Raw genomic sequence first — 98,666 nt, forward strand, 5'->3', positions numbered from 1 at the left:
CTGCCTCACCTGAATTGCAACATACCCTATAGTGATGCGTCGGTCAGCGACACTTCCAGTCCCGACAGATGGATGCCGCACTCGGTCTTGGCGTGGCCGGCCCAGCGGCCGCTGCGCGCATCCTCGCCCGGCTGCACCGGCTGCGTGCATGGAAAGCAGCCAATCGACAGATAACCATAGGCGACCAGTGGGTTTTCGCGCAGCGCATGCGCGCGCATGTAGTCGGCCTGGTCCGACGTCGTCCAGTGCGCCAGCGGATTGATGCGGATGCGAGGGCCTACCGCCTCGAACACCGGAAGTGCGGCCCGTGTCGAGGCCTGGAAGCGTTTGCGGCCCGTGAACCAGGCGCGGAAGGGTGCGACGCCACGTGCCAGCGGCTCGACCTTGCGCACGTCGCAGCAGGCATCGGTGTTGTTCTGGTGCAGATTGCCGGTCGGGTCGATCCGTTCGAGCGCCGCTTCGTCCGGCTTGATCACCCGGATGTTGGTCAATCCGAAATCGGCGACCAGCGCGTCGCGATAGCCGAGCGTCTCCTCGAAATGCTTGCCGGTATCGAGAAAGATGACCGGCAGCGTACGGTCGATCTTGGCGATCATATGCAGCAGCACCGCCGAATCCGCGCCGAACGAAGACACGGCAGCGATCTCGTCGTGAAACAGATCGTTGGCCGATCGTTCGATGATCTCGATCGGGCCGAGATGACCGTAGAGCGCGTCAAACCCCGCCGCTTTGGCGGCGATGCCGTCATCGACGTCGGCAATATGGTCAAGCGGCCTTGGCTTCGCCAGCATAGAGCGCCTCCTTGAACGGCGCGGAACCGACACGGCGGTAGGCGTCGATGAATTTTTCCTGCGGGTTGAGCCGAAGGCCGAGATAGGTGTCGACGATGTGCTCGATGGCATCGGTGATTTCTTCCGAAGAGAAGCCCCGGCCGATGATCTCGCCGACCGAAGTGTTCTCGTCGGCCGAACCGCCCAATGTCACTTGGTAGAGTTCGGAGCCCTTCTTCTCGACACCGAGGATGCCGATATGGCCGACATGGTGGTGGCCGCAGGCATTGATGCAGCCGGAGATCTTCAGCTTCAATTCGCCGATCTCGCGCTGCCGCTCCAGCGAGGCGAAGCGGCGCGAGATTTGCTGTGCGATCGGTATCGAGCGTGCCGTCGCCAGCGCGCAATAATCGAGGCCCGGGCACGAGATGATGTCCGAGATCAGGTTGGAGTTAGCCGTCGCCAGCCCGATGTCGACCAGCGCGTCATAGACCGCCTTGAGGTCGGCACGCGCCACATGCGGCAGGATCAGGTTCTGCTCGTGGCTGACGCGAAGCTCGTCGAAGGCATATTTCTCGGCAATGTCGGCGACCGCTTCCATCTGGCTGTCGGTCGCATCGCCCGGCACCTCGCCGATACCCTTGAGCGAGATCGTCACCGCCGCGTAGTCGGGGTGGCGGTGCGTCACCACGTTCTGGTCCAGCCAGTCCGAGAAGCCCTTGGAATCCAGCCGCGCCACCTTGACGGCGGCGTCGCCGTCCGGCCGCCCGGTCAGCGCGGGCGGTGCGAAATAAGCCTCGATGGCGCGGATGTCCGCCTCGGGCAGCTTCAGCTCCGCGTCCTTCAATTCCTGCCACTCGGCCTCGACCTGGCGGGTGATTTCCTCGGCGCCGGTCTCGTGGACCAGGATCTTGATGCGCGCCTTGTACTTGTTGTCGCGGCGGCCATGGAGATTGTAAACGCGCAGGATCGCCGTGCAGTAGGAGAGAAGGTCGGCTTCGGGCAAGAAGTCGCGGATCTTCCTCGCCACCATCGGCGTACGGCCCTGACCACCACCGACGTAGACGGCGAAGCCGAGTTCGCCGGCGGCGTTCTTCTTGAGGTGCAGGCCGATATCGTGCGTCTGGATGGCGGCGCGATCGCGCTCGGCTCCCGTCACCGCGATCTTGAACTTGCGCGGCAGGAACGAGAATTCCGGATGCACCGAAGACCACTGCCGCAGGATTTCGGCATAGGGACGCGGATCGGCGACCTCGTCGGCGGCAGCCCCGGCAAAATGGTCGGCGGTGACATTGCGGATGCAGTTGCCGCTGGTCTGGATGGCGTGCATCTCCACGCTGGCCAGGTCCGCCAGGATCGCCGGAATGTCCGACAGCGCCGGCCAGTTGAACTGGATGTTCTGGCGCGTGGTGAAATGGCCGTAGCCCTTATCGTATTTGCGGGCGATGTGGCCGAGCATGCGCAACTGCTTGCCGTTCAGCGTGCCGTAGGGCACCGCGATGCGCAGCATGTAGGCGTGCAGCTGCAGATAGACGCCGTTCATCAGCCGGAGCGGCCGGAACTGGTCCTCGGTAATCTCGCCGGACAGCCGGCGCTCGACCTGGTCGCTGAACTCGGCGACGCGGGCCTGGACAAAATCGTGGTCGAACTCATCGTAACGGTACATGCTTCGTCTTTCAGGGCGCGTCCGCCCGTTCACCTGGTGTCCTGGCTATGCCGCCCGCTCGGCCTGCTTGCCGAGGTCGTTGCGGATGGTCGGGCCGGCGGCGCGGATCTTCTCACGCAGCCGCACCGGCTCGACAACGCCGTCGACGATGTCCGCATCGATCAGATTGACGTCGACCACTTCATTGTCGGCGTGGGCCTTGGCGCCGATCGCCTCCAGCCGATCCTCGGCCGCCTTGTCGTGGGCAAGGTCCGCATGATCCACCGTCTCGGCCCAGCCGCCATCGGCGTACCAGACGGCAATACCGTCGCCGAGGCGATTGGCGGTCAGTATCTTCATGGCTGAACTCCCTCGGCGGCTGCTACGGGCGCGCTCTCGTGCCTGTGTGCCGCGAGCGGCTCGGACCGCTCGAAATTGGCACCGGCGACGGCGTCGCCGATGATGGTCATGACCGGGCCCGACAGATCGGCGCGCGCTTCCAGCGACGGCAAGTCGGCAAGCGTGCCGTGGAAGCGTCGGCGATTGGCCAGACTGGCATTCTCGACCACGGCGACCGCCGTGTCCGGCGACAAGCCCGCCTCGATCAGCCGGCCGGCAACTTCGGCCGCGACCGAGCGGCCCATGTAGACGGCAACGGTAGCGCCGGAAATGGCGAGCTTGGCCCAATCCGGCAGTGAATTTCCCTTGAGATCGTGGCCGGTGGTGAACACCATCGAGGAGGAAACGCCGCGCAGCGTCAACGGCAGTTCGAAATCGGCGGCAGCGGCAAAGGCCGCTGTGACGCCCGGAACCACCTCATAGGCGATGCCGGCGTCACGAAGCGCGGCCATCTCCTCGCCGGCGCGGCCGAACACCAGAGGATCGCCCGATTTCAGCCGCACGACGCGCTTGCCCTTACGGCCGAGATCCACCAGCAACGCATTGATTTCGGCTTGGCTTTTGGTATGGCAGCCCTTGCGCTTTCCCACCGGCAGGCGCTCGGCATCGCGGCGGCCCATGGCGACGACCGCCTCCGGGACCAGCGCGTCATGGACGATGACATCGGCCTCCATCAGCAGACGATGCGCCCGCAGGGTCAGGAGGTCCTCGGCGCCGGGACCGGCGCCCACCAGGGCGATGTGGCCGCGAACGGGCGCGTTGGACAACAGCAGGTCGGTGGCGGCTTCGCGCGCCTGCGAAAATTCGCCGGCCTCGACGGCGCGTGCTGGCGCTCCGCCGAAGAAGTCGCTCCAGAAACGGCGGCGTATACTGCCCCTGGGCAATCTCTCGGCGGCATTGCGGAACGACGCCGCAAGCGCTGCCAGTGACCCGAGCGACGGCGACAGCATGCGGTCGATTCGGCTGCGCAGCATCTGTGCAAGCACGGGGCCCGCGCCTTCGGTACCGATCGCCACGGCGACCGGTGCGCGGTTGACCAGCGCCGGGGTGAAGAAATCACAGAGGTCCGGCCGGTCGACGGCATTGACGGGAATGCCCAGCCGGCGCGCATCGGCGGCGACGCGACGGTCGAGCGCTTCGCCGCCGCTGGCGGCAAACACCATCACGGCGCCTTCGATCTGCGAGGCGTTATACGCGCCGGGCATATAGTTGGCGCCGGACTCGGCGATGAAGGCCAACAGCTCCGGTTCGGCATCCCTAGCGATGATGTGCAGGACCGCGCTCGACTGGGCGATCAGCCGCGCCTTGGCCAAAGCCTCCTCGCCGCCGCCGACAATGGCCACGGCTTCGCCCTCGACCCGCATGAAGACGGGAAAGGAGTTGAGCTTGGTGGTGGCTTGCGACATGACAAAGCAAATCCGGGAACAGGATCGCAGTTTTACGCCCAAGCGTAAAAAAGCAGAAGCAAAGCACTCGCGCATCCGGTGATGGCAGGCAATCGCTTTTTCGCAACCGCGAAGGGCAGGAGAAAAATATTCCATGCCCATGCACCGGGAGCGCCCGAGCTGCTGAAATGCGCCTTGATTTCAGGCACTTTTAGCTGCCGGCGACCTGTCCCACAAAACAGTTTTTTCTAATTGCTACCAATTCAGTAGATTAAAGTCGTGCGGCGGTGATTCGTCTTCAGGGCCTGGCTGCACGGCCACTCGGTCCTCCGTTCGGGTGGAACGTTGACGGGTCAAAATGCGTTCCCGGTATAGCCACCACTCAACAAGGAGCGTTCCCATGAACACGATCAAACTGAAGCATGGCATTTGGGTTTTGGTGGCCGACGGCGAAAAGGCGCTCCTGCTCAAGAACGCCGGCGACACTAAGTTTCCCAACCTTGAAGTCGTGCAGGTGATGGAACAGGAGAACCCGCCCACACGCGAACAGGGAAGCGACAGCCCCGGTCGATACAATGACGGCCCATCCGTGCATCGCAGCGCGGTCGAGGAGACCGACTGGCATCGCATCGGCAAGGAGCGCTTCGCCGAGGAGATTGCCGCCCGCCTCTACAAGCTTGCACATGAGGGTGCATTCGACAGCCTTGTGCTTGTCGCCCCGCCAATGGTGCTCGGCGCGATGCGCAAGAAGCTGCATAAGGAGGTTGGCGACAAGGTGACGGCCGAAATCCCGAAGACCATGACCAACCACGCCATCTTCGAGATCGAGGCGTTGCTGCAGGCAGCCTGACCACGCGCGGCGAAGGGGCCTATCGGGTCGCAGCACGGTTACCACTGAACCCAGGCACTTGACCGGCAGTCACTCAGCCGCCGGTCAAGTTTTTGCCGTCTCGACGTTGATTTCGCGGCTTTGCGGGTTGCATCGCCAACACCCCGTCCACCATATTGCAAACAGGCGGCGGCTTAGGGCGGCGCATATCCAACATCGCTAGCTTAAAAGGCGCTCCATAGACAATGCCGCATGACACGCCCCTTATCGCCACCATCGTCGCCGGTCTGGGGCTGGCATTCGTCTTCGGCGCCCTCGCCAATCGGTTCCGCATTCCGCCACTGGTCGGCTATCTCGTAGCCGGCGTGCTGGTTGGGCCGAACACACCCGGTTTTGTCGCCGACGGTGGCCTTGCCAACGAATTGGCCGAAATCGGCGTCATCCTCCTGATGTTCGGCGTCGGCCTGCATTTTTCGCTGAAGGACCTTCTGTCGGTCCGCGCCATTGCCGTGCCGGGCGCCATTGTCCAGATCGGCTTCGCCACGGCGCTCGGCGCCGGGCTGTCCTGGATGCTCGGCTGGTCGATGGGCGCGGGCCTGGTGTTTGGCCTGGCGCTGTCGGTCGCCTCGACCGTGGTGCTGCTGCGCGCGCTTCAGGAACGCCGCCTGATCGAGACCGAGCGCGGCCGCATCGCCGTCGGCTGGCTGATCGTTGAGGATCTGGCCATGGTGCTGGCGCTGGTGCTGTTGCCGGCACTTGCCGGCGTGCTCGGCGGCCAGGAACAGGCCGATGCCCATTCGAGCGGCCTGCTGTCGCTGCCGGCCATTTATGGCATCTGGGGTGTCGTCGGCATCACGCTGGCGAAGGTCGCCGCCTTCGTCGTCGTCATGCTGGTGGTCGGCCGCAGGGTCATTCCGTGGATCCTGCACTATGTCGCCCATACCGGGTCGCGCGAACTGTTCCGCCTCTCGGTGCTGGCAATAGCGCTCGGCGTCGCCTTCGGCGCGGCAAAACTGTTCGGCGTCTCGCTGGCGCTGGGCGCCTTTTTCGCCGGTATGATCATGAGCGAATCCGAGCTCAGCCACCGCGCCGCGGAAGAATCGCTGCCGCTGCGCGATGCTTTCTCGGTGCTGTTCTTCGTCTCCGTCGGCATGTTGTTCGACCCGTTCAGCCTGTTCAGCAACGGCCTGCCGATCCTGGCGACGCTGGCCATCATCGTCATCGGCAAGTCGCTGGCGGCGTTCGTCATCGTCGTCGCCTTCGGCTATCCGTTGGCCACGGCCTTGATGATTTCGGCCAGCCTCGCCCAGATCGGCGAATTCTCCTTCATCCTGGCCGAACTCGGCGTCGGGCTGAAACTTCTGCCGGAACAGGGACGTGACCTCATCCTGGCCGGTGCCATCCTTTCGATCGTACTCAACCCGCTGATGTTCCTGATCATCGATTGGATGAAGCCGTGGCTCGAGGCCCGCGCCGCCAGGACGGCACCGCCGACGGACGCCAAGCCGGTTGGTCCAGCGACGGAACCGGGCCAAGTCGCCTCGGTCCCCGTAGCGTCCAAAAAGGAAGACGGCCCGCCACCAAGGACGGCGCTCACCGGTCATGCCATCCTGATCGGCTACGGCCGCGTCGGCGGCCTCGTCGGCGCGGCGTTGAAAGATGCAGCACGGCCTTTCCTTGTCATCGAGGACGCCGACAAGACGCTGGCGAGGCTGAAAGCAGACGGCATCGAAACCGTCGCCGGCAACGCCGCCAACACCGAAGTCTTCGCCGCCGCCAATCCCGAAGGCGCCACGCGGCTGATCCTTGCCATCCCCAATGCCTTCGAGGCCGGCCAGATCGTGCTGAGGGCGCGCGCCGCCAATCCCAACATCAACGTCGTCGCCCGCGCCCATTCCGACGCCGAGGTCGAGCATCTCAAGGGGCTCGGCGCCAATACGGTGATCATGGGCGAACGCGAAATCGCGCGTGGCATTGTCGACGAGGTGCTTGGCCACAAGTCGCGTGTCGCTGAACCGTCCGCTGCCTGAGCAGGCGCTGCCCACAGGCGCGTTGATCAAGCCACGAATGAATTGCCAAGGCTGTTGTCACCCCGACCAGATGAGCGGGCCTTGGCTCCCACCAGTTCACACGTGCTGGCCGCCATTGATGTGGATTTCCGAGCCGGTGACATAGGATGCCTGCCCGGAGCACAGGAAGAAGATGATGTCGGCGACTTCCGCCGTGGTGCCCAGGCGCCGCAGTGGGATGGTCTCGACGATCTTTTCCGTGCCCGGCGACAGGATCGCGGTGTCGATCTCGCCTGGCGCGATGGCGTTGACACGGATGCCGTGCGGGCCGAAATCATGCGCCATCTCGCGCGTCAGTGAGCCGAGAGCGGCCTTCGACGTCGCATAGGCGGTGCCGGCGAAGGGATGCACGCGGGTGCCGGCGATCGATGTCACATTGACGATCGAGCCTTTCGCCGCCGCCAATTCCTTGAACAGGCCGCGTGCCAGCATGATCGGCGCGAAGAAATTGACCTGGAACACGTCGCGCCAGACATGCATCGGCGTGTCGATCGAGTTCATGCGGCTGTTGCCATCCTTGAGCTTGGGCGAAATGCCGGCGTTGTTGACCAGCGCGTGCAGGTGGCCGCCATGCGCTTCCAGCCGATGGCGGATTTCCGAGACCGCAATACCGACATCTTCCTGATCGGCGAGGTCGACCTTGATGTGGTCTTCCGGCCCTGCCGGCCACGGGCAATCCTCGGCAAAGGCCTGGCGCGAACAGGTGATGACGCGCCAACCCTCGCGCGAAAAGCGCTTGACCGTGGCATGGCCGATACCGCGGCTGGCGCCGGTCAGCACGATGGTTTTTCTGGTGTCGAGTTCAGCCATGTCGCGGTCTCCGGCCGGAGGTGTAGCCGAACCGTGTCTCGGAGGCGAGAGGCCGAAATGTCACCATGGGCCGACATGAGGAACCTGGACGCCGGCTTGCCGTTGGTTTCGACAATCGCAAGATCTGGGTTCACACCAATCCATCAGGAGAAAGCCATGGCACAGCCAGCTCCCCTCGACATCGCAACGGCCTTCACGAAGGCGTGGACGAGCCACGACCTTGAAAAGGCGGCGTCCTACGTTGCCGACGATGTCGTTTTCGATGGGCCGATGCAGCAATCGACCGGCAAGGAACCTTACTTGAAGGGGCTTACGAAGCTCTCCGAGGACGTGACCGGTGTGCGCATGATCGCCGCGTTCGGGGACGACCACCAGGCGCTGTTGATGTACGACCTGATGACGAAGTCGTCGGGGGCGCTGTCCTGCGCCAAGCATCTCACCGTCAGCGACGGAAAGATCCACAGCGACAAGCTGACCTTTGACAGCAAGAAACTGGGCAGTGCCAAGCCACGGGCGAACTAGCCGCCGCCCGAACTAGCCGCCGCCAAGGATATCCAGGATCGACGTCTGCCGTTTCTTGAGCCGACCGCCGACGCTGCCTGGCGGCACCGGATGTCCGACCGAAGCGGTGGTGCCGTCATCCGCCGGCATATCGAAGCCATCGGCATCGACGGTCTGGGCAGGCCGCGCCGCACGGACCGGCGCTGGCGTCGCCTGTCCCGCGGCCTGCGCGGCCGGCGCCTGCTGGCCGACTGACGCCGGCGGAACCGGTGCCGGCTGGTTGTTGCTGGCCGAGGGAATTTCGTCGGGCACGATGGTGTCGGCCGGAGTCGATTTCCAGGTGCCGGGCAGCGGCCGCACCGGCACGCCCTCATGCGCGGCGACCATGAATTCGTGCCAGGCCTGCGCCGGCAGCGCGCCGCCGGTGACCTTCTTCATCGCCGTGCCGTCATCATTGCCGAACCATACGCCGGTGGTCAGATTGGCGGTATAGCCGACGAACCAGGCGTCGCGCGAATTCTGGCTGGTGCCGGTCTTGCCTGCCGACGGCCAGGCGAAAGCCGCCTTCCTGGCGGTGCCGACCTCGACCGTGCCGGTCATCATCGAATTCATCATGCCGACGATCTCGGGCTTGATCACGCGCGGTGCGCTGCCGCCGGCGCTATCATAGAGCACCTTGCCGTCCGACGTCGTCACGCGGCGGATGAAATGAATGTCCGGCTTGTAGCCGCCATTGGCGAAGGGCACATAGGCCGAAGTCAGCTCCAGTGGCGTCACTTCCGAGGTGCCGAGCGCGATCGAGGTGTTGGCCTGCAGGTCGGACTGGATGCCCATGCGGTGCGCGGCTTCCACCACCGCGTTCGGCCCGACTTCCATGGTCAGCTGCGCGGCAACCGAGTTCAGTGATTTTGCCAGCGCTGTCGCCAAGGTGACCTTGCCAAAGTACTTGCCGCCGTAATTGTCCGGTGTCCAGTTGCCGATCTTGATCGGCGCATCGTTGCGGATGCTGTCAGGCGTGCGGCCGGCCTCAAGTGCCGCCATATAGACAAACGGCTTGAACGCCGAGCCCGGCTGCCGGCGCGCCTCCGAGGCGCGGTCGAACTGGCTGGTCGAATAGTCGTAGCCGCCGACCATGGCCCGTACCGCGCCGGAATCGTCGATCGACACCAGCGCGCCCTGGGTCACGTTGAGCTTCTTGCCGCTGTCGTCGATCAGCCGGCGGATCGATTTTTCGGCGAGCTTCTGCAGGTTCAGGTCCACGGTAGAATCGATGACGATATCGCCGCGCACGTCGCCGATCAGGTCGGGCAATTCTTCCATGATGGTGTCGGCGACATAATTTTCCGAACCGGTCCAGTAGGATGGCGAGCGCGTCGCCGGTGCGCTGAGCGCCGTTTTCAGCTCCTTTTCGCTGATCTTGCCCTCCTCGCGCATGGCCCCGAGCACCAGCTGCGAACGCTCCTCGGCGGCCTTGGGATCGCGCGCCGGCGACAGCCGCGAGGGCGCCTTCAAGAGGCCGGCAAGCAGGGCGGCTTCGGACAGCGTGACGTCGCGCGCGCTCTTGCCGAAATAACGGCGCGAGGCCGCCTCGACGCCATAGGCGCCGGAGCCGAAATAGACCCGGTTGAGGTACATTTCGAGGATCTGGTCCTTGCTGTGCTTGTGCTCGAGCCACAGGGCCAGCAGCACCTCCTGCACTTTACGCTCCAATGTACGGTCCGGCGTCAGGAACAGGTTCTTGGCCAATTGCTGCGTCAGCGTCGAACCGCCTTGCGAGAAATGCCCGCCGATGAGGTTGGTGACCATTGCGCGCGACAGGCCGATCGGATCGACACCGAAATGCGAATAGAAACGGCGGTCCTCGATGGCGATGACTGCCTCGGGGATATAGGGCGACATTTCGTGCAGGCCGACAGCCTCGCCGCCGCTCATGCCGCGATTGGCGAGCAATTGCCCATCGGCCGAGACGATCTTGATGTTGGGCGCACGATCGGGAATCGACCAGGTCGTGGCCGCCGGCATCTTGGCGCCGTAGTAGATGACGACGCCGGCCACCGCGATGCCGCCCCAGATGGCGAGCACGAAGCACCAGTAGAACAGCCGGCCGAGCACGCCGAACAGCCCGCGCCCGCCTCCGCCGCGCTTCCCCCGCGACGATTTCGCCTTGGATGATTTGCGTTTGGCGGAGGCTTTGCTGTTGCTCGGCACGACGCGGTCCTCCTCGCTCACCGAAAGACCCGTCTGGGATCTCGCTCGCGGCGGTCCCTCGAAGCTGGGCTCGATGCGACTGTCTCTGCGGTTCGCCATGCGCTGCGCTTGATGTCCCCGGTGCCAATGGCGCTCGGGTTGAAGAGTAGATGCGGCGATTTAAGGGCGGGTTAAGCAGGCCTTCGGCCAAACCTCTGAATTCCGTTAGGAATTTGTTAATCCTCTTCTCTCCGACACCGTCGGTTCGCCACCAGGGAAACGGCCGGTGCCTAAAAGCGCGCCGAGCCTGGCTCGATCCCCGAGCTTGCCGTTCCGACAATCGACGCCAGCGGATAGAAGGCCAGCGCCTACCTCGCAGGTGACCGCAACGACACTGTTCGATCGGTCGATGTCGAGGCCCTTCGGGCCGCCTTCCTCGACACTGGCCCGCCCCCCCAGAAAGGTCTCCTCGTCGCGTACACCGATTGAACGCGCCGGGTCGCGACGCCCGTTGCTCCTCGATCGCCAGCGACCAAACAGTGTGTGCCGCTTTCGGCCGTCGAGACAGTCGACCGCTTGCAGGGCGAGCCGCCAGGTCTGCACGTGCAGCGAGTTGGCCGCGATCTGGATCGGCTGGCTCGCGTTTGTCGATCAAAGGCCATTTGGAGCCGACGCGACATGGCGAACCTTTTAGATCGGCTCGAACTTCACATCCAACTGGTCAGGACCCGCAGCCTGCCGCAACAAGGCGATGAGTTGTTCGCGCCTGTCGACCGGCTGCCTTCGCCAGTTCGAGGCATTGGTAACATGCAGCCAGCCGTCGACCGACATGAAGAAATCCTCGTGCTCGTCATCGCCCTCGCCGCAGCGCAGCAACTTGTTCTCGGTAAATCTGACCAGCGCATGGTCGATCGTGCGGTAGAGCAGCGGCCAGTTGCCGCCACCCGAGTCCATACGGAATTTGTAGCTCGGCGCGAAATCCAGCCGCTGTCGCAACAGGCTTCCGTCGAAAAAACAGAAGGCGGGCCACAAGAACCAGCCGCCCGGCGTCGGCGTGTCGCGGCGGACACTGCCGTAAATGGTCTTGCCCTTCAGCCGGTCGTGGATTGAAAACGGTTCCGTCGGAAAGATGTCATGGTCGATGAAGCCGAAGACCTTCGGGGCCAAGCCGGTCATGAAATTGCGCACGATCCAGTTGAGCGCCTGGCCGTGCGATCTGCTGACCGTCAGCCTGTTCCTCGGCAACGCTACATAGGGGACGTGCTGGCGCTGGCAGAGGTCGCGGATGGCTTCCCTCGCCTCCTCCTTCTTGCTGTTGTCGAAGACGACATAGCTCTCGTGCTCGGCCAGGTGTCGGCGCACGAGGTGGATCTGCCATGCGATCACATCAGGCCGGTTGAAGGCAACAGTGGCCACGACCGCGTCACGGAACGATTGCTGTCGTCCCTGCAATTCGCTGATCGGCGCGGATGTCCTCAGGAAGCGAAAAGTCCGCCAGTAATAGCGCAGCAACGCCTCGCGTCGTGGCGGCCGGTTCAACCTCTCCCATTCCGCCACGGTGATCCTGGGCCGCTCTCCGCTCTGCCATGCGTCGGAAGCCTCCATGTCACGCTCCTGGATCCGCCCGGCGGGTTCAGTTCTGCTGGATTGAAATGCCCTTGTCGTCGATCCTGAGTTCGACGCCTTTCGGCCTGGCCTGCTCGCGGTAGACGTAGACGCCCAGTGCGATGATCACGATGATGAGCACGCCAATGAGGAGATAGAGCGTGTTCTGCTTCATGGCGCGCCTTCTGTCATGCCGAGCCTCAGGCTCGTTTCAGGACCCTGACCAGAACCAAAAGGATGATGGCGCCGATCGTGGCATGGATTATGGAGGCGATGATGCCACCGCCGATCGACAAGCCGATGCGCGGAAACAGCCAGCCAGCGATGAAGGCGCCGATAATGCCGACGATGATGTTGCCGATCAGGCCGAAGCCGAAACCCGAAACGATGAGACCGGCGAGCCAGCCGGCGATGGCACCGATGAGGATGAAGACGAGAAGGCTTTCGACACCCATGGCGGGTTTCTCCGTGCAAGAGGGCGGGTGCGGAGCGGAAGGCTCCGAATCGGCCCGGATATCAACGACTTCAGGCTAGTCGAAAGCACCCCGTCCCACCAGCGGCGCTCACTGGTCGTCGTCGTCGCTGGCAGCGGGCCGCCAGCTGGTCGGCTCGACCTTCTTCTGCGTATGACTGTCGGTGTAGACCCACCAGCCGCCGTCGCGGTATTGCGCTATGGATTCATTGAGGACGCCGTCGCTGTCCTTCCAGGTGACGGTGACCTTTGAGCCGTCGGTCGGCGCGGTCGATATCGGCTTTCTGTCCGCCATCTCATCCCTTTTCTCAGCTGTGAGCGAAGATATCCTCTTCGTCCCAGCCCATCAGGTCAAGCTTGGCCCGCGTCGGCAGGAAGCGGAAACAGGCGTCCGCCTCCTTAGTGCGGCCCTCGCGCGCCAGCCGTCCCGCCAGCGCATCGCGCAAACGATGCAGATAGAGCACATCGGAGGCGGCGTATTCGAGCTGTTCGGGCGACAGCGTTTCGGCCGCCCAATCCGACGATTGCTGCGCCTTGGACAGGCCGACGCCGAGAAGCTCGAAACAGATGTCCTTCAGCCCGTGCCGGTCGGTATAGGTGCGCGTCAGCCGCGAGGCGATCTTGGTGCAGAACACCGGCTCGGCCATCACGCCAAACGCGTGGTAGAGCACGGCGAGGTCGAAGCGACCGTAGTGGAACAGCTTGGTCACCCTGTCGTTTGCCAGCAGCTTGACCAGGTTCGATGCCTCCTTCTGGCCCGGCGCGATCTGGATGACATCGGCGCTGCCGTCGCCAGGCGAGATCTGCACCACGCAGAGCCGGTCTCGGTGCGGTTTGAGGCCAAGCGTTTCCGTATCGATCGCCACCGCCGCGACATCGTAGTGCGAAAGGTCGGGCAGATCGTTTTTATGGAAGCGGATATCGCTCATCGTTTTCTCCGGGTCGCGGCGTTACCCGTCCTCGCCGCGATCCGGTGAAAAATCAACAAGAAAACGTGTTTTCCGCGCTCAGCGTGTCAGCGCATCCAGAATGCGCGCCCAGGAGCGCTGGCCCTTGTGGAAGGAGCTGAGCTCGTATTTCTCGTTGGGCGAGTGGATGCGGTCGTCATCGAGGCCGAACCCGACCAGCAGCGATTCCATGCCGAGATAGGTCTGGAAGTCGCCCACGACCGGAATGGAGCCGCCGCTGCCGGTCGTCACCGCGGGCTTTGGCCATTCGTCGGAAAGCGCTGTCTTGGCCTTGGCCAGGAAGGGCGAGTCGTAAGAAAGCTGGATTGCCGGTGAGCCGCCATGAGCGTGGAATTCGACCGTACAATCGGCTGGGATGCGTTCCTTGACGAATTTCTGGAAGGCCGCGCGGATCTTGGCCGGATCCTGCTTATGGACAAGGCGGAACGAGACCTTTGCCGAGGCTTCCGCCGCGATGACGGTCTTGAAACCCTTGCCGGTGTAGCCACCGATGATGCCGTTGAATTCGGCGGTGGGTCGCGCCCAGGTCAGTTCCAGCACCGAGCGGCCTTTTTCGCCCGATGGGATCGACAAGCCGACAGGGCCGAGGAAGGTCTCGGCCGTCTCGCCCAGCGTCTCCCATGATTTCAGCACCTGCGAGGGGGTTTCCTCGACGCCGTCATAGAAGCCCGGGATGGTGATATGGCCGTCCTTGTCGTGGATGTCGGCCAGCACCTTGGCCAGGATGCGGATCGGGTTGGCGGCAGCCCCGCCATACAGGCCCGAATGCAGGTCGCGGTCGGCGGCCTTAACCGTGATCTCCTCGCCGACCAGACCGCGTAGCCCGACGCAGATCGACGGCGTGTCGCGGTCCCACATGCTGGTATCGCAGACCAGCGCGAAGTCAGCCTTGAGCTCCTCGGCATTGGCCTCGAGGAACGGCTTCAGCGAGGGCGAGCCGGATTCCTCCTCGCCTTCGAACAGGATGGTGACCCGGCACGGCAGGCTGCCGTGCACCTGTTTCCAGGCACGGCATGCCTCGACAAAGGTCATCAGCTGACCCTTGTCGTCGGCCGAGCCGCGCCCGGTGATGATCTTGTGACCAGGTCCGACCTCCTTGATCGCGGGGGCGAAGGGGTCGTTTTCCCACAGTTCGATCGGGTCGACCGGCTGCACGTCGTAATGGCCGTAGAACAGCACATGCGGCGCCCCAGCCGGCCCATCATGATGCGCAACCACCATTGGGTGGCCCGGCGTGTCGCGCACGCTGGCGTCGAAGCCGATCAGTTTGAGTTCCGCCACCAGCCATTCCGCCGCCTTGCGGCAGTCGGCGGCGTAGGCTGGATCGGTGGAGATCGACTTGATCCCGAGCAGGCCGAAGAGCCGCTCCAGGCTCTGGTCGAGATTCTTGTCGAGACGGTAGAGGACGGGGGAGACTGCGGACATTTGCATAGCCTTTCGATTCAGTGCCGGAACCGTAAAGGCAGAGCGGCGAAACGAAAAGCCCGGGGCGATTGGACCACGACCCGGATGGCCGCCGCGGGCAAAAAAATGCCGCCGTGGTGGAGGGGGAACCACGGCGGCCTTTTACTCGAAACGATGCGGCAGCCCGGAGAGGGGGGATAGGCTGCCGCAATTGTCCGGTATAGGCGGGGGACGGGCCTTGCTCCGGACTTCGGCGAAAACTGCCGATGACGTCTATTTGGGTCTGTGAACGTGGCGATTCAAGGGCGTCAACGTTACACTTTTGTAACGTCCCCGTGAGCGGGCCTGTATGCCTCCGATCCGTCCGGGTCACGATCTGTCAGGGTGTTGTATCTGGCGATGTCTTTGGCATGGACCAAGCCATCGCGCCGCGCTATCCCTGCCGGCATGAAAAAAGGCGATCATCTCTTTCTCATCGACGGCTCCGGCTACATCTTCCGCGCCTATCACGCGCTGCCGCCGCTGACCCGCAAGTCGGACGGCCTGCCGGTCGGTGCCGTTTCCGGCTTCTGCAACATGCTGTGGAAGCTGATGCAGGATGCCCGCAACACCGATGTGGGCATAGTGCCGACGCATTTCGCCGTCATCTTCGACTATTCCTCGAAAACCTTCCGCAACGATCTTTATCCCGAATACAAGGCCAACCGTTCGGCGCCGCCCGAGGATCTGATCCCGCAGTTCGGCCTGATCCGCCAGGCAACTAGGGCGTTCAACCTGCCTTGCGTCGAGATGGAAGGCTTCGAGGCCGACGATCTCATCGCCACCTATTGCCGGCTGGCCTGCGAGGCCGGCGGCGACACCACCATCATCTCCTCCGACAAGGACCTGATGCAGCTGGTTGGCGAAACCGTCGGCATGTACGACCCGATGAAGGATCGCCAGATCGGCATTCCGGAAGTCGTCGAGAAATGGGGCGTGCCCCCGGAAAAGATGATCGACCTGCAGGCGCTGACGGGCGACTCCGTCGACAATGTGCCTGGCGTGCCGGGCATTGGGCCAAAGACCGCGGCGCAATTGCTCGAGCAGTTCGGCGACCTCGACGAATTGCTCGCCCGCGCCGGCGAGATCAAGCAGGAGAAAAGGCGGGAATCGATCATCGCCAACGCCGACAAGGCGCGCATCTCGCGCCAGTTGGTGACGCTGAAGAACGATGTGCCGGTGGCGGAAGGATTGGACGATTTCGTCCTGCATGCCCCCGACGGACCGAAGCTGATTGGCTTCCTCAAGACCATGGAATTCACCTCGCTGACGCGCCGTGTGGCGGAAGCGACAGGCACCGAGGCCGGCGACGTCCAGGCCATCGCGGTGCCCGTCGAACGCGCCGATAACGCACATGGCCCCGATGTCGGCGCCGGAACACCGCCCGTTGCCCGGGCTGCTGAAATCGAGACGACGGAGACGCCAAAACAAGGCGACACCCCTTCCCTCCTGGCCGCATTGCGGCTGGAGAGAGCGGCGACCGCCAAGATCGATACCTCGGCCTATGAGGGCATCCGCGATATCGCGACGCTGAAAGCCTGGGTCGCCGAGGCGCGGGAGGCCGGTATCGCTGCCTTCGACGTCAGGGCCACCTCGACCGATCCGATGCAGGCCGAACTGATCGGTTTGGCCATGGCCACAGCGCCCGGCCGCGCCGGCTATATTCCCTTCGCCCACAAGAGCGGCAATGGCGACCTGCTTGGCGGCGGCACGCTCGAAAACCAGATTCCGCTTCGCGAGGCTCTGGCGGTCCTCAAACCCCTGTTCGAGGACAGGTCGGTGCTGAAGATCGCGCAGAACCTGAAATATGATCTGGTCATCATGAGCCGCTACGGCATCGATGTCGCGCCGTTCGATGACACCATGCTGATCTCCTACGTGCTCGACGCCGGCACGCCGCACGGCCACGGCATGGATGCCCTTGCCGACAAATGGCTTGGCCATAAACCCCTTCAACTCAAGGACGTGACTGGCTCCGGGAAGAGCTCTGTCGGTTTTGACCAGGTCGACATCGACAGGGCGACCGCTCACGCCGCCGAGGATGCCGACGTGACGTTGCGGCTGTGGCTGGTGCTGAAGCCCCGGCTTGCAGCCAAGGGCCTGGTCTCGGTCTATGAACGCCTGGAGCGGCCCCTGGTGCCGGTGCTGGCGCGCATGGAACAGCGCGGCATTTCGGTCGATCGGCAGATCCTGTCGCGGCTGTCGGGGGAACTGGCGCAAGGTGCGGCCCGGCTCGAGGAGGAAATCTACCTGCTCATCGGCGAGCGCATCAACATCGGCTCGCCCAAGCAGCTCGGCGACATATTGTTCGGCCGCATGGGCCTGCCCGGCGGCTCCAAGACCAAGACCGGCCAGTGGTCGACCTCGGCGCAGCTGCTCGAAGACCTTGCCGCGGAAGGGCACGAACTGCCGCGCAAGATCGTCGATTGGCGCCAGCTGACCAAACTGAAATCGACCTACACCGATGCCCTGCCCGGCTTCGTCAATCCCGACACGAAACGCGTCCACACCTCCTACGCGCTCGCCGCGACGACGACGGGCCGTCTGTCGTCTTCCGACCCGAACCTGCAGAACATCCCGGTGCGCACGGCTGAAGGCCGCAAGATCCGGACCGCCTTCATCACCGACAAGAGCCTCCGGCTGGTGTCAGCCGACTACAGCCAGATCGAACTGCGCGTGCTCGCCCATGTCGCCGAAATCCCGCAGTTGCGGCAGGCCTTTGCGGATGGCGCCGACATCCACGCCATCACAGCGTCGGAAATGTTCAACGTGCCGGTGGAGGGTATGCCTTCGGAAGTGCGCCGCCGCGCCAAGGCTATCAATTTCGGCATCATCTATGGCATCTCGGCTTTCGGTCTCGCCAACCAGCTGTCGATCCCGCGCGAAGAGGCGAGCGCCTACATCAAGAAATACTTCGAGCGCTTTCCCGGCATCCGCGATTATATCGAGGAGACCAAGGCCTATGCCCGCGAGCACGGCTTCGTCGAAACGATCTTCGGCCGCCGCATCCACTATCCCGACATCAGGTCGTCGAACCCTTCTCTGCGCGCCTTCAACGAGCGCGCCTCGATCAACGCCCGCCTGCAAGGCACCGCCGCCGACATCATCCGCCGTGCCATGATCCGCATGGAGGAAGCCTTGGACAAGGCCAAGCTGTCGGCCCGCATGCTCCTGCAGGTGCATGACGAACTTATCTTCGAAACGGTGGAAGTGGAAGTCGAGGCGACGATCCCCGTCGTGCGCCATGTCATGGAAAACGCGGCGATGCCGGCGGTTTCGATGTCGGTGCCGCTGCATGTCGACGCGCGGGCCGCCAACAACTGGGACGAGGCACACTAACGCGCTAGCGAGGCCCTCAGGCCGCTTGCGCCAAACATTTCGCGCAGGTCCCGCGAAATTCGATCACCGCCTTCTTGGCGGCGAAGCCGGTCGAGTTGACCCATTCGTTCAGCCGGTGGTCGACGTCGTGATCGGACATTTCGGTCACCTGCCCGCAAGTATCGCAGATGGCGAAGGCCGTCATCGAGTGGCTATGGTCGTGCGGCTCGGCGCAGGCGACGAAGGAATTGATGCTTTCCAGCCGGTGCACGAAGCCTGATTTCACCAGTGTGTCGAGCGCGCGATAGACCTGCAATGGTGCGCGAAAACCGCGCTCGCGAAGCTGATCGAGCAAGGTGTAGGCGCTGAGCGGGCCGCTGGCGATCTCGAGTTTCTCGAGCACGCACAACTGGTTTTTCGTCAGCACATCCCTTGCCGCCATGGTCCTGTTCCACTTGTCCTGCGCTGTTGGCGGGCTGTCTGCGCGTGCAAACGACCCGATCCCATTCAGATAGCGACGAACCGCCTTCTTTGCTACTCTTCTGTTGTTGTCCCGGACCGATCGATGACGTGCCGGCACATTGGTGATCGCAGGCTTGATGAGCGGGCGACATTCAAAATACTGATAAAATCCTCGACATGGATGGCTTCGCCTGGGAAATTCGATCGGGCTTGGGAAATTCGATCGGGCTTGGGGAAGCAACATGATCAAATTGACACGCCGGACGCTGCTTGTCGGCACGTCCGCGCTGATGGCCGCCGGCACGGTTTCGTCCCGGGCGTTGGCCGCATCGCGCACCTACCATGCGCTGCTGGTCGCCTGCACCGAATATCCGGCCCTGCCGCGGAGGAACTGGCTGATCGGGCCGAAGAACGATGCCGGCCTGGTCCACGAGTACCTGCTGAAGAACGTGCCCGATCCGGTACGTTTCGCGCCGGAGAACGTCACGCTCCTGGCCAAGGACGTGCCCGGCGCCAACGGCTTGCCGACCCATGCCGCGATCAAGACGGCACTGGCCGACCTTGCGGTCAAGGTTCAGCGCGACGACTTCGTCTACCTGCATTTGTCCGGCCACGGCGCGCAGCAGCCGGAAATGGTCAAGGGCGACGAAACCGAGGGTCTCGACGAGATCTTCCTGCCCGTCGACATTGAAAAATGGATCAACCGCGATGCCGGCGTACCGAACGCACTGGTCGACAATGAGATCGGCGAAGCGCTCGATGCCATCCGCGACAAGGGCGCCTTCGTCTGGGCGGTGTTCGACTGCTGCCATTCCGGCACCGCGACCCGCGCGGTGGAGGTCGACGACGAGTTGGATCGCAAGGTCGAATTCGCCGACCTGGTCGGTGGCGACGAGGCCGCCAGGGCGGCGGCCATCAAGACCTATGGGGACACCGTCGCGAGCGCCTCGCGCGGCATCGACGGGAACGGCCAACGCAAGCCCGCCTTCAACCTGACGCCGACCAGCGGCGAACCGGTCACCAAGGGCAAGCTGGTCGCCTTTTATGCCGCGCAGACGGTGGAGACGACGCCGGAGATGCCACTCCCCAAGCGCACGGCCGATGCGCCGCGCTTCGGCCTGTTCACCTTCACCATCCTGTCGAAGCTCGCTGAAAACCCAGACGTCACTTACCGGCAGCTTGGCCAGGCCGTGCTGCAGCAATATTCGGCCGACAGCCGCACCCGACCGACGCCGCTGTTCGAAGGCGAACTCGACGCGCGCGTCTCGGCACCGACAAGACGGACGCGGTGATGCAGTGGCCCATTGTCGTCAGGGACGGCGAGGCGTCGATCGGCGCCGGCCTGCTGCATCGTCTTGCCCCAGGCAGCAAGCTTGCCATCCTGCCGTCGGCGCTGTCGTCGCTGTCCGACGCGGTCGGCTATCTCGAAGTGGAATCGGCGAAGAACCTGGAGAGCCGCGTCAAGCCGGTCGAGTTCGACAGGGCCCGCGCTCAAAGTGGCCGACATCCCTGCCAATGCCTATGCACGGCTGGCCGAAATCGCCGTCGACTACAAGCTCGCCGTCGCGCGGCCCGCCGTGACGAAGGGACTGGAGAAGGAAAAAGCACTCGTCAATTCGGTTCTCGACGAACTGGCCGCGGCCAAGGAGACCGGCTTTACCATCGAACTGGTCGATCCGGGCAAGAGCGCGGAACTGCGCTTCGCGGTGATGCGCGAGAATGCCATTGCCGGCGCCGACAAGAACGCGACCGACAAGCCGGCCCTATGGTTCCTGCCGGCCTCGGGCGACGTGACCTTGAAGGATGGCGGCAGGCCGCCGCTGATCATCATCCACCCCGACGATCGCAAGAAGCTGGTCGATGCGACGACCACGAATTTGCGCACTATCTTCCGGGCCACCGGGCTTTCCAGGCTCGCGGCGGCCTCGGACTACAAGCCCGAGGAGGTCGACGTGCAATTCCACGTCAAGCGTCGCGACGGCGACGGGCTGGAGCCGTTGCAGGCCTCGGTGGTGCCACGCGTCTCGCCTGGCGACGAGGTGCACGTGCTGGCGAAGAACAGCTCGGACCAGCTGGTCGACATCAATGTGCTCTATGTCGGCAGCGACTATTCGATCACCCACATCGTTGCCGAGCGGCTGGCGCCGCAGGCCACGCTCGAGATTGGTGCCGACATCCTGCTTCAGCGTTACGATGCAGAGATCCCACGGGACCACCGTCACCGGCTGGGGCAAGATGCAGGACGGCACCCTTTCCAACCACGCTGATGGTCGCCGATCTCGATCTTCAGCCGAACGGTGCCTGCAACAGCGGCATCAAGGCCATCTATGCGCATGACCTGAAAGCGGCCCTCGGAGACCTGTCGCACCGCATGCGCTATTCGGAAAAGGGCATCGATGCCGCGGCCAATGCGATTGCCGCCGACATGACCCACCCGTGACCGGCAACATGATCTGCGCGGGCACCACCAGCGGTGTGCGTGACGCTTGCAATGGCGACAGCGGCGGCCCGCTCTTCATGACCGTCGCCGGCGGCCCGGTCCAGGTCGGCGTCGTCAGTTGGGGTGAAGGTCCGGCTGACGGCAGCGCCGCCTGCGGCCACAAGGACGCCTATGGCATCTACACCCGACTGGCCAACTACACCGCCTGGATCGATGAGAAGATGAAGACCAAGGCTCCAGCGCCCGAAAAACCCAAGGCCGGGCTCGGCACCGCCCAGAAGCCAAAGTCCCCCTGAAGCGGCCGCTTCGGATTGCAATGAAGAACGGCGGGATCCCGCCGTTCTTGCCTGCCGGCTTGCCAAGCGAGCCTATTTCCTCGGCGGGCCTTTGCGTTCGGCGGAAGCAGCCCACAGATTGATGTCGGACTCGCGCGCGTATGTATCGATTTCGGCAAGTTCGACGTCGCTGAAGTCGAGCACCTTCAGCGCCCCGACGCAGTCCTCGACCTGCTCGGGCCGGCTGGCGCCGATCAGCGCCGAGGTAACCGGCCCCTGCGCAGCACCCAGGCCAAGGCCATCTGGGCCAGCGTCTGGCCGCGCTTGCCGGCGATCGCGTTGAGCGCCTTGATGTTGGCAATGGTGCGGTCGTTGATGAAAGCAGTCTTCAGCGACTTGCCCTGGGAGGCCCGGCTGCCATCGGGAATGCCGCCGAGATATTTGTCGGTCAGCATCCCTTGCGCCAACGGCGAGAACACGATGGAGCCGACGCCGAGCCCCTCGAGCGTGTCGAGCAGTCCGTCCTCCTCGACCCAGCGGTTCAGCATCGAATAGCTCGGCTGATGGATGACGCAGGGCGTACCGAGTTGCCTCAATATGTCGGCGGCCTCGCGGGTGCGCTGCGAGTTGTAGGACGAGATGCCGGCGTAGAGCGCCTTGCCCGAACGCACCGCATGGTCGAGCGCGCCCATGGTTTCTTCGAGCGGCGTATCGGGATCGAAGCGGTGCGAGTAGAAGATGTCGACATAATCGAGGCCCATTCGCTTCAGGCTCTGGTCGAGGCTGGCCAGCATGTATTTGCGCCCGCCCCATTCGCCGTAGGGGCCGGCCCACATTTCGTACCCGGCCTTGGTCGAGATGATCAGTTCGTCGCGATAGGCGGCAAAATCGGTACGCAGTATCTCGCCGAAAGCGGTCTCGGCCGAGCCGGGAGGCGGCCCATAATTGTTGGCGAGGTCGAAATGGGTGATGCCAAGATCGAAGGCCTTGCGGACGATCGCCTGCTTGGTCCGATGCGGCGTGTCGTCGCCGAAATTGTGCCACAGCCCCAGCGAGATCGCCGGCAGCTTGAGGCCGGACCGACCGCAGCGGTTGTAGATCATTTTCTCGTAGCGGTTTTCAGCGGCGATATAGGGCATGGGGAAATCCTCGAAACTGAACGGACAGGTACCGTCATCGCAGAGGCGATGACATGCCCCATAACCCATCCTTACCCCCTCCCCTGAGGAACGGGGAGAGGGTAAAGCAAAATTATCGATAATCCACGCGACTACTTCTTCTTGGCCAGCAGCTCCTTGGCCGGCTTGACGCCAAGCGCGGCCGGACGCTCGCAAGTGGTCTGCATGGCGACGAACTTGCCGGTTTCGCCGGAGCGCAGCAGGCCGGTCATGACATCGACGGCATGCAGCGCGAGTTCCATCGAGCAGCGGTGCGGCCGCCCTTCGGCGATCGCCAGCGCCATGTCGGCCAGGCCCGCCGTGCGGTAATTGGCCATCATGCCTTGGCCATGCATCTCATTGGGAATGCCAAGCGGATGCTTCCATTTCGGCAGCTTCTTGACCGGCTTGCCTTCCTCGGTGAAGCGCACGTCGCCGCCGAAGAAGTTCGGATCCGGCACAAACACCGTCCCGGCCTCGCCATAGAGTTCCATCGGCGCGTGGCCGTGAGCCCACACATCCCAGCTGGTGTTCAGCGTCACCACGGCGCCGTTCTCGAATTCCAGCAGGCCATGGATCGTGGTCGGCGTGTTGACTGGGATTTTTTCGCCTGCGCGCGGCTTTGAGCTGATGGTCCGTTCCTTGGCCGGAGTCGTAGCGAAGGCCGCCACCTGCTTCACCGGCCCGATCAGCTGAATCAAATTCGTGATGTAGTACGGTCCGATGTCGAGTACCGGTCCCGCGCCGGGCTGGAAGAAGAAGTCGGGATTAGGGTGCCAATGCTCCATGCCGTGGCCCATGACGTGGCAGGTGCCGCTGGTGATCTTGCCAAGCTTCCCCTCGTCGATCAGTTCGCGCACCAGCTGGTGCGCGCCGCCCAGGAAGGTGTCCGGCGCCGAGCCGATGCGCAGCCCCTTCTTCTGCGCCCGCGCCTTGAGATCCTGGCCCTCCTTGAGCGACAGCACGAACGGCTTCTCGGAATAGACATGCTTGCCGGCATCGAGCACCTGCTTCGACACCTCGTAGTGCACGGCCGGAATGGTCAGGTTGACGATGATGTCGATATCGTCGGCCTTGAGCAGATCCTCGACGGTTTCGGCGCGCAGCTTGAATTCCTTAGCCCGCGCCCTGGCCGCGTCCATGTTGATATCGGCGCAGGCGCGCATCTCGATGCCGCGAAACAGCGGCGCCAGCGAAAAGTACGCCTTCGAGATGTTGCCGCAGCCGATGACGCCAACACCCAGTTTCCCAGTACCCAGCTTCTTTGCCATGGTGGTTGTTCCTAGTAGCTCTTGACGGTTGCGATCGAGCGGCGGGCGAAGCGTTCGATGTCGTTGGGATTGTCTTGTTCCATGACAAAGTATTTCGCCGCGCTCTTGGCCCGCAGCACCTTGATCAGGCCGGCCCAATCGATCGTGCCGTGGCCGACATCCGACCAGCCATCCTCATCCAGCCCCTCGCCCGCCTTCGCCATGTCCTTGACATGGACGGCGACGATGCGCTGGCCGTGCTTTTCGATCCAGGGCAGCGGATCGGAGCCGCCGCGCACCACCCAGGCGACGTCCATTTCCCAGCCGATATTGGGCGCGGACGACAGGATATGATCCTGCGGCACCGAGCCGTCGGGGAGCGTCTTGAACTCGAAATCATGGTTGTGCCAAGCGAAGCCATAGCCGGCCTTCGACGCGACCTCGCCGACCTTGGCCAGGCGCTCGCCGAAACCGCGCCAGCCGGCGGCGTCGGATGGCCTGTCCTCGGCCATCAGATAGGGACAGATCAAAAGCTTGACGCCGAGCGTTTCCGCGATCCGGCGCACGCCGTCGAAATCATTCTCCAGCGCATCGATTGAAAAATGCCCGGTCGGCATGGCAAGGCCGTTCTTGTCGAGCTCGGCGCGGAAGGCCTTGGGATCGTCATAGACGCCGCCGAACCCTTCGACCTCGGCGTAGCCGAGCTTGCCGAGCATTTCGAGCACATCGGTCCAAGGCAAGAAATTGCGGGCGCTGTAAAGTTGGAATGACCAGTTCATCATCTCTGTCCGTTCTGCTTGGGGATTGTCTTTGGGAGGATGGTTTTCTTGGGAGCTACATGCGGTTGCCGGATGGAGTATCGAACAGCGAGGCGCGGGCAGGATCAAAGCCGATCCGGATCGGGTCGCCATTGCGCAGCGTCTTTTCCGCCTCGACACGGAACGAAAAAATGCGGCTGCCGAGCTTCGTCCACACCAGCGTATCGGAGCCCATCGGCTCGACGATCTCGACGGCGGCATCGGTGGCAAAGGGCATCGAATTCGCGGCCTCGCCAAAGGCAACGTGCTCGGGCCGAATCCCGAACACGCAAGGCCCGCTCTTGTTGCCGGCGCCGTCGAAGGCATAGCGATCGAGCGGTATGGCCAAATCCCCGGTCTTGAACACCGCCGTCGTGCCAGCCTCCAACTGACCCTCGACGAAATTCATCGCAGGCGAACCGAGGAAGCCGGCGACAAACCGGTTGACCGGGCGGTTGTAGATGGTCTGCGGGGCGTCGAGCTGCTGGATGACGCCGCCCTTCATCACCGCGATACGGTCGGCCAGCGTCATCGCCTCGATCTGGTCGTGGGTGACATAGATCATCGTGTTCTGCAACTTGCGGTGCAGAAGCTTGATCTCGACGCGCAGCTCCGAACGCAGCTTGGCATCGAGATTGGACAGCGGTTCGTCGAACAGGAAGACGTCGACATCGCGCACCAGCGCCCTCCCGATTGCCACGCGCTGACGCTGGCCGCCGGAGAGTGCCGCCGGCTTGCGCTGCAGCAACGGCTCGATCTGCAGGATCTCGGCGGCGCGCGCGATGCGCTTGGCGATCTCGTCCTTGGCGATGCCGGCGACACGCAGCCCGAACGACAGGTTCTTCTCCACCGTCATTTGCGGATAGAGCGCATAGGACTGGAAGACCATGCCGATGCCGCGGTCCTTGGGCTCTTCCCAGGTGACGTTCTTGCCCTTGATGAAGATGCGGCCTTCCGAAATGTCGAGCAGACCGGCGATGCAGTTGAGCAAGGTAGACTTGCCGCAGCCGGAAGGCCCGAGCAGCACGATGAACTCGCCTTCGGCGACATCGAGATTGAGCGTCTGCAGCACCGAGACCGCGCCGAAGTTCAGCGACAGATCCTGGATCGAAACGCTGGTGCCGTTCGCCGCCATCGCCATCACCCTTTCACCGCGCCGGCGGCGATGCCGCGCACGAACAATTTGCCGGAAATGAAATAGACGATCAGCGGCACCAACCCGGTCAGGATGGTGGCGGCCATGTTGACGTTGTATTCCTTCACGCCTTGCACCGAGTTGACGATGTTGTTGAGCTGCACCGTCATCGGATAGGTGTCGGGACGGGTGTAGACGACGCCGAACAGGAAGTCGTTCCAGATCCCGGTCACCTGCAGGATGACGGCGACGACGAAGATCGGCAGCGACATCGGCAGCATGATGCGCAGGTAGATGCCCCAGAAGCCGGCGCCATCGACGCGCGCCGCCCGGAATAGCTCCTCCGGCATGGAGGTGAAATAATTGCGAAACAGAAGCGTCAGGATCGGCATGCCGAAAATGGAATGCACGATCACCAGGCCGGTAAGGCTGCCATAGAGGCCGATTTCGCGCAGGATGATGACGATCGGATAGATCATCACCTGATAGGGAATGAAGGCGCCGACGATCAGGATGACGAAGAAGGTGTCGGCGCCCTTGAAACGCCAGTTGGCCAGCGCGTAGCCGTTCACCGAGGCGATGGCGATCGACAGGATCACCGAGGGAACGGTGATGCGCACCGAATTCCAGAACCCGCGCGAGAGCCCGTCGCAATTGAGGCCGGTGCAGGCCTGCGACCACGCCTTGACCCAGGGCTCGAAGGTGATCTCGAGCGGCGGCGAGAAAATGTTGCCGAGGCGGATCTCCGGCATGCCCTTCAGCGAAGTGACGACCATCACATAGAGCGGCAGGAGATAGTAGAGCGCCACGACGATGAGTGTGCCGTACAGGAAAATGTTACGGCGCGAGAACATATGCCGCGGCTTTGGTCCGCTCGGGCCGGAGGCGCCAGCCCGGAGGTCTGACGACGTGGCGGACAAGGAGACGGCATGATCAGACACGCTTGCGGCCTCCGAATTCGAGATAGGCCCACGGCACGATGACGATCATCACCGACAGCAGCATCATGGTCGAGGCGGCAAAGCCCTGGCCGAGATTCTGGGCGAAGAACATGTAGTCGTAGACGTATTTGGCCGGCACTTCGGAGGCGATGCCCGGCCCGCCGCTGGTTTGCGCGACGACGAGGTCATAGACCTTGACGATGCCGGACGCGATGATCACCAGCGTGGTGATGAAAACCGGCCGCATCATCGGGATGATGATGAACAGATAAGTCTTCCACATGGGAATGCCGTCCACCCGTGCGGCCTTCCAGATGTCCTCGTCGATGCCGCGCAGGCCCGCCAGCATCAGGCACATGATCAGCCCCGTGCCTTGCCAAAGCGCCGCGATCGATATGCCGTAGATGACGATGCTGGAATTGTAGAGCGGATTAAAGTCGAAGCTGGTCCAGCCGAGGCCTCGTACCACGCCCTGGACGCCGAAATCCGGATTGAGCAGCCACTGCCATACAAGGCCGGTGACGATGAAGGAGAGCGCAAAGGGGTAGAGAAAGATGGTCCGGAACGTGTCCTCGAAACGGATCTTCTGGTCGAGCAGGGCCGCCAGCAGAAAACCGATCACCAGCGAGAACACCAGTGAGATCACACCGTAGATCAAGAGATTCTCGATCGAAATCAGCCAGCGCGGCGTCGCCCACAACCGGTAGTACTGGTCGAGCCCGACGAAATTCAGCCGCGGCAGCAGTTTCGAATTGGTGAAGGAGTAGAGCACCGTCCATGCGGTGCCACCGACAAAGACCACCATCGCGGTGAGGATCATCGGGATCGACGCGACCTTCGCATTGAGATTGCGGAAAAGTTGGCTCGGGCGTTCGCTCTTGCTCATCGGTACAGCCGTGCTGGATCGGATAAGGGCGGAAAGTCAGCACGCCTTGGCTCCCGGCCCTGCCTGGCAAGGTCGGGAGCGGACGGCTCCTCAGTCGTCAATCAGCCGAAGCGATGATGTCGGCGAAGCGCTTCTGCGCCTCTTCAAGGCTCATATCGGGCTTGGCGAAGAACTCCGAGAACAGGTCCTCCTTCTGCTTCTGGCTGTCCTGCGAGAGCAGCTGGTCCGTCCATGGGATGACCGCGCCCTTGGCCAGGATGGCAAGGCCTTTCTTCATGCAATCATTGGCCGCGTTGAGGTCGACGTCGCCGCGCACCGGCAGCGAGCCCTTCTTGAGGTTGAAGGCGACCTGGGTCTTGGGATCAAGCAGCGTCTGCGCCAGCACCTCCTGCGCCTTGGACTTGTCGGCGTCCTTGAGCAGCGGGAAATAGAAGGCGTCGCCGCCGGTTGCGATGACCTCGTTCAGGCCGAGGCCGGGAAGGCAGGTGTAGTCCTTGCCGGCGGTCTTGCCGGCGACCTGGAACTCGCCCTGAGCCCAGTCACCCATGATCTGCCCACCGGCCTTGCCAGTGATGACCATGTTGGTGGCCTGGTTCCAGTCCTGCACATTCGTGTTCTTGGCCATCTTGCGCGCATCGTCGGCCGCCTTGAACACCTTGGCGACTTCAGGACCGGCCGCGAACTTGGCGTCCTTGTCCTTGTAGACCTTGAGGAAGGTGTCGGTTCCGCCGACCGCGGCAAGCAGCACGTCGAAGGCGCCCGATGCCTGCCAGGCCTGTCCGCCGACCGCGAGCGGCACGATGCCGGCTTTCTCCAGCGCCGGAGCGGCGGCCACATACTCATTCCAGTCCTTCGGCACAGGCACGCCGGCCTTCTCGAACGCCGCGTTCGACAGCCACAGCCACTGCCAGGAATGGATGTTGACCGGCACGCAATAAATCTTGCCGTCGATGGTACAAGAGTCGAGCAGGCTCTTGGGCCGTACCACATCCGTCCACTTGCCCTTAGTGGCGACATCGGTGAGGTCGCGCATGAGGCCAGCCTGAACCAGCTCTTCTGCTTGCCTGCCGTGATTGAACTGCGTGGCCCCCATCGGATCGCCGCCGGTGATGCGGCTGATCATGATCGGCCGCGCCGTGCCGCCGGATCCGGCGATGGCGCCGTCGACCCAGTGATTGCCGGTGGCGTCGAACGCCTTGGCGAGTTCGGCGACGGCCGCCGCCTCGCCGCCGGAGGTCCACCAATGGGTCACTTCCAGATCGGTCGCGGCCGCCGGCCCGGCAAAGTTGAGCGCAACAGTCGCGGCCAAGGCAGCGGTCAGGAATTTGTATCGCATTTCGGCTTCCTCCCAGAAATCTGAAACGTTACAGATTTTCGATACGGCAATTGAAGCCCGTACGCAACCCCTTCCGGCAAGTGTCACTCCGACATTTTTCGAGCTACGAACAGAATCACTCGCTGTCGCGACATTGTGCGACGCAATATGCAGAAATGCTCCGCGCCCTAGGCAAAAGCAGCAAGAAACTTGCTAGGATCACGCTTCCCTCTGAATCCCAACGGTTTTTCGCCACGCGGTTGACGGGGTCTTTTTGCCTCCGCCAGCACCAGTTTTACACTGATCGTGACAGCTGTAACGTTTCAGTATATTCCTTCCACCGTAGGTGACGCGCCATGGGGAGCGGCCGCAACATTGCCGGGCTGCTCGGCTGCTGCTATGCGCCTGATGGGCGGGACGGATGGACAAAGAGCGCAAGGCCAAGGATGACGAGGCGACGGCACAGGAGCGGCCGACGCTGAAGACGCTTGCCTTCATGACCGGACTTGGCGTCACCACCGTCTCACGGGCCTTGAAGGACGCGCCCGAGATCGGCGCCGAGACCAGGCGCCGCGTCCAGCTCGTGGCCAAGCAGATCGGCTATCGGCCGAACCGCGCCGGCGTGCGCCTCAGGACCGGCAAGACCAATGTCATCAGCCTCGTGCTCAACACCGAGCACGAACTCATGAGCTTCGTCTCCGACATCATCTATGGCGTCACGGAAGTCATCGCCGACACGCCCTACCACCTGATCGTGACACCATATTCGCGCTCGCAGGATCCGCTGGATCCGGTGCGCTATCTCGTGGAGACAGGCTCCGCCGACGGCGTCATCATTTCACGCACGCAGCCGAACGATCCCCGCGCCCGCTACATGTTGGAGCGCGGCATTCCCTTCGCGACCCACGGCCGAACCGATATGGGGCTCGTGCATCCCTATCATGATTTCAACAATTACGCCTTCGCGGCCGAGGCGGTGCGCCATCTCGCCGGCCTGGGCCGCCGCCGGCTCGCTTTGGTGACGCCGCCGGTGGGTTTGAGCTACTACCGCCACACGGTCAACGGCTTTGCCGACGCTCTGAGCGAAGTGGGCGCCAGCGAGGTGCCGTTCAACACCGTTTCGATCGACCACTCGATCGAACAGATCAGAACCAGGACCGCGCAGCTGATGCGGCGAGACATCAGGCCGGACGGCATCATCAGCAGTGCCGCCGCCGCGACCCTCGCCATCGTCGCCGGCATCGAGGACGCCGGCCTCAAGCTCGGCCGCGACGTCGACGTGGTGTCGAAGCAATCGTCGGAATTGCTGCATCTGTTCAGGCATGAATTACTGGTCGTCAACGAAGACTTCCGCCTTGCCGGGTCGGAACTCGCTCGCTCGGTGCTCGGCTGGATCGGCGGCGCCGCGCCCGGCTCGCTGCAAAGCCTGAGCGAGCCGAAGGGCGTCGTGGCCTATCGACGCTCTGACTGAGCGTCTGCCTGGATCCGAGCGCGCAAATCCACGTCCGTTCCATGAAAGCAGGAACCGTTCTGGTCGGTAGCCCTGCGGTTCACGTGAAGTCCGAAGCCGGCTGCTTCCGGATCGCCTAGTTCGGCACGAAGCTGCATGCTCGGGATCAGATAATCGCCACCATTCTGCCGCCGATAGGGAATGGGCGCCGTGGTCGCCAGTGTCCGCATCCGTTCGCGCAGGCGTTCGGCGACAAGCTCGAAGCCGGCTGCATCGAGACGGTCCGCGCTGTAGACCACGAACGGCGGAAGCACGTCGTAGCCCGGATAATAGAGAATTCCATGATTGATCGGGAACAGCAGGTCGTCGATCGGTCCGTTGACGCCACGGGGGGAATAATGATCCTCCCAGCCGCCGGCTGTCACAATCAGCATCGCTCGCTTGCCCGCGAGTGTGCCCTCGCCGTACCGGTCACCCCATCGCTTGTCGCTATGTTCGCCGACGCCATAGGCGAAGCCGTAGGCGAAGACCCGATCGACCCAGCCTTTCAAAATCGCCGGCATGGTGAACCACCACAGCGGAAACTGCAGGATCAGCGCATCGGCCCAAAGCAGCTTCTCGATCTCGGTCTTGACGTCCGCAGTCAGCGCATTGGACTCGTATGCTTGTTTGGAGGCCACCACCGGCACCAGCCGCGCGTCTGGCGAAAGCTCGGGGAAGTCAGCGCGGTCGACCTCCGATTTCCAACTGTCCACATAGAGGTCGGACACCCGAACCTCGTGGCCTTGAGACTTGAGTTCCTTGACGGCGACGTCACGCAGCGTGCCGTTGAGCGACCGTGGCTCGGGATGGGCAAAGACAAGTAGGACTTTCATGATTTGTCGATCCTCCGTTGGAAACGTTGACCCTGAGATAGCCAGCGGCCGCATCATCCGCTACATGTCGGGAATGAATAATATTCTGCCGATTAATAGATAAATCAGCTGTCACGCTCGAGCGCATGCGCACCTTCGTGCGCGTTGCTGAACGAGGCAGTCTGTCGGCGGTCGCGCGAGAACTCGGGATCGGCCAGTCGACAGTCACGCGCCATTTGAGGGAACTGGAGGACGCCGTCGGGGTCGCCTTGCTCAGCAGGACCACCCGGCGTGTCACGATGACCGATGAGGGCAGCCGCTATTATGCGGACAGCGTGCAGATCCTGCGCCTTGTCGAACAGGCGGGCGATGAGGTTCGCGGCACGCGCGCAGCGCCCGCGGGCACGATCCGGCTCTCCTGCACCGCAGCCATTGGGGTGCTTCATGTCAGCCGGCTTATCTTCGCGTTTCAGGACCGCTATCGCGACATCGGCGTCGATCTCAGCCTCACCGACGAACGCATCGACCTCGTCACGGAAGGCGTCGACATCGCGCTTCGTCTCGGCCCGCTCACCGACAGTTCCATGAAATTGCGGGCGCTCGGCCAATCCCGGCGACTGCTCGTGGGGGCGCCCGGCTATTTCGCTGAACGCGGCAGGCCTGACGGTCCCGGAGACCTGGCCGATCACGAAGGTATCCGGATGTCAAACGTTGCCGGCAGCGACACCCTTGTGCTGCAAGGACCAGACGGCAACCGCCGTACAGTGCCGTTTGCAGGGCGCCTCCGGGTCGACCACGGACTTGCCGCACGCGAAGCCCTGCTCGCCGGGCGCGGCATTGCGCCCGCCCACCAATGGCTTGTCGGCGATCTCCTGGCGTCCGGCCGGCTTGAAGCGATTCTGCCGGACTATGCGCTGCCGTCGGTTCCGCTCAGCATGCTGATCGTCCCCGAACGGGCGGGCATCGCCCGGGTCCGGCTGCTGGTCGATTTTCTTGCCCAACAGATCGGCGGCATCCCCGGGATCGAGAAGCCGCATGTGGAGCGATAAGTATTCCGGAACGGCACAGCCAAGCTAAGCCGGATGTCTCCATGAGCGTGATCTAGCCAGCCGCGCCGCTGCCCCACGGTCCGTGGAACGCGCCCTGCTCGCCGATGCGCTCGAAACCATGCGCCCCGAAGAAGTCGCGCTGCGCCTGGATCAGGTTCGAGGTGCCGCGGCCCTGGCGGTAGCTGTCGAAATAGGCAAGAGCCGAAGACAGGGCAGGCACCGGCGCGCCGGCTTCGGAAGCCCTCGCCACGACCCGCCGCAGCGAGGGATGCGCCTCCTGCATCAAGCTGATGAAGGCTGGCGCCATCAGCAGGTTGGTCGAAGCGCCGCCTCTGAAGGCCTCGGCCATCGTGTCGAGCATCTGCGAGCGGATGATGCAGCCGGCGCGCCAGATCTTGGCGATGGTCGGCATCGGCAGGTTCCAGTTGAACTCCTTCGAAGCGCCGCTCATCACCGCGAAGCCCTGCGCGTAGGCGGCGATCTTGCCGGCGAACAGCGCCAGTTCGAGGTCTTTCAGCAGCGCGTCCTTGTCGCCGGAAATCCTGGTCACGCCGATATTGCCATAGGCCTTTTCAGCCGCCTGCCGTTCGTCCTTGATCGACGACAGCACGCGCGCCGCCACCGCCGCTTCGATCGCGGTCGCCGGAATGCCGAGCTGCTGCGCCTCGATGACGGACCATTTGCCGGTGCCCTTCTGGCCGGCGCGGTCGAGGATGATGTCGACCACCGGCTTGCCGGTCTTCGGATCGTCGGCGGCGAGTACCTTGGCGGTGATCTCGATGAGGTAGGAATTGAGCCGGCCCTTGTTCCAGTTGGAAAATACCGTGCCGATCTCCTTCGGCCCCATGCCGAGGCCGTCACGCAGGATGCCGTAGATTTCGGCGATCATCTGCATGTCGGCATATTCGATGCCGTTATGGATGGTCTTGACGAAATGGCCGGCGCCGTCAGTGCCGAGCCAGGCCGCGCAAGGTTCGTCCTTGAACTTGGCGGAAATGGCGGTCAGCACCTTCTCGACGCGCTTCCAGGAGTCTTCCGTGCCGCCGACCATGATCGAGGGTCCGTGGCGCGCGCCCTCCTCGCCGCCGGAGACACCCATGCCGATGAAGGTCAAACCCGAGCCAGAGAGCTCGGAGAAGCGCCGCATCGTATCGCGGAAATTGGCATTGCCGGCATCGATGACGATATCGTTGTCGGACAGCACGCCACGCAGCGCTTCGATCTGCTCGTCGACCGGCTTGCCGGCCAGCACCATGATGATGATCGGGCGCGGCGGCCGTATCGCGGCGGCGAGTTCCTCAAGGCTGTAGCAGGGGACGACCATGTCCCTGAGCGCACCGGAATTCTCGACGAAAGCGTCGGTGCGGGCCCTTGTGCGGTTGAAGACGGCGATGCGGTGCCCGTGCTCGGCGATGTTCAGCGCCAGGTTGGAGCCCATAGTGCCAAGGCCGATCAGGCCGATTTCGGCTTTTTCCATCGTTTCTTCCCTGCTTTCGGATCTGGTGTTTTCGAGCTTGCGCTCATTGTTGCTTGAATGATTGACGGCCCTACAGGCCCGCGTCAACCGCCTCGCCCAATTGTGTAGCCGGGACGTTACGGTCTGATGTCGACCGGCGCCTCGATCTTCACCATCTCGAAGTCCGAGACCAGGATGTCTATGCGCACCATCCAGCGGCCGGGTACAGGGATGACGAGGTTGTCGACACGCCAGCTGCCGTCGCCGGGCCTGGTGGCCGCGCGCCTCAGCGGTTCGATGCCGGAATCGGGCTTCGACAGCACCAGCGTCACCTCCTTGGCGTCTAGCGGTCCGAAATCGCCGGTCATGATGATCATCGAGGCGACCACCGGCCCAGCATGGCCGGGCGTGATGCTGAGGTCGGCCATCGCCTGCAGCGCGTGGATGTGCAGCGAAACAGGCTGCGCCGCCGCGATCGCCAGTGCTCGTGGCGGCGGCGTGAAGCGCCAGCCCGCGGCGACTCCGAAGATCGCCAGCACGATCAGCACTTCGACGCCGACCGAGCGGGTGAGCCTGCGTTGCACCTCGGTCGCTCCCGCCTCGGCCGAAGCGGTGAGCTTCCAGCGATTGACCGCGGCAAGGGTGAACAGGAAGACCAGCAATGCGAGCTTGACCAGCAGCAGCCGGCCATAGGCTGTGTCGGCCATCGCCGAGAGTGTCTGCACCTGGATCACGGCCAGCACGATGCCTGCCGCGGCAAGCAAGGCCACCACGGGCAGGATTGCCCATGAGAAGTGGTGCAGGAATTCGACGGCGCCCGCCGCTTGACGCTTCAGCGCGAGGCCGAGCGGCACCAAGGCGCCGGCCCAGAAAGCGATGCCGACGCCATGCACGAAGACCAGCGGCCGTGTCAGCCATTGCGGCTCGGCCGCACTGGCATGGCCACTGGCGGCGAGTGCGACGCCGACGCCAGCCAGCCCGGCAAGGGCAAGCGGCCTGGCGGCCGCGCGCGGCCCGGCCAGCGACAGCAGGCCAAGTCCCAAGGCGACCAGGGCGATCAGCACCGTCCAGCCGAAGCTGGTGCCGAGCCCGGTGTCCCAGATCACCGCCTGCGCCAGATGGGAGAGCGGCGCCCCGAGCGCATCGAGACCCTGAAAGCCCAGCGACAAGGGGGCCGCCACCAGCCCGCACAAGATCGCGGCCGTGACAAAGCGCTGGCCGGCACGGCCATCCCCGGCCAGCCAGGCAAAGGCGAACGCGCCGCCAATGCCGAGGAAAAGGCCTATGTAGAGAAAAACCTTGCCGATCCAGATCGCCGACCGCAGCGGCCAGTCAATCGCCTCGGCCACGGCCGGCGGCTCGCTTGGCGCGCCGATGGAAAACAGCAGCGAGCCGCCGACCGGATGGCCGTCGGCGGAAATGACACGCCAACTCAGCACATGCGTGCCGGGTTTGAGTGCCCGCGGATTGTCGATCTCGACCGTCTGATCGCCAAGACGGAAGTCGGTCAGCGGAACCGGGGTGCCGTCGGGCGTCATCAACGTCAGCACCAGCGGCGAGACCGGCTCGCTGAAGGTCAGCGAGAACCGCGCCGGGGCCTGCGCCAGCACCGCACCGTCGGCCGGATCGGTCTTGATCAGCGCCGCATGAGCAAGGGCCTGGCTTGTCGAGGCTATGACGATGAGCGCCATGGCCGCGGCGAGCAGCCCGCCGGCAATCCAGCCGACGAGCTTGCTGTTCGTATCGAGCATCCAGGAAGGTGTTGCGATCATGCCATGCCGTGGGGATGCGGCGCTCCGACAAGCAGAGCGCCAGGGAGAAAAGCTATTTCTTCGGCGTGAGCTTGATGCTGGGCGCCGGGTTCTCCAGCGCGTCCTCATCCTGTCCGGCCGCCGGAATCTCGATCCAGCGGGCGGCGGCATCGCCGCATTCCTGCACTACCGGGAAGTACAGCTTCTGGCCCGCGGGCAGGTCGGCCGTCAGCGTCGCGCGGAAGACGAACTCATCGTAGAATTCATCTGGCAAATTGCCGCCGCTCCAGTCGACTTCCTTGACCCCGTCGGCAACCGCCTGACCATAGAGCTGGTAGGATTTTTCATATTTGCCCTTCTTGGCCTGCAGCGTCCAGCCGGGCTTCGGCATCGGCTTCACCGCGATCACCCCTTCCGGGATCTGCACGCGCACGGCCGTCGTCGCCTTGCCGTCGCAGCCATGCGGCACGCGCAGCACAGCCTTGTAGGTCGAGCCGACTGCCGCCTCCTGGGTCTCGAGCGTGATGTGCGCGAAGGCGGCATTTGTCCCCAGCACGAGAAACGCGCCGGCCGCCAAAAAAAATTTGTTCATGATGGTCCCTCTGATTTCAAACTGTGATCGGCGCGATCAATTGGCGTGGTCGTCCATGCCGCCCATTTCGCCCATGCCTTCGACGGCGAACTCGACATTGACCGTGCCGGCCTTCTCGAAGGTCAGCGTGGCGGCGAATTTTTCACCCTGCTTGGGTTGGCGCTTCAGGCCGATGAACATCAGGTGGTAGCCACCCGGCGCCAGCGCCACCTTGCCGCCTGCCGGGACTTCCAGGCCACCATCCACTGGCCGCATGGTCATGACGCCGTCCTTGACGCCCATTTGATGCAGTTCGGCCTTTTCCGAGACATCGGATGAAATCGACAGCAGCCGGTCCGGTGTACTGCCCTTGTTGACGATGGTGAAATAGCCGCCGGCCACCTTGGCGCCGGCAGGCGTGGCGCGCGACCAGGGGTGTTCGATGTCGAGATCGCCGACCTTGAATTCATGCCCCAGGACCGCCTGGGCGCCCAGGAAGACAAGCGCGAAGGCCAACGCGGCAAGGCCGAGATTGGCTTTGAAGCGAGACAGGGTTCGGCCGAACACAGTGCCCGCCGACATACGGAAAGGATGGGACATGGTTTGCTCCATGACGTGATGATCGCGCCGTCGCCGGTCGCGAATGTTTGATCTTGGATGAGTACGCTCGCGAAAGGTTCCGCGAGCAAGCAGGCTCAAGCCGCCGGTGGCGGCGCGCGCGGGTTCGATGGGGAGCGTTCGCGGGCGAAGTCGAGATGCGTGGTCGCCGGGAAGACGAAGGCGACGGTCTCGAAGGAAAGGGAGGCAAGCGCAAGCCCGGCATCGGGCGGCGGCGTATAGGCCGGCGAAAACATGCTGCAGCCGAGTGTGCAGCAGGCCGGCAGATGCGACGGGTGCTGGTCGCCGGCGGGAAGCTGGGTAGCGCCGTCCCGGGTACAGATGACGTTGCCGAAGGCATCGAGCAGCGCGGTATCAGGGCCGATGCTGAAGGCGAACGCGCCAAGTGTCGACTGGAGCAACAGCAAACAGCCCGCGACAAGCGCGACCGGCATGCTCCAGCGTCTCTCGCGGCGGTTCACCATTTGCCTCCTCAAACGATCGATGACTATCCCTACCACGGCAGCCAGAGGTCGAAAATCGGCAATTCCATGCTGCGGCAACACGGCAGGATCAGTTCTTTTGGGATGGCCGGCTTTCCGGGATGGAGGTCAGCAATGTCTGGCGCGCCGACTTCAGGTGCTTGCGGCAGGCGGCATCGACCTTGCCGAGATCGCGCGACTTGAGCGCCTCGATATAGGCAAGGTGTTCGCCGATCGCGACTTCGTTGCGCTCGCGTTCCTGCGCCTTGTTCCACTGGTAGTGGTAATGGAAGATCATGGCGATGACGTCGTAGAAATCGACGATGAAGCGGTTGCGGGAGGCACGATGGATGAGCCGGTGCAAGCGCTCGTCCAGCTCCGAGAACTCATTGAAACGCGTCGCGATCTCGCGTGCCAGAACGCGGTGTTCCCCTTCCAGCCGATCGAGATCGCTCCATACCGGACTGTCCTGCGGCAGCGCGGTGAAGGCGGCGGCCGAGCGCAATTCGAACATTTCGCGGATCTCGGTCAGTTCCAGCGCGAAGGCCCGCGTGAAGCCTTTCAGCACCCAATGGCTGTTGCGGCGTTTTTCGATCAGGCCGAAGCGCGAGAAGCGGATCAGGAACTCGCGTACGCTGGTGGTGCCGACGCCGATCTCGCGCGCCAGTTCGAGCTCGTTGATCTGCATGCCGGCCTCGGCGCCGCCGGCCAGCAGCCTGCGCATGAACGACCGTTCGATGATCTCGGCCAGCGTGTCGGTCTCTTCCTCGGGAAAGAAATCATCCGAACGTGGGTCGCGCAGCACCGTCTTGGCGCGCTTGTTCCAGGCGATCAGCCCGGTCTCTTCCATGCGCGCCAGGATGCTGCGCACGGTCGTGCGGCTGACGCCGAGCAGCGCACCCAGCTCCGGTTCCGAAGGCAGGCTGCGCGCTTCATCGAGCAGCCTCAGACAACGGTTAAAGGCGTCCTTGTAGACGTTGTTGCTCTTCGACATCCCCTGACCCGTTGCACGCCAGCGCTTGCGGCGGCCGGCTTGAAGCGCAATATGACGTTCCATCGTCTACAGTGCCACCACTTACCCAGGGCGGAACCGCCGTGAAAAAACGATTGACGCAAAACTGTTTTTTCACGATAAAAGACATTAACTCTTAACAGGCGCGTGTCAATCCGCGCATCCCAGGATCACCCAGGAAACCGCCCGTGAACGTCTCGAATACCATTCTTCTGTCCCCCGCCGACAATGTCGCCGTTGCCAATGGCCGCATCGAAATCGGCACCGCGCTGCCGGGCGGCGCGCTCGCAGCCACCGTCATCGAGCCCGGCCACAAGGTGGCGATCAAGCCGATTGCCGCGGGTGAAGCCGTGGTCAAATACGCTCAGGCGATCGGTCGCGCCACACAGGACATCGCGCCGGGCGAGCATGTCCATTCGCACAATCTGGTTTTCGAGGCCGGCCGCCTCCCCGTGGTGCCGCCAAGCGAGGCCGAGCACGCGACGGAGGCCGACCGCGCCCGGACATTCATGGGCTATCGCCGCGCCGATGGCCGCGCCGGCACCCGTAACTTCATCGGCATCATCGCCAGCGTCAATTGCTCGGCCACCGTCTGCCATTCGATCGCCGATACCGCTAACCGGACCCTTTTGCCGAAATATCCCGGGATCGATGGCTTCGTGCCCATCGTCCACGGCCAGGGCTGCGGCATGAGCGGCACCGGCGACGGCATGATGGTGCTGCACCGCACGCTTGCCGGCTATGCCCGCCACCCGAATTTCGGCGGCGTGCTGATGGTCGGGCTCGGCTGCGAGGTCAACCAGCTCACGCTTTACGGCCAGAAGGGTGCCGCCGCCGGCAAGCGCCACTTCAACATCCAGGATGCCGGCGGGTCGCGCAAATCGGTCGAAAAGGCGATGGGCGTGCTGGCCGAGATCGCCGAGGAAGTCGGCCAGTTGAAGCGCGAGCCGATCCCCGTCAGCGAGATCGTCGTCGGCCTGCAATGCGGCGGCTCCGATGGCATGTCGGGTATCACGGCCAATCCGGCGCTGGGTGCGGCCGTCGACATCCTCGCTGGCGTCGGCGGCATCGGCATCCTCTCCGAGACGACGGAAATCTATGGCGCCGAGCACCTGCTCGCCTATCGCGCCGCAAGCCCCGAGGTCGCCAAGAAGCTCGATGGTTACGTGAAATGGTGGGAGGATCACGTCGCCAAGCATGGCGCCTCGATCGACAACAATCCGTCGCCCGGCAACAAGCGCGGCGGCCTCACCACCATCCTGGAAAAGTCGCTGGGCGCGGTCGCCAAGGGCGGCCAGACGCCGCTCAACGGCGTCTTCGGCTACGCCGAGAAGGTCACCGGCAATGGGCTGGTGTTCATGGACACGCCCGGCTACGACCCGGTCTCTGCCACCGGTCAGGTCGCGGGCGGCGCCAATGTCATCGTCTTCACCACCGGCCGCGGCTCCTGCTTCGGCTGCCGGCCGACCCCCTCGATCAAGGTCGCCACCAACTCGACCATGTATCACCAGATGGAGGAGGACATGGACGTCAATTGCGGCGTCATCGCCTCCGGCGAAAAGACCATTGCCGGCATGGGCCGCGAGATCTTCGAACTGATCGTCGAGACGGCTTCGGGTCGCAAGACCAAGAGCGAGGATTTTGGCTACGGGGACAACGAATTCGTGCCCTGGCATCTCGGCGCGACGCTCTGATTTCGATTGATATCCGATAGACTGCCCGGCCGGACAGGTGGCCGGGATAGGGAGGTTGCGCATGGAAAAACGCCGCATCGGCCAGACCGCGTTGGAGGTCACCGAAGTCAGTTTCGGCGGCGCCGCGATCGGCGGCCTCTACCGGCCGTGTTCGCGCGAAGCGGCGATGGAAACGCTGCAGGGCGCCTGGGAGGCGGGCCTGCGCTATTTCGACACCGCGCCCTTCTACGGTTTCGGCCTGTCGGAACGGCGCTTCGGCGATTTCCTGCGCTACAAGCCGCGTGACTCCTATGTGCTGTCGACCAAGGTCGGCCGCCTGCTCCACCCGGTGCCCGAAGATCAGGTGCCAGACCACTCCTACGTCGATCCGCTGCCCTTCGCGCTGGACTACGACTATTCCTATGACGGCATCATGCGCTCGGTCGAGTTCAGCTATGCGCGCCTTGGGCTAAACAGGATAGACATCCTGTTTGTCCACGATATCGGCGTTTACACGCATGGGGTCGAGAAAACCAAATTGCATTTTCGCCAGTTTATGGACGGCGGCCTCAAGGCGCTCGAGGAACTGAAGCGGGCCGGCACGATTTCCGCCTACGGGCTCGGCGTCAATGAAGTCGAGATCTGCCTCGACGTGATGCGCCGCGCGCCGCTCGACTGCATCCTGCTCGCCAGCCGCTATTCCTTGCTCGACCGCAGCGCGGAAGCCGAATTGCTGCCGCTATGCCGGGCGCAACGGACCTCGCTTGTCATTGGCGGGGTTTTCAACTCGGGCATATTGGCGACCGGGCCGGTGCAGGGCGCGCATTTCGACTACCAGCCCGCCAGCCGCGATGTTCTCGACCGTGTCGATGCCATGGAAAAGATTGCCGGTGAAGGGGGCTACCCGCTGCCCGCCGCCGCGTTCCAGTTTCCTTTGCACGAACCCGCGGTTGCCACCGTGCTGACCGGTACCGCAAAATTGGCAAACCTGACGCGCAACCTCGAGCTGCTCGATATCGACGTGCCGGAGACGGAATATGCCAGGTATCGTTCCTATACGGTGGTGCAGGAACTGCATTGAAGCGCATCTTGGCGATGTGCACGGGGGCGCGACCAGCCTTCACGATGTCGCGATCCGGAGAAGAATGAACATTCCATATTGACTGATTTATGGAATTAATATTCCATAGCTTCACAGAACGGAGACGGGAGCGCCTGACCGCGACAAAGGAGAAGCCGCCGCCAGGGGAGTCATTGTCGGGAAGAACCGGCTCAAACACCGCTTGCATCGGCTGGATCGATGCACTATCAAAACGGTGCAACTGTTTTTTATTGATAAAGTTCTGTTTGGGCCACGCCTATCCGGACGGAGCTTCCGTTAACGTTCACCGGGCGACTTAGGGAGGATCCTATGAAATTCGTGACCAGCATTCTCAACCGCCGCGCCGTCATGGCCCTGGCGGCAGCATCGATGCTCACCGGCGTCATGCATACCGCACCCGTTTCGGCGGCGGATGTGACCATCCCGATCATCGTCAAGGACACCACGTCCTTCTACTGGCAGATCGTTCTGGCCGGCGCCCGCAAGGCTGGCAAGGATCTCGGCATCAACGTGCCGGAACTCGGCGCCCAGGCCGAGACCGACGTCAACGGCCAGGTCTCGATCCTCGAGAACGCCGTCGCCAGCAACCCCGCCGCGATCGTGATCGCGCCCACCGAATTCAAGGCGTTGGGCAAGCCGATCGATGAAGCGGCCGCCAAGGTCAAGGTCATAGGCATCGACTCCGGCGCCGACTCCAAGGCCTTCACCTCGTTCCTGACCACCGACAACGTGCAGGGCGGACGCGTCGCCGCGGACGGCCTTGCTGCCGCTATCGGCGCCGCCAATGGCGGCAAGGTCGAGGGTGACGTCGCCCTGATCACCAACGCTCCCGGCGCCGGCTCGCTCGAACAGCGCAAGCAGGGCTTCACCGAGCAGCTCAAGGCAAAATATCCCGGCCTGAAGCTGGTCGCCGACAAATACGCCGACGGCCAGGCCACCACCGGGCTCAACATCGCCACCGACCTGATCACCGCCAATCCGAACCTCAAGGGCATCTTCGCCTCCAACCTGATCATGGCGCAGGGCGTCGGCCAGGCCGTCGCCGAAAACAACCTTGGCGGCAAGCTGGCGCTGGTCGGCTTCGACAGCGACGAGAAGCTGATCAAGTTCCTCAACGACGGCGTCATTTCCGCCCTCGTCGTCCAGGATCCCTACCGGATGGGCTATGACGGCATCAAGACCGCGCTTGCCGCCTCGAAGGGCGAGAAGGTCGAGGCCAATGTGGACACCGGCGCCAATCTGGTGACCAAGGCCAATATGAAGGACCCCAAGATCGACGCGTTGCTCAATCCAAAGCTCTAAGCAGCCGGCGTTAAAACCGCTTCCGGGGCCAGGGCCCCGGAAGCATCCGCCGCCAAAGCGGCTTGGCGATCAGCCCGTTTGGCCTTTGCCTGAAAGACGACCGCAGCCTCGCCGAATGCCAACCGCGAGGCCAATCTGGGAGGATTGCCATGACGCCGACGGCGCAGGAACTGCATCCGGCCCCCGTGCTGGAACCCGGCAGGACCATCCTCGAACTACGCGGGCTGGAAAAACGCTACCCCGGCACCCATGCGCTGAAGCCGGTCAATCTCGCCTTCAAGTCAGGCGAAATCCACGCCATCGTCGGCGAGAACGGCGCCGGCAAATCGACCCTCATCAAACTCCTGACCGGCGTCATGCCGCGGACCTCTGGCGAGGTCCTCTGGGAAGGGCAGCCGGCAGCCCTGGCGACGCCGCATGAAGCTATGGCGCTCGGCATCAATGCCGTGCACCAGGAAGTCGTGCTGTGCCGTCACCTGACGGTTGCCGCCAACATGTTCCTTGGCGAGGAAAATTCCCGTTTCGGCATCCTGCAGCAGCGCGCCATGGTCAGGGAAGCGCAGACGATCATCGACGATCTCGGCTTCGACCTGCCGGCGCATGTCGTGCTGGGTGATCTCACCATCGGCCAGCAACAGCTGATCGCCGCTGCCCGCGCCACGGTGCGCGGCACCAAATTCCTGATCTTCGACGAACCCACGGCCTACCTCACCCGCAAGGAGGCCGACCAGCTCTTCACGCTGATCCGCCGCTTGAAGGGTGAAGGGGTGACGATCATCTACATCAGCCATCGCATGGAGGAGGTCTTCGAACTCGCCGACCGGGTTTCCGTACTGCGCGATGGCACGCTGGTCGGCACACGCAACATCGCAGAGACCAATGATGCCGAGCTGGTCAAGATGATGATCAACCGCTCGATCGAACAGGTCTACCACAAGGAGCATTTCACGCCTGGCGCTCCGATCGTCGAAACAAGGAACCTGTCCGGCAAAGGCTTCGAGAACATCTCGATGACGGTGCGTGCCGGTGAGATCGTCGGCCTCTATGGACTGATCGGCGCCGGCCGCAGCGAGTTCGTCACCTCTCTCTATGGACGTCACAAGAAGTCGGCCGGCCAGATCCTGTGGGAAGGCAAGGACGTCCAGATCAACTCCGAGCACGACGCCATCAAGCTCGGCATGGCGCTGGCGCCGGAAAGCCGTCGCGACCAGGGCCTCTGCCTCAATTTGCCGGTCGGCCTCAACCTCAATTTGCCGATCTACAAGCGCATCTCCAGCAATCTGTTGATCTCGAACGCGAAAGAAAAGGCCGAGGCCGACCGTCAGATCGCCGGCCTCAGGATCAAGACGCCGACGCGCGGGGCGCTGGCGTCGAGCCTTTCGGGCGGCAACCAGCAGAAGATCGTCATCGGCAAATGGCTGGCGCATGGCGCCAAGCTGTTCATCTTCGACGAGCCGACGGTCGGCGTCGATGTCGGCACCAAGGCGGAGATCTATCGCCTGTTCGGGGAACTGTTGTCGAAGGGCGCCGGCATCGTCCTGATATCGTCCTATTTGCCGGAGGTCTACGAACTGGCCGACACGCTGCACGTGTTCCGGCGCGGCAAGCTGGTGGCCACGCACGGGTTCCACACCGCCAGTCACGAGGACATTCTCACGCAGGCGCTCGCCGAGAAACAAGAAAAACTGGGAGGACAGACATGAGCATCGAGGCGATCCCCGCCGAAAAACCGAAGCGCAACTACAACGTCCTGTTCGGGCTGACGCTGCTGGCGCTGCTGGTGCTGCTCTGGATCGTCCTGTCCCTGGCGGCGCCAAGCTTCGCCTCGGGCAACAACATCGCCAATCTTCTGCGGCAGGGTTCGATGATCGCCATCATGGCGGTCGGCCAGACCTTCGTCATCATCACCGGCGGCATCGATCTGTCGGTCGGCGCGGTGGTCGGCTTCGCCACCGTCGTCGTCGCCCTGCTGATCAATGCCGGCGTTCCGATCGCGGTCGCCATCCTGATCACCTTGCTCGTCGGTGTCGCCATCGGCCTTTTCCATGGCTTCGGCATCGTCAAGATGGGCTTGCCGCCCTTCATCATCACGCTGGCGACGCTGACCTCGCTGCGCGGGATCGGCCTTTTGATGACCAACGGCAACTCGATCAACATCAACAGCGACAGCTTTACCGCCTTCTCGCGCAATTCCTTTGTCGGCATCCCCAATTTGTTCTGGATGGTGATCCTGGTGGGTGTGCCCGCCTATGTCTTCCTGCATCACAGCCGTTGGGGCCGCTATCTCTTTTCGGTCGGATCCAACGCCGAGGCCTCGCGCCTGTCCGGCGTCAATGTCCAGCGCACCATCTACATGGCTTATACGCTTTCCGGCCTGTGCGCGGCCTTCGTCGGCGTGCTGCTCGCCGCCCGCATCGGCATCGGCAACCCGACCCAGGCCGAGGGCTGGGAGTTGCAGGCGATCGCCTCTTCGGTGATCGGCGGCACCTCGCTGTTCGGCGCGGTCGGCTCCGTGCACGGGCCGCTGCTTGGCGCCTTCATCCTGGCCACCATCAACAACGGCGCCAACCTGCTCAACGTCAACTCGTTCTGGCAGCGCATCATCACCGGCGCGCTGATCATCATCATCGTCTACTTCGACGGACTGCGCCGCCGCGGCAAATGACGCATTCCAATCGATCGCCGGCCTGGCGCGGGCCGGCGATTTCTTGAACAGACTGGATCAAAGCATGAAAGCCGTCGTCTGCCGCTCGCCCGGCGACCTTGTTGTCGAAGACCACCCGGCTCCCGGCGCGCCGCCTCCCGGCTGGGCTCTGGTGGCGGTCAGCCATGTCGGCATCTGCGGCACCGACTACCATATCTTCGAGGGTAAGCACCCTTTCCTCGCCTATCCCCGCATCATGGGCCATGAAGTCTCCGGCACAGTGATCGAGCGCGGCGAAGGCGTCGACCTCGCCCTTGGCGAACCGGTCATCATCAACCCCTATCTTTCCTGCGGCAAATGCATCGCCTGCCGGCATGGCAAGCCCAATTGCTGTGTCAGGATCGAAGTGCTCGGCGTGCACCGCGACGGCGCCATGTGCGAACAGATCCTGGTGCCGGCTGAGAATCTCTATCCCACCAACGGCCTGTCGCTCGCCGACGCCGCCGCCGTAGAATTCCTGGCCATCGGCGCGCATGCCGTCCGGCGCGCCCGGGCCGAGCCTGGCGCCCGCACTCTGGTCATCGGAGCCGGGCCGATCGGGCTCGGCACCGCCATCTTCGCCCGCATTGCCGGGTTGGATGTGACACTTCTCGATATGAGCACCGAAAGACTGGTCTTCGCGGTGAGTGAACTCGGCTTTTCGATTCTCGACGGCTCGCAAGCACCCGTGTCCGATCTGGTGCGTGATGCGACCGGCAGCGAAGGCTTCGACGTGGTCTTCGACGCCACCGGCAACACGCGATCGGTGCAATCGGCCTTCGCCCACGTCGCGCATGGCGGAGCGCTGGTACTGGTCAGCGTCGTCAAGGACGACATTGCCTTTTCCGATCCCGAGTTCCACAAGCGAGAAATGACATTGATCGGCAGCCGCAATGCGTTGCGCGCCGACTTCGACCATGTCGCGGCCTCGATTCGCCATGGTGCCGTGCCGTTGTCCAAGCTTGTCACCCACCGCACCACGCTGGCCGATACGCCAGGCGATCTCGCACGCTGGGCCCACGAAAAGTCGGGCCTGATCAAGGCCGTGATCGAGATCGGACAGCCAGGCGTCACAGCGCCGACAGCTTCAACTCCACTCGCTCGGCCGGAAAACGCGACTCCGAAAACTGGATTGGCTGGCCGTCGGGCGTGACGTTGACCGCCACCGTGACCAGGACGATGGCGCCCGGCTGCAGGTCGAGATCGGCGAGATCGGCGGCGTCGGCATGGCGCGCCGAGAGCACGGTCGATTGCCTGAGATAATCGTCGATACCGAAACGTGCGAGCGAGGCGGTGATAGAACCGGTTTGCGCCATCGCCTTGTCGATCCCGACAAAGCGTCTGGCATCGAACCATCCGGCGGCGCGCGACACCGGCCGTCCGTCAGCCTCGCCGCGTGTCTCCAACCGGATCACCTCGGCGCCCCTGGCAAGGCCAAGACCTTCGGCCACGCGCTGGCTGGCGGGCTCGACCGACGAAGCGAGCAGCACGATGTGCCGTTCCGACGTCTGCCCCTGCAGGCCAGTTGAAAAGCGTGTCCGCGCGCCAATCGGATATGACAGCCGCTTGCGCGACAGGACGAAGGTGCCGCGTCCCTGCTCGGCCCGCAGCACCCCTTCCTGCACAAGCGCCGATATGGCGCTGCGCACCGTGTGACGGTTGACGCCATAGTGTTCGGCCAGTGCCACCTCCGGCGGCAGCGCGGCATTTTCGGCGAAATCGCCGGCAGCGATCGATTGCAGGATCCTGTCGGCGATCTGGCGCCACAGTGAGACGCCGCTGCGTCGCTCGATGCTGTCGGCTTGCTGTCGTTCGCTCATGGATTGCCCCCGCTTTCCGTCAGATGTCATCCACCCGTCATGGACTCGCGCTAGGTATTAGGTATAATTTGTATAGTTGTCTATATCAATAGACAAATTTAATGAAGAGGAAATTGGCGATGCGAGGACAGGAAGCCCGCGATCAGGCCGAGCGCAAGGCCGCCATGGCGACGTTGGCGCAATCGAGCGGCGAAGACATCGTCCGGCTCTGGAACGAGTTCGGCCTGCCTTCGCAAGCCGAACTTCTGCGCGGTCCCGAGACGGGCCTGGTCACGCTGCGTGGCCGCATCGGCGGCGGCGGCGCGCCCTTCAATGTCGGCGAGGCGACCGTCACGCGTGCCACTGTCCGGCTGCCATCCGGGCAGGTCGGCCATTGTTACGCGCTTGGCCGCGACAAGCAGAAGGCGAAGCTGGGAGCAATAGCCGACGCGCTCTGGCAGGACCCTGCCCGCCGCACCGAGGTCGAGACCAGGCTCATTACGCCTTTACGCTCGGCTCTCACCGCTGCCCACGAAAAACGCCGCGCCGAGACGGCGGCAACGAAGGTGGATTTCTTCACCATGGTTCGCGGAGAAGATTGATGGATATCGCTGCGCAATCGATCGAGGGCGGTTTCGCCGATCCGGTCTTCAACGCTCAGACCGTGTTTCGGGCCGTCATGGATGCCATGGCGCGGCCGGGCAGCTTCCAGCCCTTGCCGGCCCTGGCCCGCCCACCGGCTCCGCTCTCGGCGACATCGGGCGCCGTGGCACTGGCGCTATGCGACAACGACACGCCGCTCTGGCTCGACCCTGCCCTCCATGCCTCCGCCGCGATCGGGTCCTGGCTTGGTTTCCATACGGGCGCGCCGCTGGCCAACACGCCGCCCGACGCGCATTTCGCGTTTGTTGCCACGCCGGCCGAGATGATGGCGCTCGACGGTTTTTCGCAGGGCACGCAGGATTATCCCGACCGATCGACGACGCTGATCCTGCAGGTCGGCGATCTCACTTCAGGGACCCCGCTGTTGCTGGAAGGCCCGGGTATCGAAACCAGCGCCACGATCGCGCCGGCACGGATGCCGCGCCATTTCGTCGAGCAGTGGAAGCAGAATATCAGGCGCTTTCCGCGCGGCGTCGACATCGTCCTCGCCACATCTGACGGCATAGCCTGCCTGCCGCGCACGACGCGTATCAAGACGATGGAGGCGTAAGATGTATGTCGCCGTAAAAGGTGGCGAAGCCGCCATTGCCAACGCCCACAGCCTGCTTGCCGACCGCCGGCGCGGCGACCGCTCGGTGCCCGCACTTCGCCTCGACCAGATCGTCGAACAGCTGGCGCTCGGCGTCGACAGGGTGATGAGCGAAGGCTCACTCTATGACAGGGAATTGGCCGCGCTGGCCATCGTTCAGGCGCGCGGCGACATGATCGAGGCGATTTTCCTGGTGCGCGCCTACCGCACCACGCTGCCGCGCTTCGGCTATTCCAGACCGATCGACACCGGCACCATGCTGGTCGAGCGGCGTGTGTCGGCGACCTACAAGGACCTGCCCGGTGGCCAGTTGCTTGGTCCGACCTTCGACTACACGCACCGCCTGCTCGACCCCGAGCTCGCCGCCGGTGCCGATGTCGCCGAGCCCTTGCGGCGCGAGACGGAAGCGCAGGCGATGCCGCGCGTCTCGGCGATCCTCGCCCGTGAAGGCCTGATCGAACCGGATGGCCAGATGCCTGGCGATCATGTGCCCGGCGACATCACGCGCGAGCCGCTGGAATTCCCGATGGCGCGTGACATCCGCCTGCAGGCGCTGTCGCGCGGCGACGAGGGTTTTCTGCTGGCGCTCGGCTATTCCACCCAGCGCGGCTATGCCCGCAATCATCCCTTTGTCGGCGAAATCCGCATCGGCGAGGTCGAGCTGGAACTCGACGTTCCCGCACTGCCCTTCGCCGTGCCGCTCGGCACGGTGCGCGTCACCGAATGCCAGATGGTCAACCAATTCAAGGGCTCGGCCAAGGCGCCGCCGCAATTCACCCGCGGCTACGGCCTCGTCTTCGGCCAGAGCGAGCGCAAGGCGATGGCCATGGCGCTCTGCGACCGGGCGCTGCGTGCCTCAGAACTCGGCGAGGACATCGTCGCCGCCGCCCAGGACGAGGAGTTCGTCATCTCGCACTCCGACAATGTCCAGGCCACCGGCTTCGTCGAGCATCTGAAGCTGCCGCACTATGTCGACTTCCAGGCCGAACTCGACCTCGTGCGCCGCATGCGCGCCGAGTACGAAGCTCGCGAAAATCCAGCGAAGGCGGAAGAAAAAAAGGAGGCAGCGGAATGACTGCGCAACCGACAGACATCGCCACCTACAATTTCGCCTATCTCGACGAGCAGACCAAGCGGATGATACGCCGCGCGATCCTAAAGGGCATCGCCATCCCCGGCTACCAGGTGCCGTTCGCCTCCCGCGAAATGCCGATGCCTTATGGCTGGGGCACTGGCGGCGTGCAGGTCACCGCGTCGATCATCGGCCCCGACGATGTGCTGAAGGTCATCGACCAGGGCGCCGACGACACCACCAACGCCGTGTCCATCCGTGCCTTCTTCAAGAAGGTCGCCAATGTCGCGGTCACCACCGATACCGCCAGCGCCACCATCATCCAGACACGCCACCGCATTCCCGAGCATCCACTCAAGGCGGGCCAGGTGCTGGTCTACCAGGTACCGATCCCCGAACCGCTGCGCTTCCTCGAGCCGCGCGAGACCGAAACGCGGAAAATGCATGCGTTGGAGGAATACGGCCTCATGCATGTGAAGCTCTATGAGGATATCGCCAAGCACGGCCGCATCGCCACCTCTTATGCCTATCCGGTTAAGGTCGAGGGCCGTTATGTCATGGACCCGTCGCCGACGCCGAAATTCGACAATCCCAAGATGCACCGCTCGCCGGCCCTGCAGCTGTTCGGCGCCGGCCGCGAAAAGCGCATCTACGCCGTGCCGCCCTTCACCGATGTCGTCAGCCTCGACTTCGAGGATCATCCGTTCGAGGTGCAGACTTTCGATCAGCCCTGCGCGTTGTGCGCGGCCGAGAATGTCTATCTCGACGAGGTCATCCTCGACGACCATGGCGGCCACATGTTCGTCTGCTCCGACACCGATTATTGCGAGAAGCGGCGCGCCGACGGCCATCGCGGCCACCTTGCCCCCGAAACCGATCTTGCCGCGGGAAAAATGGAGCCGGCCCAATGACCGACGAACCCCTGCTGCGCGTCTCTGCGCTCTCCAAGTTCTATGGCTCGCGGGTTGGCTGCGACAACGTCTCCTTCGACCTGTGGCCGGGCGAAGTCCTGGCTGTCGTCGGTGAATCCGGTTCCGGCAAGACGACACTGCTCAACTGCCTGTCGACACGGCTTTTGCCTTCGTCGGGCACCGCCAGCTACCGCATGCGCGATGGCCAGTTCCGCGAGCTCTACCGCATGAGCGAGGCCGAGCGCCGCTTCCTGATGCGCACCGACTGGGGCTTTGTCCACCAGAACCCGGCCGATGGCCTGCGCATGACGGTGTCGGCCGGCGCCAATGTCGGTGAACGGCTGATGGCGGTCGGCGACCGCCACTACGGCAAGATCCGCGCCACGGCGGTCGACTGGCTATCACGCGTCGAGATCGAGGAAGACCGCATCGACGACGAACCGCGCACCTTTTCCGGCGGCATGCGTCAGCGGCTGCAGATCGCCCGCAATCTCGTCACCGGGCCAAGGCTGGTGTTCATGGATGAGCCTACCGGTGGCCTTGATGTCTCGGTGCAGGCACGCCTGCTCGACCTGTTGCGCGGGCTGGTCACCGACCTTGGCCTGGCCGCGATCGTCGTCACCCACGACCTCGCCGTGGCGCGGCTTCTGTCACAGCGCATGATGGTGATGAAGGACGGCCGCGTCGTCGAAAGCGGCCTCACCGACCGCGTCCTCGACGACCCGCGCGCGCCCTACACGCAATTGCTCGTTTCCTCGATTTTGCAGGTGTGATGATGGCGCGTGTCCCGCCGACCATCGACGATTGGAGAACCTTCTGATGCCGACCCCACTCGTTGTCTCCGACGTTGCCAAAAGCTTTACCATGCATCTGCGCGACGGCATCAAACTGCCCGTCGTCACCGGCGTTTCGTTCTCGATCAAGGCCGGTGAATGCACCGTGCTCGGCGGCCCGTCCGGCGCCGGCAAGAGCTCGATCCTGAAGATGCTCTACGGCAACTACGCCGTCGACGAAGGCCAGATCATCGTCAGGCACGAGGACGGACTGATCGACCTCGCCCATGCCAGCCCGCGCACCGTGCTTGCCGTACGCAGGCAAACGATCGGCTATGTCAGCCAGTTCCTGCGCACCGTGCCGCGCGTCTCAGCTCTCGACGTCGTCGCCGAGCCACTGGTTGAACGCGGCGAGGAGCGCGAGGCGGCCCGAGCCAAGGCACGCGCGTTGCTGGCCCAGCTCAACCTCCCGGAAAAACTCTGGATGCTGCCGCCGGCAACCTTCTCGGGCGGCGAGCAGCAGCGTGTCAACATCGCGCGCGGCTTCATCACCGAGCACCCCATCCTGCTGCTCGACGAGCCGACCGCATCGCTCGACGCGACGAACCGCGACGTGGTGATCGAACTCATCGCCGCCAAGAAGGCGGCTGACGTTGCCCTGCTCGGCATCTTCCACGATCAGGATGTGCGCGAGGCGGTGGCCGACCGCATCATCGACGTCACCGCCTTCGCTCCGGGAAAACTCGCCGCATGACCAGGAACCTATCGGAGACGCCGCTGGTTCACCCGACGGCGGAGGTGCACAACTCGACACTCGGCCGCTGGACCGAGATCGCCGACCGCAGCCGGGTTTCGGAAAGCGAGCTCGGCGACTATTCCTACATGATGCAGGACTGCGCGGTCTGGTGCGCGACGATCGGCAAGTTTGCCAACATCGCCGCCAGCGTGCGCCTCAACGCCACCAACCACCCGACCTGGCGGCCGACGCTCCACCACTTCACCTATCGCGCCTCCGACTATTGGGACGACGCCGAGCATGAGAGTGAATTCTTCGCTGAGCGCCGCGCCAAGCGCGTCACCATCGGCCACGACACCTGGCTCGGCCACGGCTCGACCGTCCTGCCCGGCGTCACCATCGGTGACGGCGCCGCCGTTGGCGCCGGAGCGGTCGTCTCGAAAGACGTCGCGCCCTACACCATCGTCGCCGGGGTACCGGCAAAACCGATCCGCGAGCGCTTCGACCGCCGCACCGCCGCGCGCTACCAGGCGCTTGCCTGGTGGGACTGGGATCACGCAAGGCTGCGCGTCGCGCTCGACGATTTTCGGGAGCTGACGGCCGAAGCGTTTTTGGAGAAATACGAGGAAAGTGCATCGGGCAAAGGGGCATAGCCCTCACATCTTCGCCAGATCGCCGGCTTGTTCATATCCTTGACACAGGACTCGGACAGGACGCGATCTCCTTCAAGGAGATCGCCATGCTCGACACCATCAAACCCTCGCTCGCCGGATTCTTCGCCGGCTCTAACCCGGCGTCGCCGGCGCATCTTGGCACGCGCTACGATTCCTCAGGCAACTTCCTCCTCGAGCCGGGCAACACCGTCGTCAGCCATCTGGTCAGCGGCTCGCATTCGGAAGCGGTGGTGTTAGCCGTCCGCGAGAAGATGCTGGCGATGCCTGATGCCGACCGCCTCGCCTTCACGCCGGTCTCCAGCCTGCACATGACGCTGTTCCAGGGCATCATCGAATATCGCCGCCGCTTGCCTTACTGGCCGCAGGACGTGCCGCTCGACACCAGCATCGACGCCATGACCCGCCTCTATCTGGGGCGCTTGAAAGGGTTCGAGGGCTTCGGCCCATTCAACATCAAGGTGGTCGAGATCCTGCCGACCGGCCTCACCGTCGCCGGCGCGACGGACGAGGATGTGCGCATCATGCGTCAATGGCGCGATGCGCTCGCGGTGCCGTTCGGCTACCGCCATCCCGATCACGACACCTACGTCTTCCACATCACCTTCGCCTATCAGATCCAGCGCCTTGATGACGATGGAGCCGCCGCGTGGCAGGCGCGGGTTGACGATTGCCTGGCGCTTTTCGCGCGCCAGGCGCCGGTGATCGAGATCAAGGCTCCCGCCTTCTGCGCATTCCGCGACATGAAGCATTTCGAGGAATTGCTGGTGCTCGGCTGATCGCCCGCCAGGCGCCAATGCATGTCGCCGAAAGTGACCTCGGTGTCGGGAGAACGACATGCATAAAAACAAAAGACCTGAAGCGCGACGCGCTTCAGCCGTCGCCCCTGTGGAGCGTAACAAAACTGACATCATCGCGACACGGCAGGTTCATGTGGCTGCGTTAGGCGAGTGCCTGACGATCAATATGGACCGGACTGGAACCAGCCCATGTCAGCAAGCTCTGCCACACTCGAAATCCGCGGCGTCAGCCGACGATTTGGCAAGAACACTGCCGTCAGCGACGTCAGCATCTCGATCCCGCAGGGGCAGATGGTCGGCGTCATCGGTCGTTCGGGCGCCGGCAAGTCAACTCTTCTTCGCATGATCAACCGTCTTGTCGACCCCAGCCAGGGGTCGATTTTTTTTGACGGCGCCGAGGTCTCCCAGCTGCGCGGCTCGCCGCTGCGGCGCTGGCAGCGCGACTGCGCCATGATCTTCCAGCAGTTCAACCTGGTGCCGCGCCTCGACGTGCTGACCAACGTGCTGCTCGGCAAACTGAACCACCGTTCGACCCTGTCCAATCTTCTAGGCATGTTTTCGCGCGCCGAGTGCGCCGAGGCGGTCGCCGCGCTCGAGCGGCTCGACATCGCCCGCACCGCACTTCAGCCCGCCGGTACGCTGTCGGGCGGCCAGCAGCAGCGCGTCGCAATCGCCCGCGCCATGATGCAGCAGCCCAGGGTGATCCTCGCCGACGAGCCGATCGCCTCGCTCGACCCGCTCAACGCCAAGGTGGTGATGGATTCGCTGCAGGACATCAACCTGCGCGAAGGCATCACCGTTGTCACCAATCTGCATACGCTCGATACCGCCCGCACCTATTGCAACCGCATCATTGGCATGGCCGCCGGCAAGGTCGTCTTCGACGGCCCGCCCGAAGAGCTCGACCGCCAAGCCGTGCGTCTTGTCTATGGCGCCGACAGCAATGGCGGCGAGATATCGGAGGTCATCACCTCCACCAGTGTTGCCTTCAAGCAGAAGATCGCCGCATCCGCCGGACCGCTCGAACCCGCATTCCCGGGATACTGAGCCCATTACGGGCCAAAAGTGAGCAGCCTGGATCGTCCGCCCGCGTCAAGGGCACTTGTCAAGATCAAGAACGCTGCCGGCGCGGGGCCGGAACCTACAGGAGAGATAACAGATGTTCAGGAAGATGGTTTTCAGCGCCGTTTCGGTGCTCGCCATGGCCACCAGCATGGCCCATGCCGCCGACATGAAAGAATTTCGCGTCGGCATTCTCGGCGGTGAAAACGAAACCGACCGGCTGCGCAACTACCAGTGCCTGGCCGATCACCTGAAGGCAGAGTTTGGCTTCGAGAAGGTCTCGCTGTTCCCCGCCGCCGACTATGACGGCGTCATCCAGGGCCTGCTCGGCGGGACGCTCGACTTCGCCGAACTCGGCGCTTCCGGCTACGCCAGCGTCTATCTCAAGGATCCGAAGGCGGTTACCCCGATCCTCACCACCAAGCAGACCGACGGCTCCACCGGCTACTATTCGATCGGGCTGGCGCTGAAGACGTCGGGGATCACCGACATCAAGTCGGCCAAGGGCAAGAAGCTCGGCTATGCCGATCCGGATTCGACCTCCGGCTATCTGATCCCGCTGACCCAGATTCCGAAGGACACCGGTGCCTCGAACGAAACCTTCTTCGCTTCGACCCAGTTCAATGGCGGCCACGAAAACAACGTCCTGGCCGTGCGTGATGGCAAGGTCGACGTCGCGGTCGACGATTCCTCGGGCATCGGCGACTTCAAGAACGGCTACACCTCCGGCACCTTCCACAAGGAAGTCGCCAAGGGCGCCGTCGACCCCAACGACTTCGTCGAAGTCTGGCGCTCGGGCCTGATCCCGAACGGCCCGCTTGTCGTGCGCACCGCGATCGGCGACGACATGACCGCCAAGCTGACCACCTTCTTCACCGATCTGCCCAAGAAGGACAAGGCTTGCTTCGAAGGCGTCGAGGGTGGCGATTTTACCGGCTATGTTCCGGTGAAGCCGGACTTCTACAGCGTCATCGTCGAAGCCCGTAAGGCAGCTATCGGCGGCTAACGGCGAAATTGCAAAAGGGCGGTACCTGAAGTACCGCCCTTTTTGCATCTCCCATCATGACCCTTTCCGTGACAGCCCCCTCCGGCGACACCCACCAGATGGCCGCTGCCTGGCGACGCCAGACGTCGCTGCGCCGGTTATATACCGTGCTCGGCGTCGGCCTGCTGCTCGCCGCCATGTTCGCCAGCATGTGGTTCGCCGACGAAGCCAACGCAGGGCACTTCTTCGACCGGCTGCCGCATATTCTGGATTTCCTGAGCTGGCTGGTCCCCAAGGACTGGAACGACGTCTGGCGGGCGCTGTTCGATATCGCCTCGCCGCACGACACCGGCACCCAGGAATTCAACTTCCCGCTTGGCCGCGTCCACGTCTGGGGCGATTTCTACATCCCCGAATATTTCGAACTGATGCTGACCACAGTCAACGTCGCGCTGGTCTCGACCTTCATCGGCTTTGTCTTCGCGGTGCCATTTTCCTTCACCGCGGCGCGCAACCTGACACCCCATCCGGCACTGAGGCTGGTGGTCAAGCGCTTCATGGAATTGCTGCGCGCCTTTCCCGAAATCGTCATCGCAGGCCTGTTCGCGGCCATCGTCTCGACCGGTCCGATCGCCGCCGTCATCGCCATCGGCCTGCATTCCATCGGCGCGCTCGGCAAGCTGTTCTACGAGATCAACGAGAACATCGACATGCGAGCCGAGGAAGGCCTGCGCGCGGTCGGCGCCAACTGGTTCGAGCGGGTTCGCTTTGCCGGCCTGCCGCAGGTGTTGCCCAACTTCATGTCGTACACGCTGCTGCGCGTGGAGATCAACGTCCGCGTCTCGACCATCATCGGCGCCGTGGGCGGCGGTGGCATCGGCGAGGAGCTGAAGCTTTCCATCTCACGCGGCTTCGGCGCCAAGACGCTGGCTTTGGTGCTGCTCCTGTTCACAACCATCTTCATCATCGACCAGTTTTCCGCCTGGCTTCGGCGCAAGCTGGTCGGCGAACAAGCCTTTATGATGGGGGCTTAGGCCATGACCCCGAAAAGTGGCATTCGGTCTTCGGAAGAGGTCATGGCCAAATGGAAGGACAAACGACCATGACCGCCGAGGAGATGCTGTCGATCGAGGCCCGACACCCGCAGGTGTTCCGGCGCCCGGCATACAAGCGCTTCGGTCCGCTCCTTCTGTTCGTCGGTACGCTCCTCTATCTGATCTATGCCTTGTGGTTCTTCAGCCTGCCGCAGGTGCTGCGGGAATCGCACTGGGAGCGCCTGCCGCTCTTCCTGACGCAATGGATCAGCTACGATCTGCAGCCGGAATTCCGTCTCGACCAGCCGGAGATCACGCCCAAATACCCGCGCTTTTCCGCGCTGGGCGACAACCCGAATCCCGACTGGGTGGTCAGGAATCCAGACGGCACCTTCACCGTGCTGATCGACGGTCCGGCAAAATCCGTCACCTTCGACAAGACGCAGGCGACAATCGTCGCCAACGGCCAGACCGTGTCTGTTTCGCTGACCAGCGGCAAGCCGGTGGTCACGGACGCGGTACCGGACTGGATCACCGCCCATGACGACGAGGTGGTGGCCAAGATGGGCTTCGTCGGCGAGGTGCGCGTCACTGTCGACCGCGTCAAGGTGCGCAAGCGCTTCCTCGGCTGGGCGAACTTCGTCTTCGACACGCGCTCGCCCTTCTTTGGCAAATCAGCGCGGGAAGTGATCTCGCTGATCATCTCGGGACCGGAGCTGAAACCAGGTACCACCAACCTTGCTCTTGCCGGCGACAACATCTGGAACAACGCCCAGTGGCAGCACGGCGACGTCTGGACGAAGCTCCTGCAGACCATTGTCATGGCCTTCCTCGGCACGCTGCTCGGCGGCATCGTCGCCTTCCCCCTTGCCTTCTTCGCGGCGCGCAACATTACGCCGAGTGGCATGCTCAGCCAGGTGCTCAAGCGCTTCTTCGACTTCATGCGCTCGGTCGACATGCTGATCTGGGCGCTGTTCTTCACCCGCGCCTTTGGCCCCGGCCCCCTGGCGGGAAGTGCAGCGATTTTCTTCACCGAGATCGGCACCCTCGGCAAAGTCTATTCGGAAGGCCTGGAGAACATCGACGACAAGCCGCGCGAAGGCGTGCTCTCGACCGGCGCCAACGGCATCTTGGTGCAGCGCTACGGCGTGATGCCCGAAGTGATCCCGGTCTTCATCAGCCAGACGCTCTACCAGTGGGAATCCAACACCCGCGGCGCCACCATCATCGGCGCCGTCGGCGCCGGCGGCATCGGCCTGAAACTGTGGGAAGCGATGCGTACCAATTCCAACTGGGCCAACGTCTTCTACATGGTGCTGCTGATCCTGCTCGTCGTCTTCATTTTCGACAACATATCCAACTTCCTGCGCCGCCGGCTGAGCCGGACGATCCACGACTACAATAGAATCCAGGCCCAGCAGGGATAGCTTGTGATGTAAAACTTACTAGAGGCCGGCGGGATAGCGGGGGCGCGAAGGATCGCTGACGCAGCGAGATCGGCTTCTTATCCCGCGTTCCTCCAGCCGTTCTTGATATGCCTGTACCCGTCACGATAGACGGCTTCCGGCGTCTCGGAAAAATCCCGCCACACCTTGGTCGCCGCCGCCAGATCCTTCAGCGAGCGGCCGAACGCTTCGATCGTCAGCCAGTTGTCATAACCGCTCTTGCGGATGGCGGAAAAGGTCTCCTTCCACGGAATGTTGCCACGCCCGGGCACGCCGCGATCGTTCTCCGATATGTGGATATGCACGACATTGCCGCGATGCTTCGTATAGGCGCCGATCGGGTCCGCTTCCTCGATATTGGCGTGGAACGTGTCGTACATTGCCTTGATGTGCGGCCGGTCGATGGCATCGATATGCTCCGATAGGTCTGCCATGGTGTTGAGAAGATAGCATTCGAAGCGGTTCAGCGCCTCCAGCCCGATGGTGACGTTGCGCTTGCCGGCATGGTCGCCGATGGCACGCTGCGAGGCGATCGAGCGCTTCTTTTCGGCGGCGGTCGGTCCGGACCCGGAAAAAGCGCCGAGCGTCGAATGCAGCGGTCCGCTCAGCGTGCGGGCGCCAAGCGCATCGGCGCAATCGATGGCCCATTTCATGTAGTCGATACCGGCCTTGCGCGTTGCAGCATCGGCAGAAATCAGGTTCATCCCCGGATCGCCCATGGCTGATACGGCGGTCCGCTCCAGCCCGATACGGTCGAGCAATTCGCCCAGTTTCCTGTAGTCGTCCGGCGTGCCGGCGAAGATCGGGATTTCGACACCGTCGAAGCCGGTTGCCTTGATGTCGCGAAGCAGCGGCTCGTGCTTCTTCGATACCGCCGTCGTCCACAAGAACATGCACATGCCGATCTTCATCGACGCCCTCCCCCAATGTTGACAACCGGCTGGTTGTTCCCGCCCCTTCGTTGCTCGGCGCCTCTTACAGCTTGGTCCAGGCCCCATTCTTCTTCGACGACTTCACGCAGGCCTCGATGAAGGCCATGCCCTCGACGCCGTCCTGGATGGTCGGGAAGACGACATCCTTTGCCGGCTTGCCACCCTTCTTGCGTGCCGCGCGGATCGCGCGTGCGGCCTCCTGGTAGATGTTGGCGAAGCCTTCGAGGTAGCCCTCGGGATGGCCTGACGGTACGCGGCTGACGCGGCCCGCCACCGGCAGCGCGCCGGCGCCGTTGCGGGTGATCAACTGCTTCGGCTGGCCGAACGGCGTGTACCAGAGGTAGTTGGGATCGGCTTGCACCCATTCCAGCCCGCCCTTCGAACCATAGATGCGCAGCTTCAGGCCGTTCTCATGACCGGGCGCCACCTGGCTCGCCCAGATCATGCCCTTGGCCGGATGCGTCTTTCCCGTCGGTTTGAAACGCAGCATGACGTTGACATTGTCGTCGAGCAGCCTGCCCGGCACGAAGGCGTCGAGATCGGCCGACAGGGAGTCGAGTTCGAGCCCGGAGACGAAGCGGGCGAGATTGTAGGCATGGGTGCCGATATCCCCGAGCGCACCGCCGGCGCCCGCCTGCTTGGGGTCTGAACGCCACGCTGCCTGCTTCTGGCCGGTGGCGGCGAGGTCCTCGGTCAGCCAGTCTTGCGGATATTCCGACTGCACGATGCGGATGTCGCCGAGCACGCCCTTGGCGACCATTTCGCGCGCCTGCCGCACCATCGGATAGGCGGTGTAGTTGTGGGTGAGCACGAACACCTTGCCGGTTTTTTCCACGATCGCCGCAAGCTTTTTCGCCTCGGCCAGGGTCGTTGCCAGCGGCTTGTCGCAGATCACGTGGATGCCTGCTTCCAGGAAGGCCTTGGCCGCCGGCACATGCACGTTGTTGGGAGTGACGATGGCCACCGCCTCGATGCCATCCGAGCGCTTCGCCTCGGCCTTGGCCATTTCGGCGTAGGACGCATAGCTGCGGGAGGGATCGAGCCCGAGTTCGGCGGCCGAGGCTTTCGCACGCGCCGGATCAGCAGACAGGGCGCCGGCGACCAGCACGAAATCATTGTCCATGCGGGCCGCGATCCGGTGCACCGCGCCGATGAATGCGCCCTGCCCGCCGCCGACCATGCCGTAGCGGATCGGGCCGCCTCCCGTTTCCGACTTCGATGCACCAACCATGTTTTTCTCCCTCGTGTGAGATACCCCTCCCCCGAGGGAGGAGGGGAAGTCGTGTCAAATTCCCATCATGGCGCGCAGCAGCTTCTTGTCCGTGGTGCCGGCGGCGAAATCGTCGAATGCCTTCTCCGTCACCCGGATGATGTGGTGCTGGATGAAGGGCGCCCCTTCGGCGGCACCATCCTCCGGATGCTTCAGGCAGCATTCCCACTCCAGGACCGCCCAGGAATCGTAGTTGTACTGGGTAAGCTTGGAGAAGATGCCGCCGAAATCCACTTGCCCATCGCCGAGCGAACGGAACCGGCCGGCGCGGTTCGTCCAGCTCTGGTAACCGGAGTACACGCCCTGCCGTCCAGTCGGATTGAACTCGGCGTCCTTGACGTGGAACGCCTTGATCCGCTCGTGATAGATGTCGATGAATTCGAGATAATCGAGTTGCTGCAGCAGGAAATGCGAAGGGTCGTAATTGATGTTGCAGCGCTTGTGGCCGCCGACCGCGTCGAGGAACATCTCGAAGGTCGCCCCGTCGAACACGTCCTCCGAAGGATGGATTTCGTAGCCGACATCGACACCATTGTCTTCATAGGCGTCGAGGATCGGTTTCCAGCGTTTGCCGAGTTCGCCGAAGGCTTCCTCGATCAGTCCGGCGGGCCGCTGCGGAAAGGGATAGAGGTAAGGGAAAGCCAACGAGCCGGTGAACGACACCGAGACATTCAGCCCGAGATTGCGCGATGCCTTGGCACCGAACTTCATCTGTTCGACAGCCCATTCCTGTCTCGCCTTCGGGTTGTTGTGCACCGACGGCGGCGCGAACCCATCCATCTGGGCGTCATAGGCCGGATGCACCGCCACCAATTGCCCCTGCAGATGCGTCGACAATTCGGTGATCTCGACCCCGGCGTCAGTGCAGATGCCCTTCACCTCATCGCAATAGCCCTTGGAAGACGCCGCCTTCTTGAGGTCGAACAGGCGCGCGTCCCAGGTCGGGATCTGCACGCCCTTGTAGCCGAGACCGGCGGCCCATTTGGTGATCGACGCCAGCGAATTGAACGGCGCGGCATCGCCCGCGAACTGCGCCAGAAACAGTCCAGGGCCCTTCATTGTCGTCGGCATCGGCATCCTCCTCGTTTGTCATGACCAAGCATAGCGCCTGATGAAAGCAGGGCCAGTCACTTTGGTCTTATCGCGTCGGACGCTCTGCCGACATCGTCATTCTGGTATGACCAAATAAGGCAATCTGGTCAAGCCTTGGAATGCGCCGAAAAGGCACTCCCAAAGCGCGAAATAACGGCACATATCGCAATGTAATCAACAAACTAATTCACCATGAAAGTCGCGCTTCCACAGTTGTTGCCGTCTTGAGGAATTTGCTGTAGACCTCATTTCAGGCCCAATTGGTCTAACCAGTTTGCAGGAAAAGGCTGGGGATGCCTTGGGGAGGAACCCTTGCGTCGTCTTACGGCGATGCATGTCGCAGGCAAACCATACGGACGAATCTGGGAAGGACAGACCATGCATCTTTCGACGCACAACTGGATGCGCGCGGAACCGCTTGAGACGACGCTGAAGCGCATCAAGAAATTCGGCTATGAGTCGATCGAGATTTCCGGCGAGCCAGCGCAGTACAAGACCAAGGAGACGCGGGCGTTGCTGAAGGAGCATGGCATTCGCTGCTGGGGCGCGGTGACCTTGATGCTGGGTGAACGCAACCTCGCCGCCAGGGACCAGGGCCAGCGCGAACGCTCCGTGCAGTACGTCAAGGATGTGCTGACGATGGTCGGCGAGCTCGATGGCGAGATCATCACGCTGGTTCCGGCGACAGTCGGCAAGGTGGTCCCGGACGGCACCGAGGAAGAGGAATGGAAGTGGGTGGTCGACGCGACCCGCGAATGCTTCACTCATGCCAAGAAGGTCGGCGTCAAGATCGCCGTCGAACCGCTCAACCGCTTCGAAACCTATCTGTTCAATCGCGGCGCCCAGGCGCTGGCGCTGGCTGACGCGGTCAGCCCAGAATGCGGCGTCTGCCTCGACGCCTACCACATCCACATGGAGGAATTTAACGTGCATGACGCTATCCGCCAGGTCGGAAAGCGTCTGTTCGACTTCCATGTCGCCGACAACAACCGCTTTGCCGCCGGCCTGGGCCAGATCGACTGGCCAAGGATCGTCGCCACGTTGAAAGAAGTCGGCTACGACGGCGCACTGACCAATGAGTTCGTCGCCCCGGTCGATCGTACGCCGGCAGCACCCTATCCCGACATGGTCGAGCGTCACCCGGTCGATATCTCGCCCGAGCAGCTGAAGTTCATCCAGGACCATGGCTCCAGCGTGCTCACCGAGAAATTCTACACCGACCAGATGCGCATCACCGCCGAAACGCTGCTGCCGCTGATCAAGTAGTCGACCGCCGCTGGGAAATTTGCCCTTCCGCCCCGACCGGCGGCAGGGCTGGGGAAAAACATGCGCATCAAGACAGTCCAGGCCTGGTGGGTCCGCGTGCCGATCGAAGCCGCGAAGCAGCATCGCAGCGACTTCGGCCAGGTGACGACCTTCGACGCCGCCATCCTGCGCGTCGAAACCGATGACGGGCTGGTCGGCTGGGGCGAAGGCAAGAACGCAGCCGGCAGCGCCGGCAGCTACGGCGCACTCGTCCACATGCTGAACCACGAGGTCGGGCCGCAGCTGATCGGCCGCGACCCGGCCGACATCGGCATCATCTGGGAGATGCTCTACAACGGTGTGCGCCACCAAAGTGCCGCCCATGCCGGCCACGCCATGCCGCAACTGGCGCGGCGTGGGATGAGCGTCGCCGCCATAAGCGCGGTCGACATCGCGCTCTGGGACATCCTGGGCAAGTCGCTAGGCCAACCGGTCTGGCGGCTTCTCGGCGGCCGCAAGGTCGATCGCATGCAGGCCTATGCCTCGGGCGGCTGGGCCTCCGCCGATGCCATCGGCGAGCAATTGCAATCCTACATCGCCAAAGGCGGCTTCAAGGCGTTGAAGATGCGGGTGGGCGCCATGGATGGGGCGGCACACGTTTCCGCTGCCCGCGTGCGCGCCGCACGCCAGGCCCTCGGCCCCGACGTCGAGCTGATGGTCGACGCCCATGGCACCTACACGGTAGCGGAAGCCAAACGCTTCATCCATCTCGTCAAAGACCTCGATCTCGCCTGGTTCGAGGAGCCTGTTATCGCCGACGACAAGGCAGGCATGGCCGAAGTGCGCGCCTCCGGCGCCGTTCCGATCGCCACCGGCGAAAGCGAGGCGACACGCTATGCCTTCCGCGATCTCGCCGTGCTCAAGGCCGCCGACATCTTCCAGCCGGACCCGGCCTTCTGCGGCGGCATCAGCGAAGCGATGAAGATCGGCACCATCGCCAGCGCCTTCAATTTGCGCTTTGCACCGCATCTGTGGGCCGGCGCGCCCTGCTTCTTCGCCGGGCTGCATGTCTGCGCCGCGTCGCCTTCGAGTTTCACCGTCGAGTATTCGCTCGGCGCCAACCCGATGATCCACGATCTGGTCGAAGAGACTGTCGAAGCCAAGGACGGTATGATAGCGATCCCGGAAAAGCCCGGATTGGGATTCACCGTTTCGGAGCGATTCCTGGAGGCGCACGCGCAACGCAATTGACGATGAAAGAAAAGAACCTTCTCGCGGAACTCGCCGCCTATCTGTTCTCCCATTCGGACAAGGAGAGCGGCCGCACGCCGTCGGAACGCGAATTGGCCGAGCATTTCGGCGTCAGCCGCGGCCAGATCCGCGAAGCGCTCGCCATTCTCGAGGCAATGCGCATCGTCGAGCGCCGCGCCAAGTCAGGCATCTACATCGACACCAAGCAGGCCAGCGTCGAGGCGCTGGCGCTGTTCGCACGGGCCGGCCTGCCGCTTGATCCCTTGCAGATCTATGAGACGGTCGAGTTGCGCAAGATCCATGAGATCAAGGCCGCCGAGCTTGCCTGCTCGCGCGCCACCGAGGAGAATTTCGAGCGCCTGCGCGAAATCCTCAAAGCGTCGGAGGACCGCATCGCCGCTGGCGAAGGTCTGGCCAAGGAGGACCGCGAGTTTCACCTCGAGATCGTGCGCGCCACCAAGAACAGCGTCTTCCACAATATCTGCAGCGTCTACTATCTGATGGGCGAGCAGCGCCTGCCGATCTACTTCAACGATCCCGAACGCAGCGTGCGCTCGCACGCCGAGCACGTGCAGATCTACGAGGCGCTGCTGCGCCGCGACGGCAATCTCGCCCAGGCGCTGATGAGCGCCCATCTGCAAGGCGCGGAAAGCTATTGGAAGGGATTGATCGAGGGCGGCATGGCGGCTTCGCCCGCGGGCGCGGCACTCGAAAGGGCCTGACCGTGACCCAGACCGTGCCAAAGATCCTGTCAACGCATCCGCTGCACCCGCGCGCCACGGCCAAGCTGGCCGGCGCCGGCCAGTTGATCATCGCTTCGGCGCTTGACCCCGGCACATTGGCGAGGGAAGCCAAGGATGCCGACATCGTCATCGTGCGGGCGCCGCTGCCGCCGGCGCTGTTCGAGGTTGCATGGAAGCTGAGGGCCGCGATCCGCCATGGCGCCGGGCTCGACATGATCCCGATGGAAGCGGCCGCGGCGGCCGGCGTGCTCGTGGCCAACGTGCCGGCGGTCAATGCCCGCTCGGTGGCCGAACATGTCATGTTCACCGCGCTTGCACTGCTGCGGCAGTTCCGCAGGGTCGACCGCGACCTGCGCGCCAAGGGCTGGCTGGCCGGACGCGAGCATGCCAATGCCAACGTCGAACTCGCCGGCAAGACCATCGGCATCGTTGGTCTCGGCGCCGTCGGGCAGGCGGTCGGCCACATCGCCGCACACGGCTTCGACCTCAAAGTGGTGGCAACGACACGCAGCATGCAGCCGGCGCCGGAAAAGGTCGGCTTCCTGTCGATCGACGCGCTGGTCGAGCAGAGCGATATCATCGTCCTCTGCTGTCCGCTGACGCAGGAGACACGCGGCCTGATCAGCCGCGAGCGCATCGCCCGCATGAAACCCAACGCACTGCTGATCAACGTATCGCGCGGACCGGTCGTCGATGACGACGCGCTGGTTGAGGCCTTGCAGGAGCGCCGCGTCGGCGGCGCCGCGCTCGACGTTTTCTCTACGCAGCCGCTGCCGCCAAATCATCCCTATTTCGGCTTCGACAACGTCATCGTCACCCCGCATATGGCGGGCATTACCGAGGAATCGATGATGCGCATGGGCGTCGGCGCGGCCGGCGAAGCCCTTCTGGTGCTGGCCAACAAACTGCCTGTCAATCTGCGCAATCCAGAAGTGGTCGATCACTACCGGCGTCGATTTCCGGCGCGGATATAGCATCGCGGTTTCGCCCCAATTCTCCGCGACGTTGCGGGCCATGTCCGGTCTTCGCGTTGCAGTTCTGATTGTCGCAACTTCGTCCATCTGCACCTCGCCGTCATTCGCAGCGGCCGAGAGCAGCTATGTCTACTGCGACAACGGACTACGCTGCTTCAAGGCGCCCTGCCCGTCGAGCAGCGCACTCGACCTTGGCACCGGCACCATCAAGGGCGTGTCGATCGACACCAGCGGATTGCCGCGGGCCGACAAGGCGATAACGGCTCAGTCCGACGTGCTTTATAGCGGAAAGATCGTCGTCAGAGGCTCGATCGAGCACCGCATCCAGACCTTCGCCGGCAAGGAATACAGCCTGCCCCGGCTGGTCGCGACCCGCATCGTGCGCACCGCCAAGGACAGCGAACGCAAGCACTGTTCATCGCATTGATCCGTCATCTACGAGTCACTGCCGATCAACCCCCAGCAGCCTCTCCACCGACACCGCGATCCGCAGCAGATGCCGGTCATGGCCGTTGCGCGCCACGAGCATCAACCCCATCGGCAGCGATGGTCCCGGCATCGGCAACGAGATTGCGCAAAGGTCGAACTGGTTGGCGATCTGGGTGTTGCGCAGCAGCAGGGCTTCGGTGCGGTCACGCAACTCGGCATCCTCGGCCATGGAAGCGATGGCCGGCGCCGTCACCGGCGTGGCTGGCAACGCCAGCACGTCAACCGATGCCAGCCGCTCATCCATGGCGGCGGCCAGCACGGCACGGCGGCCGAGCGCCCTGATATAGACCGGCGTCGGCAGCAGCGCCGCCCGCGACAATGGCCCGCTGACATGCGGGTCGACCGGCACCGATGCGCCTGTCGCCAGCCAGTCAGCATGCACTTCCGCGCCCTCCATCGCCGCGATCGAACCGCGCTTGGTGGCCGCGCGCAGATCCGCGATCATGTCGTCGATCGACAGATCCGTAATGCGTGCGCCAGCCTGTTCGATCTTGCCGAGACAATACTCGAAGGCGGCGGCAAGCTCGCCTTCCGTCTCGCCGAAAAGAACGCCGCGCGGAATGCCGATGCGAAGCCCGGCAAGTGGAATGGCCACCAACTCCGTCGGCACTTCGCCGGCCATAACCGAGTCGGCGGCGGCGCATTGCGAGACGGTTCGGGCAAGCGGGCCGACCGAGTCCAAAGTGCCCGAAAGCGGGAAGGCGCCGGAGAGCGGCACGCGCCGCGCCGTCGGCTTGAAGCCGACGACGCCATTGAGCGCCGCCGGAATGCGGATCGAGCCGCCGGTGTCGGAGCCGATCGAGATGTCGCTCGTCCCCTCCCCGACGGACACACCGGCCCCGGATGACGAACCGCCGGGGATGCGGCTCTCGTCCGTCGCATTGCCAGGCGTGCCGTAATGCATGTTGTCGCCGATCGCGGTGAAGGCGAACTCGGTCATGTTGGTCTTGCCGATGACGACCGCACCGGCTTGCCGAAGCCGGCTGACGATGGCGGCGTCGCGCTGTGCCGGCGCGGCGGTCCTGCGCATCAGCGACCCGGCCGTGGTCGGCTCGCCGGCGACATCGAACAGGTCCTTGATCGAGACAATGGTGCCGTCGAGCGGGCCGAGTGTCACGCCCACTCTCTTGCGGGCATCGCTGGCGTCAGCCGCGACCCGCGCCGCTTCGCCATAGAGCTTCGTGAAGACCTTCTCGTCGGCCACACGATTGGCAAGACGTGACATGATAATTTCGAGGCGGTCGCGGATTGGTTGCATGTTGGTGTCGGACTCCGCCAGAATGGACCGTCTTTAAGGCAAGCAGCCGTTGGGACTGCCGAAGGGATAACCCGGCCAGCGTGCCTTTGCACCTGCCAGCGACAGGAAGATACTGATGCTGTACAAAGGCAGCTGCCATTGCGGCAAGGTTGCGTTCGAGGTGGAGGGCGAACTTGAGGGCGTCGTGCGCTGCAATTGCTCGATCTGCGCCCGCAAGGGTGCGCCGCTATGGGCCGTGCCACAAGACAAGCTTACGCTCGTCGCCTGGGGCGATGACCTTGGCCGCTACACATTCGGCGAGGCGAGAATAGCACACCGCTTCTGCCGAACCTGCGGCATCCATCCATTTGCCGAGGACACCAGCCAAGGCGAACGCAGCGCTTACGTCAACATCAATTGCGTCACTGGTCTCGACCCGTCCACCTTGTCGATCTTCGACTTCGACGGGCGTTCGGCCTGAGCAATTCTGCTCTATCGGTAGCCTGTCGCGTCAGCCGGTTTGCCGGCATCCTGAACTTCCGGAACATAGCGCCAGGCATCGGGTTGCGAACCGTCCAAATCGGTGAAACCGTAGACTTGCGCCAGCCCGCCACTGGACAGTGACTGCCCGTTCCAGCGCTCGCGATCCGGATCCGCCGCCAAAGCGGCAACGGCGCGGCCAACGAAGCGCGGCGTTTCGGAAATGACGAAATGCGGCACTTTTGCCGTGGCGTCGCGCCAGTTTTCCTCGGCAACGCCGTAAAGCTCCAGCATCATTTCCGAACGCATCCAGCCCGGCGTCAGCGAGACCGATGTGGAGCCGTGTTTCGCAAGATCCTTGGCGTGGGCCCAAGCCATGCGGTTCACCGCTACCTTGGCAAGGTCGTAGAAGGGCGACAGGCGATAATGCCCGGCATTGTATTCGGCGGTACCGTCGGTGATTTCGACAAGCAACCCGCCCGGCCGCTCGATCATCAACGGCAAGGCATGGTGCGCGGTGATCAGATGCGTGTCGATGGCCAGGCGCATCATCCGCAAGCCGTTCTCCAGATTGTGCTCCCAGACCGGCTTGTTCCATTCGAACAGTTGTTCACCGCCCCAGATATCGTTGACCAGTATGTCGAGCCGACCCTGTTCGGCCCGGATGCGCCCGACCAGGCCGCGTACGTCATCGGCGATGAGATGATCGACCCGCACGGCAATGCCCCTGCCGCCATTCGCGGTAACCAATTCCGCCGTCTCCTCGATCGTCTCAGGCCGGGCATACTCCGATGGCTGCCCGCGCGTGCTCCGCCCCGTGACATAGACCGTGGCGCCGGCGGCGCCGAGTTCGATCGCTATGCCACGCCCCGCACCCCGTGTGCCGCCGGCAACCAGGGCAACTTTCCCCTGCAACGTCATTGAACTCTCCCAAAACAGCATCATCGATCAAATCCGAGCTGGCTCACGCCGCCCGCATCATATATAAATGATCATTCGGTTATATCAGGATGTCAAGATGACCCGTCCCAAAACCCGGTCCGACGAGCAGGTGCTGGAAGCCGCATTGCGATTGATCCACGAGCACGGCCCGGAGGCCCTCACCTTCGAGCGTCTGGCAAAAGCCTGCGGCCTTTCAGGCGCAACCCTGGTGCAGCGCTTCAAGAACAAAGCGCGGTTGAAGCAGCGCACCTTGCTCCATGCCTGGGACGGTCTTGACGACAAGACCAGAACGCTGGCCACAGACATTGTAAGAACCCCGGCTGGCGCCATCGAATTGCTGGTTGCGCTATCGCAAGGCTATGGCGGCATCGAAACCTATGCCGAAGGCCTGCTCGTCTTGCGCGAGGATCTGCGCGACCCCGTTCTGAGGGCGCGTGGCGCTGCCTGGAAGGCATTCCTATGCGCCGCTCTTGCGGCCTGCTTCGCCGAAATCGACGACCCGCCGCAAGACGTTGGCCTGCTCATGGCGTCGCATTGGCAAGGTTCGTTGCTATGGTGGAGCTTCGATCCGACGATCGAAGTGGCCGTCTATATCGAGGACAGTCTCAACCGCTTCGTTGCCGCCATCACGACGCAAGCGGCCCGAAAACCGTAAGGGTTCTCGAGCCGTTGCCAGCGGTGGCTGTTGCGAGAGACTATTCGGACTGCTTTGGGCCGCGCAGGAACTACGACGGCAGCAGCGTCGCGGCTCCATGGCCTTGCCGCCGGGGCTGCTATGCGGTCGGTCTTCTGTTTGTCTGCAGCGCAGCATCCGGCCGCACTGCAACATGGGAGTGACGGCTTGGAGTTCCCATGCTAGAAACACCGGAATGAACTACAATTCGTCCAAAGTGGCACTGTCGACTTCTGGCGATCCTCTGACCGACATGCTGCGCGGATTGCGGCTCGACGGCGTCGACTATGGCCGCTGCGTGTTGGGCGAGCCCTGGGCCGTTTCCTTCCCCGCACAGAGGGCGGCGCGGTTTCATTTCATCGGCCAGCAGGGCTGCTGGTTGTTCTCACCCGCCAGGGAGTGGATCGAACTCTCGGTGGGTGACGCGCTTCTGATCCCGCGCGGCGACGAGCATGTCCTGGCCAGCGCGCCCGGCGTGCCTCCGGTGCCGATCGGCAGCTATACGATCGAACCGGTGTGCGAGAACATCTACGACGTCTCCAACGAGTGCAGTGGGCCCAAGACCTTGCTGTTTTGCGGCAGCATGCATTTCAATCTCGACGGCTCGCATCCGCTGCTCGACATGATGCCCACCCTCATGCAGGCACATAAGTTGATGGCGAACGCCCCGGGTATTCAGCATCTGCTCGACGCGATGGCCTCCGAGGTGACGATGGACCGGGTCGGCTCCGGCGGGATCCTTGCCCGCCTTGCCGATGTGCTGGCCGCCACGATCATCCGCTCCTGGGTCGAGAACGGCTGTGGCGATGCCACCGGCTGGATCGCCGCCGTCCGCAATCCCGACGTCGGCAAGGTGCTGGCGACCATCCACCTGCAGCCGGATCGCGATTGGAGCGTCGAGGCGCTGGCGCGGATGATGGGAGCCTCGCGCTCGGCCTTTGCCCAGCGCTTCGCCACAGTGGTCGGAGAGACGCCGGCCAAATATGTGCTGCGCGTGCGCATGCACCAGGCCAGGCAATGGTTGGCTCGCGATGGCATGAGAGTATCGGTGGTGGCGGCGAAACTGGGCTACGATTCGGAAGCGTCCTTCAGCCGCGCCTTCAAGCGGGTGATGGGCGTGGCGCCGAGCCATCTGCGCCACGTTGATGCCGGCGACAAGCCGTCCTGACGTCGGGACGACAAATCGCTGCGATCCTTCCGCCTGGAGGAATTGCCTAGTCTTTTGGACGCAGCGTCATTGCAGGCCAGCTTCCGGCGGATAATCTGGCCCGTGGAGGAAATCCCATGGCCAATCATTTCGTACTGCTCGCGCTTGGTGTCCTGTCGGTCATTCCCGGACACGCCTTTGCCCTCGAGGACAGCTATCTCCCTGCAGGCAAGATCCCTTACGTCGCCGAGGCGCCGGACCAGCCGCAGCGCCTGGGACCACTGTGGGGCGAAAGGGCCAAAGGCCCTGCCGGAACCTTGCTGAAAGTCCCGGGCAACTGGCGCGCGCCTGTCCACGCGCACACCGCAGACTATCGCGCCGTGGTCATTCAGGGTCTGTGGGCGCACTGGCAGATTGAAGGCGGTGAAGCGACCAAGGTCGAACTGCCACCTGGATCCTACTGGACCCAGAAGGCCAATGAGATGCATGACGACGCGTGCCTCTCGGAGACGGAATGCGTGATCCTGCTGATCAACGACACGCCTTACGAGACCTACCTGCCGAAATAGCCGCGCCCTATGACGCGTGCCGCAGGCTGACACCACTGCCCTTGTCGAACAGCACCACCTTGTCAGGATTCCAGGCAAAGCGCACCGGTTGCTCGATCGCGACATCGGTCCTGGCCGGCACCGTGGCGCGAAGAGTTGTATCGCCGACCCGCAGCGTCAGGATCTTTTCCACGCCATGGTTCTCGACGTCGTGGACACGCGCCTCGACCGGCGCGCCGCTTTCCAGATAAACATCCTCCGGACGGATGCCGAAGACGAGCGGGCGACCGTCGGTCGCCGCACTCGCCCCAGCCCCCGTAAAAATCTTGGCTCCCCCCGCAAAGGGCAGTTCGAAATTCAATGGCGCCATCACCGCGCGGCCGTTCACCAGCCTGCCGTCGATGAGGTTCATCGGCGGCGAGCCGACGAAGCTCGCCACATAGGTGTCGCGCGGGTTGTTGTAGATCTCGTGCGGCGTGCCGGTCTGGATGATCCGGCCATGGTTGAGCACGCCGACCTTGTCGCCCATCGACATCGCCTCGATCTGGTCGTGGGTCACAAACAGGAAGGTGGCGCCAAGCTGTATCTGCAAGTTCTTCAACTCGGTACGGAGCGCCTCGCGCAATTTGGCGTCGAGCGCCGACAGCGGCTCGTCCATCAGGAACACGCGCGGCTTGCGCACGATGGCGCGGCCGATGGAGACGCGCTGCATCTCGCCGCCGGACAGGCGGTCGGTCTTGCGGTCGAGCAGATGCTCGATCCGCAGCGTGCGGGCGGCGCGGTCGACGCGGTCCTTGATCTCGGCATCCGGCAGCCGGCGGATCTTCGGTTTCAGCGGAAATTCGAGGTTTTCGCGCACCGTGTAGCGCGGGTAGAGCGAATACTGTTGCAGCACCAGAGCCACGTCGCGCTCGGCCGCGCCCCAGTCGGCGACGTCGACGCCGTCGATGAAGACCTGCCCCTCGCTCGGCTTCTCCAGGCCGGCAATCAGCCGCAGCGTCGTCGTCTTGCCGGCGCCCGTCTCGCCGAGCAGGACAAAGAATTCGCCATCGGCGATGTCGAGGTCGAGCCCGGTCAAGGCCGTGTGGTTGCCGAAGCTCTTGGAGATGTTCTTGAGCTGGATATGGGCCATCAGAGCCTCACCTCAAGCGACTTGCCGCTTGCCTTGTCGAAGAAATGCGCCTGGGTCGGATCGATTCGGGCAAACACCTTCTCGCCCGGTCCGGCAACGAAGCCGCTCTTCGTGCGGGCCCGCAGCATTTTAGAGCCAACCTTGAGGTCGACGATGTCGAAGGAGCCGAGCGGTTCCACGATCTGCGTCTCGACGGCCATGAAGCCATCGGCCGCGTCACGGCGAATGAGGACGCCTTCCGGCCGGATGCCGAGTGCGAGTTGGCCGCTGGCGTGGCCGTTGAGTTTCGACAGCAGCGCCCGCGGAAACTCAAAGCCGGAAGCCGCTCCACCAACCGTAACTGAAGCCGATGACGGTGTTTCGGCAACCGCCGCGTCGGCGACATTCATCACCGGACTGCCGACGAATTGGGCCACGAACAGATTGGCCGGCCGCGAATAGACCTCGTCGGGCGTTCCCACTTGCTGCAGCACGCCCTCATGCATGATGACGATACGATCGGCGAGGCTCATGGCCTCGATCTGGTCGTGCGTGACATAGATGGTGGTCGAGCCCTGCTTGATATGCAGCCGCTTGATCTCGGCCCGCATCTCCTCGCGCAATTTGGCGTCGAGCGCGCCGATCGGCTCATCCATGAGCATCGCCTTCGGCCGCCGCACCAGCGCCCGCCCGATCGCGACGCGCTGCATGTCGCCGCCCGAAAGCGCCGACGGCTTCTTCGCCAGCAAATCCATTATCTGCAGCGTCTTGGCGACCGAGCGCACTTCCTGGTCGATCTCGCTTTTGCTCTTGCGCGTGGCGCGCAAGGGAAAGGCGATGTTCTCGTATACGCTCATATGCGGGTAGAGCGAGAATGACTGGAACACCATGGCGATGTCGCGGTCGGCGGCCTTCAGATGCTGGACCGGCTTGCCGTCGATGAGGATGTCGCCCTCGTCGATGGTTTCCAGTCCGGCGATGGCGCGCAACGTCGTCGTCTTGCCGCAACCGGACTGGCCGAGCAGCACGATGAACTCATTGTCCGCGATCTTGAGGTTGAGGTCCTTGATGACCTGGACGGCACCGAAGAATTTCTGGACGCCGCGAAGCTCGATCTGGGTCAATGCTGTGCTCCCGGATTTCGCGCGTCCGCGGCATGACCGGTGCCGGCCTGTTCCTCGGGCGCGATCTTCGAGGTGATGTTGAAACCGATCAGCCCGATCAGGATGATGGTCAGGCCGTAGGTGTGCAGGGTCATGTTCCAGGGCTGGCAGAGGGCCACGATGCCGAGCACCATGAGTATCTGCGAACCCGGTTCCAGATATTTCTGATTGATGGCGCGAAAGCTCATTTGCGGATCGCTCCGAAGGACATGCCGCGCAGCAGATGGTTGCGGAGCAGGAAGGTGAAGATGGCGACCGGCAGCAGGAACAGGAAGGTGCCGGCGGCTATCACCGTCCAGTCCGGCAGGCCCGAGCCGACCTGGCTCGGGATGAACGGCGGCGCGGTCTGGGCGCGGCGGTTGGTCATGATCAGCGCGAAGGCGTATTCGTTCCACGCCGTGATGAAGCAGAAGACGGCGGTGGCGGCGATACCGGTGGCGGCCTCCGGCAGCACGATCTTGAAGAAGGCTTCCATGCGTGTGTAGCCGTCGACCAGTGCCGCCTCCTCATATTCCTTCGGGATTTCATCCATGAAACCCTTCATCAGCCACACCGAAAAGGACAGGTTGAAGGCGGTGTAGAGAATGATTAGCCCGATGTGGGTATCGTTGAGGCCGACCGCGCGGTACATCAGGAACATCGGGATCGCGACCACCACCGGTGGCAGCATGCGTGTCGACAGGATGAAGAAGAGCAGGTCCGCCTCCCCCTTCACCCTGAAGCGCGAGAAGCCATAGGCGGTGAACGTGCCCATGCCGACGGCCAGCACTGTCGAGGTGATGGCGATGATCAGCGAGTTCAGGAAGCGGCTCGGATAGCCCGACCACTGCACCTGGCCCTTGCCGTCGCGCACGATCTTTTCGCCACCGTCGAAGACGACCCGCTCCCACCATGGGGCCGCCGCGTACTCTTCCGGCGACGGCGGACTGCGCAATTGAGAGCGCTTGGTGAACAGCTTCACGAACGGCGATATCTCCGGCTGGAAGACGACGGTCGGCGGAATAGTGGTGGCAAGATTGCGCGGCTTGAACGCCGTCGAGGCGATCCAGTAGATCGGCGCCAGGAAGATGATCGTCACCAGCAGCACGGCGACTATAGCGACGCGGTTGAAGGTGATTTCGGAAGAAGTGCGGACGGCTGCCATCTCAGCGCTCCTTCACCTTGTTGAGATACTTGACGTAGATGTTGGTGATCGCCAGCACCATGATCAGAACGATGTAGGCCATAGCGCAGGAGCGCCCGGTCTGCCATTCCTGGAACGCCATCTTGTAGAGCCGGATCGAGATCAGCTCGGCCGTCGGCTGGCTGGTCAGGATGTAGGCGAGATCGAAGGTCTTGAAGGCTTCCATGGTGCGGAAGATGACGGCGATCATCAGGATCGGCGCGACCAGCGGCAGGGTGATGCGGAAGAAGGTGTAGAACGGCCCGGCGCGGTCGATCGCGGCGGCCTCATAGAGATGCTTCGGCACCGCCGACAGTCCGGCCAGCGACAGCAGCATGACGAAGGGCGACCACATCCAGATATCCGTCAACGCAACAGCGTAGAGTGCCATCTTGGGATCGGCCAGCCACTCGAAATTGCCGAGCCCGAGCGCATAGTTGATAACTCCCCATGACGGGTCGTAAAGCAGTTTCCAGAATAGCCCGACCACCGCCATCGACAGCATCATCGGCAGCAGCAGCAGCGTGGTGATAAGACCCTTGAGCGGAATGTCCCGGTTGAGCAGCATCGCCACGCCGAAGCCGACAAGCAGCTGTCCGACGACCGAGACAATCACGTATTTCGCCGTGATGGCGAAGTTCGACCAGACATAGGGGTCGTTGAGCAGGTCGCGATAATTCTGCAACCCGACGAAATTCGCCGGCGCATTGGTCGACGCGCGGAAGTCGGTGAAGGAATAGCCGAGCGAGTAGATCAGCGGAAAAATGTTGAAGACGATCAGGAACAGAACCGTCGGGATGATGAAGAGATTGCGGATGGAGATATCGCTTAGGCCGCGTGCCGCGGCGCGCGTGGATCTGTCGAGGGTGGTGATCATCGTGGTCGCCAAGACCCTGCTCCCGGTTCAAGAAAAAGAAACGGAGGAGGCGACACCGCCCCCTCCGCGGGACATGAAGGATTATTGGACGCGGCCGTATTTCTTGAAGGTCGCGTTCCAGTCTCCAGCCAATGCGTCCAGCGTTTCCTTGGCGGTGCCACTGCCGCCGATCATGTAGGGATAAACGCGCTGGTTGAGCTGCTGCAGCAGTTCGGCATATTCCGGCACCGCCCAGAAGTCCTTCACCTTGAACATGGTCTCGTAGAAGGCCTTGTTGTAGGGCGTGGCGTTCTGGAACTCAGGCGACTTGAGCACCGCCTGGCTGCAGGTATAGCCGCCAAGGGCAGCCCACTTCTTCTGGGTCTCGTCCTTGATGAACCATTCGAGGAACTTCATCGCCTCGTCTTGCTTCTTCGAGTACGAGATGACGGAGATGCCTTGCCCGCCGAGTGCGGCGAACTGATCGCCATTTGGACCGGGAGGGTTGGCGAAGAAGCCGGTGTTCTTGGCATTCGGGTTCGACGCCTCGTTGATCAGCGAGGGGAAGAACGCGAAGAAGTTCATGCTCATCGCGGCCAGGTTTTCAGTGATTGCCTGGTTGTCCTCGACGAAGAACGATTTGGCCCAGCCCGGAGGCGTGAACTTGTAGAGCTCCTTGTAGGCATCGAGCGCGGCCACCGCCTTCTCGGAGTTGATGTGACCGTCGACCTTGTAGGTCGTGTAGTCGCCCAGCTCACCACCATAGGAGAACAGCGCGTTCTCGAAGCCCATCGCCATCGCGTCGTAGGAATTGTCGGTGTAGATGGCGATGCCGTATCTCTTCTGATCCGGCCGGTGGAAGAACTCGGCGATGTCGCGCAGCGCCTTGAAATCCTTCGGCACGTCGAGGTCGTAGCCGTATTTGGCCTTGAAGGCTTCCTTTTCCTTGGGATCTTCGAACCAATCCTTGCGATAGGACCAGCCGACGGCGTCGCCCTCAAGCGGGATCGCCCAGTATTTGCCGCTGTTGCCGGGATACTCGGCATAATATTTCACCGTCGCCGGTGCCATGACGTTGCCGAGATCATGCTTCTTGAAGAAGTCGGTCAGGTCGACGTAGTGGCCGCCGGTGGAGCCGGCGCCGAGCCACTGCGAGTCGCCGACGACCAGGTCATAGGCGTCGCCATGGGCGTTGAACTCGGTAAAGGCCTTGGTCTGGAAGTCGGACCAGGGCGTGGTCTCCACCGTGATCTTGACGCCGGTTTCCTTCTCGTACTCGTTGCCGAGTTCCTGCAGGTAATTGGCCGGATCCCATTCCGCCCAGAAGATGGTGAGCGACTTTTCCTGCGCGTAGACGGACGTTCCGCAGGCAAGCGTTAAGCCGATACCAGCAAGCATGCTGGTCACTAACTTGCGCATAATGATTTCCTCCCTTGTGCGCATTCTACCTTGTCGTACGAGCCGGCGACGGAGCCGGCCCTGGTAGTTCCTCCCGTGGTCGCGCTTTTCCGAATTCGGAGCCTCCTCGCTCTGTCCGGAAATGGATCGCAGCCCTCACTTTCGAACCGCTTATCTTCCTTGATCTGGTATTACCAATCCTGCAGCGACGTCAAGTCCTTTCTTGAACGGAGGGCTGGGCCGTTACCGTCCAAGTGGAGCTTTATCTGCCTGTTTTCCCATGATTTTCCTACTCAATGATACACATTGGCCTTGCCCCATGACCTTATTTTGGGCTAGGATCAGCGGTATGCAGGGAAATCTGGTCGAACCAGATTGGGACTATTCTGCCGCTCCTGAAGCAGACCCATCACCACCATAAGCCGACTCCGAGATTGCCGTGCGCACCAGCGCACTCGCCGCCCATTGCGCCACCGACATCGTCCGGCGGCTGTCCAGCCCCCATATATCCTTGAGCACGATCAGCACCTCCACGCCGAAGATCAGTGACAGCGCCTGCGCCAGCCGCTTGACGTCGCGCGGCGGCAAGCGGCCCTTGAGCGGCGTGAGCGCCTCCTTCAGCAATTCGACGCGATGGCCGCGCGTGAAGGCCGGCTCTCCGCCCAGCGTGCCCGCTTGGCGCCGCGCCCATTGATCGAGCGACAGCTTCAACGCAGCCTTGAATGTCGCCTCGAAGGCCTCGATGCGCGGCATGGCCGTGTCGAACAGTTCGGCGACGCGGCGCTCGGCATCGGCGGCGGTGGACTTCCAGGTCAAGATTGGCCCCAGCCCCTCGTCGACGACGGCCTGGACCAGGGCTGCCTGGCTGGGGAAATAGCGGTAGGCCGTGGCCCGGGAGACCTCGGCTGCCTCCGCGACCTCGCTGACGGAAGGCGTGGCACCCGCCTGCATCAGTCGCGTGGCCGTCTCCAGCATCAGCCGCTTTGTCCGCGCCCGCGGTCCGCGCTCGGCCCTCTCCCCGGCGTTGTCGTCCGTTGCGGGTTGTTGACGTGAGACATCCATGCCAATACGATACGCGCGTCTCAAAAATTTGCAATGGCAGCCCTTTTCCTGGAGTGGCCACGTTGACGCTCTACGGCGCACAAAGCTTTCTGATGAGCATCACCACCTTCGAACCAACCAACCGAGGGAGGCGCGGATGAAGCGCATCCATGTGGTGGGCACCGCCGACACCAAGGGCGAGGAACTCGCCTTCCTGGCCGATGCGATCGCCGCGACGGGGGCCGTCGTCTGCCGTGTCGATGTCGGCACGCGAGGCGCGACCGTGCCGGTCGACGTCTCGGCTGAGGAGGTAGCCGCTCATCACCCCGATGGCCGCGGTGCGGTGCTCGGCATCGACGACCGCGGCAGATCGGTTGCGGCAATGGCTGAGGCCTTCACGCGCTTTGTCCGGTCCCGCGACGACATATCGGGCATCATCGGCATTGGCGGCGGCGGAGGCACCTCGATCATCACAGCGGGCATGCGCGCGCTGCCGCTCGGTCTGCCCAAGCTCATGGTCTCGACGTTGGCCTCGGGCGACACGGCCCCCTATGTGGACGTGTCCGACATCATCATGATGCCATCGGTGACCGACATGGCAGGCCTCAACCGGCTGTCTCGTGTCGTGCTGCACAACGCCGCCCAGGCGATAGCGGGCATGGCGGTCAATCCGGCGCCTGCAGCGGACGGCAAGGCCTCGATCGGCCTCACCATGTTCGGCGTGACCACGCCTTGCGTGACGGCAATCGCCGAACACCTCCGCTCGACTTATGATTGCATGGTCTTCCATGCCACTGGCACTGGCGGCCGCAGCATGGAGAAGCTGGCCGACAGCGGTCTGCTGTCGGGTGTCGTCGACATCACCACAACGGAGGTCTGCGACCTGCTGTTCGGCGGCGTGCTGCCGGCGACGGAGGATCGTTTCGGTGCCATCGCCCGCACCAAGCTGCCCTATGTCGGCTCGGTCGGCGCGCTCGACATGGTCAATTTCTGGGCGCCATCGACCATTCCGGAGCATCATCGTGGTCGGCTGTTCTACGAGCACAATCCGAACGTCACGCTGATGCGCACGACCGCGCGGGAATGCCGCGCGATCGGCGAATGGATCGGCACAAGGCTCGCCCACTGCGAAGGCCCGGTGCATTTCCTGATCCCGGAAAATGGCGTTTCCGCGCTCGACATCGAAGGCGGCCCCTTCTTCGATCCGGAAGCCGACGCAGCTCTGTTCGGAGCCATTGAGCGCACCATCAGGCCGGGTGCGACGCGCCGCGTCACCCGCCTGGCGCTGCACATCAACGATCCGGACTTTGCCAAGGCGGCGGTCGCGGCCTTTCTCGACATCGCCAGACAGTGAGACCCAGACATGCCAACCATACCACGCAAGGACATACTGAAGAAGTTCCGGGGAATGATCGACAAAGGCGTGCCGATCGTCGGTGGCGGCGCCGGCACCGGTCTGTCTGCCAAGGCCGAGGAGGCCGGCGGCATCGACCTCATCATCATCTACAATTCCGGCCGCTACCGCATGGCTGGCCGCGGCTCGGCCGCCGGCCTGCTCGCCTATGGCAACGCCAACGAGATCGTCAAGGAGATGGCCTATGAGGTGCTGCCGGTGGTCAGACACACGCCGGTGCTGGCCGGCGTCAACGGCACCGATCCCTTCGTCATCATGCCGCTGCTGCTGGCGGAACTGAAGACGATGGGGTTTTCCGGCGTTCAGAACTTTCCCACCATCGGCTTGTTCGACGGCCAGATGCGACAGAGTTTCGAAGAGACCGGCATGGGCTTCGGCCTAGAGGTGGACATGATCGCCGAGGCACACAAGCTCGACCTCCTGACCACGCCCTATGTCTTCAACCCCGAAGAAGCGCGCGCCATGACCAAGGCGGGCGCCGACATCGTTGTCGCCCATATGGGCGTGACCACCGGCGGCTCGATCGGCGCCACCTCGGCCAAGTCGCTCGACGACTGCGTCGTGGCCATCGACGCCATTGCCGAGGCGGCGCGCTCAGTGCGCAAGGATGTCATCCTGCTTTGCCATGGCGGCCCGATCTCGATGCCCGACGATGCCCGCTACATCCTCTCCCACGCCAAGGGCCTGCACGGCTTTTATGGCGCAAGCTCGATGGAACGGCTGCCGGCGGAAGCCGCGATCGCCAGGCAGACGGCGGACTTCAAGGCGGTGACGCTCGGCGGTGAGAAGACCGCCAAGAAAAAGATGGGACAATGAGAGATGGCCGACAAGAGCAAGGTGTTTGTCTACCCGAAGGACGTCAGCGCCTTCGGCTTCGATTGGGGAAAACTCTCCTTGACGGTGGCACCTGAAGTGAACGGCGCGACCCGCTTTTCCGGCGGCGTCGTCGACCTGCCCTCGGGCAAGGGCCATACCCGCCACAACCATCCGGGTGCGGAAGAGATCATCTTCGTCATCTCGGGCCATGGCGAGCAGATGGTGGAGGACGAGAAGGGCAATCCGGTGGTCGAGAAAGTCGGCCCCGGCTGCACCATCTATGTGCCGGAAAGCCGCTTCCATTCGACGCTCAACACCGGCGACGGGCCGATGCAGTTGTTCGTCGTCTATTCGCCGGCCGGGCCGGAACTGGGTCTGCGCGAACTGCCGGATTTCAGGCTGATCCCGCCGCGCAGTTGATCAACCTATTCTGCTGGAGGCAGCGCCGCCTCTCATTGTCCTGCCGGACATTTCTCCCCGTATACTGACGGGGAGAAAGGTGCTGTCATCGACGCTTTCGCCAATTGCCAGTGCTGAGGCTGCTCCCTTCTCCCCGTTCTACGAAGAGAAGGTGCCCGAAGGGCGGATGAGGGGCAGCGCCGCCCTCCAAAATCAGGCCGTCCCACCCCTATTCCATCCCCGGCCCCGATCGCCAAACATCACGTACCCGCTCTCGGTCACCGCCAGCGTATCCTCCAGCTTGATGAAGCCGCGCGTCGGGTGAAGCATTGTGGTCTCCACGGACAGCACCATGTTTTTCTCCAGCGGCTTGGCCGCATAGGTGCCTTCATAGGTCACCGGGTGGTTGGTCATCAGGAACGGCGCCTCGTGCGTGATCAGCCCCATGCCGTGGGCGAAGAAATCCGTATAGGGCGCGACCTTGGATGTCTTCAGCACACCCTCGGCGTAAGCAATCATGTCGCCGCCAAGCGTGCCGGCTTTCACCTTGGAGAACGCCGCCTGCTGCACGGTTTCGACCTCGGCCAGCAGATCCTCGAGCTCGGCATCGGGTTCGCCCAGAATGCCCATCCTGCAGAGATCGCCAATATAGCCGTGATAGTTGCCGCCGGAATCGATCGACAGCACTTCGCCCTTCTTCCACGCTTGCGGGGAGGTGGCGCGGTTATGGCTGGAGCCCAGCGTCAGCAGGCAATATTCGAAATGCGCACCACGATTGGTCTCTTCGCGCCTGATCTGCTCGATCAACTCGGCCTTGGTCGTGCCCTCGCGCGCCCAAGCGATGGTCGCCAGCATGGAATCGGTGATCAGCTCGGAGGCCATGCGAAGCTTCTCCAACTCCGCGTCGGTCTTGATGGCACGCATACGTTCCAGCATGTCGGTCGCATCGATCAGCTTCGCATCGGGCAATGCCTTCCGGATCAGCGCATAAGCGTCCGAAGGCAGGAAACCGGGCTCGATACCGATGCGGGCATCGCCCTTGCCGATCTTCCTGACATGCTCGACGGCAAGATTGGCGGCGTCGAGAGTGCCCCAGCAGGCGGCATGCAGCGTCGGCGTCCAGAACGGGTGGTTCTGGTGCTCGCCGCCTTCCATGCGGTTGGCGATATAGGCAGCATGATCCGGCCCGCCCTTCTCGTAGACCACGATCGGCAAATAGCGGCTGTGGCCGATCGCATCCATGGCGGCGAAGAAGATGAACTTGTAGCCGCCCAGCAGATATTGCGTATTGTGCTTGGAGGTCGCGAGCAGCACGTCGATGCCGGCCTCATCCATCAGCCGGTCGACCCTGGCCTGCTCGAACGGGATATTGCTGACGGCACTCTTGCCTGGCGCAATGTTCATCACTCTCTCCCTGAATTGCCCGGGACCGGCGCTGTTCGCATCCGATCCCCGGCTCGCGATCAAATCTGCACTATTTTTCACGCTCTGGTCTAGCCAGAATGTTCACGAACACAACGTTCGGTGGTCACCCAAGCGTCACTTGTGCGCATATCCGCTAATCTGGTCCTACCACCCAGTCGAATTGACTGGGCTTGTGCTAAACTGGTCCAGCGGACGGAAATTTCAAAGCCAAGCAAGGATGCGCCAATTCCGTCTCTGGCGAAACCCTCGGCAAGGCCCATAATGCCGATGCGCGCGCCGACGTTCGAGGTCGCGCCGGGTCGGGTGGAGGAGAGGACGGAGTTCGATCATGTCAGGTTTCACGATTTCCAGACGCACCATGCTTACCGGGTCGGCACTGCTGCTGGCCACCACCGCCATGCCGGCCCTGGGCTGGACGCAGACGCCAAAGAAGGGCGGACGGCTCGTGATTGCCGCCGATTCCGAGCCGCGCAATCTCAACCCGGCGATCGTCGCCTCCAACGGCGTGTTCTTCATCTCCAGCAAGATCGTCGAGACGCTGGCCGAAGCCTCCTTCGAGGCCAAGGACGGGCTCGCGCCTCGGCTGGCGGTGAGCTGGGAAGGTGCCGCCGACGGGCTCTCGGCGACCTTCAAGCTGCGCGAAGGAGTCAAATGGCATGACGGCAAGCCGTTCACCTCGGCCGACGTCGCCTTCTCGGCGTTGCAGATATGGAAGCCGCTGCAGAATCTCGGCCGGACCGTGTTCAAGGACCTCAGCACGGTCGAGACACCAGACGATCTGACCGCCGTGTTCAAATTCGCCAAGCCGACGCCGTTCCAGCTGATCCGCAACGCCTTGCCGGCGCTGTCGAGCGTGGTGCCGAAGCACATCTACGAAGTCGGCAAGATCGAGGACAACCCTGCCAACAACGCACCGATCGGTACGGGTCCGTTCAAGTTCGGCGAGTACAAGGCCGGCCAGTATTACCGGCTGACGAAGAACGCCGACTACTGGGGCAAGGACGAGCCCTATCTTGACGAGATCATCTATCAGGTCCTGCCCGACCGTACCTCGGCCGCCGCCGCGCTGGAGGCCGAGGAAATCCAACTCGCGGCTTTCTCGGCCGTGCCGCTGGCCGATCTCGACCGCATCTCCAAGGTTCCCGGCCTGAAGGTCATCACCAAGGGCTATGAGGGCCTCACCTACCAGCTCGTGGTGGAGATCAACCATCGCCGCAAGGAATTGGCCGACCTCAAGGTGCGTCAGGCCATCGCGCACGCCATCGACAAGGACTTCGTCGTCAAGACAGTGTTCCTCGGCTACGCCGCCACGGCGACCGGGCCGGTGCCGAAGAACGATCCGCAATTCTACACCGCCGACGTGCCGATCTATGCCTTCGATGTCGCCAAGGCCAACGCGCTGCTCGACGAAGCCGGTTATAAGAAAGGCGCCGACGGCAACCGCTTCTCGCTCAGGCTCTTGCCTGCCCCCTATTTCAACGAGACGAAACAGTTCGGCGACTACCTGCGCCAGGCGCTCGCGGCAATAGGCATCGACGCGCAGCTGGTCAACAACGACTCGGCCGCCCACATCAAGGCGGTCTATACCGACCACGCCTTCGACCTCGCGGTCGGCCCGCCGGTTTTCCGCGGCGACCCGGCGATCTCGACCACCATCCTGGTGCAGAGCGGCATTCCCGATGGCGTGCCGTTCTCCAACCAGGGTGGCTACAAGAATGACGCGCTCGACGCCCTGATCACCAAGGCCTCCGAGACGCTCGACACCACGGCGCGCACCGACCTCTACAAGGAGTTTCAGAAGCAGGTCGCGGCCGACCTGCCGCTGATCAACGTCGCCGAATGGAGCTTTATCAGCGTCGCCAGTGACAAGGTCGGCAACATCGCCAACAACCCGCGCTGGGCGGTGTCGAACTGGGCGGACACGTATCTGGAATCGTGACAGACTTGCGCGGATGAGAGTTCGCGAGGAAAAACATCGGCAGCAGCCAATCTACCTCCTTGAGGGGGAGATGTCCGGCAGGACAGAAGGGGGCCCCTGGGCTCGACATTTCCTTATGTCCTTTATCGCGCATTCGAGGTCCGCATGAATCGCGCCCTCGTCCTCCTGCGCCGTCGCCTCGTCGGCAGCATCTTCGTACTCTTGATCGTCGTCATCGGCACCTTCGTGCTGCTCGAAGCAGCGCCCGGCGATGCGGTCGACGCCTACATCGTCTCGACCGGCGGCGACGCCGGCATGATCGAGCTGTTGCGCCACCGCTGGGGTCTCGATCAGTCGGAGCTGACGCGGCTCGCCAACTACCTCTGGGCACTGCTGCATCTCGATCTCGGCCGGTCCGTCACTTTTTCCCGACCGATCCGCGATGTCATCCTCGAGCGACTGCCGACCACGCTCTTCCTGATGGTCAGCGCCACCGCGCTCTCCTTTGGCCTCGGCTCGGCGCTCGGCATCTATGCCGGCGCCAGGCCAGGCAGCTTCCGCGACCGTTTTCTCTCCGTCGCCTCGCTGGCGCTCTACGCAGTGCCCGGCTTCTGGCTCGGCCTGGTGCTGATCGTGATCTTCGCCGTCGACCTGCGCTGGCTGCCGATCGGTGGCGTCGAAACCCTGGCCTCGGACAAGACCGGCCTCGACCGCGCCGCCGACATCGCCGTCCATCTGGTGCTGCCGGTTTGCGCACTCGGTTTCATCTATCTGGCGCTCTATCTGCGCATGATGCGCGCCGGCATGGCCGAGGCCTGGCGCCAGGATTTTGTGCTGGCCGCCCACGCCAGGGGGTTATCGCGCCGCCGCATCGTGCTCGCTCATGTCGCCCGCAATGCGCTGCTGCCGCTGGTCACCATGCTCGGCCTGCAGTCGGCGCAGATGCTCGGCGGCAGCGTCGTCATCGAGAGCGTCTTTGCGGTGCCGGGCCTCGGCCGGCTGGCGCAGGAAGCGGTGGCCGCGCGCGACACGCCGCTGCTGCTCGGCATCATTCTTACCAGCGCCGTCCTGGTCATCGTCATCAATCTTGTCGTCGACATTGCCTATGCCTTCCTTGACCCGCGCGTCGGCGCCAGCGGGGCCGGTGCATGAGCCGTCTGCGCCGCTTTCTGCGCACGCCCGAGGCGGTCGCCGGTGCCATCATCCTGGCGGCGCTTTTCGCCATGGCGCTGTCGGCCTCGCTGCTGTTTCCCGGGGACCCGCAAGCCATTGCCGGCGCGGCGCTGCTGCCGCCCTTCCGGGATTGGTCGCTGCCGCTCGGCACCGACCGGCTCGGCCGCGACGTGTTGGCCGAGCTGTTCCACGGCGCCCGTACGTCGCTGGCGGTCGGTCTGGCCGCTGCGGCCGCGGCACTCGCCGTCGGCGCGGTGATCGGCACGCTGGCCGGTTTCGCCGGCGGCCTGATCGACGAGGTGCTGATGCGCATCACTGACGCTTTCCAAACCGTGCCGGGCTTCCTGCTGGCGCTGGCCTTCGTCAGCGTGGTTGGGCCCTCGCTCGGCGTCGTCGTCATGGCAATAGCGCTCGGCACCTGGACGGGACCGGCGCGGGTCGCCCGCGCGGAAGTCCTCTCCATTCGCGAACGCGACTATGTCGCCAGTGCCCGTGTCATTGGCATGCATCCCCTGGAAATCGCCTTTCGCGAGGTGCTGCCCAATGCCTTGCCGCCGATGTTGGGGATGTCATCGGTGATCGTCGCCGCCGCGATCCTCACCGAAGCAGCCCTGTCTTTTCTTGGTCTTGGCGACCCCAACCGGGTTACCTGGGGTGGCATGATCGCGGAAGGTCGCGCTGTCTTGCGCACCGCCCCGTTCCTCTCGATCGTCCCGGGCATTGCGCTGGTGCTGACTGTGCTCGGCGTCTATCTCGCCGGCGAAGGCATCGTCGAAACGACGGCGGTACGCGGGGGCCTGTCGTGACGGTATTGGCGTCGATCCGAGATTTGACGGTGACCTACCGCCGTGATGGCACCGAGGTCGCCGCGCTGAAGAACATTATTCTCGATATCCAGGCAGGCGAACGGCTGGCCATCATCGGTGAAAGCGGTTCGGGCAAGAGCACGCTGGCGCTGGCGATCGCGGGATTGTTGCCGGCGAGCGCCAGGATTGAGGGGAGTATCGACTGGCAGACCTCGAAAATTCAAATGTCGCATTCCCTCGAGCCGGAACGCGAACCTTTCCTGCTTCATGACAATATCCCCCTCGGCGGCCGCGATATCGGCTTCGTGTTCCAGGACCCATCAGCCAGCCTCGACCCGGTGATGACCGTGGGCAAGCAGATTGCCGAGGTGTTGCGCACCCATCTCAACCTTGACTGGCACCGGTCCTTTGCCAAAGCCAAAACCCTTCTCGAACGCGTCCGCTTGCCCGACCCCGATTCCGCCCTGCGTGCCTTCCCGCATCAGCTTTCCGGCGGCCAGAAGCAGCGCGTGGCGATTGCCGCCGCGATTGCCGCCGGGCCGAAACTGCTGATCGCCGACGAGGCGACCAGCGCGCTCGACACCATCGTGCAGGCCGAGATCGTCGATTTGATTCGACGGCTTGTGGCCGAGGACGGCATGACGCTGCTGTTTATCAGCCATGACATTGCGCTCGCCGCCGAGCTTGCCGCACGCATCGCTGTGTTCCGCCACGGCCAGGTCGTGGAGTTTGGCAAGACCGAGCAGATTGTCGAAGCCCCGACGCAAGCCTATACCCGCGCGCTGCTCGACGCCCATATCGGCCTCGACGCCGAGCCGCTGCTGCACCGAAGCAGGCTGAATGCATGAGCCTGCTGACAGTGTCCAATCTCACCAAACGCTATAGTCGCGGCGGCACGACCCTTGCTGCGGTGGACGATGTCTCCTTTCATATCGAGCCCGGCGAAACGCTGGCGCTGGCAGGCCCTTCCGGCAGCGGCAAGTCGACCATCGCGCGGCTGGCGCTGCGCCTGATCGAGCCGGATGGCGGACGCATTGAATTCGAAGGCGATGATTTCCTGGCTCTGGGCGGCTCGGCACTTCGAGCCCGTCGCGCGCGCCTGCAAATGGTGTTCCAGGATCCGCTGGCCGCCTTCAATCCGCGCGCCACGGTGGCGCGCGTCCTCGATGATCCCTTGCGCATTCATGGCGTCGCCCCGCGCTCGGAGCGCCCGCGCCGCATCGCTGCCCTGCTGGAGCGGGTCGGCCTGGCGGCCGATCTCGCGCCCCGCGCAATCCATGAAATCTCCGGCGGTCAGCGGCAGCGTGTGGCGATTGCCCGCGCCATCGCCACGAAGCCGCCGCTGATCGTGCTTGACGAAGCGGTGTCGGCGCTCGACGTCTCGGTGCGCAGCCAGATCCTCGATCTCCTGCTCGACCTGCAGCGCGAGGAACGGATCGCCTATCTCTTCATTTCGCATGATCTTGGCGTCGTCCGGGCGGTCGCCCACCGCGTCATCCTTCTCGATGCCGGGCGGATTGCCGAGAGCGGCGATGCCCGAACCGTTATCGACGCGCCGCGATCGGCCATCGGCAAGGCACTGGTCGCGGCTGCGCCTAGACTGAACAGGAACAGACCATGATCCGGTCTTCGAACAAGATCATGCCGACAGGACGGCCTACCCCCCAACCATCAACCTGACGACCTCGTCATGGTTGGTCTCGGAAATCTTGCGCTCGCCGGCCTGGACGCCGCGGCGCAGCACGACGATGCGGTCCGAGACCGCGAAGATATCCTGCAGATTGTGCGAGATGAAGATCACGCCGCGTCCCTGCGCCTTGAGCTGGTGGATGAGCGAGATCACCTTGCGCTGTTCCGGCACGCCAAGTGCCGCGGTCGGTTCGTCCATGATGAGGATCTGCGCATCCCAGTAGACGGCACGGCCGATGGCGACGGCCTGGCGCTGGCCGCCGGAGAAATTGCTGACCGGGGCGTTCATCCGGCTGACGTGGAAATCCAGTCGCTTCATCGTCTCCCTGGCCGCCTCGGCCATGGCCTTGCGGTCGAGCACCGGCAGGAAGCCGAACGCCTTGCACATCGGTTCGCGGCCAAGGAAAATGTTGGCGCCGATCGACAGATTGTCGGCGAGAGCCAGATCCTGATAGATCGTCTCGATGCCCTTTTCGCGCGCCTCCTGCGGCGTCGCGAATGCCACCTGCTGGCCGCCGAGCAGGATTTCGCCGCCTGTCGGCTGGAACACGCCCGAGATCGCCTTGATCAGCGTCGTCTTGCCTGCGCCATTATCGCCGGCCAGCGCCACCACTTCGCCTGGCCGCACGGCCATGGAGAAATCGTTGAGCGCGCGCACGGCGCCGAAATGCTTGGACAGGTTGCGGACCTCGAGCAAGGGGGTGTTCTGGTCGGTGCTATTCATCCTGGCGGCCTCCACTGAACCGGCGCTGCGCCTGGTCTATGAGCACGGAAATGATGATGACGACGCCGACGGCGATGAACTGCCAGAACGGCTCGACATTGACGAAGACCAGCCCGTACTGGATGACCGCGATCACCAGCGCGCCGGCGACCGTGCCCAGGATGGTGCCGGAGCCACCGAACAGGCTGGCGCCGCCGATGACGACCGCCGCGACGCTGTCGAGCAGCAGTGGCTCGCCGGCTTGCGCCGCACCGGCGGTGAAGCGCGCCGCGTAGAGCGCCCCGCCAAGACCGGCGCACATCGCCGACAGCACATAGAGCCGCAATATGTGGCCCCTGATATCGATGCCGGCGCGCCGCGCCGCCTGCACATTGGCGCCGATGGCATAATTGTGCTGGCCGAACCGCGTCTGGCTGAGCAGATAATGCATCACGACGACGAAGACGGCGGCGATCATGACCAGGTAGGGCACGCCATGGAACTTGCCGTTGCCGAGCAGCGCGAACCAGGAATTCTGCACCGGCACCGTCGTGCCGCCGGCAAGCAGGAAGGCAACGCCGCGCGCGACGCCGAACATGCCGAGCGTGCCGATGAACGGCGGCACCCTGAGGCGCGAGATCAGCAGGCCATTGATGATGCCGGGCAAGCCGGCGACGATCACCGCGGCGAGGATGCCCGCCAGCATGGCCAGCGGCAAGGGAACGGCGGCGCCCGCCATATTGGTGGCATGCGCGGCAACGACGGCGGCAAGGCCCATGATGAAGCCGAGCGACAGATCGATACCGCCAGAAATGATGACGAAAGTCTGTCCGGTCGCAAGCAGCAGCGGCGCTATGGCGAAGATCGCGATGGATTGCAGGTTGAAAGGGTTGAGCACGAACGTCGCGCCGAAGGCGAACCTCGACCATGCTTCGAAGCAGATGATCAGACCGGCAAGGAACAACCAGGCTCGCCCTTCGGCGATGCGTCCGATCAGGCTCCTGGCCGGATCGCCATGATCGGCCTGGGGGGCGACATGCTTCTCGGCCGACTGGGCTGGTGATGTCGATGTCATGAATACTCCGCGGCGCGGCTGTGTTCAAACAGGCCCCGCCTCTGGGAACCCGGCACGAGCTCCCCCCGGCGGACCGGGAGGAGCCAAGCTCGTCTTGACCTACTCGGAGTAGAGATACTTCGAGATGTTCGGGTCGGCGATGTTGGACTTGTCCATGATCGTGAAGCCGGTGCCGATCGTGACCGGGATTGAATGGCCGGTCAGGTGGGCATAGGCCGAGACGACGCCGAAGTAGCCGATCTCGGCGGGATGCTGGGCGATCGCCACGTCCACCAGGCCGGTGTTGATGTTGTCGACGATGCTGGTCGGTGCATCGAAGGCGACGACCTTGACGGTGCCGCTCTGCCCGGCCTGCTTGACGCCGTTGGCCGCACCCAGCGCGGAGAACAAATTGGCCCCGAACACACCGACCAGATCGGGATTGCGCGCGAAGACGGCCTGCAGCTGCGAGGCCGCCTTGTTGGCGTCATCGTCATTGAATTGCGTCTCCAGCACGGTGATGCCCGTATGCTTGGCCATCTCCTTCTTGAAGCCTTCTTCGCGCTGGTCGGTGGTCGAGATGCCGGGCTTGACGTTCGACACATAGACCTTGCCCTTGTCGCCGACGGCGGTGGCAAGCGCACGCGCGGCGATCTCGCCGCCCAGAACGTTGTCCGAGGCAATGTAGGCCAGCGGGAAATCGGCATCCCCAGCACCCGTCTGGTAGACGCCGCTACCGATGAAAGTATCGACTGTTATGACCGGAATGCCGGCGTCGTTGGCCTTGCGCAGCGGCTCGACCAGCTGGACCTTATCGGTCGGCGCGATCAGGATCGCATCCGGTTTCTTGGCGATGACCGCGTCGAGCACCGGCACTTGGGTGACCGGGTTGAAGTCCGGAGCACCCTGGAAGACCAGGTTCACGCCGAGCGCGTCGGCGGCCGCTTGGGCACCCTTGCGCATGGTAATGTAAAAGCCGTCGGTGGTGAGGCCCGGAATGAGCGCAATGGTGTATTTTTTGTCCTGCGCCTGCGCGGGCGCCATCAGCACCGTCGCGCTGACGGCAAGCGCCGCGAGCGCGGCAACGATCTTCTTCATGACATCCTCCTCATTGTTGGCAGTTCTGCCGTTTCGGTGACATTGGAATGGCCGTTATCCGCTCAGGGGCAGGATGCCGACGGCCGGAACGCCTGTTTGCTTTCGCGGGCAGCTCCTCCCAAGCGCCCTCCAGTCTAAATATCAGCCGGTCGAGCCGACCGGCACAATCCCCGTGCTCACTTTCCTCGCCTCCGCGAGGTCAGGGGACCATCGCGCCAGGCATGCCTGCACGGCGGATCGGCAGTTTGTAACACTTTGCAGAAATAAATTGCAACTCGGTTTTTCCGGGGCCGCAACGCCGGCTTTTCCAGACGCCATCTGACTGCTCCTCCGAGCTCCTGCGGACTATCGTCCCGACTCCGCGGCGACACAATCGATTTCGCAACGGCTTCTCTCCGCACCGACAGCGCCGCATCAGTCGACATATCCGCCGCTATCGCGTTGCAAGAACCGCGAGGATGGCCTGCGCCGTCTTGGTATCCGTCACCAGCGTGTTGATGAGCCCAGAACGAACGGCGCCGATGATTGCCGTCGCCTTCTCCGGCGAGGCTGCGACGCCGATCACCAGCGGTACGGCGCGAAGCTGCGCTGGCGACATGGCGATCATCCTGCTCTCCCCTTCCCAGGCGATCAGGGCGCCTTCCGCATCGAAATAATGGCGAAGGACGTCGCCAGCCGCATGGACCAGCGCCTGCTCGGTCGGCGTGGCGGCACTCGCCTCGGGTGGGTTGATGGCGTGCGGCAGGCCAATGCCGACGATCGCGACGTCGGTCCTGTCCCACAGCGCGACGGCATCGCGGATGGTGGCGTCTCCGAGGAAGACCTCTCGCAGTTCGCTGGACGGCATATAGGGCGCATGGATAAAGTGCGGTTTCCCGCCAAACTCTTCGGCGGCGAGCCGCACGAATTCATTGACCTGGAAATGCGCCGCGTGCTGCTGCATGCCGCCCGTAGCGGCCACAGTCAGCACGCCCGGCATACGCGGCAGACCGGCTCGGATGACCTCGCGCACGGCGCGCCCCCAGCCGATGGCGACCACGGAGCCGGCCACCAGTTGTGCCTGCCTGAGCAAAGCGCCTAGCGGGGCGGAAAGCGCCGTCAGCGCGCCGGCCCCCGGCGTCTCGACAACGGCGGCGTCCCGCAATTTCAATCCGTCGACAAGCTGCCTGGTAATATCCTCCGGCGTCGCCAGGTCGATCACCTCGATGCGCACGATACCTTCCGCCCGCGCCCGTTGCAGCAGGCGCGAAATCGTCGCGGTGGAGACACCGAGCTGCCGCGCTATGTCGACCTGCGACATCTCCTCCACATAGTGCAACTTGGCAACCGTGTGCAGCATCGTGCGCGATGCGGTCGCGTCCTGGACGGAGGGAACAGACAGCTTGCAATTCCTTTCAGCAACGTGTTACACCCGTATAGGCCGATGCGAGTTATCGCGCAAATCCGGTGAACTCGCAACTTTTGGGGACACCAGCCAAGCGCCGGCCAGGCTGCTTATCCCAGCAGCCGGCGATGCATCAGGCGGCAACTCTTCCTGCCGGCAGGCGGGCGAACTGACATTTATTTCCACGGGATCAGCGCCTCGGCGCGCCAACATCGGACAGAAGAAAACCATGACCAAGATGACCACCGCGGAACTGCGCGGCTACCAGCAGATATGCGGCAAGGATGGAGCCATGGTGGCCATCGCTTGCGACCAGCGCGGCGGCATGCGCACCTTGTTGGCGTCGGACCCCGCGGACCAGGCCAGGATCACCAACGACATGCTCGGCGACACCAAGGCCGACATCACGCGCTACCTCGCGAGCGCGGCGTCCTGCGTGCTGCTCGACCCGCTCTGCGCGGTGCCAAGGGTTGTCGACGACGGCGTGCTGAACCGCGATACCGCACTCCTCATCGGTCTCGACGCGTCCGGTTTCGACGTCTCGCCGGAGGGCTATCGGCTGTCGCGGCTGGTCCCCGGCATCGATGCGCGGCGCGTGCGCGAATTGGGCGGCACCGGCGGCAAGATCATGGTGTATCTGCGGGCCGACAAGCCTGAAGCCAACGAGCACAACATCGCCATTCTGCGCCAATGCATCACCGACTTCGGCAAAGAAGACCTGCTGCTCGTCGTCGAATTCCTGACCTATCAGCTCGAAGGGGAAAGCCCCGAGGACTATGCGGCCAAGACGCCCTGGCTGGTCGAGGAGGGTACGAGGATTTCGCTGGAATGCGGCGCGAAGGTGCTGAAGCTTCCCTACCCCGGAACGCCGGAAGCCTGCGCCAACATCACTGAAATGGCCGGCGAAGTGCCGTGGGCCGTACTTTCGGCCGGCGTCAACCACGCCACTTTCCTTGGCCAGGTCGAGATCGCCATGCAAAATGGCGCCTCCGGCGTCATCGCCGGCCGATCGCTGTGGAAGGACTGCATCTCGCTCGATCGTGACATTCAGCGCGAAAGGCTTAAGACCATCGCGGTGCCGCGACTGCGAGAGATCCAGGCGGTGATCGGGCGCTATCGGCAGAAGGCTGCCGCCTGATATCCATCTTTGATCGCCGACACGTGCAGGACGTCATGCCACAAAAGTCCATGGCCATAGGGATCGATATCGGCGGCACCAATTTGCGTGCCGCCCGCATCTCGGGCAGCGGTGAAATCCTCGAACGCCTTTCCGAAAAGAGCGCGCCTGACCCGGAGCTGGTGCTTGGCCGCGTCGCCGACATGGTGCGCCTTCTCGATACGCCTGATGTGGCGGCCATCGGCGTCGGCGTTCCCGGCCGCGTCGACGCGCGGCGCGGCGCGGTGCTGTCGGGCGGCTATGTCAACCTCGCTTCGGTCGCGCTCGCGCAGCGGCTGGAAAGCATGACCGGCAAGCCTGTCATCGTCGACAATGACTGCAACATGGCGCTGGCCGCCGAGATGGCGCTTGGCGCCGGCCAGGGCCACGACAGCATCGCCATGTTCACCATCGGCACCGGTATTGGCGGCGCCGTTGTCCAGAACCGACGGATCATGCGCGGCCGGGCAACGGCGGGGCAACTGGGGCACATCACCGTCGACGTCAACGGCGAACTCTGCGCTTGCGGGCGGCGCGGCTGTGTCGAAACCACCAGTTCGGGTACGGCGCTCGGCCGTCACATAGCGCGGGCTGGCCTTGGTCCCGAGGTTTCGGTCGACCAGCTTTTTGCCCGCGACGCCGCCGGCGACATCCAGGCTCGCGGCATACTGGCAGCCTGGGCAAAACCGCTGCGCGCGGCGATCGATACCACCGTTGCCCTGTTCGACCCCGACCTCGTGCTGCTTGGCGGCGGTCTTGGCCGGGCCGCACACAAAGCGCTTGGCCACGCGCCGGCGCTGGCGCCGTGGTACCAGTGCCCGGTGGCGCCGGCGGGGCTCGGCGACGACGCCGGAGTGATCGGCGCCAGTCTCCAGGCGCTTTCGGCACCGGCATCGCTTTCCGTTCAGCCCGGCCGCGCCAGACGCGCCGTGCTCGTCAACGGCATCCCGGCCAGCGGCAAGAGCACGGTGTCACGCGGCATCGCCGATCGTATGGGATGGCCGCTGCTCGCGCTCGATACGGTCAAGAACCCGTTTCTCGAAGTGCTCGGCGGCGCCGACCGCGAATTCAATCGCACGCTCGGCCGCGCGAGCTACCAGGCAATCTGGTCGCTCGTCGGCGACGCCCCGGCCGGCAGCACCTTCATCGTCGATGCCTGGTTCGGCTTCCAGCCGCGGCAAGCGCTCGAGGATCACCTGCGCAACGCTGGCGTCGAAGACACGGTCGAAATCTGGTGCCACGCGCCGGGCGAAGTTCTGGCCGAACGCTATGGCGCCCGGCTCGGTCAGCGCCTGCCAGGACATCCCGGCGCTGCCTATATCCCCGAATTGATCGAACTGGCCAAGCGCGCCGAACCGCTGCGGCGCGGGCCGCTCTTCGACGTCGATACCACGCAGCCGATCGACTTCGACGCCATCGCCGCATGGCTCCGAGCGACCTTGGCCGGCGACGCGTCGGTCAATTCAATCAATAACCGACGGTGAAGCGCTGCCTGACATGCGTCGGCTTCTCGATCTCGTCGACCATGGCGATAGCATAGTCCTCGAAGGAGATGCTGCTACCCTTATCCGAGGCGAGAAGCGTGTCCTTGCCAACGCGGAACTTGCCGGTGCGCTCACCTGGGACGAACATCGCGGACGGAGACAGGAACGTCCAGTCGAGGTCGCTGACTGTCTTCAACTTGTCCAGGTAGTCGGCGCCCTTCTGTGCCTCGGCCTTGTAGATCGCAGGAAATTCGGCGGTGTCGACCAGACGCTTGCCGGGCGCGACTTCGAGACTGCCCGCGCCGCCCACGACGAGATAGCGCTTTACGCCCGAGGCACGCACCGCGGCGATCAGCATATCGGGGTCGCTATCCAAGAAATGCACCGCGCTGATCACTGCATCATGGTCGCGGATCAACTCGGCAAGGCCTTCCTTATCGAAGACATCGCCCTTCTTGGCGGTCACGCCGGGCAGCGCGGCAATCTTTTCAGGGCTGCGGGCGATACCGGTGACCCTGTGGCCACGATCGGAGAGTTCCTGGAGTATGCGCGAGCCGACAGCGCCGGATGCACCTATGAGAGCGACGTTTGCCATGTTCTTTTCCAGTCCTTGTTGGAGGTCAGTTGGGGATCACGCCGCCGCGATATGGGCGACAAGATTGTCAAAGCTGCCGAACAGCGCGTTCGAACCGATGAGCCGAGGCGCTTCGTTGCGAATGACCGCCAGCGAAGGCACGCCGTTGGCATGCAAGCGATGGAACAGCGCGCGGCCACGATTGACCAGCTCGAGGTGCCACGTCAGCAAGGTTTCGGTCGGGCTCTTCAGGATCGCGGCGGCATCCATCATGCCAGCACCAGCGAGCACCGCAGCCACGCCTTCTACAGTCACGATATCGCGACCGTCGACATAGCGCGCACGTTGGATTGCCTTGAGCGCGGTCCACCGGCGGCTTGGGTCTTCCAGGCCGGCGGCGCTGATGCCGAGGGTCGCGGCATGCGAGTCCAGCAAGCTGCCACGGATGCCGAGGACATTGTGCTGATAGGCCAGCGTGAACGCTTGTCCGGTCAGACGCTCGATACGCTGGTCGTTCGCCCAGGCGTGAGCGGCAAAACCTTCATCCATCGGCCTCGCGCCCGCACCCGAAAACAGGCCGGTCGGCAGCAATTCGACGCTCACGCCGCTGGTAGCCAATTTGTCCAGCATCGGGGCGGCGCCGTAGCACCAGCCGCAGAGCGGATCGAAAAGATAAATCACATCCGAATTGCTCATGATTGCCTGGAGATCCCTTGGCGCGGCGTGGAGCGGTCTGGATTGTCAAAAACTGTTGCTCGTATGTGGCAGACAACGACCTTGCGATAAACACCATCCAATAATACAGACTGTCTGATCTATTCATACAAAAGCGATCGCCGTGGCTGACCTGCTGAACCTCAATCGACTCGTCTACTTCACCACCGTGATGGAGACTGGCTCCTTCACATCGGCGGCCGACCGGCTTGGCGTCGCCAAAGCCGTGGTCAGCCATCAGATTGGCAAGCTCGAGGAGGAATTGGGCGCGACACTCATGCGACGCACGACGCGGCGTGTCGCGCCGACCGAAGAGGGACGCCTCTTCTACGATCGTGCGATGATAATTCTGCGGGAAGCGGAGGCCGCCTATGGCGAGCTTTCGCGCGCGGCCGTCGAACCGGCGGGAATGTTGAGACTGACGGCACCGCTCGACTACGGCACGAAGATGGTCGCGCCGGTCATCGCCGCCTATCTGAGAACTTATCCGCATATGCGCGTCGACGTGATCTTCGACGACGCGGTAAGCAATCTGGTCGACGAGCAGATCGACCTCGGCATTCGCGTCGGCTGGCTTGCTGATTCCTCCAACCAGACGCGGCGCCTGGGCACGATACGGCAGATCGTGGTGGCAAGCCCTGCGTTCGCCGCAGGCCTGCCGCAGGGCGTGAGCCCGCGGCAGGCGCAATCGCTGGCCTGGGTCGGAAACGCCCAGCTTCGCGGCGTCGGCCAATGGCTGTTTTCCAGGGATGGCGACAAGGTGCTGACCGAACTCAACCCGGTCATCACCTGCGACAAGAGCCCGGCTGCCCATGCCTGCGTGCTTGCCGGCATAGGGCTGGGTGTGTTTCCCGACTACAGCGTCAGCGACGACATCGCCGAGGGGCGGCTGGTGCCGGTCTTTGCCGACTGGGCCTTGCCCACCGGCGGCATCCACGCCGTCTTTCCGCCGGCAAGGTTCCGGCCTGCCAAGGTGCGCGTGTTTGTGGACCTGCTCGCCGCCGCCGAGAGAAAGCGATCGCGCGGCAGTGCCGTGGCGTGAATGTAGCCGCCGCAGAAGGTCGGCAAAAACTTACATCAGACTCATAAGCGCGGCGCCACGGGCGCATTGAGGCGAGTTGGATCAGGGCGAGGAAGTTGGCGGCTCGCGTTGGCCAAGTTTGCGAGGAGGAGCAGCTATGATCGATGTCTACGAAACCGCGACTGACGACCTAGGGCGGTTCGGGGCAGTATTCGAAAGAGATGACGAAACAGCATACTTCTATTTGCTCGACATGAGAAAGCAGGAGGGCAAACGGATCATCTCCGCATTCAATGCCAAAGCAGTGACCGACTTGCCTGCTGACACGCCCGTTTCGATCCGGTGGAGCTCATCTGTGGCGGCAGTCGGGCTGTTCGTTGACGGCGCATTGTCAGCCATCTTTGATCTGCGCACAGCTGATCCGGTAGGCCGCTGGGCCGATCTCGAGGATAGTCACCTTTTCGCGGTGCATTGAACCAGAGCCCTCCGGGGCCGACCGTCTCCCGTTTTATGAGTTCACGACCTAAAACGGTTCTGATCCGGATAGGCAACGGTGCCCCGACTTGGACCCATACGACCGTCTTTTTTGATGTTTTCTTCTGGGGTTTTGTTGGCTTGGTTTTGGGGGCGGCTGATGGGTTCAAGTTTCTGTCCGGCAAGTTTCTGTCCGGCATGACAGCGGAACGCGAACGGCCCGCCAGGTTTGAACCTGGCGGGCCGTTATTGATTGGTTGCGGGGACAGGATTTGCGTTTTCTGTCCCGCGGCGTCGGCTCCGCCTCCTTGCGGGGCCCTGATGACAGGTAAAATCGCCGGCTGCCACAGCAAAATACAAAAGAGCCCGCACGAGGGCGGGCTCTTTTGTATTTGGTTGCGGGGACAGGATTTGAACCTGTGACCTTCAGGTTATGAGCCTGACGAGCTACCGGGCTGCTCCACCCCGCGTCATATTCCTCACCGCCAAATGAAAGGGCCGCTTTCGCGGCCCGTGATCCCGTTGGCGGGCCTGTACGTAGAGAGAAGATTTCACTGTCATCCGATTGGATGAGAGTTTGAACGTGCGTTTTGCAGACCTGGCAGCGACCTACTCTCCCGCGTCTTGAGACGAAGTACCATCAGCGCTGGAGCGTTTCACGGCCGAGTTCGGAATGGGATCGGGTGCAGCCGCTCCGCCATAACCACCAGGTCGGCAAAACGCACGTTATTCGAGAAGCTTTTGAGCGAAGAAGCATAAGAGACATCGACAGCGGAGCTGTCGGTGCCTCTCGGGGCTGTTCGCTGGTCTTAATTGTGCCTTTACGGTTCTTTTGGTCCTGGCGCCTTTCGAAGCGAAGCTTCGCAAGGTCGACCGACCGTCGGCGCTGATGCGCCGCACCCACGTAGCGCCGCCCGCGGGGCGGAACAAGCGTGAGTGAGAACAGACCATCTGATTTTGTCAGATGGGCATAAGGAATGAGAACGATCAAGCCGATCGAACTATTAGTACCGGTAAGCTTCAAGCGTTGCCGCTCTTCCACACCCGGCCTATCAACGTGGTCGTCTTCCACGGTTCTCAGGGAATACTCGTTTTAAGGTGGGTTTCCCGCTTAGATGCCTTCAGCGGTTATCCCGTCCGGATATAGCTACCCTGCTATGCGGCTGGCGCCACAACAGGTCCACCAGAGATCCGTCCATCCCGGTCCTCTCGTACTAGGGACAGATCCTTTCAATATTCCTACACCCACGGCAGATAGGGACCGAACTGTCTCACGACGTTCTGAACCCAACTCACGTACCGCTTTAAATGGCGAACAGCCATACCCTTGGGACCTGCTCCAGCCCCAGGATGCGATGAGTCGACATCGAGGTGCCAAACAACCCCGTCGATATGGACTCTTGGGGGTCATCAGCCTGTTATCCCCGGCGTACCTTTTATCCGTTGAGCGATGGCCCTTCCACGCGGGACCACCGGATCACTATGACCGACTTTCGTCTCTGCTCGACTTGTCAGTCTCGCAGTCAGGCAGGCTTATGCCATTGCACTCAGCGAACGATTTCCGACCGTTCTGAGCCCACCATCGCGCGCCTCCGTTACTCTTTAGGAGGCGACCGCCCCAGTCAAACTACCCACCATACATTGTCCCGGACCCGGATAACGGGCCGCGGTTAGACATCCATAGTAATAAGGGTGGTATTTCAAGGGTGGCTCCACCTGAGCTGGCGCCCAGGTTTCAAAGCCTACCACCTATCCTACACATGCCACTACGAATGCCAATGTAAAGCTATAGTAAAGGTGCACGGGGTCTTTCCGTCTAACCGCAGGAACCCCGCATCTTCACGGGGAATTCAATTTCACTGAGTCTATGCTGGAGACAGCGGGGAAGTCGTTACGCCATTCGTGCAGGTCGGAACTTACCCGACAAGGAATTTCGCTACCTTAGGACCGTTATAGTTACGGCCGCCGTTTACTGGGGCTTCGATTCAGAGCTTGCACCCCTCCTCTTAACCTTCCAGCACCGGGCAGG

95 protein-coding genes, 1 tRNA gene, 2 rRNA genes and 1 pseudogene (1 of these 99 only partly in view) are annotated in these 98,666 nt (G+C 63.3%); 49 read left to right on the plus strand and 50 right to left on the minus strand.

All coding sequences use genetic code 11. The features are described from left to right. Positions 1–26: 26 nt before the first annotated feature. The 4 genes from AC3CB8_RS29255 to cysG are packed head-to-tail and all read right to left on the minus strand — an operon-like array spanning position 27 to position 4,220. Positions 27–791 (minus strand): phosphoadenylyl-sulfate reductase, encoded by a 765-nt coding sequence (locus tag AC3CB8_RS29255; RefSeq protein ID WP_352566038.1) that lies wholly within the window; start codon positions 789–791, stop codon positions 27–29. Beyond that, on the minus strand, positions 766–2,436 hold the full coding sequence (locus AC3CB8_RS29260) for a nitrite/sulfite reductase (RefSeq protein WP_352566036.1): 1,671 nt from the start codon (positions 2,434–2,436) through the stop codon (positions 766–768). Before AC3CB8_RS29260 ends, AC3CB8_RS29255 begins: the two co-directional genes overlap by 26 nt. Positions 2,437–2,481: 45 nt before the next feature. Then, positions 2,482–2,775 carry a DUF2849 domain-containing protein gene (locus AC3CB8_RS29265; protein WP_015315695.1) on the minus strand — a complete coding sequence of 98 codons (294 nt, stop codon included), beginning with the start codon at positions 2,773–2,775 and terminating at the stop codon, positions 2,482–2,484. Beyond that, entirely contained in the window at positions 2,772–4,220 is a 1,449-nt protein-coding gene (gene cysG, locus AC3CB8_RS29270) for a siroheme synthase CysG (protein WP_352566034.1), read from the minus strand. The genes AC3CB8_RS29265 and cysG overlap by 4 nt, the downstream gene beginning before the upstream one ends. A gap of 379 nt (positions 4,221–4,599) precedes the next feature. On the opposite strand from cysG, the gene AC3CB8_RS29275 reads away from it, so the two are divergent. Then, the gene (locus AC3CB8_RS29275; protein ID WP_015315693.1) at positions 4,600–5,049 is read left to right on the plus strand and encodes a baeRF12 domain-containing protein; all 450 of its coding nucleotides are present in this window, start codon (positions 4,600–4,602) and stop codon (positions 5,047–5,049) included. A gap of 224 nt (positions 5,050–5,273) precedes the next feature. Then, positions 5,274–7,058 (plus strand): cation:proton antiporter domain-containing protein, encoded by a 1,785-nt coding sequence (locus tag AC3CB8_RS29280; protein ID WP_352566032.1) that lies wholly within the window; start codon positions 5,274–5,276, stop codon positions 7,056–7,058. 96 nt (positions 7,059–7,154) lie between these two features. On the opposite strand, the gene AC3CB8_RS29285 is transcribed toward AC3CB8_RS29280, so the two are convergent. Further along, entirely contained in the window at positions 7,155–7,907 is a 753-nt protein-coding gene (locus tag AC3CB8_RS29285) for an SDR family NAD(P)-dependent oxidoreductase (RefSeq protein ID WP_352566030.1), read from the minus strand. 156 nt (positions 7,908–8,063) lie between these two features. On the opposite strand from AC3CB8_RS29285, the gene AC3CB8_RS29290 reads away from it, so the two are divergent. Next, entirely contained in the window at positions 8,064–8,429 is a 366-nt protein-coding gene (locus tag AC3CB8_RS29290) for a nuclear transport factor 2 family protein (protein ID WP_023793737.1), read from the plus strand. Between the two features lie 12 nt (positions 8,430–8,441). Here the strand turns inward: AC3CB8_RS29290 and AC3CB8_RS29295 are convergent, their stop codons facing one another. The 7 genes from AC3CB8_RS29295 to AC3CB8_RS29325 form a co-directional block, all read right to left on the minus strand. After that, complete coding sequence (locus tag AC3CB8_RS29295) at positions 8,442–10,715, minus strand: transglycosylase domain-containing protein (RefSeq protein WP_023770644.1); 2,274 nt, start codon at positions 10,713–10,715, stop codon at positions 8,442–8,444. Positions 10,716–11,285: 570 nt separating this feature from the next. Then, the gene (locus AC3CB8_RS29300) at positions 11,286–12,200 is read right to left on the minus strand and encodes a hypothetical protein (protein WP_023770645.1); all 915 of its coding nucleotides are present in this window, start codon (positions 12,198–12,200) and stop codon (positions 11,286–11,288) included. 28 nt (positions 12,201–12,228) lie between these two features. Next, complete coding sequence (locus AC3CB8_RS29305; protein ID WP_352566027.1) at positions 12,229–12,375, minus strand: hypothetical protein; 147 nt, start codon at positions 12,373–12,375, stop codon at positions 12,229–12,231. A 25-nt stretch (positions 12,376–12,400) separates the two neighbouring features. Continuing rightward, positions 12,401–12,655 carry a GlsB/YeaQ/YmgE family stress response membrane protein gene (locus AC3CB8_RS29310; protein ID WP_023770647.1) on the minus strand — a complete coding sequence of 85 codons (255 nt, stop codon included), beginning with the start codon at positions 12,653–12,655 and terminating at the stop codon, positions 12,401–12,403. Between the two features lie 108 nt (positions 12,656–12,763). After that, positions 12,764–12,967 (minus strand): hypothetical protein, encoded by a 204-nt coding sequence (locus tag AC3CB8_RS29315; RefSeq protein WP_023770648.1) that lies wholly within the window; start codon positions 12,965–12,967, stop codon positions 12,764–12,766. 13 nt (positions 12,968–12,980) lie between these two features. Continuing rightward, a complete protein-coding gene (locus tag AC3CB8_RS29320; protein WP_031247688.1) occupies positions 12,981–13,601 on the minus strand; it encodes a ribonuclease D in 621 nt (206 codons plus the stop codon). A gap of 78 nt (positions 13,602–13,679) precedes the next feature. Then, positions 13,680–15,065 (minus strand): M20/M25/M40 family metallo-hydrolase, encoded by a 1,386-nt coding sequence (locus AC3CB8_RS29325; protein ID WP_435053061.1) that lies wholly within the window; start codon positions 15,063–15,065, stop codon positions 13,680–13,682. A gap of 426 nt (positions 15,066–15,491) precedes the next feature. Between AC3CB8_RS29325 and polA the strand changes: the two genes are divergently transcribed. Continuing rightward, positions 15,492–18,422: a DNA polymerase I gene (gene polA, locus AC3CB8_RS29330; RefSeq protein ID WP_023781078.1), complete on the plus strand. Its 2,931-nt coding sequence runs from the start codon at positions 15,492–15,494 to the stop codon at positions 18,420–18,422. Between the two features lie 16 nt (positions 18,423–18,438). Here the strand turns inward: polA and AC3CB8_RS29335 are convergent, their stop codons facing one another. Further along, a complete protein-coding gene (locus AC3CB8_RS29335) occupies positions 18,439–18,843 on the minus strand; it encodes a Fur family transcriptional regulator (protein WP_015315682.1) in 405 nt (134 codons plus the stop codon). A 262-nt stretch (positions 18,844–19,105) separates the two neighbouring features. On the opposite strand from AC3CB8_RS29335, the gene AC3CB8_RS29340 reads away from it, so the two are divergent. From AC3CB8_RS29340 to AC3CB8_RS29355, 4 genes are all read left to right on the plus strand, one after another. Then, on the plus strand, positions 19,106–20,155 hold the full coding sequence (locus AC3CB8_RS29340; protein WP_023793726.1) for a caspase family protein: 1,050 nt from the start codon (positions 19,106–19,108) through the stop codon (positions 20,153–20,155). A gap of 204 nt (positions 20,156–20,359) precedes the next feature. Further along, the gene (locus tag AC3CB8_RS29345; RefSeq protein WP_023793724.1) at positions 20,360–21,130 is read left to right on the plus strand and encodes a hypothetical protein; all 771 of its coding nucleotides are present in this window, start codon (positions 20,360–20,362) and stop codon (positions 21,128–21,130) included. Then, positions 21,130–21,303 carry a hypothetical protein gene (locus AC3CB8_RS29350; protein ID WP_023770652.1) on the plus strand — a complete coding sequence of 58 codons (174 nt, stop codon included), beginning with the start codon at positions 21,130–21,132 and terminating at the stop codon, positions 21,301–21,303. The genes AC3CB8_RS29345 and AC3CB8_RS29350 overlap by 1 nt, the downstream gene beginning before the upstream one ends. After that, positions 21,300–21,599 carry a trypsin-like serine protease gene (locus AC3CB8_RS29355; RefSeq protein ID WP_023770653.1) on the plus strand — a complete coding sequence of 100 codons (300 nt, stop codon included), beginning with the start codon at positions 21,300–21,302 and terminating at the stop codon, positions 21,597–21,599. Before AC3CB8_RS29350 ends, AC3CB8_RS29355 begins: the two co-directional genes overlap by 4 nt. A gap of 72 nt (positions 21,600–21,671) precedes the next feature. Here the strand turns inward: AC3CB8_RS29355 and mgrA are convergent. The 7 genes and pseudogenes from mgrA to AC3CB8_RS29390 all read right to left on the minus strand — a co-directional run bounded on the left by mgrA (position 21,672) and on the right by AC3CB8_RS29390 (position 29,080). Further along, a pseudogene (mgrA, locus tag AC3CB8_RS29360) lies at positions 21,672–22,717 on the minus strand (L-glyceraldehyde 3-phosphate reductase). A gap of 131 nt (positions 22,718–22,848) precedes the next feature. Further along, positions 22,849–24,006 carry a Gfo/Idh/MocA family protein gene (locus tag AC3CB8_RS29365; RefSeq protein WP_023770655.1) on the minus strand — a complete coding sequence of 386 codons (1,158 nt, stop codon included), beginning with the start codon at positions 24,004–24,006 and terminating at the stop codon, positions 22,849–22,851. Positions 24,007–24,017: 11 nt separating this feature from the next. Beyond that, positions 24,018–24,764 (minus strand): sugar phosphate isomerase/epimerase family protein, encoded by a 747-nt coding sequence (locus AC3CB8_RS29370; RefSeq protein WP_023793720.1) that lies wholly within the window; start codon positions 24,762–24,764, stop codon positions 24,018–24,020. Between the two features lie 55 nt (positions 24,765–24,819). Continuing rightward, a complete protein-coding gene (locus AC3CB8_RS29375) occupies positions 24,820–25,923 on the minus strand; it encodes an ABC transporter ATP-binding protein (protein ID WP_023781074.1) in 1,104 nt (367 codons plus the stop codon). Further along, positions 25,923–26,858 carry a carbohydrate ABC transporter permease gene (locus AC3CB8_RS29380; RefSeq protein WP_023770658.1) on the minus strand — a complete coding sequence of 312 codons (936 nt, stop codon included), beginning with the start codon at positions 26,856–26,858 and terminating at the stop codon, positions 25,923–25,925. The genes AC3CB8_RS29375 and AC3CB8_RS29380 overlap by 1 nt, the downstream gene beginning before the upstream one ends. After that, positions 26,851–27,744, minus strand: a complete 894-nt coding sequence (locus AC3CB8_RS29385) for a carbohydrate ABC transporter permease (RefSeq protein ID WP_023770659.1) — start codon at positions 27,742–27,744, stop codon at positions 26,851–26,853. Before AC3CB8_RS29385 ends, AC3CB8_RS29380 begins: the two co-directional genes overlap by 8 nt. Before the next feature lie 97 nt (positions 27,745–27,841). Further along, on the minus strand, positions 27,842–29,080 hold the full coding sequence (locus tag AC3CB8_RS29390; protein WP_352566017.1) for an ABC transporter substrate-binding protein: 1,239 nt from the start codon (positions 29,078–29,080) through the stop codon (positions 27,842–27,844). Between the two features lie 400 nt (positions 29,081–29,480). Between AC3CB8_RS29390 and AC3CB8_RS29395 the strand changes: the two genes are divergently transcribed. Then, positions 29,481–30,530 carry a LacI family transcriptional regulator gene (locus AC3CB8_RS29395; RefSeq protein WP_023770661.1) on the plus strand — a complete coding sequence of 350 codons (1,050 nt, stop codon included), beginning with the start codon at positions 29,481–29,483 and terminating at the stop codon, positions 30,528–30,530. Here AC3CB8_RS29395 and AC3CB8_RS29400 read toward each other — a convergent pair. Further along, positions 30,512–31,384 (minus strand): NAD(P)H-dependent oxidoreductase, encoded by an 873-nt coding sequence (locus tag AC3CB8_RS29400; RefSeq protein WP_352566015.1) that lies wholly within the window; start codon positions 31,382–31,384, stop codon positions 30,512–30,514. The two genes, AC3CB8_RS29395 and AC3CB8_RS29400, sit on opposite strands and share 19 nt — an antisense overlap. Positions 31,385–31,479: 95 nt before the next feature. Between AC3CB8_RS29400 and AC3CB8_RS29405 the strand changes: the two genes are divergently transcribed. Further along, a complete protein-coding gene (locus AC3CB8_RS29405; RefSeq protein WP_352566013.1) occupies positions 31,480–32,412 on the plus strand; it encodes a LysR family transcriptional regulator in 933 nt (310 codons plus the stop codon). Between the two features lie 52 nt (positions 32,413–32,464). On the opposite strand, the gene gndA is transcribed toward AC3CB8_RS29405, so the two are convergent. The 6 genes from gndA to AC3CB8_RS29435 form a co-directional block, all read right to left on the minus strand. Continuing rightward, positions 32,465–33,889 (minus strand): NADP-dependent phosphogluconate dehydrogenase, encoded by a 1,425-nt coding sequence (gene gndA, locus AC3CB8_RS29410; protein ID WP_352566011.1) that lies wholly within the window; start codon positions 33,887–33,889, stop codon positions 32,465–32,467. 116 nt (positions 33,890–34,005) lie between these two features. After that, the gene (locus AC3CB8_RS29415; protein ID WP_352566009.1) at positions 34,006–35,640 is read right to left on the minus strand and encodes a copper resistance CopC/CopD family protein; all 1,635 of its coding nucleotides are present in this window, start codon (positions 35,638–35,640) and stop codon (positions 34,006–34,008) included. Between the two features lie 52 nt (positions 35,641–35,692). Beyond that, positions 35,693–36,211 carry a YcnI family copper-binding membrane protein gene (locus tag AC3CB8_RS29420; RefSeq protein ID WP_023781069.1) on the minus strand — a complete coding sequence of 173 codons (519 nt, stop codon included), beginning with the start codon at positions 36,209–36,211 and terminating at the stop codon, positions 35,693–35,695. Positions 36,212–36,247: 36 nt separating this feature from the next. After that, positions 36,248–36,790 (minus strand): copper chaperone PCu(A)C, encoded by a 543-nt coding sequence (locus AC3CB8_RS29425; protein ID WP_023770667.1) that lies wholly within the window; start codon positions 36,788–36,790, stop codon positions 36,248–36,250. Between the two features lie 95 nt (positions 36,791–36,885). Further along, complete coding sequence (locus tag AC3CB8_RS29430) at positions 36,886–37,242, minus strand: DUF2946 family protein (protein WP_023770668.1); 357 nt, start codon at positions 37,240–37,242, stop codon at positions 36,886–36,888. Between the two features lie 118 nt (positions 37,243–37,360). After that, positions 37,361–38,263 (minus strand): GntR family transcriptional regulator, encoded by a 903-nt coding sequence (locus tag AC3CB8_RS29435; protein WP_023770669.1) that lies wholly within the window; start codon positions 38,261–38,263, stop codon positions 37,361–37,363. 206 nt (positions 38,264–38,469) lie between these two features. On the opposite strand from AC3CB8_RS29435, the gene AC3CB8_RS29440 reads away from it, so the two are divergent. The 6 genes from AC3CB8_RS29440 to AC3CB8_RS29465 all read left to right on the plus strand — a co-directional run bounded on the left by AC3CB8_RS29440 (position 38,470) and on the right by AC3CB8_RS29465 (position 46,194). Further along, complete coding sequence (locus AC3CB8_RS29440) at positions 38,470–39,975, plus strand: UxaA family hydrolase (RefSeq protein ID WP_015315665.1); 1,506 nt, start codon at positions 38,470–38,472, stop codon at positions 39,973–39,975. Positions 39,976–40,036: 61 nt separating this feature from the next. Next, positions 40,037–41,035: an aldo/keto reductase gene (locus tag AC3CB8_RS29445; protein WP_352566006.1), complete on the plus strand. Its 999-nt coding sequence runs from the start codon at positions 40,037–40,039 to the stop codon at positions 41,033–41,035. A 330-nt stretch (positions 41,036–41,365) separates the two neighbouring features. Beyond that, positions 41,366–42,358: an ABC transporter substrate-binding protein gene (locus AC3CB8_RS29450; protein WP_023770671.1), complete on the plus strand. Its 993-nt coding sequence runs from the start codon at positions 41,366–41,368 to the stop codon at positions 42,356–42,358. Positions 42,359–42,507: 149 nt separating this feature from the next. Continuing rightward, positions 42,508–44,061, plus strand: coding sequence for a sugar ABC transporter ATP-binding protein (locus tag AC3CB8_RS29455; protein WP_023770672.1), 1,554 nt, complete (start codon positions 42,508–42,510; stop codon positions 44,059–44,061). Next, positions 44,058–45,023: an ABC transporter permease gene (locus AC3CB8_RS29460; RefSeq protein WP_352726390.1), complete on the plus strand. Its 966-nt coding sequence runs from the start codon at positions 44,058–44,060 to the stop codon at positions 45,021–45,023. The genes AC3CB8_RS29455 and AC3CB8_RS29460 overlap by 4 nt, the downstream gene beginning before the upstream one ends. Before the next feature lie 64 nt (positions 45,024–45,087). Continuing rightward, positions 45,088–46,194, plus strand: coding sequence for a zinc-binding alcohol dehydrogenase family protein (locus AC3CB8_RS29465; protein ID WP_352566004.1), 1,107 nt, complete (start codon positions 45,088–45,090; stop codon positions 46,192–46,194). On the opposite strand, the gene phnF is transcribed toward AC3CB8_RS29465, so the two are convergent. Next, positions 46,112–46,861 (minus strand): phosphonate metabolism transcriptional regulator PhnF, encoded by a 750-nt coding sequence (gene phnF / locus AC3CB8_RS29470; RefSeq protein ID WP_352566002.1) that lies wholly within the window; start codon positions 46,859–46,861, stop codon positions 46,112–46,114. The genes AC3CB8_RS29465 and phnF overlap by 83 nt on opposite strands. Positions 46,862–46,980: 119 nt before the next feature. Between phnF and phnG the strand changes: the two genes are divergently transcribed. The 12 genes from phnG to phnE (AC3CB8_RS29530) all read left to right on the plus strand — a co-directional run bounded on the left by phnG (position 46,981) and on the right by phnE (AC3CB8_RS29530) (position 57,563). Continuing rightward, the gene (phnG, locus tag AC3CB8_RS29475; RefSeq protein ID WP_488377364.1) at positions 46,981–47,442 is read left to right on the plus strand and encodes a phosphonate C-P lyase system protein PhnG; all 462 of its coding nucleotides are present in this window, start codon (positions 46,981–46,983) and stop codon (positions 47,440–47,442) included. Next, positions 47,442–48,053: a phosphonate C-P lyase system protein PhnH gene (gene phnH / locus AC3CB8_RS29480; protein ID WP_023770677.1), complete on the plus strand. Its 612-nt coding sequence runs from the start codon at positions 47,442–47,444 to the stop codon at positions 48,051–48,053. The genes phnG and phnH overlap by 1 nt, the downstream gene beginning before the upstream one ends. 1 nt (position 48,054) lies before the next feature. Beyond that, a complete protein-coding gene (locus tag AC3CB8_RS29485; RefSeq protein WP_352565998.1) occupies positions 48,055–49,167 on the plus strand; it encodes a carbon-phosphorus lyase complex subunit in 1,113 nt (370 codons plus the stop codon). After that, complete coding sequence (locus AC3CB8_RS29490) at positions 49,164–50,075, plus strand: alpha-D-ribose 1-methylphosphonate 5-phosphate C-P-lyase PhnJ (RefSeq protein WP_352565996.1); 912 nt, start codon at positions 49,164–49,166, stop codon at positions 50,073–50,075. Before AC3CB8_RS29485 ends, AC3CB8_RS29490 begins: the two co-directional genes overlap by 4 nt. Then, positions 50,072–50,848: a phosphonate C-P lyase system protein PhnK gene (gene phnK / locus AC3CB8_RS29495; RefSeq protein ID WP_352551838.1), complete on the plus strand. Its 777-nt coding sequence runs from the start codon at positions 50,072–50,074 to the stop codon at positions 50,846–50,848. Before AC3CB8_RS29490 ends, phnK begins: the two co-directional genes overlap by 4 nt. Positions 50,849–50,894: 46 nt before the next feature. Further along, the gene (phnL, locus tag AC3CB8_RS29500; RefSeq protein ID WP_352565994.1) at positions 50,895–51,602 is read left to right on the plus strand and encodes a phosphonate C-P lyase system protein PhnL; all 708 of its coding nucleotides are present in this window, start codon (positions 50,895–50,897) and stop codon (positions 51,600–51,602) included. After that, complete coding sequence (locus AC3CB8_RS29505) at positions 51,599–52,237, plus strand: DapH/DapD/GlmU-related protein (RefSeq protein ID WP_023781057.1); 639 nt, start codon at positions 51,599–51,601, stop codon at positions 52,235–52,237. Before phnL ends, AC3CB8_RS29505 begins: the two co-directional genes overlap by 4 nt. An 86-nt stretch (positions 52,238–52,323) precedes the next feature. Next, the gene (locus tag AC3CB8_RS29510; protein WP_352565991.1) at positions 52,324–53,034 is read left to right on the plus strand and encodes a DUF1868 domain-containing protein; all 711 of its coding nucleotides are present in this window, start codon (positions 52,324–52,326) and stop codon (positions 53,032–53,034) included. A gap of 210 nt (positions 53,035–53,244) precedes the next feature. Then, positions 53,245–54,102, plus strand: a complete 858-nt coding sequence (gene phnC, locus AC3CB8_RS29515) for a phosphonate ABC transporter ATP-binding protein (protein ID WP_023770683.1) — start codon at positions 53,245–53,247, stop codon at positions 54,100–54,102. A 112-nt stretch (positions 54,103–54,214) separates the two neighbouring features. Further along, positions 54,215–55,123 carry a phosphonate ABC transporter substrate-binding protein gene (gene phnD, locus AC3CB8_RS29520; RefSeq protein ID WP_352551828.1) on the plus strand — a complete coding sequence of 303 codons (909 nt, stop codon included), beginning with the start codon at positions 54,215–54,217 and terminating at the stop codon, positions 55,121–55,123. A gap of 56 nt (positions 55,124–55,179) precedes the next feature. Next, positions 55,180–56,136, plus strand: a complete 957-nt coding sequence (phnE, locus tag AC3CB8_RS29525; RefSeq protein ID WP_352565989.1) for a phosphonate ABC transporter, permease protein PhnE — start codon at positions 55,180–55,182, stop codon at positions 56,134–56,136. A gap of 68 nt (positions 56,137–56,204) precedes the next feature. Continuing rightward, on the plus strand, positions 56,205–57,563 hold the full coding sequence (gene phnE, locus AC3CB8_RS29530; protein ID WP_245273795.1) for a phosphonate ABC transporter, permease protein PhnE: 1,359 nt from the start codon (positions 56,205–56,207) through the stop codon (positions 57,561–57,563). Between the two features lie 77 nt (positions 57,564–57,640). On the opposite strand, the gene AC3CB8_RS29535 is transcribed toward phnE (AC3CB8_RS29530), so the two are convergent. The 3 genes from AC3CB8_RS29535 to AC3CB8_RS29545 form a co-directional block, all read right to left on the minus strand. Continuing rightward, positions 57,641–58,492, minus strand: coding sequence for a sugar phosphate isomerase/epimerase family protein (locus AC3CB8_RS29535; protein WP_023781054.1), 852 nt, complete (start codon positions 58,490–58,492; stop codon positions 57,641–57,643). Positions 58,493–58,556: 64 nt separating this feature from the next. Next, the gene (locus AC3CB8_RS29540; RefSeq protein WP_023770688.1) at positions 58,557–59,744 is read right to left on the minus strand and encodes a Gfo/Idh/MocA family protein; all 1,188 of its coding nucleotides are present in this window, start codon (positions 59,742–59,744) and stop codon (positions 58,557–58,559) included. Between the two features lie 54 nt (positions 59,745–59,798). Then, positions 59,799–60,854, minus strand: a complete 1,056-nt coding sequence (locus AC3CB8_RS29545; protein WP_023770689.1) for a sugar phosphate isomerase/epimerase family protein — start codon at positions 60,852–60,854, stop codon at positions 59,799–59,801. A gap of 399 nt (positions 60,855–61,253) precedes the next feature. Here AC3CB8_RS29545 and AC3CB8_RS29550 point away from each other — a divergent pair, with 399 nt between their 5' ends. The 5 genes from AC3CB8_RS29550 to AC3CB8_RS29570 are packed head-to-tail and all read left to right on the plus strand — an operon-like array spanning position 61,254 to position 65,515. Beyond that, positions 61,254–62,141, plus strand: coding sequence for a sugar phosphate isomerase/epimerase family protein (locus tag AC3CB8_RS29550; RefSeq protein ID WP_015315643.1), 888 nt, complete (start codon positions 61,254–61,256; stop codon positions 62,139–62,141). Positions 62,142–62,201: 60 nt separating this feature from the next. Further along, positions 62,202–63,371: a mandelate racemase/muconate lactonizing enzyme family protein gene (locus AC3CB8_RS29555; protein ID WP_023770690.1), complete on the plus strand. Its 1,170-nt coding sequence runs from the start codon at positions 62,202–62,204 to the stop codon at positions 63,369–63,371. A gap of 2 nt (positions 63,372–63,373) precedes the next feature. After that, positions 63,374–64,093, plus strand: coding sequence for a FadR/GntR family transcriptional regulator (locus AC3CB8_RS29560; RefSeq protein ID WP_023770691.1), 720 nt, complete (start codon positions 63,374–63,376; stop codon positions 64,091–64,093). Positions 64,094–64,107: 14 nt separating this feature from the next. Next, on the plus strand, positions 64,108–65,088 hold the full coding sequence (locus AC3CB8_RS29565; RefSeq protein ID WP_023770692.1) for a hydroxyacid dehydrogenase: 981 nt from the start codon (positions 64,108–64,110) through the stop codon (positions 65,086–65,088). 40 nt (positions 65,089–65,128) lie between these two features. Further along, a complete protein-coding gene (locus AC3CB8_RS29570) occupies positions 65,129–65,515 on the plus strand; it encodes a hypothetical protein (protein WP_023770693.1) in 387 nt (128 codons plus the stop codon). Positions 65,516–65,530: 15 nt separating this feature from the next. Here the strand turns inward: AC3CB8_RS29570 and AC3CB8_RS29575 are convergent, their stop codons facing one another. Next, entirely contained in the window at positions 65,531–66,835 is a 1,305-nt protein-coding gene (locus tag AC3CB8_RS29575) for an amidase (protein ID WP_352565983.1), read from the minus strand. Positions 66,836–66,950: 115 nt separating this feature from the next. On the opposite strand from AC3CB8_RS29575, the gene AC3CB8_RS29580 reads away from it, so the two are divergent. Next, the gene (locus AC3CB8_RS29580) at positions 66,951–67,295 is read left to right on the plus strand and encodes a GFA family protein (protein WP_352565981.1); all 345 of its coding nucleotides are present in this window, start codon (positions 66,951–66,953) and stop codon (positions 67,293–67,295) included. An 11-nt stretch (positions 67,296–67,306) separates the two neighbouring features. Here AC3CB8_RS29580 and AC3CB8_RS29585 read toward each other — a convergent pair whose 3' ends face one another. Next, positions 67,307–68,215, minus strand: coding sequence for an SDR family oxidoreductase (locus AC3CB8_RS29585; RefSeq protein WP_352565979.1), 909 nt, complete (start codon positions 68,213–68,215; stop codon positions 67,307–67,309). Positions 68,216–68,312: 97 nt separating this feature from the next. On the opposite strand from AC3CB8_RS29585, the gene AC3CB8_RS29590 reads away from it, so the two are divergent. The 3 genes from AC3CB8_RS29590 to AC3CB8_RS29600 all read left to right on the plus strand — a co-directional run bounded on the left by AC3CB8_RS29590 (position 68,313) and on the right by AC3CB8_RS29600 (position 70,625). Then, positions 68,313–68,891 carry a TetR/AcrR family transcriptional regulator gene (locus AC3CB8_RS29590; RefSeq protein WP_352565977.1) on the plus strand — a complete coding sequence of 193 codons (579 nt, stop codon included), beginning with the start codon at positions 68,313–68,315 and terminating at the stop codon, positions 68,889–68,891. Positions 68,892–69,105: 214 nt separating this feature from the next. Beyond that, the gene (locus AC3CB8_RS29595) at positions 69,106–70,077 is read left to right on the plus strand and encodes an AraC family transcriptional regulator (protein WP_352565975.1); all 972 of its coding nucleotides are present in this window, start codon (positions 69,106–69,108) and stop codon (positions 70,075–70,077) included. Positions 70,078–70,193: 116 nt separating this feature from the next. Beyond that, positions 70,194–70,625, plus strand: coding sequence for a DUF4437 domain-containing protein (locus AC3CB8_RS29600; protein WP_352565973.1), 432 nt, complete (start codon positions 70,194–70,196; stop codon positions 70,623–70,625). Between the two features lie 7 nt (positions 70,626–70,632). Here the strand turns inward: AC3CB8_RS29600 and AC3CB8_RS29605 are convergent, their stop codons facing one another. From AC3CB8_RS29605 to AC3CB8_RS29635, 7 genes are all read right to left on the minus strand, one after another. After that, the gene (locus AC3CB8_RS29605; protein WP_352551808.1) at positions 70,633–71,736 is read right to left on the minus strand and encodes an ABC transporter ATP-binding protein; all 1,104 of its coding nucleotides are present in this window, start codon (positions 71,734–71,736) and stop codon (positions 70,633–70,635) included. Then, entirely contained in the window at positions 71,736–72,839 is a 1,104-nt protein-coding gene (locus tag AC3CB8_RS29610) for an ABC transporter ATP-binding protein (protein ID WP_023781632.1), read from the minus strand. Before AC3CB8_RS29610 ends, AC3CB8_RS29605 begins: the two co-directional genes overlap by 1 nt. After that, positions 72,836–73,066: a hypothetical protein gene (locus AC3CB8_RS29615; RefSeq protein WP_023793683.1), complete on the minus strand. Its 231-nt coding sequence runs from the start codon at positions 73,064–73,066 to the stop codon at positions 72,836–72,838. The genes AC3CB8_RS29610 and AC3CB8_RS29615 overlap by 4 nt, the downstream gene beginning before the upstream one ends. Next, positions 73,063–74,022: a carbohydrate ABC transporter permease gene (locus AC3CB8_RS29620; RefSeq protein ID WP_015315633.1), complete on the minus strand. Its 960-nt coding sequence runs from the start codon at positions 74,020–74,022 to the stop codon at positions 73,063–73,065. Before AC3CB8_RS29620 ends, AC3CB8_RS29615 begins: the two co-directional genes overlap by 4 nt. A gap of 1 nt (position 74,023) precedes the next feature. Beyond that, complete coding sequence (locus tag AC3CB8_RS29625) at positions 74,024–74,929, minus strand: carbohydrate ABC transporter permease (protein WP_023770702.1); 906 nt, start codon at positions 74,927–74,929, stop codon at positions 74,024–74,026. 69 nt (positions 74,930–74,998) lie between these two features. Further along, entirely contained in the window at positions 74,999–76,315 is a 1,317-nt protein-coding gene (locus AC3CB8_RS29630) for an ABC transporter substrate-binding protein (RefSeq protein ID WP_352565969.1), read from the minus strand. 360 nt (positions 76,316–76,675) lie between these two features. Then, complete coding sequence (locus AC3CB8_RS29635; RefSeq protein WP_352565967.1) at positions 76,676–77,356, minus strand: TetR/AcrR family transcriptional regulator; 681 nt, start codon at positions 77,354–77,356, stop codon at positions 76,676–76,678. A 136-nt stretch (positions 77,357–77,492) separates the two neighbouring features. On the opposite strand from AC3CB8_RS29635, the gene AC3CB8_RS29640 reads away from it, so the two are divergent. From AC3CB8_RS29640 to AC3CB8_RS29650, 3 genes are read left to right on the plus strand one after another with little or no spacing between them, the layout of a single operon-like run. Then, the gene (locus AC3CB8_RS29640) at positions 77,493–78,689 is read left to right on the plus strand and encodes a Tm-1-like ATP-binding domain-containing protein (protein WP_352565965.1); all 1,197 of its coding nucleotides are present in this window, start codon (positions 77,493–77,495) and stop codon (positions 78,687–78,689) included. Positions 78,690–78,698: 9 nt separating this feature from the next. Next, positions 78,699–79,565 (plus strand): phosphoenolpyruvate hydrolase family protein, encoded by an 867-nt coding sequence (locus AC3CB8_RS29645; RefSeq protein WP_352565963.1) that lies wholly within the window; start codon positions 78,699–78,701, stop codon positions 79,563–79,565. 3 nt (positions 79,566–79,568) lie between these two features. Beyond that, complete coding sequence (locus tag AC3CB8_RS29650; protein ID WP_023770706.1) at positions 79,569–79,985, plus strand: cupin domain-containing protein; 417 nt, start codon at positions 79,569–79,571, stop codon at positions 79,983–79,985. 192 nt (positions 79,986–80,177) lie between these two features. On the opposite strand, the gene AC3CB8_RS29655 is transcribed toward AC3CB8_RS29650, so the two are convergent. Beyond that, positions 80,178–81,368 (minus strand): M24 family metallopeptidase, encoded by a 1,191-nt coding sequence (locus tag AC3CB8_RS29655; RefSeq protein ID WP_352551796.1) that lies wholly within the window; start codon positions 81,366–81,368, stop codon positions 80,178–80,180. Between the two features lie 349 nt (positions 81,369–81,717). Here AC3CB8_RS29655 and AC3CB8_RS29660 point away from each other — a divergent pair, with 349 nt between their 5' ends. The 5 genes from AC3CB8_RS29660 to AC3CB8_RS29680 all read left to right on the plus strand — a co-directional run bounded on the left by AC3CB8_RS29660 (position 81,718) and on the right by AC3CB8_RS29680 (position 86,907). Next, positions 81,718–83,328 carry an ABC transporter substrate-binding protein gene (locus tag AC3CB8_RS29660; protein WP_352565961.1) on the plus strand — a complete coding sequence of 537 codons (1,611 nt, stop codon included), beginning with the start codon at positions 81,718–81,720 and terminating at the stop codon, positions 83,326–83,328. Between the two features lie 144 nt (positions 83,329–83,472). Then, on the plus strand, positions 83,473–84,459 hold the full coding sequence (locus AC3CB8_RS29665; protein ID WP_352565959.1) for an ABC transporter permease: 987 nt from the start codon (positions 83,473–83,475) through the stop codon (positions 84,457–84,459). Continuing rightward, positions 84,456–85,286, plus strand: coding sequence for an ABC transporter permease (locus AC3CB8_RS29670; RefSeq protein WP_023793675.1), 831 nt, complete (start codon positions 84,456–84,458; stop codon positions 85,284–85,286). The genes AC3CB8_RS29665 and AC3CB8_RS29670 overlap by 4 nt, the downstream gene beginning before the upstream one ends. Beyond that, the gene (locus AC3CB8_RS29675; protein WP_352565956.1) at positions 85,283–86,134 is read left to right on the plus strand and encodes an ABC transporter ATP-binding protein; all 852 of its coding nucleotides are present in this window, start codon (positions 85,283–85,285) and stop codon (positions 86,132–86,134) included. Before AC3CB8_RS29670 ends, AC3CB8_RS29675 begins: the two co-directional genes overlap by 4 nt. Then, on the plus strand, positions 86,131–86,907 hold the full coding sequence (locus AC3CB8_RS29680) for an ATP-binding cassette domain-containing protein (protein ID WP_352565954.1): 777 nt from the start codon (positions 86,131–86,133) through the stop codon (positions 86,905–86,907). The genes AC3CB8_RS29675 and AC3CB8_RS29680 overlap by 4 nt, the downstream gene beginning before the upstream one ends. 36 nt (positions 86,908–86,943) lie before the next feature. On the opposite strand, the gene AC3CB8_RS29685 is transcribed toward AC3CB8_RS29680, so the two are convergent. From AC3CB8_RS29685 to AC3CB8_RS29700, 4 genes are all read right to left on the minus strand, one after another. Then, positions 86,944–87,699, minus strand: a complete 756-nt coding sequence (locus AC3CB8_RS29685; protein ID WP_352596564.1) for an ATP-binding cassette domain-containing protein — start codon at positions 87,697–87,699, stop codon at positions 86,944–86,946. Further along, the gene (locus AC3CB8_RS29690; protein WP_352565950.1) at positions 87,692–88,753 is read right to left on the minus strand and encodes an ABC transporter permease subunit; all 1,062 of its coding nucleotides are present in this window, start codon (positions 88,751–88,753) and stop codon (positions 87,692–87,694) included. The genes AC3CB8_RS29685 and AC3CB8_RS29690 overlap by 8 nt, the downstream gene beginning before the upstream one ends. A gap of 99 nt (positions 88,754–88,852) precedes the next feature. Then, on the minus strand, positions 88,853–89,830 hold the full coding sequence (locus AC3CB8_RS29695) for an ABC transporter substrate-binding protein (protein ID WP_015315618.1): 978 nt from the start codon (positions 89,828–89,830) through the stop codon (positions 88,853–88,855). Between the two features lie 433 nt (positions 89,831–90,263). Further along, positions 90,264–91,169 carry a sugar-binding transcriptional regulator gene (locus AC3CB8_RS29700; RefSeq protein WP_023770715.1) on the minus strand — a complete coding sequence of 302 codons (906 nt, stop codon included), beginning with the start codon at positions 91,167–91,169 and terminating at the stop codon, positions 90,264–90,266. A gap of 274 nt (positions 91,170–91,443) precedes the next feature. On the opposite strand from AC3CB8_RS29700, the gene AC3CB8_RS29705 reads away from it, so the two are divergent. After that, the gene (locus AC3CB8_RS29705; RefSeq protein ID WP_023793668.1) at positions 91,444–92,352 is read left to right on the plus strand and encodes a tagatose-bisphosphate aldolase; all 909 of its coding nucleotides are present in this window, start codon (positions 91,444–91,446) and stop codon (positions 92,350–92,352) included. Positions 92,353–92,387: 35 nt separating this feature from the next. Further along, on the plus strand, positions 92,388–93,854 hold the full coding sequence (locus tag AC3CB8_RS29710; protein WP_352565947.1) for an ROK family protein: 1,467 nt from the start codon (positions 92,388–92,390) through the stop codon (positions 93,852–93,854). Here the strand turns inward: AC3CB8_RS29710 and AC3CB8_RS29715 are convergent. Further along, positions 93,838–94,449 carry an NAD(P)-dependent oxidoreductase gene (locus tag AC3CB8_RS29715; RefSeq protein WP_023781039.1) on the minus strand — a complete coding sequence of 204 codons (612 nt, stop codon included), beginning with the start codon at positions 94,447–94,449 and terminating at the stop codon, positions 93,838–93,840. The genes AC3CB8_RS29710 and AC3CB8_RS29715 overlap by 17 nt on opposite strands. 36 nt (positions 94,450–94,485) lie before the next feature. Further along, complete coding sequence (locus AC3CB8_RS29720) at positions 94,486–95,124, minus strand: DsbA family protein (RefSeq protein ID WP_023781038.1); 639 nt, start codon at positions 95,122–95,124, stop codon at positions 94,486–94,488. 142 nt (positions 95,125–95,266) lie between these two features. Between AC3CB8_RS29720 and AC3CB8_RS29725 the strand changes: the two genes are divergently transcribed. Together AC3CB8_RS29725 and AC3CB8_RS29730 are read left to right on the plus strand one after the other, a co-directional pair. Then, positions 95,267–96,184, plus strand: coding sequence for a LysR family transcriptional regulator (locus tag AC3CB8_RS29725; RefSeq protein WP_023770718.1), 918 nt, complete (start codon positions 95,267–95,269; stop codon positions 96,182–96,184). Positions 96,185–96,320: 136 nt separating this feature from the next. Continuing rightward, positions 96,321–96,638 (plus strand): DUF2251 domain-containing protein, encoded by a 318-nt coding sequence (locus AC3CB8_RS29730; protein WP_023770719.1) that lies wholly within the window; start codon positions 96,321–96,323, stop codon positions 96,636–96,638. A gap of 392 nt (positions 96,639–97,030) precedes the next feature. Here the strand turns inward: AC3CB8_RS29730 and AC3CB8_RS29735 are convergent. From AC3CB8_RS29735 to AC3CB8_RS29745, 3 genes are all read right to left on the minus strand, one after another. After that, positions 97,031–97,107 (minus strand) — tRNA-Met (locus AC3CB8_RS29735). 126 nt (positions 97,108–97,233) lie between these two features. Beyond that, positions 97,234–97,348, minus strand: a 5S ribosomal RNA gene (gene rrf / locus AC3CB8_RS29740). A gap of 272 nt (positions 97,349–97,620) precedes the next feature. Then, positions 97,621–98,666: ribosomal RNA gene (locus AC3CB8_RS29745) — 23S ribosomal RNA — on the minus strand (it continues 1,790 nt past the right edge of the window).

The sequence above is a fragment of the Mesorhizobium sp. P160927 genome (assembly GCF_057766385.1).

Bases quoted from the DNA above. Each gene is read 5' to 3' on its own strand.
- AC3CB8_RS29395 (WP_023770661.1), top strand. From the start codon at position 29,481: ATGGACAAAGAGCGCAAGGCCAAGGATGACGAGGCGACGGCACAGGAG.
- phnE (WP_245273795.1), top strand. From the start codon at position 56,205: ATGACCGCCGAGGAGATGCTGTCGATCGAGGCCCGACACCCGCAGGTG.
- AC3CB8_RS29290 (WP_023793737.1), top strand. From the start codon at position 8,064: ATGGCACAGCCAGCTCCCCTCGACATCGCAACGGCCTTCACGAAGGCG.
- AC3CB8_RS29280 (WP_352566032.1), top strand. From the start codon at position 5,274: ATGCCGCATGACACGCCCCTTATCGCCACCATCGTCGCCGGTCTGGGG.
- AC3CB8_RS29590 (WP_352565977.1), top strand. From the start codon at position 68,313: ATGACCCGTCCCAAAACCCGGTCCGACGAGCAGGTGCTGGAAGCCGCA.
- AC3CB8_RS29615 (WP_023793683.1), bottom strand. From the start codon at position 73,066: ATGAGCTTTCGCGCCATCAATCAGAAATATCTGGAACCGGGTTCGCAG.
- AC3CB8_RS29585 (WP_352565979.1), bottom strand. From the start codon at position 68,215: ATGACGTTGCAGGGGAAAGTTGCCCTGGTTGCCGGCGGCACACGGGGT.
- AC3CB8_RS29400 (WP_352566015.1), bottom strand. From the start codon at position 31,384: ATGAAAGTCCTACTTGTCTTTGCCCATCCCGAGCCACGGTCGCTCAAC.
- AC3CB8_RS29595 (WP_352565975.1), top strand. From the start codon at position 69,106: ATGAACTACAATTCGTCCAAAGTGGCACTGTCGACTTCTGGCGATCCT.
- AC3CB8_RS29540 (WP_023770688.1), bottom strand. From the start codon at position 59,744: ATGGTTGGTGCATCGAAGTCGGAAACGGGAGGCGGCCCGATCCGCTAC.
- phnL (WP_352565994.1), top strand. From the start codon at position 50,895: ATGCCGACCCCACTCGTTGTCTCCGACGTTGCCAAAAGCTTTACCATG.
- AC3CB8_RS29455 (WP_023770672.1), top strand. From the start codon at position 42,508: ATGACGCCGACGGCGCAGGAACTGCATCCGGCCCCCGTGCTGGAACCC.
- AC3CB8_RS29445 (WP_352566006.1), top strand. From the start codon at position 40,037: ATGGAAAAACGCCGCATCGGCCAGACCGCGTTGGAGGTCACCGAAGTC.
- AC3CB8_RS29545 (WP_023770689.1), bottom strand. From the start codon at position 60,854: ATGCCGACGACAATGAAGGGCCCTGGACTGTTTCTGGCGCAGTTCGCG.
- AC3CB8_RS29620 (WP_015315633.1), bottom strand. From the start codon at position 74,022: ATGGCAGCCGTCCGCACTTCTTCCGAAATCACCTTCAACCGCGTCGCT.
- AC3CB8_RS29710 (WP_352565947.1), top strand. From the start codon at position 92,388: ATGCCACAAAAGTCCATGGCCATAGGGATCGATATCGGCGGCACCAAT.
- AC3CB8_RS29485 (WP_352565998.1), top strand. From the start codon at position 48,055: ATGTATGTCGCCGTAAAAGGTGGCGAAGCCGCCATTGCCAACGCCCAC.
- AC3CB8_RS29325 (WP_435053061.1), bottom strand. From the start codon at position 15,065: ATGTCCGCAGTCTCCCCCGTCCTCTACCGTCTCGACAAGAATCTCGAC.
- cysG (WP_352566034.1), bottom strand. From the start codon at position 4,220: ATGTCGCAAGCCACCACCAAGCTCAACTCCTTTCCCGTCTTCATGCGG.
- AC3CB8_RS29310 (WP_023770647.1), bottom strand. From the start codon at position 12,655: ATGGGTGTCGAAAGCCTTCTCGTCTTCATCCTCATCGGTGCCATCGCC.
- AC3CB8_RS29385 (WP_023770659.1), bottom strand. From the start codon at position 27,744: ATGAGCAAGAGCGAACGCCCGAGCCAACTTTTCCGCAATCTCAATGCG.
- AC3CB8_RS29315 (WP_023770648.1), bottom strand. From the start codon at position 12,967: ATGGCGGACAGAAAGCCGATATCGACCGCGCCGACCGACGGCTCAAAG.
- AC3CB8_RS29580 (WP_352565981.1), top strand. From the start codon at position 66,951: ATGCTGTACAAAGGCAGCTGCCATTGCGGCAAGGTTGCGTTCGAGGTG.
- AC3CB8_RS29285 (WP_352566030.1), bottom strand. From the start codon at position 7,907: ATGGCTGAACTCGACACCAGAAAAACCATCGTGCTGACCGGCGCCAGC.
- AC3CB8_RS29690 (WP_352565950.1), bottom strand. From the start codon at position 88,753: ATGACATCGACATCACCAGCCCAGTCGGCCGAGAAGCATGTCGCCCCC.
- AC3CB8_RS29340 (WP_023793726.1), top strand. From the start codon at position 19,106: ATGATCAAATTGACACGCCGGACGCTGCTTGTCGGCACGTCCGCGCTG.
- AC3CB8_RS29575 (WP_352565983.1), bottom strand. From the start codon at position 66,835: ATGCAACCAATCCGCGACCGCCTCGAAATTATCATGTCACGTCTTGCC.
- phnK (WP_352551838.1), top strand. From the start codon at position 50,072: ATGACCGACGAACCCCTGCTGCGCGTCTCTGCGCTCTCCAAGTTCTAT.
- phnE (WP_352565989.1), top strand. From the start codon at position 55,180: ATGACCCTTTCCGTGACAGCCCCCTCCGGCGACACCCACCAGATGGCC.
- AC3CB8_RS29350 (WP_023770652.1), top strand. From the start codon at position 21,130: ATGGTCGCCGATCTCGATCTTCAGCCGAACGGTGCCTGCAACAGCGGC.
- AC3CB8_RS29450 (WP_023770671.1), top strand. From the start codon at position 41,366: ATGAAATTCGTGACCAGCATTCTCAACCGCCGCGCCGTCATGGCCCTG.
- AC3CB8_RS29650 (WP_023770706.1), top strand. From the start codon at position 79,569: ATGGCCGACAAGAGCAAGGTGTTTGTCTACCCGAAGGACGTCAGCGCC.
- AC3CB8_RS29655 (WP_352551796.1), bottom strand. From the start codon at position 81,368: ATGAACATTGCGCCAGGCAAGAGTGCCGTCAGCAATATCCCGTTCGAG.
- AC3CB8_RS29535 (WP_023781054.1), bottom strand. From the start codon at position 58,492: ATGAAGATCGGCATGTGCATGTTCTTGTGGACGACGGCGGTATCGAAG.
- AC3CB8_RS29570 (WP_023770693.1), top strand. From the start codon at position 65,129: ATGTCCGGTCTTCGCGTTGCAGTTCTGATTGTCGCAACTTCGTCCATC.
- AC3CB8_RS29555 (WP_023770690.1), top strand. From the start codon at position 62,202: ATGCGCATCAAGACAGTCCAGGCCTGGTGGGTCCGCGTGCCGATCGAA.
- phnH (WP_023770677.1), top strand. From the start codon at position 47,442: ATGGATATCGCTGCGCAATCGATCGAGGGCGGTTTCGCCGATCCGGTC.
- AC3CB8_RS29320 (WP_031247688.1), bottom strand. From the start codon at position 13,601: ATGAGCGATATCCGCTTCCATAAAAACGATCTGCCCGACCTTTCGCAC.
- phnC (WP_023770683.1), top strand. From the start codon at position 53,245: ATGTCAGCAAGCTCTGCCACACTCGAAATCCGCGGCGTCAGCCGACGA.
- AC3CB8_RS29645 (WP_352565963.1), top strand. From the start codon at position 78,699: ATGCCAACCATACCACGCAAGGACATACTGAAGAAGTTCCGGGGAATG.
- phnF (WP_352566002.1), bottom strand. From the start codon at position 46,861: ATGAGCGAACGACAGCAAGCCGACAGCATCGAGCGACGCAGCGGCGTC.
- AC3CB8_RS29605 (WP_352551808.1), bottom strand. From the start codon at position 71,736: ATGGCCCATATCCAGCTCAAGAACATCTCCAAGAGCTTCGGCAACCAC.
- AC3CB8_RS29335 (WP_015315682.1), bottom strand. From the start codon at position 18,843: ATGGCGGCAAGGGATGTGCTGACGAAAAACCAGTTGTGCGTGCTCGAG.
- AC3CB8_RS29715 (WP_023781039.1), bottom strand. From the start codon at position 94,449: ATGGCAAACGTCGCTCTCATAGGTGCATCCGGCGCTGTCGGCTCGCGC.
- AC3CB8_RS29425 (WP_023770667.1), bottom strand. From the start codon at position 36,790: ATGTCCCATCCTTTCCGTATGTCGGCGGGCACTGTGTTCGGCCGAACC.
- gndA (WP_352566011.1), bottom strand. From the start codon at position 33,889: ATGGAAAAAGCCGAAATCGGCCTGATCGGCCTTGGCACTATGGGCTCC.
- AC3CB8_RS29640 (WP_352565965.1), top strand. From the start codon at position 77,493: ATGAAGCGCATCCATGTGGTGGGCACCGCCGACACCAAGGGCGAGGAA.
- AC3CB8_RS29375 (WP_023781074.1), bottom strand. From the start codon at position 25,923: ATGGCGATGGCGGCGAACGGCACCAGCGTTTCGATCCAGGATCTGTCG.
- AC3CB8_RS29600 (WP_352565973.1), top strand. From the start codon at position 70,194: ATGGCCAATCATTTCGTACTGCTCGCGCTTGGTGTCCTGTCGGTCATT.
- AC3CB8_RS29295 (WP_023770644.1), bottom strand. From the start codon at position 10,715: ATGGCGAACCGCAGAGACAGTCGCATCGAGCCCAGCTTCGAGGGACCG.
- AC3CB8_RS29420 (WP_023781069.1), bottom strand. From the start codon at position 36,211: ATGAACAAATTTTTTTTGGCGGCCGGCGCGTTTCTCGTGCTGGGGACA.
- AC3CB8_RS29460 (WP_352726390.1), top strand. From the start codon at position 44,058: ATGAGCATCGAGGCGATCCCCGCCGAAAAACCGAAGCGCAACTACAAC.
- AC3CB8_RS29275 (WP_015315693.1), top strand. From the start codon at position 4,600: ATGAACACGATCAAACTGAAGCATGGCATTTGGGTTTTGGTGGCCGAC.
- AC3CB8_RS29300 (WP_023770645.1), bottom strand. From the start codon at position 12,200: ATGGAGGCTTCCGACGCATGGCAGAGCGGAGAGCGGCCCAGGATCACC.
- AC3CB8_RS29705 (WP_023793668.1), top strand. From the start codon at position 91,444: ATGACCAAGATGACCACCGCGGAACTGCGCGGCTACCAGCAGATATGC.
- AC3CB8_RS29465 (WP_352566004.1), top strand. From the start codon at position 45,088: ATGAAAGCCGTCGTCTGCCGCTCGCCCGGCGACCTTGTTGTCGAAGAC.
- AC3CB8_RS29415 (WP_352566009.1), bottom strand. From the start codon at position 35,640: ATGATCGCAACACCTTCCTGGATGCTCGATACGAACAGCAAGCTCGTC.
- AC3CB8_RS29265 (WP_015315695.1), bottom strand. From the start codon at position 2,775: ATGAAGATACTGACCGCCAATCGCCTCGGCGACGGTATTGCCGTCTGG.
- AC3CB8_RS29660 (WP_352565961.1), top strand. From the start codon at position 81,718: ATGTCAGGTTTCACGATTTCCAGACGCACCATGCTTACCGGGTCGGCA.
- AC3CB8_RS29635 (WP_352565967.1), bottom strand. From the start codon at position 77,356: ATGGATGTCTCACGTCAACAACCCGCAACGGACGACAACGCCGGGGAG.
- AC3CB8_RS29550 (WP_015315643.1), top strand. From the start codon at position 61,254: ATGCATCTTTCGACGCACAACTGGATGCGCGCGGAACCGCTTGAGACG.
- AC3CB8_RS29490 (WP_352565996.1), top strand. From the start codon at position 49,164: ATGACTGCGCAACCGACAGACATCGCCACCTACAATTTCGCCTATCTC.
- AC3CB8_RS29390 (WP_352566017.1), bottom strand. From the start codon at position 29,080: ATGCGATACAAATTCCTGACCGCTGCCTTGGCCGCGACTGTTGCGCTC.
- AC3CB8_RS29430 (WP_023770668.1), bottom strand. From the start codon at position 37,242: ATGCCGGTCGCGCTTGTCGCGGGCTGTTTGCTGTTGCTCCAGTCGACA.
- AC3CB8_RS29365 (WP_023770655.1), bottom strand. From the start codon at position 24,006: ATGGCAAAGAAGCTGGGTACTGGGAAACTGGGTGTTGGCGTCATCGGC.
- AC3CB8_RS29305 (WP_352566027.1), bottom strand. From the start codon at position 12,375: ATGAAGCAGAACACGCTCTATCTCCTCATTGGCGTGCTCATCATCGTG.
- AC3CB8_RS29560 (WP_023770691.1), top strand. From the start codon at position 63,374: ATGAAAGAAAAGAACCTTCTCGCGGAACTCGCCGCCTATCTGTTCTCC.
- phnG (WP_488377364.1), top strand. From the start codon at position 46,981: ATGCGAGGACAGGAAGCCCGCGATCAGGCCGAGCGCAAGGCCGCCATG.
- AC3CB8_RS29260 (WP_352566036.1), bottom strand. From the start codon at position 2,436: ATGTACCGTTACGATGAGTTCGACCACGATTTTGTCCAGGCCCGCGTC.
- AC3CB8_RS29255 (WP_352566038.1), bottom strand. From the start codon at position 791: ATGCTGGCGAAGCCAAGGCCGCTTGACCATATTGCCGACGTCGATGAC.
- AC3CB8_RS29370 (WP_023793720.1), bottom strand. From the start codon at position 24,764: ATGAACTGGTCATTCCAACTTTACAGCGCCCGCAATTTCTTGCCTTGG.
- AC3CB8_RS29670 (WP_023793675.1), top strand. From the start codon at position 84,456: ATGAGCCGTCTGCGCCGCTTTCTGCGCACGCCCGAGGCGGTCGCCGGT.
- AC3CB8_RS29435 (WP_023770669.1), bottom strand. From the start codon at position 38,263: ATGTCGAAGAGCAACAACGTCTACAAGGACGCCTTTAACCGTTGTCTG.
- AC3CB8_RS29510 (WP_352565991.1), top strand. From the start codon at position 52,324: ATGCTCGACACCATCAAACCCTCGCTCGCCGGATTCTTCGCCGGCTCT.
- AC3CB8_RS29630 (WP_352565969.1), bottom strand. From the start codon at position 76,315: ATGCGCAAGTTAGTGACCAGCATGCTTGCTGGTATCGGCTTAACGCTT.
- AC3CB8_RS29730 (WP_023770719.1), top strand. From the start codon at position 96,321: ATGATCGATGTCTACGAAACCGCGACTGACGACCTAGGGCGGTTCGGG.
- AC3CB8_RS29680 (WP_352565954.1), top strand. From the start codon at position 86,131: ATGAGCCTGCTGACAGTGTCCAATCTCACCAAACGCTATAGTCGCGGC.
- AC3CB8_RS29665 (WP_352565959.1), top strand. From the start codon at position 83,473: ATGAATCGCGCCCTCGTCCTCCTGCGCCGTCGCCTCGTCGGCAGCATC.
- AC3CB8_RS29695 (WP_015315618.1), bottom strand. From the start codon at position 89,830: ATGAAGAAGATCGTTGCCGCGCTCGCGGCGCTTGCCGTCAGCGCGACG.
- AC3CB8_RS29700 (WP_023770715.1), bottom strand. From the start codon at position 91,169: ATGCTGCACACGGTTGCCAAGTTGCACTATGTGGAGGAGATGTCGCAG.
- AC3CB8_RS29685 (WP_352596564.1), bottom strand. From the start codon at position 87,699: ATGAATAGCACCGACCAGAACACCCCCTTGCTCGAGGTCCGCAACCTG.
- AC3CB8_RS29505 (WP_023781057.1), top strand. From the start codon at position 51,599: ATGACCAGGAACCTATCGGAGACGCCGCTGGTTCACCCGACGGCGGAG.
- AC3CB8_RS29720 (WP_023781038.1), bottom strand. From the start codon at position 95,124: ATGAGCAATTCGGATGTGATTTATCTTTTCGATCCGCTCTGCGGCTGG.
- polA (WP_023781078.1), top strand. From the start codon at position 15,492: ATGAAAAAAGGCGATCATCTCTTTCTCATCGACGGCTCCGGCTACATC.
- phnD (WP_352551828.1), top strand. From the start codon at position 54,215: ATGTTCAGGAAGATGGTTTTCAGCGCCGTTTCGGTGCTCGCCATGGCC.